Raw genomic sequence first — 115343 nt, 5'->3', positions numbered from 1 at the left:
GCGCTGCGCGACGACGTGGGCCGGCAGGTTCACGCCGATGGCGGTCTCCCAGTCGGCGAACGGCTTGCTGTACGTGAAGGTGATCGACTTGCCCTCGATGACGGGGGTGTCCTTGATCAGGGCGACGGCGGGCGACGCGGCGTCGAAGTAGACACCCGCATCGAGCTCGTCCTGGTTCGTGATCTCACCGGTGTCGGGGTCGGTCTTCGCCTCGACGTTGTTGAACTTGCCGCTCTGGGCAGCCCACTCGAGGAGCAGGTCCTCGGGACCGGCCGGCGTGCCGTCCGACCACGACGCCGTGTCGGCGAACGTGTACTTGATCTTCAGCGGGTCGTCGGAGACCTTCTCGTAGCTACCGAACGACTTGTCCTGAAGCAGCTTCAGGTCGGCGTCGTAGTAGTTGAAGCCGGAGTTGAGCATGTACAGGATGACGTTGTTCGCCGTCGCGTTGCCCGTGATGCTCGTGCCGTTGGCCGAGTAGAACGGCTGGTTCCACGCGATGTTGACGGACGTGTCCTGGTTGATGCCTGCGTCGTCGCCCGACTTGGACGTGTTGTCCGTCGGGTCGTCCGAGCTCGAGCAGGCCGCGACGAGCGACACTGCGCTGACTGCGGCGACCGCGGCGAGCGCGGCCTTGCGTGTGATCCTCAATGTTCCTCCTGAAGAAGGTGGCGACCTCGATCGGCGCCCGATCCCCTGCGTGCCCGTGGCAGGCAGAGCCCTGACGCCTCGAGTTTCCGCCGACGTTGGGGAGGACGCTAGTCAACGTGGATCGGACATATCGGGCACCGCCCCTCCCGAAGCCCGATCGTTACCTGATTGATACTGGCCAGTATGTTCCGCATGGTGAGACGACGACCTGCGGAAACGCGCAGGAAACACCCCGGACATGAGACCGGACGTCCGCGGATCGGGCAATGCCGGGGCGCCCCGGAGGGCGTGTGTGCTATGGCTCCGGGGTGCTGTGGCGCCCGTCACACGCCGCTGGCCTGCACAATCGTCGGATGGACTTCACCGCCTCGATCCGCCGCCTGGGCCGCACGCGATGGTTCGCGCGCCTTGGTCGCTCCGTCTCAGGACTCGACCGCAGGCTGCAGAAGCGGACCCGCGGACGCTGGAGCGTCCTCGGCAGGGCCGTGCTCCCCCAGCTGATCCTGACCACGACCGGCCGCAGGTCCGGGGAGCCCCGTGAGGCGATGCTGCTCTTCGCCCGAGACGGCGCCGACTGGATCGTCATCGGCTCGAACTGGGGTCAGGAGCACCACCCCGCGTGGTCGCTCAACCTGCTGACCTCGCCGCACGCGAAGGTCACGGTCCACGGCGAGACGACGGACGTCGTCGCGCACCTGGCGGACGACGACGAGCGCGCGCGGCTGATGCCCGCGCTCCGCGCGGTCTGGCCGGGCTACGACGACTACGCGGCGCGCGCCGGCCGTGAGCTGCGCGTCTTCGTCCTGGCGCCCGCCGCCTGACGGGACCTACGCGCGTCGACCGCGCTCCCGGTAGGCCCGCGCCTTCATGACGTCGCCGCACTCCCCCATCGAGCACCACCGACCGGACCGGTTCCGGGACGCGTCGTAGTACACCCACTGGCAGTCGGGGTTCGCGCACGCCTTGAGCCGCTGCCACATGCCGTCGCGCTGGGCCTCGAACACCTCCGCGACCAGTCCGGCCACGGTGTCGGCGGGGTCCACGGGGACGAGCCGCGGCGGTGCGCCGAACGCCACGACCAGCGGGTGCGCCGCCGCGAGCGCGTCGAGCACTGCCCGGTCGTCGTCGACCAGGTAGCGCCGCAGCGCGTCCCGCACGCCCACGACCTCGCGCGGGACGTCGGCCCCGAGGTGCTCGACGCCGTGGAACCGGTCGTCCGTGTTGAGCAGCGCGCGGACGCGTTCGATCGACTCGGGGGCGACCCCGGGCTCGTCGCCGAGGCTGATCCAGGCGAGCAGGGGGTCCTTGACGGCGGGCACGAGGACCAGGATAGTCGTCACCACTGTTAGTCTTTAACTGGTGACGAAGGAAGATTCCATGACTGCCCTGGACGAGAAGCCCGGCTGCGACACCTCGGACATGCTCACGATCCACGCGCTGTTCCGGCGCGCGTTCACGGACGGCCCCGCCCTGGTCCGGGGCGTCGCGGACGGCGACACGGCCCGCGCCCGTGCGGTCGGGGACCACGTCCAGGAGGTGGCCGACGCGCTGCACCACCACCACACCGGCGAGGACGAGCTGCTGTGGGACGTGCTCGAGCAGCGCGCTCCCGCGTGCGCCCTGCACGTCGGCCTCATGCGCGCCCAGCACGCCCAGACGGCGGCGCAGCTCGAGGCGCTGGGCGAGGTCCTCCCGACGTGGTCCGCGTCGGCGCGGTCGAGCGACGGGGAGCCGGTCGCGCTCACCCTCGAGGCGGTCCGGGACACGCTCCTGGCCCACCTCGGTCAGGAGGAGTCCGCGATCCTGCCGACGGCCGCCACCGTGATGAGCCAGAAGGAGTGGGGTGCGCTGCACGCGCGCGGCATGGCCTCGATCCCGCGCGAGCGCCTGCTCCTGCAGCTCGGCTGGATCCTCGAGGTCGTCCCGGCCGACGAGCGCTCGGGCTGGCTGCGCGCCAATGTGCCCGCCCCGGCGCGGCTGCTGTGGCTGGTCACCGGGCGCCGCCAGTTCGCGGCGCACCGGGCCCGCATCTATGGGTAGAGGCGCGGGCGGGGCTGCGTCGACAGCCCCGCCTGGACCTCAGACGGCCCGCAGCGTGCGCGAGGGAGCCGCGTCGGAGCGGACGTCCGACGAGCCGAGGTAGGTCGCCCGCACCGAGTACGTCCCCTTCTTCGGGAGCTTCGACACGGTCGCCCTCGCGACTCCCTTGCTCAGCGAGACGGTGACGGTGCGGACGACCTTGGAGCCCGCGTACACCCGGACGCGGACCTTCCCCGTGGGCGTCACCTTGGTCGCAGTCGTCACCGACACGGTCACGACCGTCTTCCCCTTGGCCGACGACGACTTCGCCGTGACCGAGGGCCTCGACAGCGTCGCCCTCGCCGTCGCGGCGACCTTGACGACCTTCGTCGTCACCTTGGCCGACGACGACGCCCTGACCGCCGTGCTGCCGCCGTAGACGGCCTGCACCGTGTAGGTGCCGACGGGCAGGCGCTTGATCGTCACCTTCGCCGACGATCCCGCGAGCGTCGCCCTGACCGTCTGCACCACGGCCGACCCGCGCCGGACGGTCACCACGACGGCCCCGGTCGCGGGCTTCGCTGCGGCGACCTTCACGGTCGCGACGTGCGAGCCGCCGTAGGCGACCGACGACCTCACGGCCACGGAGGTCGACGAGGAGACCGGCGGGACGACGGCCTTGGTGACCGTGACGACGTAGGTCGCGGTCGTGCCGTCCTCGGCCGTCACGGTGATCGTGTACGCGCCCGCCGTGCTGCGAGCAGAGACCGCCACCTGGGCCGCCGAGTGGTTCGCCACCGCTGAGATCGTCGCCGAGCCGGACGCCGTGCTCACCGTGTAGGCGTGCGTGACCGGCGAGAACCCGGCCAGCGGCTTCCCGTCCACGCTGATCGACCGCAGCGCCGCGTCCGCGCTCAGCACCGGCGGGTCCGCCCGGACCACGGTGACCGTGTACGGCTTGGACGTCGAGTGGTCCTGGGCCCAGCTTCGCAGCGCGATCGTCGTGCTGTCACCGGTCAGCGGCACCGACCGCGGCCGGGTGTCGTCGACGAGCACGCCGTCCACGTAGACCAGGCCGGAGCCGGTGTGCGGCGTGGCCGTCAGCGCGACGGCGTCCGTCGTCGTCGGCACCGTCAGCGTGTACGACGCGACGGCGGGCGAGAAGGCCGGCTCGAGCGTGCCCGCGTCGAACGAGAGCCCGGACAGCGCGGCGACGTCGTCGTACTCGGTGGACCGCGTCAGGTAGACCCCGTAGACGCCGCCGACGAGCCCGCCCGTCGACTGGAAGCGGACGGTGACCACGGGGATCTTCTGACCCTGCGCGTCGAGCACCAGCTCGCCGTGCACGTCCTTCTTCCACCGCGTGCTGCCGTCGATCGTCAGATGCTTCGCGGGCAGCTTGTTCGTGTCGAGGTAGAAGACGTTCGTCCCGGCCGTGTTGTTGATCTCGATGGTGTCGAGCTTCTCGTCGTTCACGTAGAGGTCGAACTTCCGGCCGAGGTCGCCCGAGTAGTACATGACGCGCACGAAGTTGTTCGCCGCGCCCGGGTCGATCGCCAGGTCGTAGCTGAACCAGCCGTCCTTCTGCGCGTCGCGGTACTGCCGGCCGTTCCAGGTGCCCACGGACGAGGTGCCGCCGCTCTTGAGACCCTTGTCCGCCTCGAAGTTGTTGGCGTCGAAGTTGGTGATCGAGTCGATGCTCATCTCCGCGTCCCGCAGCGACTCCTTGGCCCGCTTGATGCGGGCCTGAGCCTCCGCCGAGTCCGGACCCTCGATGTTGAGGTAGAGCCCGTAGCGCTCGCCGTGGCGGGCGTAGTGCGGCGTGAACACCATGTCCTCGGCGCCGAGCGTGTGCCGCAGGACCACCTGGACCTGGCCGTCGGCGCTGTCCTCGATCCGCACGGCGTTGTCGGCGAGCCCGTCCAGCCACGCCTGGGTGTCCGGGACGGTGATGACGTCCTGGGCCGTGTCGTCGCGCTGCGAGACGCGGACCGCGACGCCGACGGACGTCGTCGCGCCGAGGTTCTTCGTGCCCAGGCCGGTGCTCAGGACGTAGGCACCGTAGGAGAAGGCGATGTACGACGCGTTGTCCGGCGTCGCCGTGACGCGGACCTTCATCGGCAGGCGGTAGGAGATCTCGTCGCCCGCGACGACGTCCGGCAGGACGACGAAGCCCCCGGAGACCGCCGGCTCGACGACGTCGCCGTTCACGGTGACCGTGGGGTCGGCCGCGACCCAGTCGGGCACGCGGAGCCGCACGGTCGTGCCGTCAGCGACCGCTGCCCCGTCGATCGCCGCCACGGTGAACCGCACCGTGTCGTCGTTGGGCATGTGGGCCACCTGGGTCAGGCGAAGGTTGCGGTCCGCGTACTCGAACGACGAGCTGAAGAACATCGTCACGTACACGTTGCTCCGGTCGGTGAAGTACATCGAGTCGCCGAGCTTGGAGAAGTTCTCCATGCCGGAGCCGGTGCAGCACCAGAACTCGGTGAAAGGCAGCGAATAGACGCGCTCGAAGCCCGAACCCATCGGCTGGAAGTACGTCGTCATGCCCGTGTCCGGGTCCTGCGAGCCCAGGACGGTGTTGATGAACGTGTTCTCGTAGTAGTTCGCGTACTTGACGTCCTTGGTGAGCTTGAACAGCTCGCGGGAGAGCTTGAGCATGTTGTACTCGTTGCACGTCTCAGCGGTCTGCGCGTCGCCCGTGTCGCCCTGCTCGGCGGCGAACTCGTACAGCGAGTCGGGGTCGTGGAAGTGCTCGGCCTGGCTGTTCGCCCCGGTGACGTAGGTGTGGTGGTCGACGACGATCGTCCAGAAGTTCTCAGCCGCCTGCCGGTACATCGGCAGGTCGGCGACCTCCTGCGGCGTCAGCGCAGCCATCCGCTCGGGGCTCTTGGTCAGCACCATGTACCGCTTGAGCGCCCCGATGAGCTTGGGGATCGTGGTGTTGGCGTGCTTGCCGGACAGCACGTCGGTGCCGGCCGCGAGCTGGCGGAACAGCGTCGTCTCGTCGAACGCCTCCGCCGCCGTCTTGAAGTGCACGTCGTCCGTGACGTCGTACAGGTTGTACAGCGCGTCGTTCATGCCGCCGTACTCGGTGCTGAGCAGCGTGGCCTTGTTCGGCAGGGCGGAGACGCGCTGGTAGACGTACTCGCCGAACTGCTTCGCCACGTCGAGCGCCTTGGCGCCGGTCTCGCCCCCGACGTACTGGTGGATGTCGAGCAGCCCCGCGAGGATCTTGTGCAGGATGTACCAGGGCACCAGGACGTTCTCGTCCGACGAACCCGTGCCCTGGACCTTGTCGAGGATGCTCTCGCGGAACGCCGAGACGTAGCCGGCGCTGGCCGGGTGGGACGTGGCGTACGCGTCCTGCACGGTCGTCAGGCCTTCGACCGCGTCCTCGATCTGCGCGAGCAGGGCCGCCTTGGTGGTCTCGTCGGCCGCACCGCTGTACGCCTGGGACAGCGCGGACATGTAGTGGCCGAACGCGTGGCCGCGGAAGTTCGTGGTGTCGCTGCGCTCCCAGCCGCCGTACCCGGAGGTCGTCGTCGGCGGGAGACCCGCGACCTTGTAGAACTCGTAGAGGAACTTCTCCGAGCTCAGGCTCAGCAGGTACGCCTGCTCCTTCGCCGACGCGTTCTGCAGGTAGTCGTCGGAGAGCTGCACGGACTCGAGGCCGGAGTCCTGCAGGAGGTTCGTCGAGGTCGAGGCAGGAACGGTCACGGCGAACTCGCGCGTGACGGGCGTGCCGTCGAGGTAACGGACCCGTGCGGTCAGCGTGACGCGCGCGTCGGGCTCACCCTCGGCCGGCGGGTGCACCACACCGGCGGTGCTCAGCACGTCGGGGTCGGAGGACTCCCACAGCACGTCGGACCCCTGCGAGCCGGTGGTCGGCAGCACGACGCCGATGCTGACGGTCGCGGGGACGGACAGCGCGTCGGCGTCGGCCTGGGCGATCGCCTGGCGGTCGATCGTGCGACCACCCTGCTCGTACAGGCTCGTGACGTCGGCGAGGTTGGCGACGTCGTCGTACACCTCGTACTGGTCGATCGCGGCTGCCAGGTACGAGCCGTTGTAGAGCGGACCGTTGAAGCCGATCGTCTTGGGCAGCGTCGGCGAGGAGCCGAGCACGCCCGTGGCGGCACCGCCCACCGGGTAGCGCACGGTCGTCCCGATCGCGAGGCCGTTGCGGTAGAACTTCACGTCCTTGCTGACGTGGTCGTAGGTGAGCGTGATGTTGGTCCACTCGCCGACCGGCATGAGCTGCGCGCGGCTCGTCGAGGTCGCCGCGACCATGTACGGCTGGCCGGTGGCCGGGCCGATCGACAGGACGAGCGGCGAGGTGTCCGACTCCGACGCGACGTACCAGCCGTCGGAGTTCCAGGCCGCCTTGTTCCAGGTGATCACCTGCTCGCCGGACCACGAGGTGGGCTTGATCCAGAACGAGAGCGTGAGGTCCTGCGGCTGCAGCGCCGTGCTCGCGCCGAGGTCGAGGTACGTCGAGCCCTGGAGCCGCAGCGCCTGGCTGCCCGCCGTGACGCCGTCGACGAACTCGTAGGTCCCCGCGCCCCTCGCCTGGACCTCGTGCGTCAGGGGGCTCGCATCGGCGAGCGAGCCCTCGAACGACAGGTCGAGCACGGGGTCGCCCAGCGCGCTCGTCGCCGCACCTGCGGGGCTCAGCAGCCCGGCGACGGCGAGCGGGACGGCCGCGGTGATCGCGACGAGGCGCCGCAGGGTGCGGCGGGTGTGCGAGGTCATGACGTCTCCCGGGTGCGGTGGCGTGACACCCACGACGAGGGCCTCGAGTGCCGGTGGCAGCCGGTCCAGGACGTCGTCGTCGTGGGAGATCGGGCGTGCGCCGCGCTCCGGTCGTCGTCGACAGTGACGGCGGCCGGCCCGGCGTGCCCGATGTTAGCGCTAACAGCCCATTCTGGGAATGGCTCGTGCCGGTGCGCTGGCGACGTAGACGTGCTCGGCACCGGGACGGTCGGGAGCGTCCCGGACCTCGTCGACCGCGAACCCGTGCGCCACGAGGCTCGCCTCTGTCTCCTCGCGACCACGGAACCGCAGCGTCGAGTCGGACAGGATCACGTCGCCGTCCGGCAGCACGTTCGTCCAGCGGAAGCTCACCACCGGCCCGACGACCTCGCCGAGATCGCACCACGTCTCGACGACGCCTACGCCCGCCACGTCCTCGCGGGCGTAGGTGTGCTCCCGGGTCCACCGCTCCCACGCCCTGCGCTCGGGCACGCGCGACTCGAAGACCAGCCGGCCGCCCGGCCGGAGCGCCGCACGGATGCCGACGAGCGTTGCAGCCCACGCCTCGTCCGTGACGAACACCTGCGCGACGTTGGCCGTCATGACCACGAGGTCGACCTGCATCGGCGGGAGCGTGGTCGCGTCGCCGTGGATCCAGCGCACCCGGTCCGCGCCCGGCTTCGTGCGCGCGACGTCGAGCGAGGCCAGCGCCGGGTCGACACCGGTCACGTCCTTGCCCCGGGCGGCGAGGAGGCACGCGAGGGTGCCGGTGCCGCACCCGAGGTCGACGACGCTCCGCGCGCCGAATTCGTCGGCCATCGCGACGTACGGGTCGAGGTCGCTGCGGTCGGGGTCGAAGGGGTCGTAGAGGACGGCGAGGCGGGGGTCTTCGAAGATCGCGTCGGCCATGGGCGTGACGCTAGGCGTCCCGCGGCTCGAGGTCCCAGCGTTTTCCGCCGGCGACCGCAGGATCTGGCGGTGCCGGCTCTCAGGCCGTCAGCAGCCGGTAGAAGCGGAGCATGTCGTGCTCGATCGGCAGGATCTCGATGCCGGCGAACCCCGCTGCCCGGGCGTACCCGTCCAGGACGGCGGGCCGCATCACGGTCCCCGTCGCGACGCTGGGGCTCGCCGAGCGGCCGTCGGGCAGGCACACCGTGAGCGACCAGCCGTAGAGCAGCCGCTCGACAGGCCCCGCCGGCGCGGTGAAGACCTCCTCCGTGCGCTCGTCGGCCACCAGGACGTACCCGTCGTCGCGCACCATGGCCCGCGCGGCGGCGAGGACGGCGACCGGGTCCGCCATGTCGTGCACGCACTCGAAGAACATCACGACGTCGAACTCGTCGTGCCGGGCTGACGAGGCGTCCGCGAGCTCGAAGGCGACCTCGACCCCGATGCGCACCGCGTTGCGCTGGGCCGTCTCGATGGACGGCGCGTCGATGTCGATGCCGACGACCGTGGCTCTGGGGTACGCACGAGCGACCGCGATCGAGGACCAGCCCTCGCCGCATCCCAGGTCCGCGACCTTGGCTCCGCGCTGCAGCAACTCGTGGAGGACTGGGATCGACGGCAGGACGTCGTCGACCAGTGCGCCGAGGAAGAAGGGGCGGTTGAGTGCACCCTGGGACGTGCGGGCGTCGTCGCCCATCTGCTGCCAGGAGACTCCCCCTCCGGCGCGGTAGGCCTCGACGAGGTCGTCGACCACCCGTCCGCTCGCTGCCTGCAGGCGGCCGAGCGGCGCGAGGTACAGGGGCGAGTCAGCGTCGGTGAGCACCTCGCGGGCACCGTCGGTGAGCACGAACCGGTGCTCGCCGTCCACCGTCACGTACCCGGACACCGCCTGGTGCTCGAGCCACTCGCGGGCGTAGCGCTCGTCGGTGCCCGTGCTCGACGCCAGCTCGGCCGACGTCGTCGGCCCGCGGGCCGCGAGCGCCGCGTACCAGCCGAGCCGCTCGCCGACGTAGACCGCGAACAGCTCCTGGGCGCCGAGCGTCGCCGCCATGAGGCGGTCGGCCACCGCGTCGGCGCCGTGCCCGACCGGCTCGAACAGGTCCGAGGACATCACGCCATGCTGGCAGGCATCCGCGCGCCGCGACAGGCTCTCAGGGCCCCCCGCGCCAGTGGTCGATGCGGTGGTTGTCCGGCTCGAAGCCGTGCTTGACGCCCCACAGCACCGCTTGCGTCCGGCTCTCGACACCGATCTTGGCGTAGGCGGAGCGGATGTAGGACTTCACGGTGTTCGGGCTCAGGTAGGTGTGCCCGGCGACGTCCGCGTTGCTCAGGCCCTGCGTGATGAGCGCGAGGATCTCCGCCTCACGGTCGGTCAGACCCTCGCCCCGGCCTGGCCAGTCCAGCCCGCTGGCAGGTCTCGCGCGGCCGGGCACCTCGCTGATCACGACCTCGCCGGCGTGCACCGCCTCGAGCGCGGCGACGAGCTCGCGCGCCGGCAGCGCCTTCGACAGGTACCCCCGCACGCCCTGCTCCCGGGCCTGCGCGACGAGGTCGGGATGGAAGTTCCAGGTGAAGACGACCACGCGACGCGCGCGCGGGTTGCGGACCAGGACGCCGATCTCGGCCTTGTCGGACTCCGGCTGCGCGAACGCGTCGTACAGCACGATGTCGACCGCGTCCTCGACCGGCTTGTTCGTGTCGATCTCCGCCACGACGACGCGGTCGCGGTACTGGTCGAGGATCTTGGCCACGCCCAGCACGACGACGTCGTAGTCGTCGACCAAGGCGACGGTGATGGGTCGCTCGGGAGTGGGCACACCGCGACGGTAGACCTCCCTAGGGGTGTACCGCGACAGCCCTAGGGGTGGTGAGGTCGACGCATCACCCACTCCAAGAGAGAGGCACCACCATGCTGGGACTCATCGTCACCATCATCATCGTCGGGCTCATCGCCGGGCTGCTCGCGCGCCTCATCGTCCCCGGGAAGCAGGACCTGTCGATCCCGATGACGATCCTCATCGGGATCGTCGGGTCGTTCGTCGGCGGCTTCCTCGGCTACCTGCTGTTCCACAAGGACGCCGACGACGGCTTCCTGCAGCCCGCAGGGCTGATCGGGTCGCTCATCGGCGCGATCATCGTGCTGCTGATCTGGGTCCGCGTCGGCGGCCGCCGGTCGATCACGCACTGACCGTGCGTGCGCCGGTCCCGGTCGGCGACGACCGGGACCGGCTCACTCGCTACTGGATCGCCAGGATCATCGCCAGCAGCACAGCGAGGAGAACGCCGAGCACGACCAGGACCGCTCCGGCGATCGCGGACTGGCGCCGCATCACGGCGTCCGATCGCGTGCTGGGCTTCTTGCTGAGGCGCTTGCCGGTGACCGCCTGGAAGAGGTTCATCCCGCCGAGCGTGAGCGCCGCGAGTGCGACGACGCCCGCCAGCGCGATGACGACGGTCATCGGGTCGGCCCCAGTGGCTTGACCATGAACAGGCACGGTGTTCCCTCGCCCCAGAGATCTGTCTCCTCGAGCGGGAGGAAGCCACACGTCTCGTAGAAGTGTCGCGAGCGCGCGTAGCCCGCGTCCGGGTGCGAGGCGCCGAGCGTCTTGACCTCGAGCAGGCGAACCCCGCGTGCTACGGCGTCGTCCTCGATCGCCCGCATCATCGCGGACCCGACACCCGTGCCGTGAGCCGCGCGGTCGACGACGGTCAGGTAGATCTCGGCGACGTGCGGGAAGTGCCGATCCACCAAGGTGATGCCGACCACCCTGTCGTGGGCGTCGCGCACCGTCCACGTCTCCTTGACCCGGGCCGCCTCGACATACTCCGCGTTCGCCTCGGGCTGACCGAACCACTCAGGAACGCTGGCGAGCAGCCGAGCCACGTCGTCGGGGACGGGACGGTCGGGGGTCGCGCTCCATGACGTCGGGCTCTCGCTGCCTCCGGAGGTCTGCCCCGTCACGGCGTGACGACGATCGCGGCCGGGTCGTCCAGGCCGTCCCGCAGCTCGACCCGCGACCACCTGATCGGAGCGGCCGCGAAGACCGGCTCGAGCAGGGCCCACATCTCCTCGCGGTCGGAACCGGCGAAGTAGAGGTCGTACTGGTGATCTCCGACCTCGTTGCCGTCGATCCATCCGGCACCGGCAGCCTGCAGCGCGTCGTCCGCACGCACCTCGGTCGAGAGCAGGCTGTCCATCGCGCCCGTGTCGAACTCGTGCTCGGTGTCGCCGAAGGTCACGACCACCCAGTTGTCCGGCTCGGCGTCCGCCGCGTCGTCGGACGCGGGAGCGGCGCAAGCAGCGAGCCCGCTCAGTCCCGCGACGAGCACGACCACGCCGATCAGACCGGCGGGCGAGCCGAGGCGCCGAGGTGCGTCGGCCGTCATCACACGTTGAAGCGGAACTCGACCACGTCGCCGTCGGCCATCACGTAGTCCTTGCCCTCGATCCGGGCCTTGCCGGCCGCGCGCGCCGCGGCGACGGACCCGGCGGCGACGAGGTCGTCGAACGAGATCACCTCGGCCTTGATGAAGCCCTTCTGGAAGTCCGTGTGGATGACGCCGGCGGCCTGCGGAGCGGTCCAGCCCTGGTGGATCGTCCAGGCGCGGGCCTCCTTCGGGCCGGCCGTCAGGTAGGACTGCAGGCCGAGCGTGTGGAAGCCGACGCGGGCGAGCTGGTCCAGCCCGGCCTCGTCCTGGCCGTTGTCGGCGAGCATCTCGCGCGCCTCGTCGGGCTCGAGCTCGACGAGCTCGGACTCGAACTTGGCGTCGAGGAAGATCGCGTCGGCGGGTGCCACCAGGGCGCGCAGCTCGTCCTGCATCGCGGTGTCGGCCAGGCCCGCGTCGTCGGTGTTGAAGACGTAGATGAACGGCTTGCTCGTCATCAGCTGGAGCTGGTCGAGGTACTCGGGGTCGATCTTCTTGCCGCCCGCGAACAGCGTCTGACCGGTCTCGAGGACCGCGACCGCCTCCTGCGCGGCGGCGAGCAGCCCGGCGTCGGCCTTCTTGCCGCGGACCTCCTTCTCGAGGCGCGGCACCGCCTTCTCCAGGGTCTGCAGGTCGGCGAGGATCAGCTCGGTGGCGATGATCTCGATGTCGTCCTTGGGGTTGACCGCACCCGAGACGTGCACGACGTCCGGGTCGGCGAACGCGCGCGTGACCTGGCAGATCGCGTCGGCCTCACGGATGTTGGCGAGGAACTTGTTCCCCAGGCCCTCGCCCTCGCTCGCGCCCTTGACGATGCCGGCGATGTCGACGAAGGACACGGTGGCGGGCAGGATCCGCTCGGAGCCGAACAGGTCGGCGAGCACCTGCAGGCGCGGGTCGGGCAGCGGGACGACGCCGACGTTGGGCTCGATCGTCGCGAACGGGTAGTTCGCCGCGAGCACCTGCGCACGGGTCAGGGCGTTGAAGAGGGTGGACTTGCCGACGTTGGGCAGGCCGACGATGCCGATGGAGAGAGCCACGGGCGTTGAGTCTACGGGGGTCGGCCGATCAGGAGAACGCGAGGATGCGCTGCAGCAGCACCGGGCCGTTGCGCTCGAGCGCTCGCCCGCCGTAGCGGATGCCCCGGAGCAGCACCGTGACGCCGAGGCCCAGCCCGACGACGAGCGTCGCCAGCGCCAGGGCGAGCGACTCGCCCCGGACCGCGAGGATCGCCAGCACGATCTCCGGCGCGCTCACCACGAGCAGCGCGAGCCAGCCGACGAGCTGTGAGGTCAGCGCCGCCGTCGAGGCGCCCTGCCTCGTCTGGAACGGGCTCTCGCCGGGCTGCTGGACGGGGTAGACGACGTAGGCCGACACCACGCTCGCCACGCCCAGGCCGGTCAGGAGCACGCCGAGGCTGAGCCCGACGAGCGCGGGGATCGCACCCGGCTGGCCGGTGACCACGGCCGAGCCGACGGCGAACAGCAGGACGACGGGGAGGCCGATCGAGCCGGCCGCCAGCACACGCCCCCACCGGTCGGCGCGCCCGGACACGGGCGAGGCGACGTGCGTCCAGAAGGCCGAGCCGTCGTAGGCGACGTCGGCCGAGATGCCCCACCCGAGCAGGAACGCCGCGATCGGGCCGGCGAGCAGCAAGGCGCCGCCGTCGCGGTCGAGCACCCAGAGGATGAGCGGGACGACCGGCACGATGGCCGCCGCGAGCGCATAGCGCGGGTCGCGCGCCCAGTAGGTCAGGCACCGCGCGGTGACGGCGCCGACGGGCGTGGCGGGCAGCCGGTCGAACCAGCCCAACCCGCGGCGCTTGGCCGAGGCCTCGTTGTGCGGCGGGTTGACCAGGCCGTACGCGAGCGCCTTCGCCCACACCCACGCCGCGAGAGCGAGCACGGCGAGCGCGACGCCGGCGTGCCCGGCGGCCAGCCCCCAGTCGCGCCCGGCGACGTCGGCCGGGATCGCCCAGGGCGCACCGAACGGCGTCCAGGCCAGGACGTCGGCCAGCCCTTCGAAGTCCTCGACGCCCACGGAGACACCGGACGAGAACCGCCCGATCAGCGGTCCCACGAGCAGCAGCGGGACGATCGCCAGTCCGGCCATCGCCTCACGCACGCGCCGTCGGCCGACGAGCGGGAGCGCGGCGGTCGTCGTCGCCCGCGACCCGACGATCGCCAGGGCGAGCCCGATCACGGCCCCGACCAGCCCGGCAACGAGCGCGAGCGGGTCGCGCCACCACACCGTGCCGATCGACAGCGACGAGATCGCGGTGATCACGCCCGGGACGCCGACGACGCCCGCGAGCGCCAGGCCGACGAGCAGGGACCGGCGCGGCACGGCGAAGGTCACGAACCGCGCCGGGTCGAGCGTCGAGTCGACCCCGAACGAGATGAGCGGGACCACCCACCACGCGAGCACCATGACCGAGCCGACGAGCACCGCGACCGGCTGGCGCAGCTCGGCGTCGGCGAAGCTGAGCGCGATCATCCCGGAGACGACCAGGACCAGCGCGCCCAGCCCGTAGAGCACGCCGACGACGAGGCCGACGACCTGCCAGGCACTGCGCTTGAGGCCGTTGGCGAGCAGGGTCAGCTTCAGTCGGACGAGGTGCGCAACCACGCGAGCCCCTCCCCCGTGACCCGGCCACCGACGAGGTCGACGAAGCGCTCCTCGAGGCTGACGTCGCCGCGGACCTCGTCGACGGTGCCCGCCGCGAGCACGTGCCCACCGGCGATGACGGCGACGTGGTCGCACATGCGCTGGACCAGGTCCATGACGTGCGAGGAGACGATGACCGTGCCACCCGAGCCGACGTAGGAGGCGAGGATGTCGCGGATGTTCGCCGCCGAGACCGGGTCGACGGCCTCGAACGGCTCGTCGAGCACGAGCAGCCGCGGGGCGTGCACCAGGGCGCACGCGAGCGCGACCTTCTTGGTCATGCCCGCCGAGTAGTCGACGACGAGCGTCTTCGCGTCCGCCTCGAGCGCCATCGCCCGCAGCAGGTCCGCGGTGCGCGCCGCGACGGTCTCGCGGTCGAGCCCGTGCAGGAGACCCGCGTAGGTGATCAGCTGGGCGCCCGTGAGTCGGTCGAACAGGCGCACACCGTCCGGGAGCACGCCGAGCAGCTGCTTGACCTCGGCCGGGTTGGCCCACAGGTCCCGGCCCTGCACGAGGACCGTCCCGAAGTCGGGCTTGAGCAGGCCCGTGGCCATCGACAGCGTCGTCGTCTTGCCGGCGCCGTTGGGCCCGACGAGGCCGTAGAACGAGCCCGCCGGCACGACCAGGTCGATCCCCGACACCGCGATCTTCTGCCCGAACCGGCGCCACAGGCCGCGCACCTCGAGCGCGGGCGCCGGACCGGGCGTGGGCGGCGTGGGCGGCGCAGGCGGGGCGGGCGGGACGTCGGGGTGGTCGGGCATCGCGTCAGCATAGGTGTGGCGGCCGACACGAGCCGGCGGCTCCCGGGGCGTGTCAGGGGTGGGTGCGACGCTGCGGCCATGGACGGATTCGGGATGGGTCTCGCGCTCGGGCTGCTGCTCGGGGCGCTGGTCGCGGGTGTGCTGGCCTGGTCCGGCGCGAGCCGACGGGCGGAGTCGCGGGTGCGCCGTGCGCAGGTGGACGCCGCACGGGCCGAGGCCCTGCTGGGCGCCGCACGCGAGCGCCAGGTCGAGGCCGGTGCCGACGCGGACCGGATGTCCGACCAGTTCCGCTCGCTGGCCGCCGAGGCGCTGGCCACCAGCACGGACCAGTTCCTCGCGCTCGCCTCGCAGCGCTTCGCGGCGGACCACCAGACGCAGGTCGGCGAGCTCGCGCAGCGCGAGCAGGCGGTCCGGGCCATGGTCGAGCCGCTCGCACGCACGCTCGAGCAGGTGCGCACCGAGCTCACCACGGCCGAGCGGGCCCGGGTCGAGGGCCAGAGCGCGCTCGGCGAGCAGGTCCGCGCGATGCGGACCGCGTCCGACCAGCTGCGTGGAGAGACCGCCCAGCTCGTCACGGCCCTGCGCTCCTCGCAGGTGCGCGGCAAGTGGGGCGAGCTGCAGCTGCGCCGGGTCGTCGAGGCGGCCGGGATGCTCGCGCACGTCGACTTCACCGAGCAGAGCCAGGTCCGCACCGACGACGGGCTGCTGCGACCCGACATGGTGGTGCGGCTGGCCGGCGGCAAGCAGGTCGTGGTCGACGCGAAGGTCGCGTTCCTCGGGTTCCTGGAGGCGAGCACGACGAGCGACGAGGCGGTGCGCACCGAGCGGCTCGCCGCCCACGCACGGCACATGCGCAAGCACATCGACGACCTCGCGGCGAAGAAGTACTGGAACCAGTTCGAGCCGGCGCCCGAGTTCGTCGTGATGTTCGTGCCGGCGGAGTCGTTCCTGCACGCCGCGGTCGAGCAGGATCCCGCGATCATCGAGTACGCCTTCGAGCGCGACGTCGTGCTGGCGACACCGGTGACGCTGCTCGCCCTGCTGCGCACGATCGCCTACGCCTGGCGGCAGGACGCGCTCGCGGCCAACGCGCAGGCGGTGCTCACGCTCGGCAAGGAGCTGCACGGGCGCCTCGCGACGATGGGCGGGCACCTCGCACGCCTCGGTCGGGCGATCGACGGTGCTGCCGACGCCTACAACAAGACCGTCTCCTCGCTCGAGACGCGGGTGCTGGTCAGCGCCCGGCGGTTCGCCGAGCTCGGCATCGTGGACGGGGACCTGCCGAGCCCGACGCCCGCGGACCCGCGGCTCGCGACGCTCGGCGCCCCCGAGCTGGTGGCGTCGGAGCAGGAGCAGATCGTCGAGCTCGACGGGCGCGTGCTGCGCGAGGAGCGGGCGTGGGCGCGCGAGCAGGCGCTGGCCGACGAGGTCCGCCGGGCGGCCGAGCCCGGTTGAGGCGGGTCAGGCCGGGTCGATCGCCAGCGAGGGACGCCCCTCGGGCGCGGGGCGGGTGAGCCGCGGCACCGGGGTGCCGGCGGCCTTGAGGTCCGCGCGCAGCTCACGCGGAAGCGAGAACATCAGGTCCTCGGTCGCGGTGCGCACCTCCTCGACCGTGCCGAAGCCGAGCCGGTCCAGGGTCTCCAGGACGTCGCGCACCAGGATCTCCGGCACGGAGGCACCCGACGTCACACCGACCGTCGCGGCCCCGTCGAACCACGCGGGGTCCAGCTCCGCGGCGGTGTCGATCCGGTAGGAGGAGCGCGCTCCGGCCTCGAGGGCGACCTCGACGAGCCGCACGGAGTTCGACGAGTTCGCCGAGCCGACCGTGATGACCACGTCGCACGCCGGCGCGATCTTCTTCACGGCCACCTGGCGGTTCTGCGTGGCGTAGCAGATGTCGTCCGAGGGCGGGTCCTGCAGGTTGGGGAACCGCTCGCGCAGGCGGCGGACGGTCTCCATCGTCTCGTCGACCGACAGCGTGGTCTGCGAGATCCACACGAGGCGGTCGGGGTCGCGGACCACGACGTCGTCGACGGCGGCCGGGGAGTTGACCACCTGGATGCGCTCGGGCGCCTCGCCCTGCGTGCCCTCGACCTCCTCGTGGCCCTCGTGGCCGATGAGCAGGATGTCGTAGTCCTCGGCCGCGAACCGCACGGCCTCCTTGTGCACCTTGGTCACCAGCGGGCAGGTCGCGTCGATCGTCTGCAGCGAGCGCGCGGCCGCCGAGGCGTGCACCGCGGGCGAGACGCCGTGGGCGGAGAACACGACGCGGGCCCCCTCGGGCACCTCGTCGGTCTCGTTGACGAACACGGCACCGCGGGCGGCGAGCGTCTCGACGACGAACTTGTTGTGGACGATCTCCTTGCGGACGTACACCGGGGCGCCGTAGTGCTCGAGCGCCTTCTCGACGGCGACGACGGCACGGTCGACACCGGCGCAGTAGCCACGAGGAGCCGCGAGCAGCACCCGCTTGGTCGTCGTGCCGGGCGCGGCGTCGTGGACGGCGGTCGAGGCAGAGGTCACGCGGCGAGTCTAGTTCGCCGGTCGCGACTCAACCCCTGGGGCGGCGAGCGTCACACCGACTCTGGCCCAAGCCTCCTCCGGGCGCACACACGTGGTTGTCGGCGCCATGGTGCAGGCTTGGCCGCGTGAGCACAGAGCGCGTGGACCAGCCGGGCCCCGAGGCCGTCGTGCTGCCGCTCCCGCTGCGTGCGGGCGACACCACGCCGGAGCGGCCGTGGCCCGTGCGGCACCTGGCCCCGAAGATCTCGGACTACATCGCCAAGATGCCGCCCGTCTGGGTCGAGGGCCAGGTCCTGAACTTCAAGAAGTGGAACACCCTCTACTTCCTCACGCTGCGGGACACCGACCTCGACATGTCGCTGTCGGTGACCGCCCCCGCCGCAGCGATCGGCAAGATCGCGCAGCAGGTCAGCGACGGGTCGCACATCGTCGTGCACGCCCGCCCGCGCTTCCACGCCAAGAAGGGCGACCTGACGTTCGCGGCCGACGACGTGCGCCTCGTCGGGCTGGGCGAGCTGCTGGCCCGCATCGAGCACCTCAAGGGCGTCCTGGGCGCAGAGGGGCTGTTCGACGAGCGCCGCAAGAAGCCGCTGCCGTTCCTCCCCGGCGTGATCGGGCTGGTCGTGGCCCAGCAGGGCGACGCCGAGCACGACGTCGTCTCCAACGCGCGCGGTCGGTGGGCCGCCGCGCAGTTCGAGATCCGCCGCGTCACCGTGCAGGGGCCGCGCGCGGTCCCCGAGGTCAGCGCCGCGATCGCCGAGCTCGACGCCGACCCCCGGGTCGAGGTCATCGTCGTCGCACGCGGCGGTGGGTCGTTCGAGGACCTCCTGCCGTTCAGCAACGAGTCGCTCGTGCGCGCCGCGGCCGCGTGCCGCACCCCGCTGGTCAGCGCGATCGGCCACCACCTCGACTCGCCGCTGCTCGACCTGGTGGCCGACCTGCGCGCATCGACCCCGACCGACGCCGCCAAGCGGATCGTGCCCGACGTGACCGAGGAGCGCGCCCGCCTGGTCCAGGCGCGCCAGCGCTCCCGCTCCGCGATCCTCGGCAGGCTCGACCGCGAGCAGCACACCCTCGAGCACTGGCGCAGCCGTCCGGTGCTCGCGACGCCGACGACCCTCGTCGACCAGCTCGAGCACCGGCTGCACGCACACCGAGACATCGCCCGCCGCGCCCTCGACTCCGCGCTGCGGCACGCGCACGCCGAGATCGTGGGGCTGGCGGCCCAGGTGCGCGCCCTGTCACCGGCCGCGACGCTCGACCGCGGGTACGCGGTGGTGCAGCGCGCCGACGGGCACGTCGTGCGCGACCCCGCGGACGTGGCCGCGGGCGACCGCCTTCGCGTGCGGGTCGCCGCCGGCGAGCTCGCGGCCGACGTCGTCGGCTGACGCGCGCCCGCTTGGCGGGTGGTGCAGGACGACCGTGTCGGTGCCGCCTGGTTGGATGGGCGGATGCCGAAGCAGCCCAGCACCCCAGCCGCCGACCCGAACGCGGACGTCGCCGAGCTCACGTACGAGCAGGCGCGCGACGAGCTGGTCCAGGTTGTGGCTCGCCTCGAGGCCGGGTCCGAGTCGCTCGAGGGGTCGCTCGCCCTGTGGGAGCGCGGCGAGGCGCTGGCCGCCCGCTGTCAGCAGTGGCTGGACGGCGCGCGCGAGCGGCTCGCGGCTGTGCGCGAGCCCGCCGGGCCCGAGGCCTGACCGCAACGCAGAGCTGACGCGAAGCTGACCACCAGCGCAGAGCCGACCAGCACGCGCGCGCGACCGACGGCGTCGGCTGCCCGCCGCAGCACGGGCAACCGACGCCGTCAGCTCGCCTTCGCCTTCTCCCGGGCCTGCGCCCGCTCGAGAGAAGCCTTGCGGTCCGCCTCGTTCTGCTGGTCGATCTCCTTGACGGCGTCCGCGTCGTAGGTGAGGTTCTCCCCGCTCTCCGGGTCGAACACCATCATCTTGGCCGGGTTGACCCAGAGCTCGGCGTCGTCGCCGTCGCGCACGCGGCTCTCCGAGTCCAGCGCGACGACGAGCTGCGTGCGCATGCCCTCGCCGTCCAGGTCACGGTCGAGCTCCTCGAGCTTGCCGGCCACCTCCGGGTTGGTGTCGAACGGCACGTAGGCGTACAGGTCGGAGCCGAGCCACTCGGTGACGTCGACGGTCGCCTCGAAGGTGACCCCGTCGGCGCTGCGGCGGTCGTCGGTCAGCGAGGCGTCCTCGAAGTGCTCGGGCCGCAGTCCCACGATGACGAGCTTGCGGTCCCCGAGCCTGCTCTTGAGGTCGTCGGTCAGCGGCACGTCGACCATCGGCAGCCGCAGCACGTCGTCGACGACCTCGCCCGGCAGGAAGTTCATCGGCGGGGAGCCGATGAACCCGGCGACGAACAGGTTGACCGGGTGCTCGTAGAGCCCGCGCGGCGAGGCGACCTGCTGGAGCTCGCCCTTGCGCAGGACGGCGACGCGGTCGCCGAGCGTCATGGCCTCGGTCTGGTCGTGCGTGACGTAGACCGTGGTCGTGCCGAGCCGGCGCTGCATGCGTGCGATCTCGGTCCGCATCTGGCCGCGGAGCTTGGCGTCGAGGTTCGACAGCGGCTCGTCGAACAGGAACGCCTGCGCCTCGCGCACGATCGCCCGGCCCATCGCGACGCGCTGCCGCTGCCCGCCGGAGAGGTTGGCGGGCTTGCGCTGCAGGTGGTCCTGCAGCTCGAGGGTCTTGGCCGCGAACTCGACCTTCTCGCGGATCTGCTCCTCGGTGAACGTGCCCTTCTGCAGTCGCAGGGGGAAGGCGATGTTCTCGAACACGGTCAGGTGCGGGTACAGCGCGTAGTTCTGGAACACCATCGCGAGGTGGCGGTCGCGCGGGGCCTTGTCGTTGACGCGGTCGCCGCCGATCGACAGGTCGCCCGCGGTGATGTCCTCGAGGCCGACGATCATGCGTAGCAGTGTCGACTTCCCGCAGCCGGACGGCCCGACGAGGATGACGAACTCCCCGTCGGCGATGTCCAGGCTCACGCCCTTCACGGCGAGGTACCCGTCGCCGTACTCCTTGACGATGTCCTTGAGGGTGATGGCAGCCATCGGTGGTCTCCTTGGGGAAAGAGGGGGTCAGCCCTTGACGGCGCCCTGGGTCAGGCCGGACACGATCTGGCGCTGGAAGAGCAGGACGAGGATCACGACGGGGACCGTGACGACGACCGCCGCCGCGGAGATCGCACCGGTGGGCTCCTCGAACTGCGAGGCGCCGGTGAAGAACGCGAGAGCTGCGGGCACCGGACGCGCCGCCGACGTCGACGTCAGCGAGATGCCGTACACGAAGTCGTTCCACGCGATGAAGAACGCGATCAGGGCGGTCGTGAAGACCCCGGGTGCCGCGAGCGGCACGATCACCTTGCGGAACGCCTGCCACGCCGTCGCGCCGTCGACCTGCGCAGCCTGCTCGAGCTCCCACGGGATCTGCCGGAAGAACGCCGCCAGGGTCCAGATCGAGATCGGCAGCGTCAGCGACAGGTACGGGATGATCAGGCCGAGCCACGTGTCGTAGAGGCCGATGTTGCGCCACAGGTTGAACAGCGGGGTGACGAGCGAGACCACCGGGAAGATGGAGACACCCAGGGCCGTCGTCAGGATCAGCCGCTTGCCGGGGAAGTCGAGACGGGCGATGGCGTAGGCCGCGAGCGTCGCCAGGATGACGGCGACGAACGTCGCGATCAGCGAGATGCCGATCGAGTTGCGCAGCGACGGCAGGAACAGGTCCTTCGCGGAGCCCGTGAGGATCTGCTCGTAGTTGCTCCACGTCCACGTCTTCGGCAGGAAGGTGCCGAGGTTCAGCTGGCTCGGCAGCTTGAACGACGTGGCGATGATCGAGAACACGGGGAACAGGGCGTACACGAGCACGAGGACCGTGATGACAGCCCAGGCGACCTTGAGCCTGGTGGACATCGCGCGCATCAGCTCTCCCCCCTCGCGCCGGCCAGATTGACCTTGAACAGCTTGATCGCGATGAAGCAGATGAGCAGGACGCACAGGAACAAGATCACCGAGATCGCCGAGCCGAGGCCGATCTCGAGACGCCCGATCGAGGTCCGGTAGGCGAGCAACGACAGCACCGTCGTCCCGTTCGCGCCGTTGGTCATGATGAACACGTTGTCGAAGATGCGGAACGCGTCCAGTGCGCGGAACAGGACCGCCACCATGATCGCGGCCTTCATGTTCGGCAGGACGACCTTGCGCATCCGCTGCCACCACGTGGCGCCGTCGACCTCCGCCGCCTCCTCCAGCTCGGTCGGGACCTGGGCGAGCCCGGCGAGCAGCAGGAGCGAGATGAACGGGGTGGTCTTCCAGATCTCCGACGCGATGATCACGAAGAGGCTCGTGCCCTGGTGGGCGAACCAGTTGAGATCGGTGTCGATGAAGGGCAGCCACGCGAACCAGTGGTTGATGAAGCCCGAGTTGATGTCGAAGGCGTAGAACCACGCGAACGCCGAGACGACCGTGATGATGCCGTACGGCACCAGGATGACCGTCCGGAGCAGGCCGCGGAGCTGGGTGATCGCCCGGTGCATGACGAGCGCGAGCGCGAAGCCGAGGAGGAGCTCGACGACGACCGAGACGACCATGATCAGCAGCGTCACCAGGAGCGCCTCGACGAACACCGAGTCGGTGAGGACCTCGAGGTAGTTGCGCAGCCCGATGAACTCCTTGGCGTCCGGGGCCGTCAGCCGGTACGAGAACAGCGAGTCGTAGGTGGCCTGCAGGATGGGGTAGAGCGTGACGAGCAGCATCACGACGAACGCCGGCCCGGCGAGCAGCCACCCGAGTCGCGCCTCCGACTTCGCGCGGTCGCTGCGGGCGACCTTCCGCCGCGGTCGTGCCGCGTCGTCCACTGTCTGCGTCGTGGCGACCTCCGCGGTCATAGCAGCTGCTCCCCTCGCAGGACGGACGTGATGAAGTCGGTCGACTTCTTCGGGGTCGTCGCCGGGTTGACGGAGGCCGGCGGGTGCCACGTCTCCTGCAGCCCGAGCGAGACCTCGTTGTAGTACGGGGTCTGCGGCCGCGGGGCGGCGTTCTCGAGGGACTCACGGATGACGTCCGCCATCGGGAAGGCCTTCTTGACGTCGGCGTCCTCGTACGACTTCGTGTTGGACGGCGGGTTGCCGTTGGTGGCGAAGTAGTAGGCCTGGTTCTCCGGGGTCACGATGCACTGGGCGGCCTTCAGGGAGTCGTCCACGTGCTTGCTGAAGGCCCCGATGCCGAGGTTGATCCCGCCGTACGGCGGCCGTGACTTCGTGCCCTCGGTGACCTGCGGGTACAGGCCCCACCCGATGTCGTCGATCAGCGACTTGTCGAGCGTGCCGTCCTCGACGGCCGCGTTGGTCGCCGACCAGACGAACGGCCAGTTGACCATGAACGAGCCCTTGTCCCCCTGGAACAGGGTCAGCGAGGCGCCCTCGTCGGCGGTCGGCAGGCCGGGACCTCCCAGGCCCTCCTTGCCGATGGTGCCCATGATCTCCGCGGCGGCCTTGCCCGCGTCGGTCTCCAGGCCCAGCTTCAGGTCGTCGGCCGGCGCCTCCGGGTTCGTCAGGATGTGCCCACCCGCCGACTCCACCAGGGCGTTGATCCAGACGGTGAGCGACTCGGCCTTCGTCCCCTGGACGGCCAGGAACTTGTCCTGGTCCTTGGCCGCGTCCATGATCTGCTTCCAGGTCACGGGCGTCTTCGACGGGTCCAGGCCGGCCTTCTCCGCGACCGACTTGCGGTACCAGAGCAGCTGCGTGTTGGCCCAGAACGGGACCGTGACGAGCTTGCCCTTCCAGGTCGCCCCGTCCAGCGCGCCCTGCACCACGTCCTGGCTGACCTTGTCGGCCACGTCCTGCGGGATCGGCGCCAGGAAGCCGGGCTCGGCGAGCTCGGGGATGAACGGCGGGTCGAGGCTCATGATGTCGATCGATGAGTCCTTGGCGGCCAGCCGGCGGGCCAGCTGCTCGCGCTGGGCGCTCGCGTCCCGCGGGAGGATCGAAGTCACGATCCGGTAGGCGCCGTCCGCCGCCTCGGTGCATCGCTTGGCGATCTCCGCCTGCCCGCCGTCGTCGGGGTTGATGTACCAGGTCAGTGTCGGTGGACCGTCGTCGCTGCTGCACGCAGCGAGCGGCGCGACCAGCCCCGCCACCACGGCCAGGGCCAGGGCCCGGGTGCGTCGTCGCACGTGTCCCTCCAGAGGTTCGAGGCGTCATCGCTTCGGGTACAGGCCTACACCGGTGGGTGATGCGCTGCCACCCGAACGACCGGTGGACAGGGACTTGCGCGGACCCCGCCACCTGCGACGATGGCCACGTGCCGCACGACCTGACGCCTGCCGAAGCCTGGACCGCCCTGCGCGAGGGGAACGACCGCTTCGTGCGCGGCGAGATGGAGCATCCCTCGCAGAGCATCGAGCGCCGCTCGCAGCTCTCGGCGGAGCAGCACCCGTTCGCCGTGCTGTTCGGCTGCTCGGACTCGCGCGTGGCCGCCGAGATCATCTTCGACCAGGGCCTCGGCGACCTGTTCGTCGTCCGGACCGCCGGCCACGTGCTCGACACCACGGTCATCGGCTCGATCGAGTACGGCGTCTCCGTGCTCGGCGCGCCGCTCGTCGTCGTGCTGGGTCATGACTCGTGCGGCGCCGTCGCTGCGGCGACCGCGGCGCTCACCGACGGCCAGGTCCCTGCCGGGTTCGTGCGTGCGGTCGTCGACCGCGTCATCCCGAGCATCGTCGGCCTCGTCAGCTCGGGGCAGGACGTCTCGACGATCGAGGCCGCGGCGCTCGGGCACGAGCACGTCAAGCACACGGTCAAGATGCTGCAGGGCTACTCGGTCTCGCTCGCGGAGGCCGTGGCCGAGGGGCGGTGCGCGATCATCGGGCTCGAGTACACCCTCGCCGACGGCAAGGTCCAGGTCGCCGAGGTCGCCGGAGCCGTCTAGGCCCTCACGGGAACCAGGGCTCGGCGGGCCGAGGACGCGCGCCGGGCTCGTCGTCGTGCCGGGTCTCGCGCTCGCGCCAGTAGACGGACCCGTCGGCCCGACGGCCCATCAGCCCGGCCTCCACGATGTCCCGCCGCACGCGCACGGGGTCGTCGGCCAGGTCCGAGATCCGCGCCGTCAGGTCGCCCTCGAGCGCCCACTCCCCTGGCGCGAGCACCTGCGCGGCGACGTGCTCCAGCACGGCGTCGCGGTCCGCCCGCCGCCGCGGCGAGCGGACCAGGCGTCCGTGCACGAGGAACCGCTCCGCCACGCATCTCTCGTCGTCCACGCCGCCATCCTGACCTGGCCACCGCGACGTGCGCACGACGACGCCGCCCCGACCGGGATCGGGCCCGGTCGGGACGGCGTCAGCAGCGGGTCGGTCAGCGGACCTGCAGCGTGGTCGTCGCGGAGGAACGCGGCGCCACCGTCGACGAGTGCGTCGGGGTGAAGGTCGCCTTCACCTTGACGGACTTCGTGTACCGCTTGCTCAGCGTGATCGTGACCGAGCTCTTCGACGACGAGAGCCTCGCGGTGCCGACCTTCACCATGCCGTCCTTCGTGGTGCCGGTCGTCACGGTGACCACTCCCGCGGCGCGCGAGCCGTTGTCGAGCCTGCCGACCCGGACCGTCACTACGGGCTTGGTGCCCTTCGTGAACGTCTTGCCCGAGATGCTGACCGACGTGACCTTGGCCCGTGCGATGACGACCTTCGCCGTGGCGCTGGTCGCGGTCGTGGACGACGAGGAGCCGAGGTACACCGCCTTCAGCCTGTGCGTGCCGACGCCGAGCGTGCTCACGACCTTCGTCGCGACCCCGCCCGAGACCGCGACCGCGCCGCCGAGCTTGGCGGAGCCGTCGTAGAACTGGACCCTGCCGGTCGCCGCCCCGGACGGGGCGACCTTGGCCGTGAGCCTGACCTTGTGGCCGTAGCCCGTCGCGGCCGACGACGCCTTGAGCGACACGGTTGCCGTCGCCTTGACCACCTTCGCCGTGGCGGTCGCGGTGACTGCCGACACCGCGCCGCGCGCCGCGACCGGGTAGGTGCCGACGGCGAGCGTGCCGAGGCTCGCCCTGACGGCACCGGCCGCGGTCGCGGTGACCGTCGCCTTCGCCCGCCCGACGGTGACGACCACGGACTCACCCGCGGCGAAGCCGGTGCCCGCGACCACGACCGGCGAGCCGTACGCGACCGTGGCGGCCGCGACGTGCGGCGTGTAGACGACCGGCTTCGGCGTGACCGTGAGCGCCGCGCTGGCGGTGACGGCCGAGACCGCGCCGTTCGCCGTGACGGAGTACCTGCCCGCCTCGGCGGGCGCCGTCAGCGTGGCCTCGACGGCTCCGGACGACGATGCCTGCACGGTGCTCGACGACGAGCCGAGGCTCACCGTGACGTCCTCGCCCGGCGCGAACCCCGCGCCCGTCACGATGACGGCGTCCCCGACGTGCACGCTGGCCGCGCCGAGCGTGATCGACGGCGCGTAGGCCACGACGAGGGCGTCGAGCGCGTCGCCCAGCAGGGTCTGCGCCTGGGCGAGACGCGCCGGGTCGGCCGACGTCGCGCCGAGGACGACCTTGGCCTTGACCACGGCGTCGTCGAGCGTCGCGAGCGACTCCGACGTGTACCGGGCCCGGGTCACGTCGGCCGCACGGTCGACGAGGGTCGTCAGCGCACTGGTGTCGACGACGGGCGCCGTGGCCACCAGGCGGAAGTCGTCGATGGCCCCCCACGCGCCGGCGGAGACGTTCGCCGCCGCCCCGACGGTCACCGTGCCGTCGGCCGGGACGGTGACCTGCAGCGTCGGGGTCGACCAGGCCTGCCAGACCGTGAGTGCGAACGGCGCCGTCGTCGTGCCGGCGGACGTCGTGGCCTGCAGCGTGACGGTGTCGCTCGCGCCGAGGGTGCCACCCTGGCCCGTGGCCGAGAGCGTGTAGGTGCCGGCGGGGACGCCGGTGACCACCTGCGAGACGCCGAACGTGTAGGCCGTGGCCTGGTAGAACGCCAGCGAGCGGGCGCCCGCGTACGAGTCGCCGGTCGCCTTGATCGACGCCCCGGTCCCCGTGACGGTCCACGGCGCGGTCGAGGCGTCCTCGAAGCTCGGGTTCTTGGTCACGTAGTTCTTGGCGTTGACGACGACCGTCGCCGTCGCGGCCACGCCCGAGGTCGTCGTGCCCGGGATCGTGTAGGTACCCGGACCCGTGATCCAGTCGACCGCGTCGTTCCACGTCGTGGGCTGATCGACGACGGAGCCGTCGTTGTAGGTGACGGCGACAGTGGCCGGCAGCGTGATCGCGTCGCCGGCGGAGATTGTCACGGTGACGGGCGCGACCGACGAGACGGCGAGCGGTGCCTGCGCGCCGGTGCGGACGTAGGAGAAGACCTTGAGCGAGGCCAGCGGGTTGCCCTGGAAGTCGAACATGGCCTGGTTGTCCCAGGACGAGCCGCCGTACTCGATGCCGGTCGCGCCGGCGTCGTACCCGCCGGCGTAGCTCGTCGCCCATCCCGAGCCGTAGGTCTGCCACTTGGTGATGTTGGAGGCGAGCGCGCTCGGCGGCCCGACCGGCGTCCACGCCGGCTCCCAGTAGAAGACCCCGATGCCCGCGTCGCCGAGGTTCGCGACCGCCTGGATGACATCGTGCACCTCGGTCGCCTGCCCCTGCACGGTCGCCGGGTACTGCGGCGCCGACGCGGCGGTGGCGATCGAGTTGGTGAAGCCGTCGCCGTCCTCCATCGTGTACGCCCACGACGTCTCGGCAACCATGACCTTCTTCCCGTAGGTGCTCGCGATGCTCGACAGCTGGGACGTGAGGTTGGCCAGCGTGCCGTGCCAGTACGGGTAGTACGAGCTCGCGAACACGTCGTAGTCGACGCCCGCCATCGCGGCGGCGACTGTCGCGTAGCCCTTCTCCGGGTTGGTGAAGTGCAGCGCGACGAGGGCGTCCGGCAGCACGGCGCGCACGGCCGCGCTGCCCGCGCTGAAGATCGTGGCCATGTCGGTGTAGCCCGTCACGCCGGCGACGCCGCCGTTCGTCTCGTTGCCGACCTGCACCATGCCGACGTCGACGCCGGCGGCCTTGAACCGCTGCAGGGCGTCGGTCGTGAACGACGTGACCGTCGCGGCCTTCTGCGGCACCGTGAACCCGGCCCACGCCTTGGGGGCGGTCTGCTTGCCGGGGTCGGCCCAGAAGTCGGAGTAGTGGAAGTCGAGCAGGACCTTCATGTGGTGGGCGGTCGCGCGCTCGCCGATCTGCAGCGCACGCGCCACGTCGACGTCGCCGGCGCCGTAGCCGTGGCCGTCCGCGTCGTAGGGGTCGTTCCAGATGCGGATGCGGACGTAGTTGACGCCGGACTCGGCGAGCACGTCGAAGATGTCCGCCGTGCTGCCGTCGTAGTCGCGGTACGTCACCCCGCTCTCCTCCTCCGAGAGGATCGTCGAGATGTCGACGCCCATCGCGAAGTCGTCGGACAGGCCGGCCACCTTCGGGACGGTGATCGTCGCGTCGACGGGACCGGCGTCGTCCGCCCACGCGGTGGGGGCTGCGGTGCACAGCAGCGCGCCGATGGCTGCCACGGCAGCCACTCGTCGGCGCGTGCCTGGGGACATCAGGGACATGACCATTCCTTCACGTTCGATCGTCGTCGTTCGAAACGGGCGCGAGAGGTGACTCGTCACTGAGCTCACTCGCCCTGGTATGTGCCGGGGACTGTATCCGGTCACAGGCTGACGAGTCCATGTTTCCTGCGCATTCATCCCGGTCCTGTGCCATTTCCGTGCCATGGACTGTGCGCGGTCTCAGTCCTGAGGAGTCGCCGGCCCGTGATCCTGCAGGTCATCGCTCCCGTGCTGGCACAGGCCGGGACCGTGCCGCGCACAGGTCGCTGCGTCGTCGTGGGGGGCGGACGCACACCGCCGGCCCTGTGCATCCGGCCACTCGGTGCCACCCCGCCGCGGACCGTGCGGCAGGATGGAGCCATGACTTCTGCAGCCACCGACGACGGGGTCGAGTACCGGATCGAGCACGACACCATGGGCGAGGTCCGCGTCCCCGCCACCGCCCTGTACCGCGCCCAGACCCAGCGCGCGGTCGAGAACTTCCCGATCTCCGGGACCCGCCTCGAGCGCGGCCACATCGAGGCCCTCGCGCGGATCAAGAAGGCCGCCGCCCGGGCGAACGCCGAGCTCGGCGTCCTCGACGCCGCGATCGCCGACGCGATCGTCGCGGCCGCCGACGAGGTCGCCTCGGGCGCGCACGACGAGCACTTCCCGGTCGACGTCTACCAGACCGGCTCGGGCACGTCGTCGAACATGAACACCAACGAAGTCATCGCCACCCTCGCCTCACGCTCGCTCGGCAGCCCGGTGCACCCGAACGACCACGTCAACGCCTCGCAGTCGTCCAACGACGTGTTCCCCACGTCCGTCCACGTCGCGGCGACGGCCGGTGTGGTCCGCGACCTGGTCCCGGCGCTGACCCACCTCGCCGACGCGCTGTCGACCAAGGCAGACGCCTGGTCGACCGTCGTGAAGTCGGGCCGCACGCACCTCATGGACGCGACGCCCGTGACCCTGGGCCAGGAGTTCGGTGGCTACGCGGCCGCGATCCGCTACGGCATCGAGCGGCTGCAGGCCGCGCTCCCCCGCGCGGCCGAGGTCCCGCTCGGCGGCACGGCCGTCGGCACCGGCATCAACACGCCGGCCGGCTTCCCGCAGCGCGTCATCGCCCTGCTCCGCGAGGACACCGACCTGCCGCTGACCGAGGCGCGCGACCACTTCGAGGCGCAGTCCTCGCGCGACGGGCTCGTCGAGCTCTCGGGCGCGCTGCGCACGATCGCCGTGAGCCTGACCAAGATCTGCAACGACCTGCGCTGGATGGGCTCCGGACCGAACACCGGCCTCGGCGAGATCTCGATCCCCGACCTGCAGCCGGGGTCGTCGATCATGCCCGGCAAGGTCAACCCCGTGATTCCCGAGGCTGTCCTCATGGTCGCCGCGCGGGTGGTCGGCAACGACGCCACGGTCGCGTGGGCCGGCGCGTCGGGCTCCTTCGAGCTCAACGTGCAGATCCCCGTGATCGCCGCCGGCGTGCTCGAGTCCGTGCGCCTGCTGGCCAACGCCTCCCGCCTGCTCGCGGACCGCACGATCGACGGCCTCGTCGCGAACGAGGAGCGGGCTCGCTCGTTCGCCGAGTCCTCCCCGTCGATCGTCACGCCGCTGAACCGCGTGATCGGCTACGAGGCGGCCGCGAAGATCGCCAAGCACGCCGTGAAGGCGGGCATCACGGTGCGCCAGGCCGTGATCGACCTCGGCTACGTCGAGCGCGGCGAGGTCACGCTCGAGCAGCTGGACAGCGCGCTCGACGTGCTGAGCATGACGCGGCCGCCGCAGGCCTGACGCCCGCGGGCTCCCACGACGACAGGCCCGGAACCCCGCGTGGGGTTCCGGGCCTGTGCGCGTCCCGAGGTCAGTGCGCGACCGCGGGCTCCTTGGCCAGGGGCACGGAGCCGTGGTGCTGCGGGCGCAGCGCCTTCATCGACAGGCTCGCGACGAGCCCGACCGCGAGCATCGCGACCGTGAGCAGCAGCGTCTGGCCGACGGCCGTCGAGAAGCCGGTGTGCACCGCGTCGAGCAGGAGCGGGTTCTTGATCGCGCCCCCGCCCGTGGCGAACGACGACACGTCCGCGTCGGCGAACCCGTCGAGCAGCTTCTGCCGCTCGGTGGCGGGCAGGCCGGCCGCGGCGTCCTTGATGGCGCCGGGGATGGCGACCGAGAGCCGAGACGTCAGCAGGGCGACGACCGCCGCCGAGCCGATGACGCCGCCGATCTGGCGGTTGGTGTTGAACGCGCCTGCCCCGGCGCCGGCCGTGCGGTGGTCGAGCCCCGCCGTGGCCGTGCTGGCCAGCGGCGAGAACAGGAAGCCGGTGCCGATGCCGAAGAACGTCATGGGCAGCACGAGCTCCCAGACGGCCGCGTCGGGCTCGATCACGAGCGACAGCCAGGCCACGACGACCACCAGGATCGCGAAGCCCGTCGACACGATCCACTTGGCCGGCACGCGGTCCGACAGGCGACCGGCGAACGGCGCCACGATGCCGGACAGCAGCGAGCCGGGCAGCCCGACGAGCGCGGCGTGCAGCGGCGTCAGGCCGAGCACCGTCTGCAGGAAGATCGTGAAGGGGAAGAACAACCCGGTCATCGCGAAGGTGACCGAGAACCCGGCGACGTTGGCGAGCGAGAAGTTGCGCACGTGGAACAGCCGCAGCGGCATGAGCGCGTTCTCGCCGAGGTGGCGCTGCCACAGCACGAACGCGACGAGCACGAGCACGCCCGCGCCGACGATCTCCCAGATGCCGATCGGCCCGACGACGGTGCCCCAGTCGTAGGTCTCACCCTCCTGCAGGCCGAAGACCAGCAGGAACATGCCGACGACCGACAGGAACACGCCGACCAGGTCGAACGAGCGCGCCGCCGTCGGCAGCGTGGGCAGCTTGGTGACCGCGAGGTAGAGCGCGACGATCCCGATCGGGATGTTGACGAAGAAGATCCACTCCCAGCCCCACGACTCGACGAGCGCGCCGCCGAGCACCGGGCCGGCGATCGTGGCGACACCGGCGGTGGCGCCCCAGACGCCCATCGCCGCGCCGCGCTTGGCGGCCGGGAACACGCGCGTGATCATCGACATGGTCTGCGGCGTCATCAGCGCGGCGCCGATGCCCTGCAGGGCGCGGGCGGCGATCAGGACGCCGATGTTCGGCGCGAGGCCGCACGCGAGCGAGGTCAGCGTGAAGACGACGAGGCCGGCCACGAACATCGGGCGCGGGCCGAACCGGTCGCCGAGGCGGCCGGTGACCAGCAGCAGGACGGCGAACGACAGCAGGTAGGCGCTGTTGACCCAGCCCACGGCCGTGAGGCTCGCGTCGAGCTCGGTGACCAGGGTGGGGACGGCGATGTTCACGATCGTGGTGTCGAGCATGATCATGAAGAACCCGAGGCAGAGCGCCGGGATGATGCTCCACGGGCTGCGCCCGTGCAGGTCGACGAGCGGTGGACGCTGGTCGGTGGTCATGGGGTGTCCTTCGGTTCGGTGGTGCTGGAGGTGTCGTGCTGGTCGGCGGCCGCCTGTGACCGAGCGGCGGCCTTCCGGGCCTTGTAGTCGGTGGGGAACGGGCTGTCCCAGTCGAGCTCGCCGCCCTCGAGCTCGGCGATCGTCGCGTCGAGCCAGGCGACCTCGGCCGCCATCACGGCGAGGTCGCGCTCGACGTCGAGCGCGTAGCGGCGCGGCAGCCCGTGGGACGTCGCGGTCGCGTGCCTGGCCTCGAGCTCGGCGCGGCGTTGATCCTCGCGGTCCCGGCGCCGGCGCAGCTCGTTCGCGACGACGGACGCGGGCAGCTCGTTCGCCTCGGCCAGGCCCACGGAGAACAGCGGGTAGGGCGGGTGGTCGTCGCCCAGCAGGCTGCGCAGGCGGACGGCGAACGCCGCGCGGCCCTCGTCGGTCAGCCGGTAGGTGGTGCGCTCGGGCCTTCGACCCTCGCGGTCGGTGCCGACCGCTTCCACCAGGCCGCCACGCTCGAGCCGCTCGATGCCGTGGTAGACGGCACCGGCGTTGACGCGCACGAGCCGCGTGTCGCCGCGCTCCACGAGCGACTGGTGCAGCTGGTAGGGGTGCATCGGCTGCTCGTGCAGGAGCGCGAGCAGCAGCACCGCCACCGCTGAGAGCTCGCCCGTCGCCATCCCTGGATCCTCCGCCCGACCACCGACACACCCGTCGGCCATATATTCCGAATGGAATAGTGCGCCGGGAGCATTAGTAAGTCAAGGCGGTCGGGGGTGACTCCGGACACCTCCGGCAGATGGTGACCGATCCGTGATGTGGAATCGCTCCCACCGAGGTCGTCCCTGTGCCTAGCATCGGTCGCGGCGCCGCCCCCGGGTCCGGGTGAGCGGCCGACGACGGCGTCGGGAGGGTGCATGGGCGGCAACAGCCGGCTCCTCCTGCGCCGCGCCCGCTCCCAGCAGACCCTGCTGCTCGCCGTCCTTGCCGTCGCCCTCGTCGGCGCGACCGTGCTCGGCACGTTCGCGCTCCTGCTCGCGACGAGCCAGCACCACATGCTCGCCGTCGCGCTGGACCGGACCAGCGCCGCCGACCGCGAGATCGACGTCACCCTGACCCTGACGTCGGGTGAGGACACCGGCGCCGCAGCGGTCGAGCACGGGACCGCGTTCCTCGACCAGCTCCTCGGCGACGTCCCCGCGAGCCGCGAGGAGTGGCTCTCGTCGGTGATGTACTCGATCCAGGGCACCGACGACCCGATCGCCCCGTACGCCTACCTCGCCTCGACGCCGCGGGTGCAGGCGAGCAGCACGCTGCTCAGCGGCGAGTTCCCCACCACGGGCGTCGACGAGCAGGGCCGCATCCCCGTCGCGGTCCCGCAGGTCGTCGCGGACGAGTACGGCTGGACCGTCGGCAGCGTGGTGGACGTCAAGCAGGCCTCGTCGCGGGATCCCGCCACCTTCGTCGTCACGGGCACGTTCGCCCTCACGGGTCCCGCGGCGAACTGGGAGCGCGACGAGCTCAAGGGCGTGGAGCACGACCCCTCCTACCCCGTGCTGGGCTCGGCTGGCTTCCTGCAGACCCAGGCGTGGGGGCCGTTCGTCGTGGGCGACGCGGCGGTGCTCACCGACGGTGCCGCACCTCTCGGGGTCGCGCACCTCGTCGCCCATCCCGAGCTCACGGACGCGCCGACCCGGGCCGTCGACGGACTGCGCGTCCGCCTGGACGACGCCCAGCAGCAGCTCGCCGCGGCGACGGCCTCCGACGGCCTGTCGTCCTACGTGGCCACGCGCCTGCCCGGCACGATCGACGCCGCGGGGGGCAGCCTGCAGGTCACGCGGGTGACCCTCGTCGTGGTCGCCCTCATGCTCGTGACTCTCGCCGTGACAGTCCTGCTGCTGGCGGCGCGGATGCTTGCCGACCGCCGGGTGCCCGAGCAGACGCTCATGGCGTCGCGCGGTGCGTCCCACCGTCAGATCCTGTGGCTGGCCGTCCTGGAGGCGCTCGCGATCGCCCTGGTGACGGCGGTCGTCTCCCCCTTCCTCGCCGTGCTGACCTACCGCGCCCTCGCGTTCTTCCCGGCCGTGCGCCGCGGAGGCCTCGACATCGATCCCGGCCGACCCGCGCTGCTGTGGCTCACCTGCGCGCTCGCCGCGGTCCTGCTCGCCGGTGTCCTCGTCGGTCCGCTGCTGCGCCGCGGCTCGAGCGAGCAGCCGAGCGCCCGGCAGGAGCGACGCGGCTCGGCCGCACGCTCCGGTGCCGACGTCGCGCTCGTCGTGCTGGCCGGCATCGCCCTGTGGCAGCTGCGCTCGTACCGCTCGCCCGTGGGCAGCACGTCCAGCGGGCTCGGCGGGATCGACCCCGTCCTCGTCCTCGCACCCGCGCTCGTGCTGCTGGCCGGTGCCGTGCTGGCGCTGCGCCTCATGCCGGTGGTGGCGCACGTCGGCGAGCGACTCGCCGCGCGGAGCCGGGCATGGGTGTCACCGCTCGCGGTGTGGGAGCTCGGGCGCCGCCCGGCGCGGGCCACGGCGGCCGTGCTCCTCCTGACCCTCTCCGTCGGCGTGGGCGCGTTCTCGTCGTCGTTCCTCGCGACCTGGCGGACGTCGCAGCTGGACCAGACCGACCTCGCGGTCGGCGCCGACGTCCGCGCGACGCCGACCCCCGGCGCGCCGATGGTCGCCGCGTCCCGGCTCGCGGCCGTGCCCGGGATCGAGCGCGCCGCCCCGGTGACCTTCCGGGACGTGACGATCGGCACACCGAGCGCCAACTCCCGGTCCGGCGCCGGTGGTGTGCCGACCACGTTGCTCGCCGTCGACACGACGCACGCGGACGAGCTGCTGCGCGGCCGGGTGCCCCCCGGTTGGGGAGCGCGGACCGCGCCGCTGCGGCCCGCCGAGCCCGCCACCGGGATCGCCCTGCCCGGCACGCCGGCCTTCCTCGTCGTCGACCTGGCCTCGGGGGTCAGCTCCGACGCGGAGGGCACGATCCTGTCCGCCCTGGTCCTCCAGGACCCGTCCGGGGCGCGGACGACCCTGCAGCTGCCCGGGATCTCGTTCGAACGGACGGCCACCGACGTCGTCCTGCCGATCCCTGCCGCCGTCAGCGGGCTCCAGCTCGTCGGCGTCGTGGCCCGCGCGGTCCCGGACCCGACGAAGCCTCCGCCCCGGGGCGACGTCGTCGCGAACCTGCGCGTCGAGAACCTGCGCGTCGCGAGCGGCTCGACGAGCGTCTCGGAGCCGCCGGCGGTCGAGGACCTCGAAGGCGTCGAGTCGGTGAGCCTCACGGCCGACTGGAGCACGAGCGGGTCCGGGGCGGGCCTGAAGGTCACGGACGACTCGCTGCGCCTGTCGGCCACCATCGCCGGTGCGGGGCGCTTCGGGGAACCGGTCGACCTCACCGCCGTCACCTTCGCCGACCCGTCCTCCGGGGCGTCGAACGTGCAGGCACTCGTCACGCCCGACGTCCTGGAGACGCTCGGCAACAGCGTCGGCGACCAGCTGCTCCTGACCATCGACGGCGCCAGCATCCGCGTCGTGATCGCGGGCACCGTTCCCTACCTCCCGGGCCAGCCGTCCGGGCGCGGCGTGATCCTCGACGAGGACCTGCTCGGCCGCGAGGTCGTCATGGCCGGGTCGTCCCGGACGCTCGCCGACGAGTGGTGGCTCGAGGTGCCCGACGACCAGGCCGAGACCGTCGCGGCGACGCTGGCGCAGGACGGCACCAGCACGGTCGTGCGCGTCGAGGAGCGGGAGGCCGCCACCGACGGCCCGCTGCGCGTCGGCATCCAGGCCGCCCTGTGGATCGTCGTGGTCGCGGCGCTCGCCCTGGCCGTGAGCGGGCTCGCGATGAGCGCCGCGGTGACGGTGCGCTCGCGTCGGCTCGAGTTCGCGCGGCTGCAGGCGCTCGGCGCGCCCCGGGCCGGGCTCGTGCGCTCGGTGCTGGTCGAGCACGCGATCCTCGGCACGGTCGGGGTCGTCGTCGGCCTCGCGCTCGGAGCGTTGCTCGCCCACGTGGTCGCTCCCTTGATCACGACCTCCGCCTCCGGGCAGCCGCCCGTGCCCGACGTCCTCGTCGAGTGGGACTGGGGCTATCAGCTCGCCCTGGTCGGTGCGCTCGTGCTCCTGGTGGCACTCGTCGTGGGCGTCACGACGAGCACGCTGCTCAAGCGCGCGTCCGGCGAGCTGCTCCGGCTGGGGGACGAGCGATGACGACAACGACCGAGCGCGCAGGCCTGCGCACGGGCATCCGCGCCGCCACCGCCGGCGCGCCGCTCGTCGCGCGCCGGCGCAGCCTGTCGGACGCCGGCCTGCTGGCACTGACCGCGGTGGTCCTGGCCGTCACCGTCGCCCTCTCGCTCCTGGTCCCGAGCGTGGTGGCGCGCGCCGCCGACGAGGCCGTCGAGCAGGCCGTCGTCGATGCCGGCACCTCCGCGGACGTCGTCGCCCGGATCGGCGCGGCGAGCGGGGTGGGGTTCGGGCAGAGCATGAGCACGGTGCGCGACCCCAACGCGGCCGCGACCCTGCGCCGCGACGCGGCAGCCGTGCACGACGCGCTGCCGACAGCCCTGCGCGACGTCACCGGGCCCGGCGCCGCCTCGGTGGCCACCCCGATCGTGCACGGCCGCGTCGGCACGACGGCCATCACCACCCGGCTGGCGTACGTCGGCGACCCCGACGAGGCGCGGCAGGCCGGGCTCGTGCAGTGGGTCGAGGGCACCGCGCCGGCGCCGGCCGAGCTACCCGCCGAGGACCCCGACGCGACGGGCCTGCCCCTGCACGAGGTGGAGGTCGGGATGCAGGCCGACGCCGCCGCCCGGTTCGGCGTGCGTCCGGGCGACCGCGCGAAGCTCTCGCTGTACACGTACGGACCGGTCGACCTGGTCGTCACCGGGTTGTACACCGTGCCGGACCCGGAGGACCGGGTGTGGTCGCAGTTCCCCGACCTGCTCGCCGCCCGCGACGCGGCCTCGCCCGGCCAGGCCGGCCACGTCGCGCTGCTGGTCACCGACGCCTCGCTGCCCGACGCGAAGCTCGTCATCCAGGCCCGTGCCCTCGTCACGCAGGTGCGGTACTCGCCGGACGCCGCACTCGTCGACGCCGGGACGGCCCCCGCGATCACCACGGCCGTCACGCAGGTGCAGGCCGATCCGTCGCCCCTCTCCCAGGCGGCGGGCTACCCCGTCACCGTGACGACGCAGCTCGGGTCGACCCTCGACGCGATCAGTGGCCGGCTCGCGGCCGCGCGGGCGCAGCAGTCGGTGCTCGTGCTCGGGCTCAGCGGAGTGGGCGCCCTGGTGCTCGTGCTGGCCGCGAAGCTGCTGGTCGCCCGGCGCGAGACGTACCTGCTCGCAGAGCGCGCGCGCGGGGCCTCGATCGCGTCGGTGGCGGTCCGGGCCCTGCTCGAGTCGGTCCCGATCGCCGTGGTCGCCGGGTGTGCGGGGGCCCTCGTCGCATCCCTGCTGCTGCCGTCCGACGGTTCGGGGACCGGGGTCGCCGTCGCCCTCGTCGTGATCGCCGCGCTCACCCCGGCCCTCGTCGCGGCCCTGCAGGTCCGGACCGCCTACTCGGGCCGGCGCACGGCGGCGAACCGGTCCGACCGCAACCGGGTGCGCGCCCGCGGCCGCGCACGACGCGTCGTCGCCGAGGCCACGCTCATCGCGATCGCGGTCGGTGCCGTGGTCTCGGTCCGGCGCCGCGGCCTCGCGCAGACCAGCACCGGCGGCGTCGACCTGCTCCTGGCCGCGACGCCGCTGCTCGTGGCGGCGGCCGCGACGCTCGTCGTCGCGCGGGTCCTGCCCCCGCTCCTGCGCGCGCTGAGCCGCGCGGCACGCACGCGGCGCGGCCTGGTGCCCGTCGTCGCCACCGCGCGCGCCAGCGCCGCCTCGGGCACCGCCGTGCCGCTGCTGACCCTGACCGTCGCGATCGGGCTCGTGGTGTTCTGCGGGACGACCGTGCTGACCATCGCCGCCGGCCAGAGCGCCGCCGCCGATGCGCGCACCGGCGCCGACGTCCGGGTGGAGGGTCCGCTGACCGACCAGGACGTCACCGACCTGCGCGGCGAGCCCGGTGTGACCGCCGTCGCGGGCATCGCCGTGGTCGGCGGGCGCACGATCGGCATGAACTCCGGTACGACGGCGGACCTGATCCTCGTGGACGCCGAGCCGCTCGCGACGATCGAGGAGACGCACGGCCGATCGGGCACGGACCTGCGGCTCCTCACCACCGGGGACCCGACGACGCCGGCCGCGCTCGTCAGCCCGTCGATCTCGGCCGCCGTCGCGCTGGTCACCCCGGACGTGCAGACCAACGCCGGGCGCGTGGGACTCGACGTGGTCGGCGTCGTCGGCGACGAGCCGCGCGTGCGCACCGACGGCTCGGGCGCACCGGTGGACGGCCGGGTGCTCGTCGACCGCGCGACCTTCGACGACGCCCAGGGCGTCACGAGCGAGCCGACGACGATCCTCGTCGACGGGCCCGGTGCGCTCGCCGCGACGCAGGCGCTGCACCTCGAGGGCCGTCCGGGCGTGACGGTCGTCGACCGCGACGAGTGGCTGCAGGAGTGGCGCGACTCGCCGCTCAACCGCGACCTCGTCCTCCTGCTGCTCGCGGCGTCGGTCGCGCTCGCCGCGTACGCCGCCCTCGCGCTCGTGCTCATGGTCGCCGCGACGTCCCGCGAGCGCGGCCGGGCACTGTCCGCGCTGCGCACGCTCGGCCTCGACGCGCGCACCGCGTCGGCCCTGACCTTCGCCGAGCTGCTGCCCGTCGCGGCGGCGGCCGTGCTCGGCGGTACGGCGATCGGCATCCTGATCCCGTGGCTCACGTCCGGTGCGCTCGGCCTCGAGCTCGCCACGGGCGGGTTCGCGCAGCCGCCGCTGCGGATCGGCTGGTGGCCGGTGCTCGGGGCGGTCGCGGTGATCGCGGTGGCGCTCGTCGTGACGGTGCTGGTGGAGTCCGCGGTGCGGCGCCGCGACAAGCTGGGCGAGGTCCTGCGGGTGGGCGAACGATGAAGGAGACGACCAGATGACGACGACGCTCGGTTCGCTCGAGGAGCGCGCCCGCGCGCGCACCGGCGACTTCGGCGAGCACGCCCTGATCGTGTGCGACTCGCTCGTGCGCATCTACCAGTCCGAGGGCGTCGAGGTGCAGGCGCTGCAGGGCCTCGACCTGCTCGTCGAGCCCGGCGAGCTCGTGGCCATCGTCGGCGCGTCCGGCTCCGGCAAGTCCACCCTGCTGTCGGTGCTGTCCGGGCTCGACGTCCCGACCGCCGGCCGCGTGCGCGTGGGCGAGTGGGACCTCATGTCGATGACGGCCGGCCAGCGCGTGCAGTACCGCCGGTCCATGGTCGGGTTCGTCTGGCAGCAGACGGCGCGCAACCTCGTGCCCTACCTGACGGCCGCCGAGAACGTCGCCTTCCCGCTCATGCTCGCGGGAGTCCCGACCAAGGACCGCGAGCAGCGCACGACCGAGCTGCTCGACGTGCTGGGGATCGCGTACTGCGCGGACCGGCGTCCCGGCGAGATGTCCGGCGGCGAGCAGCAGCGCGTGGCCATCGCCGTCGGCCTGGCGAACTCCCCCCAGGTCCTGTTCGCCGACGAGCCCACGGGCGAGCTCGACACCAAGACGTCGCACGACGTGCTGGAGAGCCTGCGCACCGTCAACCGCGAGCTCGGCACCACGGTCGTGGTCGTCACGCACGACCCGGGCGTCTCCGAGCACGTGCAGCGCACCATCGCGATCCGCGACGGTCGCACGTCGTCGGAGACCGTGCGGCGCACCCACATCCAGGACGACGGCACGGAGCACGTCATCGCCGAGGAGCTCGCCGTGCTCGACCGCGCCGGGCGGGTGCAGCTCCCCCAGGAGTTCCGCGAGGCGCTCGATCTCGTCGGGCGCGTGCGCCTGGCGCTCGAGGAGTCCCACGTGACGATCCGGCCGGAGAAGCCCCGAGGCCGGCACCGCAGCGACGAGGAGCAGGCATGACCGCCACCGCCACCACCGTCGAGGCCGCCGTGCGCGTCGAGCACGTCAGCCGCGTCTACGGGCACGGCGCCGCGGCCGTGCACGCGGTGCAGGACGTGTCGTTCACGATCGCGCCGGGTGAGCTCGTCGCGCTCGTCGGGCGCTCCGGCTCCGGCAAGACGACCCTGCTCAACTGCATCGGCGGCCTGGACCGGCCCGACGAGGGCCGCGTGGTCGTCGACGGGCGCGAGGTCTCCTCGCTCGACGAGGCCGGCCTGGTGTCGCTCAGGCGGGACGTCGTGTCCTTCGTCTTCCAGACGTTCGGGCTGGTCCCCGTGCTCTCGGCGGCCGAGAACGTCGGCGTTCCCCTGCGGCTGCGCCGGATGCCGACGCCCGACCGCGAGGCACGCGTGCAGCTGCTGCTCGACCTCGTCGGCCTCGGCGGTCACGAGCAGCAGCGACCCGGCGAGATGTCCGGCGGGCAGCAGCAGCGCGTCGCGATCGCCCGCGCCCTGGCGAGCTCACCGCGGCTGCTGGTCGCCGACGAGCCCACCGGCCAGCTGGACACCGAGACCGGCACCGCGGTCATGGCCCTGCTGCGGGCCGTGGTCGAGGCCGAGGGCATGACGGCGATCGTCTCCACGCACGACCCGCTGATGATGTCGCTGGCCGACCGCGTCGTGCGGCTGGCGGACGGCCGCCTCGTCGACTGATCCCGCTCCTCCGGGCCGGCGAGCGGTGGCCCGCGCACGCATCCCGGCGCGGAAGCGTGCGAGATCCACCGCTCGTCGCCGCTCATGTCAACTTTTGGTTGACGTCGCCGTCAACCGATGGTTGACTCGGGTCATGACCAAGATCCGCGCGGCCCACGCCGCGCTCGACGACGCGCGCCGCCAGCTCGCCCTGGCGGTGCAGGAGGCACGTACCCAGGGTCGGACCTGGGCCCAGATCGGGGAGGAGCTCGACATGACCAAGCAGGCGGCGTTCAAGCGATTCGGCAGGCCGGTCGATCCGCAGACCGGGGAGGCCCTCGCGCGGCGATCGGCAGCCGGGGTGGCGGAGCTGACCGAGCAGGTGTGCGCGCTGATCGCGGCCGCCGACTACGACCGCCTGATGCCCCTGCTGCACCCGCGGACGGCCGAGGAGCTGCCCGCCGACCTGATCGCCGAGACGTGGCGCGCGGTCGTGGCCGAGGTGGGTGCGTGGCAGCGCTGCACGGGCACTCGGGTCGAGCTGCCGGACGGCACCGTCGTCGACCCGGACGACGAGGTCAGCGGGGTCGTCGTCGGCGCCACGACGCTCGAGTGCGAGGCGGGGAGCATCGTCGGGCGCGTGGCGGTGTCCGCGGACTCGCAGGTGGTGGGGCTGCTGCTGGTCCCCACCGACCACGGACCCCTGCCGTTCTGAGCCAGGCTCCGGGCAGCACGGAGGGCGCCGACCAGGTCAGGTCGGCGCCCTCCGTCCGAGTCAGACTCAGGTCCACTGCTTGAGGTAGCGGCCTTCCTTGTCCTTGAACGAGCCGACGACGAGCACGATGAAGTCGATGAGCGTCCAGATGCCGAGGCCGCCGAGCGTGAAGATCATCAGCACGCCGGTGCCGATCTTGCCGACGTAGAAGCGGTGGATGCCAAGCGTGCCCAGGAAGAAGCACAGCAGGACCGCGGGGAGCAGCAGACGGGGGCTGACCTCGTCGCCCGTCCAGGGCTGGTTGTGCGGCACGGACTGCGGGACCGGGTCGGGGTACGACATGACGTTCCTCCAGGCGGGTGCGCGGGCCGACGGCCACGACGACGCGCGCCGAATCTAGTGGCTCGACGCGGCGCGCGTCCCGGGTTCGGCGGGTGAGTCTCAGGCCTCGATGCCCTCGAGGAGCTCCGTGACGAGCGCGGCGACGGGCGAGCGCTCCGAGCGGGTCAGCGTGATGTGGCCGAACAGCGGGTGGCCCTTGAGCGCCTCGATCACCGCCGCGATGCCGTCGTGCCGGCCGACGCGCAGGTTGTCGCGCTGCGCGACGTCGTGCGTGAGGACCACGCGCGACGACTGGCCGATGCGGGACAGCACCGTGAGCAGCACGTTGCGCTCGAGCGACTGCGCCTCGTCGACGATCACGTACGCGTCGTGCAGCGAGCGGCCGCGGATGTGGGTCAGCGGGAGCACCTCGAGGATGTCGCGGTCGATGATCTCCTCGACGACCTCCTTGCTGACGATGGCGCCCAGGGTGTCGAAGACCGCCTGCGCCCACGGGTTCATCTTCTCGGACTCGCTGCCGGGCAGGTAGCCGAGGTCCTGGCCACCCACGGCGTACAGCGGGCGGAAGACCATGACCTTGCGGTGCTGACGACGCTCCAGAACCGCCTCGAGGCCGGCGCACAGCGCGAGGGCCGACTTGCCCGTCCCCGCGCGGCCGCCCAGCGAGACGATCCCGATCTCCTCGTCGAGCAGCATGTCGATCGCGATCCGCTGCTCCGCGGACCGGCCGTGCAGGCCGAACACGTCCTGGTCGCCGCGCACCAGCTGCACGTGCTTGTCGGCCGTCACGCGGCCCAGCGCGGAGCCGCGGGGGCTGTGCAGGACGAGGCCCGTGTGGCAGGGCAGGTCCTGCGGGGTCGTCGTGCCGAACGTCGCCGTGTCGGCGCTGATGTCCGCGAGCGCGACGCTCTCGTTCTCCCACAGGTCCGCCATCTGGTGCTCGGCCAGGTCGAGCGCGTCCATGCCGGTCCAGCCGGAGTCGACCGCGAGCTCGGCGCGGTACTCCTCCGCGCGCAGGCCCACGGCGGACGCCTTCACACGCATCGGCAGGTCCTTGGAGACGACCGTGACGTCGTGGCCCTCGGCCGCGAGGTTCGCCGCGACCGCGAGGATGCGGGAGTCGTTGTCGCCGAGCCGGAAGCCGGCGGGCAGGACCGTCGGGTCGGTGTGGTTGAGCTCGACCCGCAGCGAGCCACCCTCGGGCGTGAGGACGATGGGGGCGTCCAGGCGACCGTGCTCGATGCGCAGGTCGTCGAGCATCCGGAGGGCTGAGCGGGCGAAGTAGCCGAGCTCCGCGTGGTGGCGCTTGGCCTCGAGCTCCGTGATGACGACGACCGGAAGGACCACGTCGTGCTCCGCGAACCGGCCGATGGCCTTCGGGTCGGACAGCAGGACCGATGTATCGAGCACGTGGGTCCGGCGACCCCCTGCGACACGGGCGACCTCGTCCTGCGTTGCGCTGCTGACCACGGCCTGCTCCCTCCGGCGCTACCTGCGCCGCAGAAGGCGCCTCGCACCGGCGGCCCGCGTGCGCGGGTCCACGTGCCGGTGATCGGCGACGGGGTGGGGGCGACCTGGTCCACCTGAGGTGGGCCGGGATCGACCCTCCTCCCGGAGCAGCTGCTCCATGGGCAAGGCCTCCCGGGGACGGCGGGGTGTCGTCCTCTACGCCGGAAACTAACCCCGCGGGGGGCGGTGTCCAGCACGACACGCGGCCGTGTTACGCGGTGTTCACCTGACTGCCGTGCGCCGCCGTCGAGCCTCTTGCCGACCCCGCCCCGATGGCCGCAGGGATCGTCGCAGCGTTCGTGCTGCTCAGCGGCGCGAGTGCTGCGACGAAGGCTGCACTCACGGGCATGGGACGGCGCGATCACGCCTGGTGTGCGCGTGGGTGTGCGACACGCCGGGTGCGGCGCGGCGTGTTGCACACCCACGCGCGCTCAGCGGGGTGCTCAGCGGCCGAGGGCGCTCAGCGGCCGAGGCGGCGCTCGCGGGCGGCGTACGCGCGCATCGCCCGCAGGAAGTCGACGCGCCGGAAGTCGGGCCAGTAGGCCTCGCAGAAGTAGAACTCCGAGTGCGCGCTCTGCCACAGCAGGAACCCGCCGAGGCGCTGCTCGCCGGAGGTGCGGATCACGAGGTCCGGGTCCGGCTGCCCCTTGGTGTAGAGGTGCTCGGCGATGTGCTCGACGTCGAAGGCCTCGGCCAGCTCGTCGAGGCTCTCCCCCGCCGCGGCCCCGGCCCGCAGGTAGGCCCGCACGGCGTCGGCGATCTCGCGGCGCCCGCCGTAGCCGACCGCGACGTTGACGTGCACACCGCGCACCCCCGCGGTCGCGTCCTGCGCCGCCAGCAGCGCGTTGGCCGTGTGGTCGGGCAGCATGTCGAGCGCGCCGACGGCCTGCAGCCGCCAGCGCCCGGTCGAGGCCAGCTCGCCGACGACGTCCTCGATGATCGCCAGCAGCGGCTCGAGCTCGTCGGACGCCCGCTCGAGGTTGTCGGTGGACAGCATCCACAGCGTCACGACCTCGACGCCGATGTCCTCGCTCCACTCCAGCAGGTCGCCGATCTTGTCGGCACCCGCCCGGTGCCCGTGCGCGGTCGACTCGCCCAGGCTGCGGGCCCACCGGCGGTTGCCGTCGACGATCACGCCGATGTGCCGCGGGAGGCGGTCCGCCGGCAGCGAGGCGGCGAGGCGGCGCTCGTACAGCCGGTACAGGGGGTGGGGCAGCCGCACGCGACCTCCTTGCGCGGATGGGCGGACGGAACGCGCCCACGTTACTAGCGTGGGGGCTGCCGTGGTTCGACACCCGTACCTACGGTGCCGTAACCTACGGCGTCGTAGGTTAGCCCCGCCCGACGAATCGAGACCGGCCATGAGCACGACCGCAGCGCCCGACGGGCCCGCCGCAGCCGGCCCCCCGGAGCAGGCGACCGAGCACCCGCAGGAGCCCGGTCCCGTCGAGCGCGTGGTCGAGACCGTCAAGCCCCACCTGCGCGGCTGGATCCACGCGGGCGTCGCGCCGTTCGTGCTGATCGCCTCGATCGTGCTCGTCGTGCTGTCCCCCACCGCGGCCGCCAAGTGGTCCACCGCGGTGTTCGGCCTCTCCGCCGTGATGCTGTTCGGCACGTCGGCGATCTACCACCGCGGGCGCTGGTCGCCCCGCACGGCCGCAGTCCTACGACGGCTGGACCACACCAACATCTTCCTCATCATCGCCGGCACCTACACGCCCCTCGCGGTGCTGCTGCTGCCCGCCAGGACGGCGAAGGTCCTGCTGATCATCGTGTGGGCCGGTGCCCTCGTCGGGTTGCTGGCCCGCGTCTTCTGGCTCGGCGCGCCGCGGTGGGTCTACGTGCCGGTGTACGTCGCGCTGGGCTGGGTCGCGGTCGCGTTCCTGCCGCAGTTCTACCGCTCGGGCGGCCCGGCGGTCATGTGGCTCGTCATCGGCGGCGGCCTCGCGTACACGCTCGGGGCGGTCGTCTACGGCCTCAAGCGCCCCAACCCGAGCCCGCGCTGGTTCGGCTTCCACGAGATCTTCCACGTGCTGACCGTCGTCGGCTACACGTGCCACTACATCGCGGTCTCGCTGGCCTCGTACGCCTCGGCCTGACCCGCCGCCCCGGGGGTTGAGGGATGGGTCAGAGGCGCGGGGTGACCGAGTAGCGGCGGTTGGAGAGGCTCGGGTTCTGCTCGCGGACCTCGCCCAGCAGGGCGCCGTCCACGTCGACCGTGCGGACGCCGGGCTCGTCGTCGAGCTCGAGCCCGACCATGCCGTCGGGGCCGACGACCAGCGAGTGGCCGATGACCCCGCGGCCGGCCATCCCCACCGCAACGACCGCGGACGTGTTCTCGATCGCGCGCGCGACGGCCAGCGTGTGCCAGTGCATCACCTTGAGCTCGCCCTCGGCCCAGGCGGCGGGCACGACGAGCACCTGCGCGCCCGCGTCGACGAGGCGCCGGGCCGACTCCGGGAAACGCAGGTCGTAGCAGGTCATGACGCCGAACCGCAGGCCCGCGACGTCCAGGACGAGGGGCCGCGCGTCCACCGGACCGGGCTCGAGGCGGTCGGACTCACGGTGACCGAACGCGTCGTACAGGTGCACCTTGCGGTAGACCCCGACGAGCCCGCCCGAGCCGTCGACGCCGACGACCGCGTTCACGGCCCGCCCGGGGCCGCCGGGCAGCGTCGTGCCGGCGATGGCCGCGACGCCGGTCTGCGCCGCCCGCTCCCGCAGCAGCGAGACGAACGGCCCGTCGATCGCCTCCACGTGGGCGACCCCGACGCCGTGCGGGTCGAAGCCCGAGCTGTACTCCGGGAACACCACCAGGTCGGCGTGCACCTGCTCGGCCGTGCGGAACGCGTCCGAGACGACCTGCCGGTTCGCGGCGTGGTCGGGCGAGCCCTGCAGCTGCGCGACCGTGACGCGCACCGAGGGGCGCGTGGGCGGGTGCGGGCTCATCGGGACGGCGGCGCGTCGGGCTCGTCGCCGGGTGCACCGCCCGGCTGCGCGACGGGGCCGTCCGCGTCGACCTCGAGGTCCGGTCCGGCAGCGCCGGCGTCGATGCCGACGAGGTTCGCGTCGGGGTCGTCGAGCAGCCCCTGCTGCTTCGCGCGGCGGTCGACCCTGCGCAGCTGCTTCGTCAGCGACAGGAACAGGAGCACGACCGCGATCGCCAGCAGGAACGTGAAGACGAACCCGAGGAAGCCCGGCGAGCCACCCTGCGAGGCGGTGACCGCGACCCCGGACGGCGTGGGGTACGGCGAGGGTGTGGCGGCGTGCAGCATCAGACGGTCTCCCGGATCCCGGCGAACAGGTCGTCCTCGGGCAGGTCGGTGGGCACCCGCGAGTCCGCGAGCTCGTACTCCTCGGTCGACCACTGGGCCACCTCGACCGCGCGCGGCACGGCGAAGAAGAACCCGTCCGGGTCGATCTGGGTGGCGTGCGCGCGCAGGGCGGCGTCGCGCTGGTCGAAGTACTCGGCGCACTCGATGCGGGTCGTGACCTCGCGCTCGGGGATCTCGGCCGCCTGGCGCGACTCGATCCACTCGCCGAACGGCGACTCGCGGCCCGCCGCGATGATCGCCTCGTGCACGGCCCGCATGCGGCGCATCGAGAACCCGTGGTTGTAGTAGAGCTTGAGCGGCGTCCAGGGCTCACCCCGCCCGACGTAGCGCTCCGGGTCCCCCGCGGCCGCGTAGGCCTCGGCGGAGACGCGGTGGCACATGATGTGGTCGGGGTGCGGGTAGCCGCCCGACGGGTCGTACGTGGTGATGACGTGCGGCCGGAACTCGCGCACCAGCTCGACGAGCGGCGCGGACGCCTCCTCGAGCGGCACGAGCGCGAAGCACCCCTCGGGCAGCGGCGGCAGCGGGTCGCCCTCCGGCAGGCCGGAGTCGACGAAGCCGAGCCAGTGCTGGCGGACCCCCAGCGCCGCGGCCGCCGCGGCCATCTCCTGCTCACGGACCGCGCGGATGACGTCGAGGCCGCCCTCGAGCGGGCCGTAGCTGGGGTTGAGCACGTCGCCGCGCTCCCCGCCGGTGCAGCTGACGACGAGCACGTCGACACCCTCGGCGGCGTAGCGCGCGGTCGTGGCCGCGCCCTTGCTCGACTCGTCGTCCGGGTGGGCGTGCACCGCCATGAGGCGCAGGCGCTCTCCGCTCACGTATGGCTCCCGTCGGTGGCCGCGCACCTCGAGTGCGCGGGCGTGTGGGTGGGGCGAGAGACAATGATCGCGCACGCGGGGACCCGTCGTGCGCCGCAGCCCGGAGGATCTCGTGACCGACACCCCTGTCCGCCCGCCCGTGGGGCGCTACGGACCCGTGCGCCCCCGGAGCCGAGCCTGGCGGTTCGTCGGCTGGGGCGCGCTCGCCGCGCTCGTGCTGGGCGTCGTGGTGTGGGTCGGCGGCTCGGCGCTCGAGGACCCGGTGCAGTGGAAGGACGTCGGCTTCGATGTGACGGACGCCTCGTCGACCGACGTCACGTTCGACGTCACCAAGGCGCAGGACGCCACCGCGAGCTGCCGCGTGCGGGCGCTGTCGCAGTCGTTCGGCGAGGTCGGCGTGCGCACGGTCGAGGTCGGACCCGCGGACACGGACACGGTGCGCGTGACCGTCACCGTGCCCACCGCGGAGCTCGCCGTGAGCGGCGGCGTCCAGACCTGCCACGTGGGCTGACTCCCCCTTTCGAGGTATCTCTCGGGCCTGATTCCGGGCCGATTGCTATCGTGGTCGTTTCGCACGCCGCCGTCCGGTCGCACCAGCGCACGGACACCCACGGTCGACGCGACCGACAGGCACGGCGCAGCACCCCGAGGACACGACGGGTGAGGGCACGCCCTGACGGGCGTCTCGCACCGGCGGTCGTGCGCCCATGACGACCGGCCGTCTGGCCGGCCAGACGCAAGGAAAGGAGCGATCGTGACCGATACGACGGCACCAGCCACCTGGCTGACGCAAGAGGCCTACGACCGACTCATCGCCGAGCTCGACCACCTCAAGGGTGAGGGCCGCACCGAGATCACCGGCCGGATCGCCGCCGCCCGCGAGGAGGGCGACCTCAAGGAGAACGGCGGGTACCACGCCGCCCGCGAGGAGCAGGCGAAGCACGAGGCCCGCATCCGCGAGCTCGAGGCCAAGCTGCGCAACGTGCAGATCGGCACGCCCGCCGACGACGGCGTCGTCGAGCCCGGCATGGAGGTCACCGCTGTCGTCGCCGGCGACACGATGGTCTTCCTGCTCGGCTCGCGCGAGATCGCCGGGACCTCGGAGATCGACGTGTTCTCCCCGACCTCGCCGCTCGGCGCCGCGATCAACGGCCGCAGCGTCGGCGACACGACCTCGTACGAGGCCCCCAACGGGCGCTCGATCCCGGTCGAGATCGTCGCCGCGAAGCCCTTCGCCGGCTGACGACGCACGCCCTGACGGCGCCCGTCCCCTCCGGGGGCCGGGCGCCGTCGTCGTCCCGATCGGTGGGCCGGCGAATCTGCGCGAGGTAGTCGGCTCTGCGCGAGGTAGTCGGTTGCAACCGACTACCCGTCGCCCAACCGCCTACCTCGCAGCAGTCGCGACCAGACCGGCCGCCAGGGTGCGCGTCATCTCGCCGATTCGCCATCATCACGCTGGTTTGAATCGGCGTGATGATGATGGATCGGCGTGATGACAGCCAGCGAGCCCGGGCCGGCGCGGCCGCAGGCGCCAGCGAGCGCGGGCCGGCGCGCCCGCCGGCGCCGAGGCGGGCCGGCGGGGACGGGTCAGTCGGTGAGGCGGTAGCCGTGGGAGCGCAGGTGGTGCATCACCTGGGCGCAGTGGTCGGGGCCCTTGGTCTCGACCTGGACCTCGATCGCCACCTCGTCGACCGCGAGCTCGCCCTGCGTGCGCACGTGGGAGACGTGCATGACGTTGGCGCCGGTGCTGGCCAGCTCGCGCAGGACGTCGGCCAGCGCGAACGGGCGGTCGTCGATGCGCAGGTGCAGCCACAGGAACCGCCCGGCGGACGCGAGCCCGTGCCGCACGACCCGCAGCAGCACCTGCGGGTCGATGTTCCCGCCCGAGAGGATCGCGACGACCGGCCCATCGAACTCGCCGGGCGTGGCCATGAGCGCCGCGACGGCCGCCGCACCCGACGGCTCGACCAGCAGCTTGGCGCGCTCGGCGACGAGCAGCACCCCGCGGGAGAGGTCCTCCTCGGAGACGGTCCGGATCTCCGTGCCGGCCTCGTGCAGCACCGCGAACGGCGCGGCGCCCGGCATCCCCACCGCGATGCCGTCGGCCATCGTGCGCATCTCGGCGGCCCGCACCGGCTCGCCCGACGAGAGCGAGACGGGGTAGGCCGCGGCGCGCGCGGCCTGGACGCCGACCACGCGGACGTGCGGCGCGAGCTCGCGCACCGTCGCGACGACCCCGGCCGCGAGCCCGCCGCCGCCGACCGGCACGATGATCGTCGCGACGTCCGGGACCTGCTCGAGGATCTCGAGCGCGATCGTGCCCTGCCCCGCGATGACGTCGGCGTGGTCGAACGGGTGGATGAGGACCGCGCCGGTGCGCTCGGCGTACTCGCGCGCGTGCACCAGCGCGTCGTCGACGCTGTGCCCGACGAGCTCGACGCGTGCGCCGTAATCGCGCGTCGCGGCCAGCTTGGGCAGCGCCGCCTCGACCGGCATGAACACCACCGCATCGATGCCGAGCAGCCGTGCGGCCAGCGCGACGCCCTGCGCGTGGTTGCCGGCGCTCGCCGCGACGACGCCGCGGGCGCGCTCCTCGGGCGTCAGCCGGGACATCCGCGTGTACGCGCCGCGGATCTTGAACGACCCGGCGCGCTGGAGGTTCTCGCACTTGAGCCACACCTGCGCTCCGGCGATCTGCGAGAGCGCCCGGCTGGACTCGACGGGCGTCCGCTCGATGACCCCTTCGAGCAGCTCGTTCGCGGCACGGACGTCGGCCAGGGTCGTCACTTGCCGTCCTCCGCCACCGGCGACGCGTCCTTGCCGACCGCGGCGTCGGCGCCGAGCTCCTCGTCGGACGCCGCGTCCGCCGCCGAGTTCTCGGCGACCTGGGCGATGGACAGGTCGAGCGCCGGGTGCCCCCGGCCCCGGACCGCGACGTGGTCCTCCGTCCCGAGCTGCGGGAACTTGTCGTGCCCGTGCAGGTAGAGGACGACGGTGTTGATGACCGCGACGATCGGCACCGCGAACAGCGCGCCGAGGATGCCGGCGACGAACGAGCCCGCCGCCACCGCGAGCAGCACGGCGACCGGGTGCAGCGACACCGCGTGCCCCATGAGGAACGGCTGCAGCACGTGCCCCTCGAGCTGCTGCACGAGCAGCACCACGCCGAGCATGATCAGCGCGACCACGGGGCCCTGCGCGACGAGCGCGACGAGCACCGCGATCGTGCCCGTGAGCAGAGCGCCGACGATCGGGATGAACGACCCCAGGAACACGAGGATCGCGAGCGGCAGCGCGAGCGGGACGTGCAGGATGGCCGCGCCGATGCCGATGCCGAGCGCGTCGACGGCGGCGACGAGGATCTGCGTGCGCGTGTAGGCGCCGAGGGTGACGAGGCCGCGCCGGGCCGCCTGGTGGACGTGCTCGCGCGTGCCGCGGGGCAGCAGGCCGACGACCCAGGACCAGATGGTGCGGCCGTCCAGCAGGAAGAAGAACGTGCAGAACACGGCGATGAGCGCGCCGGCCGCGACGTGGCCGACGGTCACGGCACCGTGCAGCGCGCCGGAGACCAGCCCCGAGCCGCCCGACGAGCTCGCCAGGTCCTGCAGCTTGTCCGCCCACTGGGTCAGGTCGTCGGTGGTGAGCCCCAGCGGGCCGTCGGCGAGCCAGGCGGTGACCTTGTCCACGCCCTCGCGCGCCTGGTCGCCGAGGTCGCCGAAGCCGCGCACGATCGACGCCCCCGCGACGGTCAGCAGCGCGGCGACCAGCACGATGAGCCCCGCGAGCGCGATGCCGCTGGCCAGCGCGCGCGACATCCGCAGCCTGCGCTGGAAGAACGCCACGACCGGCGTGAGCAGGATCGTGACGAGCACGGCGACCGCGATCGGCACGATGACGACCTTGAGCGCACCGATCGCGTACACGCCGACCGCTGCGGCCGCCACGATGAGCAGCAGCCGCCAGGACCAGGCGGCGGCACGCTGCACCGACGGCGGGACCGACTGCGCGGCGTCGAACGGCGCCTGCGAGGCCTGCGTGGGCTCGGTCATGACTGGCTCCCCTGTGCGAGGTCGGAGGCGAGGTCGAGGGCGCGCGCGAGGTCCGCGAGCAGGTCGTCGGCGTCCTCGATGCCGACGGACAGGCGGACGAGGTCGTCTGGCACCTCGAGTGCCGTGCCGACCACCGAGCCGTGCGTCATCCGGTACGGGTGCTCGACGAGCGACTCGACGCCGCCGAGCGACTCGGCGAGGGTGAACACGCGCGTCGCGGCGCACACCGCGAGCGCGGTCGACTCGCTGCCAGTCCGGAAGGCGACCATGCCGCCGAACGCCGACATCTGCCGCGCCGCGACCTCGTGGCCCGGGTGCGACTCCAGGCCGGGGTAGAGCACCTCGGCGACGTCCGGGCGTCCGCTGAGGAAGTCGACGACCGCGGCGGCGTTGGCCACGTGACGGTCCATCCGGACGGCGAGGGTGCGCAGGCCGCGCAGCGTGAGCCACGCGTCGAACGGGCCGGCGACCGCGCCGGAGGCGTTGTGGTGGAACCGGACGGCGTCGAGCAGGCTCGTCGTCCCGGTCGGCCCGACGAGCCCGACCGGGAGCTGCGCACCGTCGCCGACGACGAGCGCGCCGCCGACCACGTCGGAGTGGCCCCCGATGTACTTGGTCGTCGAGTGCACGACGACGTCCGCGCCCAGCGCGAGCGGCTGCTGCAGGTACGGGGTGGCGAACGTGTTGTCGACGACGAGCAGCGCGCCCACCGACTGCGCGTGCACGGCGATCGCCGCGATGTCCGCGATGCCCAGCAGCGGGTTGGTCGGGGTCTCGACCCAGACGACCTTGGTGCGGCCCGGCTGGATGGCCGCGAGCACCGCGTCGGGGTCCGAGAGGTCCACGGCCGTGTGCTCGATCCCCCACGGGCCGAACACGCGGGCGATCAGGCGGTACGTGCCGCCGTAGGCGTCGTCGGGCACGACGACGTGGTCGCCGGGCCGCAGCACGGCGCGCAGGAGGGTGTCCTCCGCGGCGAGCCCGGACGCGAAGGCCGCGGCACCGGCGCCACCCTCGGCAGCCGCGAGGGCCTCCTCCAGCGCCGTGCGCGTCGGGTTCGCCGATCGCGAGTACTCGTAGCCGCCCCGAAGGCCACCCACGCCGTCCTGCTTGTAGGTGGAGACCTGGAAGATCGGCGGTACCACGGCACCCGTGGTCGGGTCGGCCGCCTGACCTGCGTGGATGGCGCGGGTGGAGAAGCCGGAGGCGGACCAGTCGAGATCGTCGGGAGTCACCGCCCCAGGCTAGGTCCTTCTCGCCCCCCCACCACCGGGAACACGGGGAGCACGCGGGGGGTTGTGCTGGCCGGGCGCTACCAGACCGGTACGGGCCCTGGAAGGATCGAGACCATGAGCTGGCTGTTCGGATCCGCACTGCGCTCGACGATGGTGGCCCCCGAGCGGGCCCTCGCCGGCCGCGACGACTACTCCTACACCGTTCCCACCACGCACACCGTGCTGGGCACCCCGCTGGCGGGCCCGTGGCCCGACGGCACCGCGACGCTGTACGTCGCGATGGGTTGCTTCTGGGGCGCCGAGAAGGCGATGTGGAAGACGCCCGGCGTCGTGACCACCGCCGTCGGCTACCAGGGCGGCTTCACCCCGTTCCCCACGTACGAGGAGGTGTGCACCGGCCAGACCGGGCACACCGAGGTGGTCATGGTCGCCTACGACCCTGCCGTCCTCTCGCACGAGGACCTGCTCCGCACGTTCTGGGAGTCGCACGACCCGACGCAGGGCTTCCGCCAGGGCGGCGACGTCGGCACGCAGTACCGCTCGGCGATCTACACGACGTCCGACGAGCAGGCCGAGGCGGCCGACAAGACGCTGGCCGACTACCAGCCGCGGCTGACCCGCGCGGGCTTCGGCGAGATCACCACCGAGGTGCGCACCGCCGACGAGGCGGGCCGCTTCTACTACGCCGAGGGCTACCACCAGCAGTACCTCGACAAGAACCCCGCGGGCTACTGCGGCCTGGGCGGCACGGGCGTCTCCTGCCCCCGCCCGACCGGCGCGTAGCTCCTAGCGCCACCGGGTGGTGCGCGTGGCCAGGTCCACGTCGCCCACCCGGTCGTGCGGCGTGAGCGCGACGAGGCCGGCGCGCGGGTTGAGCCGCGGGTCGGTCTCGTAGCGCGCGGCCAGCTCGGCCTCGGCGTCCTCGTCGCCCGCGTCGGCCTGCACGAGCAGCACCGCGATCTCGTCGGCGAGGTCGTCGGCCTCCACCTCGTCGCGGACAGCACCGACCGGGGAGACGTCCGCCGGCAGCCCTGCGGCGCGTGCGCCGAACTCGTCCCAGAGCAGGAGCTCGTCGCCCTGCCGGTGCGCGAGCTCGAGGAACACGTACCCGCGGACGAAGCCCATCCCGCACAGCCACGGCATGCCGCGGTCGACGCCGTAGGACGACGCGTCGAGGTTGCCGCCGCGCCCGGCGACCCACACCTCGGCCGCCGTCTCGAACGGCGCACGCGGACCTTGCGGCAGGTCACGGGTGTCGAAGTCGAACCCGACCGTGCCCAGCTCGGCGTCGAAGCGCACCCAGCGCGAGCCGTCCCAGTGCTCGACGACGACGTGGTCGTTGTGGAACCCGGGATCGAAGTACCCGGCGAAGCCGACGCGGCTGCGTGCCGGGATCCCGTGCTGGCGCAGCACGCCGAGGCCGACGAGGGTGTGGTCGCGGCAGCAGCCCGCGACCTGCTCGCCCACCTCCCGCGGCGCACCCGCGACGATCGGGGCGCGCGCGGCCGCGGTGTCGAGGATCGCTGCGAGCCAGCGCAGGTCGATGTCGTCCCGCATCGCGTCCGTCACGCGGTCCGCCTGGCCGCGGTAGTGGACGACGAGGGCGGTCGCGGCGGCGTGGATCGCCTCGGGCTGCGGCTCGACGGAAGCCAGCACGTCGGCGTGCGAGCCGGGGTCCGAGAACGCGGTGTGGGTGGCGTAGCGCGCGAGGTCCATCACCCCATCCTGCCCGCGGTCGGCGTGCACCGGCACCTGCAGCCGACGACGAGGCGGCGGAGGGCCAGGCGGGCGAGCGGCCGGATTCCCCCCGGACCGGTCGCTCGCCCGCCACGCCGCCGGTGCGGGCACCCCCGAGCCCGGGTCCGGCGGCCTCCGAGAGTGCCCCCGTCACCGGCCGGGGTCGATCACCCGCACGACCGGATCGCGACGAACGTACCGAGCGCGGCCCGGCGGTTCGCACCGCTGTCCACCGCGCGTCGGACCACGGTCCAGATCACGCGCCGCCCGCTGCTCAGGCGGTGACGACGTCTGTGTGCCCGAGCGGCTTGTCGGGCGCCACCCGGTCGCGCACGGCCCGCTTCAGCACCGTGATCTCGGGGAAGCCGCCGTCGGTGCTGCGGTCCCAGATGACGTCGCCGTCGACCTCGACGACGAACACGCCGCCGGTCGCCGGGCGCAGCGCGACCTCGCCGAGCTCGCGGTGGAAGGTGGTGAGCAGCTCCTGGGCGTACCAGGCCGCCCGGAGCAGCCACCGGCACTGCGTGCAGTACGTGATCGTGACGCGGTTGTCCCCCATGCCCCCCACCTTCGCGCAGGTCAGGGGTACCTGGTCAAGCCCCGCTGAGCACGTCGGCCAGGAGGCGCGCGACGATCTCCTCGCCGCCGAGCACGCCGGACGCCGACGTCACGGCGACGTGCGGCGCGTGCCATCCCGTCTCGTGGAGCTCGCCGTGCGCGGGCCGGACGCCCCGGACGGCCGCGGTCAGCAGGTCGCCGTCGAGCAGCGAGTCCCCGGCCGCGAGCACCTCGCCCGCACCCGTGCGGCGCGCGATCTCCGCGATCGCCGCCGACTTGGTCAGCGTGGCGGGGACGCAGTAGACCTTGCGGCCCTGCACCGAGACCGTCCAGCCGCGCGCCTCGCACCACGCCGTCAGGTCGTCCACGTAGTAGGGCGGCACGAGGCCGCGCTCGATCACGAGGTAGGCGAACATCTCGTCCGCGACCCGGAGCTTGCGCACCCACGCCTCGCTCGCGACGGAGGCCAGCCGTTCGTGGATCTCGGCGAGCGGGGCCGCGGCGGCCAGCTCGTCCGCGACCTGCTGCGCCCAGTCCGGGCACACGACTCCGTCGACGAGCAGGTGCCCCCCGTTCGTCGTCACCGCGTACTGGTGGGGCGAACCGGGGATCCGGATGCGGGCGTACTGGCTGCGCGTCCGCGTCGTGGTGGGCACCAGCGTCGCCACCCGCGTGAGCACCGCGAGCATGTCGTGCGCGTCGCGGGTCTGGAACGACAGCGGCTTGCCGTCGAAGACCTCGGCGACGACGAGCGTCGGCGCGTGCCGGTCCTCGCCGACCAGGCCCAGTGCCGCGGCGGAGTAGACGAGGGTCCGGTCGAGGTCGCACGCGACCAGCACCGGGGCGGAGCTGCGCTCGGCACCCGGGCGCGCGAACGTGGCCACACGGGCGGCGAGGGCGTCCGGGAGGCCGGCGGCGCGCGCGGCTGCGGCGACGTGCGCCTCGGCGTCGGCGACCACGTGCAGCGGGTAGGTCGGGCCGTCGTTCACGATCTGCGCGCTCACGGGGTCACCGTCCGGACCGCGGTGCCCGACGCACCCGTCGCGCCCGCGGTGTACGCCGGGTGGATGAGGCCCATGCAGGAGTAGGGCAGGTCCGGGACCTCCTCGACGGGCACGCCCCGCTCCGCGGCGAGGTGCCGGATGTGCACCAGGTCCGCGGGGTCCGCGCCGGCCCGCACCAGCACCTTCCACGGCACGCGGCGCAGCAGCACGCGCGTGGTCTCGCCGACGCCGGGCTTGACCAGGTTGACGTCGCCGATGCCCTGCTCGACCGAGACGCGCTCGACCGCTGCCCAGCCGCGCCAGTCCGGCGCGTCGTCGGGTGCCGCCGGTGCCGCGGCGACTGCCGTCCGGACGCCGTCGAACCGGGCGGTGACGGCGTCGAGGAACCGGTTCGAGACGTCGGCGCCGGCCAGCTCCGCGTAGAACTTGGCGCCGTGGAACTGGTCCTCGCGCAGGATCTCGCGGTTGAGGACCGTGCGGGACACGAGCCCCGAGACGGTCGAGTTCAGGCACGCGGACGGGATGAGGAAGTCGTCCCGGGTGCCGTACAGCGTCACGCAGTGCCCCGGGTCGGCCAGCACCGCGAGGTCCGCGGGGAAGTCGACCCCGGTCGTCGCGCGGTGCTCCACCAGGGCAGCGGCGAGCTCGCGCGCGATCGCGCCCTTGCCCGTCCAGCCGTCGACGAACAGCACCGACGCCGGGTCGTGGTGCGCGGCGACGTGCTGCAGCGCCACGTGGTCGACCCCGCGGCCACGCACGATCGACACCGCGTAGTGGGGCACGTCGATCCCGTGCACCTGCTGCGCCCAGCGGCGCATGAGGATGCCGATGGGGGTGCCGGCGCGCGCGAGCGAGACGAGCGTGAGGGACCCGCCGCGTGCGGCGAGCGCACGCTCGGTGACGATCCCGACCGCGAGCGCGACCCGCTCCGCCGCGTCGGCGAGCGCCTCCTCGAACAGCGCGGCGTAGGTCGCGGACGGCTGGTACTCGACCGGGAGGGACTCGGCGTAGTGGGCGCCGCCCGACTGGATGGCCTCCTCGCGCTCCTCGACGGGGGCCTCGAGGGCGACGTCCGACAGGTCCGTGAGCAGCCAGGAGACCTCGTCGGCGGCGTACGAGCCGAACTCCGGGCCGTGCAGCGCGGGTGGCAGCGACCGGCCGCGGGCGACCCGGGCCGCCGCGTCCGGCAGCGTCGCGACGAGCACGCGCGGCGCGGCGGTGGCCAGCGCGGCCAGCAGCGCGTCCGCGGCCGGCGTGCCGGCGCGCTCGTCGAGCACCACCACGACGACGTCGAAGCCCCCGCCGGCGACGTTGTAGGCGAACCGCGGGCCGGGCCCGTCCTCGGGCTCGTCGTGCGCGTCGAAGCTCAGCGCGGTGCGGATCGCGTAGCCCTCGTCGTCGACCGCCAGCACGGGCGATCGGGTGGTCGACGAGAACCGCACGTCCACGCTCGGCAGCCCGTCGGCGAGCGCCGCCGCGAGGCGCTGCGGCACGTCGAGGAGCTCCTCGGTGCCGAGCACGAGCACACGGGACGCGTCCCCGGCCAGCGCGGCCGCGAGCGTCTCCGTGGCGACCGCGACGGCGAGCGACCGGGCGGCGTCGTCGGCCGGGTCCCAGCCGTGCCGCGCGGACTCGGGCAGGTCGGCGGGCCACGGCAGGGGGACACGGGCGGTCGCGCCGACCGGAACGACGCGACCAGGCGCCGGCCCGTCGAGCGCAGCGATCAGGTCGGCCGCGCGCGTGCCGACGTCGTCGGGCAGCTCGACCGTGCCCGCCGCGAGGGCGACCACGTCGATGCGCGTCCCGAGCCGCTCGGCGACGGCCGTCATCGCGGCGACGTCGTCCGGGGTGCGCAGGTCGACGAGCGCGGCGACGACGTAGCGGTCCCGCGGCTGGCCGGCGTGCAGGGCGGCGATGGTGTTGAGGGCCGTGCGGCCGGTCGTCAGCTCGTCGTCGACCAGCACGAGCGTGCCCGGGAAGCGCAGCAGCGTCGGGTCGGCCGGCAGCAGCAGGTGGCTCGTCGCGTGCGAGTGCTCCTCCTCGAAGCCGCCCACGGGCTCGAGCCCCGGGACCCGGCGGCGCGTCGAGTGCAGCACAGGAGCCCCCAGCGCCTCGGCGACCTGCTGGCCGAGCGCGGTCGCCGTCTCGGCGTACCCGAGCACGACGGCCGGCACCGGCTCGCGCGGGTCGACGTCGCCGAAGCCCTCCGCCGAGCCCGAAAGGGCCGACAGCAAGGCCTCACCCCGGCCGGGCGGGACGTCGCCGCCACCGAGCGCGGCACGGACGACCTCGCCCAGCAGCAGGCCGGCGCCGCGCACCACGCGCGGGTCGGTCGGCACGTGCTTGCCGAGCACGCGCGAGACCAGCAGGTGCGCGCGCCGCGGGTTGCGCCGCACGGCGAGGCCGACGAGGTCGGTCAGGTCCAGCCCGACCGGCGAGCTCGTCGTGCGCAGCCGCACGTCCAGGCGCTCCGCGACCCAGGCCGCCGTGCCCGAGCTCTCCGCGAGCGCCGTCATCGGCCGTCCTCCGCACCCAGCAGGTCGACGAACCCGACGTCGGCCTCCGCCACCCCGAACACCTTGGCCCGCGTCAGCACGCGCTCGGCCCAGGCCCGGTGCGGGCGTGACTCGTTCATCTTGTTCCGGTAGGCCGAGGCCGACGCACCGGCGGTGCGGCCGAGGACGTCGCTCGCGTCGACGAACTCCTCGTGCGGCACGACCGACAGCGCGTGGACCACCGGCACGTGGCTCGGGTGGATGACCGTCTTGCCGGTCAGCCCGTTGGCGGCGTCGAGCACGACCTCGCGGATCAGCCCGTCCAGGTCCTGGGTGATCAGGTCCGCGCGCAGCTCCTCGGCGTCGCTGGCCTGGAACGGCGCCTGCCGCAGCCGGGGCTTGAACAGCCGCTCGTTGCCGCCGTAGTACTCCCAGACCGGCCCGGTCACGACGAAGCCCGTGCCGTCCGCCCGGCCGAGCACGTTGACCACGTCGGTGAGCACGTCCGCGACGAGCCGCACGTCGTAGATGGACAGGTCCCGCCCGCGGCGGATGCCGTACACGCCGCTGAGGTCGGTCGCGCCGGTGCGCACCGCGAGCACCGAGTCGCGGTGCTTGTCGAGCAGGCCTCGTACCGCGAGGAGCTGGTCGTCCCGCGTCTCGCGGTGGATCATCTCCGGCGACTCGATCACGGGCATGCCCCACAGGCGGCGCCCGTGCACGGCCGCGGTGTCGTCCAGCGCGTCGAGGTACGCCGCGCCGGTCGACTCGGCGAACTTGGGGAGGACGAACCCGCTGAGCACGTGCAGGTGCTCGCCGAGCCCCTCCGCGATCTCGGCGATCTGCTCGGGCTGCCGCACGCGCACGAAGACCAGCGGCCCGCCGCCGGTCACGGCGAGCTCGCGCAGCTGCGCGATCGCGTTGGCCTGCGCGGCGGGCAGCTCCTCGTCCGCGATCGAGTCCTCGAGGCACACGACCGAGCTGACCACGCCCTGCCCGGCCCGGCGGACCAGGTCGTGCGCGAGACGCGGGCGCGTGGCGGGCATGTAGAGGGTCGCGCCGAGCGCGACGGCGAGGGTCTCCCGCGGGGAGTCCCGCGTGAACGGCTCCGGCTCACGCCAGAAGAGCCGGCGACGAGTGTCGTCGGACAGGTGGTCGAAGTGCCGCATCGCGTCCTACCTCTCGGGTCCCCTGAAGGCGCAACCCGGAGCGTAACCCGGCCATGTGACACGCGCGTGACGAGGACGAGGGCGCCTGTGGACGGCGCGGCTCAGGCGAGCGGCGTCCAGGCGTCGACCCAGGTCAGCTCGTCGAACCCGAAGGCGAGGGCAGCCTCCCGCAGCGCGCCCGGCACGAGCTCGCGCTCCGCGCGCAGGACGAGCCGCCCGTCCACGTTCACCACGGAGAGCGCGACGAGCGACCCGGGACCGGGATCGCGCTCGAGCGGGACGTCGACCCGCGCGCCGCCGATCGTCTCGACGCGCAGCGCCCCGCTCCACGCGAGGTGGGCCGCCGTCGGCGAGAACCCGAGCACGACCAGACGAGCCAGGCGGGGGGTCTGGCGCAGGTCCACGAGGAACCCGCGGTCGACCGCCTGCACGACCGGTCGCCGGGTCCCCGCGGGCACCACCGTCATGCCCCGGTTGTGGTCGAGCAGCACCGTCTCCCCCGTGGTCAGGTGCGCGAACGCCGCGAGCCGGAAGTCGCCGACCGCCTGCGAGACCGCCGACGTCACGCGCAGCGCCCCGACGCCCGACTGCACGCGGGTCAGCGCGATCGTCGGGCGGTCGCGGGACAGCAGCGTCGGCCGGCCGACGACCACGCCCTCGGGCTCGTAGCCGAGCACCGCGTCGCCGCGGGACGCCGCGGGGCGTCGACGAGCGGGTGCGGCCGGTGCCGGGGCGGGTCCGGTCGCCGACAGGTCAAGCGAGGGTGCGACGGGCGCGGTCGACGAGCCGAGGTCCAGCGACGCCGCCGGGGTGCGGGCCCGCGAGGACGCCGCGGGAGGAGCGGGCGACGAGAGGTCCAACGACGGCGAGGCCGACGGGCGCGCGGGTGCGTGCGCGGCAGGGGCCGACGACGAGAGGTCCAGCGACGCGGCCGGACGCGCGGGCGCGGACAGGTCGAGCGACGACGCCGCAGGAGCCGTCGGCCGCGACAGGTCCAGCCCGCCCGAGGGTGCGTGCGCCGCCGACGGCTGCGCCGGCCGCGACCCCGGAGCCGGCCTCCCCGCGTGCCGCAGGTCCACCTTCACGGGTGCGGCGACGGGCGCCCTCCGCAGCGCCCGGTGGCGCAGCCAGGGCAGGTCGGTCCGCGCCGGCGCGCGCGTCGGGTCCGGCAGCATCACAGCCCGATGCCGTGGTCGGCCGCGATCCCGACGACGCCGTTCGGGTACCCCTGCCCGACGACCTTGAACTTCCACCCGCCCTCGTGCCGGTACAGCTCCCCGAGCACGAGCCCGGTCTCGCCCGACAGGGCAGGGGCGAGGTTCTCCGAGCGCACCAGCTCGGCGCCGCCCGCGAGGTCGAGGACGCGGATCCGCGCGTCGCGCAGCTGGCCGAGCGTGCGGCGGTGGCCCATCCCCTCGTTGAGGTAGGCGACGACGACGATGCGGTGCACCGCCGCGGGCACGTCCTCGAGGTCCACCTCGACCTGCTCGACGTCCCCGCCCGCGGCCGCGGCCAGCTGGGTGACCGACAGGTCGGGCTCGCTGAGCTGGTTGAAGAACACCATGTGCTCGTCGGACAGCACCTTGTGGTCGTCGTCGCACAGGAGCGTGGCGACCACCAGGTTGTCGTTGAGCACGGGCTCGGACGAGGAGAGCGCGACGCCGAGGACGACGCCCCTCAGGTTCGGGATCTCGCGCGTGAGGGCGGCGTTGGATCCGCGCTTCATGGGTGCTGCCGGCATCAGGGTCTCTTCGGGATCACAGGTCGAGGTCGGAACGGTGGAACTTCGTCTGCAGGAACCGGCCCTGCGTCATCAGTGCGTCGGCGTCCTGCTCGCGGGTGGCGACCAGCGTGGCCGCCACGGACGTCTGCAGCGCGTCGATCTGCATCATGAGCGACTGCGTCGGGCTGTGCCCGTCGGAGCGCGGGACGTCGCGCGCCTCCGGCTCGAGGGCCAGGTACCCGCGCAGCGTCGTCGGCAGGTAGTCCCCGACGACGCCGCGCACGCTGATCACCGCGTACACGTCGAGCGGGCGCACCGCGGCGCTGTCGACGACCTCGGTGAGCGTGTCCGTGAGCATGCGCGCGTTGACGAGCGCCGCGGGGGGCAGCGCTCCGGCGCGCGCGTTGACGTACCGCACGAGCTCGTCGACCGCGGCCTGCAGGGCGGCCGGGCTGTCCTCGTCGGGCTCGGGCGCCTGCTGCTCGTCAGGCTCGTCGTCGCCGCGCAGCCGCGCCAGCCAGCTCACGTGGTCCTCCGCCGGGCGCTGGGTGTCAGGACGCGTTCCCCTCGCGCGAACGGGTGCGCTCGAGGTAGGGCTGAGCGCGCTCGATCTGCCCCTCGAGGGCGGTCACGGTCTGGGCCATCGAGTCGACCGACTGCGCACGGAACGTGTCCAGCGCGTCCATCGTCGCGAACACGTTGTCGAACGCGGCCTGCAGCTTCGCGACGTCGATCGTCGACTCCGACGCCTGCTGGTTGATCGCGGCGCCCTGCTGGCGCAGCTGCACCGACGTGGACTCGATGAGGTTCGAGGTCACCGTGTTCAGGGCCGTGATCTGGTCGAGCACGAGCTTCTGGCGCGAGAGGGCCTGCGAGACGATCACGGCGGTCCGCAGCGCGGCGATCGTGGTGGTCTGCGCGCGGTCGACGCCCTTGATGAGCTCGAGGTTGTTGCGGCGCACCAGGTCGAGGGCCATGTAGCCCTGCACGCTGACGGCCATCTGCGTCATGAAGTCCTGGCGACGCTGACGCACCGGGAACAGTGCGTCGGACCGCAGCGCGTCGGCGTCCTCCTGGCGGCCGGCGGCCTCGAGCTGGGCGACCTTGCCCTCGATCTCGGAGTCGAGCGCCGCCGCCAGCGAGTTGTACTCGGCCAGCTTGCCCATCGAGGTCCAGAGGTTCGTCTTCTCGGTCTCGATCGCCGCGTTGTCCTTGCGCAGCTCGTCCTGGCCGGACGCGAGCGCCTTGATGATCGCGTCGATGTGCGACTGCGCGGACTGGTACCGCGCGAAGTACGCGTCGACCTTGTTGCCGCCCGGGATCCACTTGAGGACCTTCTTGATGCCCGTCAGGTCGGCGCGGTTCGGGTCGAGGTCGGTGACCGTGGTCCGCAGGTCGACGAGCGTGTTCGCCACCCGCGTCTGCGCGTCGCCGTCCTTGCCCTTCGAACCCTTGGCGATCGTCGCGGGCCGGTCGAGCATGCGGCTCGAGACCGACGCGGACGCGCGCATCTCCTGCTCGCCCATCGACGTGATCGCAGCGACCTTCTGCGTGAACTCGGGCGACTTGGCGTCGATCGAGGTGAGGTCCGTGACGAACGCCGTGGCCTTCGCGCGGAGCTCGAGCTCCTTGCCTGCCTCGAGCGGGACCGCGGAGGCCGCCTCCTCCTGCTTGACGACCACGACCGGCGCGGGCGGCGTCAGGACGAGTCCGCCGGCGGGGGCGGGAGCGGCAGCCGGCGTGGCGGTCGGCGTGGCACCGAGGTCGAGCTCGGACATCTGTGGCCTCCAGAACGATGGGGTGGTTCCACCCTCGATGCTAGAGCCCTCCGCGCACGCGCGGGCTCGCTCACCCGATCGGCTTGCACGCTGAGAGCGAAGTTCGACCGCGAAGGCGCGTCGGGATGAATACGGTGGGGGTAGCACCACGCGCGTGCCAGGACGGCCGCGCCCCGACGACGGGGGACACGCCCTCGTCGCTGAGTCCAGGAGGACACATGAGCGTCAGCCTCTCCAAGGGTGGGAACGTCAGCCTCACGAAGGCGGCCCCCGGCCTGACTTCCGTCGTCGTCGGTCTCGGCTGGGACCTGCGCACGACGACGGGCGCCGACTTCGACCTCGACGCGTCGGCCCTCCTGCTCGACGCCGGCGGCAAGGTGCCCACGGACCAGCACTTCGTGTTCTTCAACAACCTCAAGAGCCCGGACGGCTCGGTCGAGCACCTGGGCGACAACCTCACGGGCGAGGGCGAGGGCGACGACGAGCAGGTCAAGGTCGACCTGTCGGTCGTCCCCGCCGAGGTCGACAAGATCGTCTTCCCCGTCTCGATCTACGACGCCGACTCGCGCGGCCAGAGCTTCGGTCAGGTCCGCAACGCGTTCATCCGCGTGATCAACGGCGACGGCAGCGGCGAGATCGCGCGCTACGACCTGTCGGAGGACGCGTCGACCGAGACCGCGATGGTCTTCGGCGAGCTCTACCGCAACGGCAGCGAGTGGAAGTTCCGCGCCGTGGGCCAGGGCTACGCCTCGGGCCTGGCGGGCATCGCCCGCGACTTCGGCGTCACCCTCTGATCCTGCGACGAGCGGAAAGGCACGCACCGTGAGCATCACGCTGGCCAAGGGAGGGAACGTCTCCCTGAGCAAGGAGGCGCCCAACCTCACCGCCGTCCTCGTCGGCCTGGGCTGGGACGCCCGCACGACGAGCGGGCAGGACTTCGACCTCGACGCGAGCGCGCTCCTGCTCGGGGCGAGCGGCAAGGTCCTGTCGGACGCGCACTTCATCTTCTACAACCAGCTCGCCTCCCCCGACGGGACCGTCGAGCACACCGGTGACAACCGCACGGGCGAGGGCGAGGGCGACGACGAGTCGGTCAAGCTCGACCTCGCACGGATGTCCCCGGACGTCGACCGGATCGTCTTCCCGGTCTCGATCCACGACGCCGAGGCGCGTCACCAGAGCTTCGGGCAGGTCCGCAACGCGTTCATCCGGATCGTCAACCAGGCCGACGGCCAGGAGATCGCGCGCTACGACCTGACCGAGGACGCGTCGACCGAGACCGCGATGATCTTCGGCGAGGTGTACCGCTACGGCGCCGAGTGGAAGTTCCGCGCGGTCGGCCAGGGGTACGACACCGGGCTGCTCGGCATCGTCCGGGACTTCGGGGTCAACGTCGGCTGAGGCGGGTTCACCTAGAATCCGCAGCGAACCGCTGCCCCTCCTCGACGGAACGAGACAACGTTGCTTCGCATCTTCGGCTGGTCGATCGGCGTCACGATCGTGTCGCTCGGTGTCGCCTACGTCTACGGCGGCTGGTCGGCCTTCGCCCTCTGCCTGATCCTCGGCGTGCTCGAGGTCTCCCTGTCGTTCGACAACGCGGTGGTCAACGCCACCGTGCTGCAGCGGATGAGCGCCTTCTGGCAGCAGATCTTCCTGACGATCGGCGTCATCATCGCCGTCTTCGGCATGCGCCTGGTGTTCCCCCTGCTCATCGTCGGCATCACGGCGGACCTGGGCCCGATCGAGGCGCTCAACCTCGCGATGGAGAAGGGCGACCCGGAGGAGCCGGGCACCTACGGGTACCTGCTCAACCAGGCCCACCCGCAGATCGCGGCGTTCGGCGGGATGTTCCTGCTCATGCTGTTCCTCAACTACATCTTCGAGGAGCGGGAGATCACCTGGCTGACCTGGCTCGAGAAGCCGCTGGCCAAGATCGGCAAGCTCGACCAGCTCTCCGTCGTCATCTCGGGCATCGCGCTCGTCCTGGCGGCCGAGCTCCTCGCCGACGACCCGGCGGTCGTCATGGTCTCCGGGGTGCTCGGCATGATCACGTACATCGCGGTCAACGGGCTCGGCACCCTCTTCGAGGGCGCAGGTGCCGAGGACGCTGCGGAGACGAGCTCGAGCGGCGGCCCGACCGAGGTCGCCAAGGCCACCGGCAAGGCCGCGTTCTTCCTGTTCCTCTACCTCGAGGTGCTCGACGCGTCGTTCTCGTTCGACGGTGTCGTCGGAGCGTTCGCGATCACCGCCGACCCGATCATCATCGCGCTGGGCCTCGGCTTCATCGGCGCGATGTTCGTCCGGTCGATCACCGTGTACCTGGTCCGCAAGGGCACCCTCGCCGAGTACGTCTACCTCGAGCACGGCGCGCACTGGGCCATCGGCGCGCTCGCCGTGATCCTGCTCGTGAGCATCGGCGTGCACGTCGACGAGATCGTCACGGGCCTCGTCGGCGTCGCGTTCATCGGCGCCGCGTTCGCGTCCTCGGTCGTCCGCAACCGTCGGCACGCCGACGAGGACCACCTCATCCACGTCGGCTGACGCCGGCACCCGCAGCACCACCGACGAAGGGCACCACGTCATGTCGATCAGCCTGAGCAAGGGTCAGACCGTCTCGCTGCAGAAGTCGGACGGGGGCGGCCTCACCCGCGTCCGCATGGGCCTCGGCTGGGACGCGCAGAAGGTCAAGGGCCTGTTCGGCAAGGTCAAGGAGAAGTCCGTCGACCTCGACGCGTCGGCCCTGCTGTTCGACTCCTCCGGCAAGCTCGTCGACCAGGTGTGGTTCAGCCAGCTGCGCAGCAAGGACGGCGCGCTGCAGCACCTGGGCGACAACCTCACGGGCCGCGGCGACGGCGACGACGAGTCGATCGTCGTCGACCTGGCGGCCGTGGACCCCGCCGTGACGCAGCTGGTCTTCGTCGTCAGCAGCTACACGGGCCAGTCGTTCAGCGCGATCGAGAACGCGTTCTGCCGCCTCATCGACTCGAGCAACGAGCAGGAGGTCGCCCGGTACGACCTGTCCGGCTCGGGCGCGCACACCGCCCAGATCATGGCCAAGGTCGTGCGCAGCGGGGCCGGCTGGACGATGACCGCCCTGGGCGTCAAGACGAACGGGCGCACGATCAAGGACCTGACCGGCGCGGTCGCGCAGGTCCTCTGACCGAAGCAGGAGCGAGGCGCGGCACCCGGACCGGGTACCGCGCCTCGCGTGCGTCAGGGGGTCAGCGGCTGGTGCCGACGACGTCCACGACGAAGACCAGGACGTCGCCGCCCTTGATGCCGGCCTGCGGCACGCCGCGGTCGCCGTAGCCCAGGTGCGACGGGATCGACAGCAGCACGCGGGAGCCGACCTGCTGGCCGACGAGGCCCTCGTCCCACCCGGCGATGACGGCGCCGACGCCGATGGGGAAGCTGATCGACTCGCCACGGTCGTAGGAGTTGTCGAACACCCCGCCGTTCCAGGACTGGCCGAGGTAGTGCACCTCGATGTTGTCGCCGGCCTCGACGAGCTCGCCGTCGCCGCGGGACAGGACCAGGACCTCGAGCTCGCCGGACGCGGCGTCCGCGGGGAACGCGAGCGTGGGCTTCTGGCCGTAGGAACCCGAGACCTCGGGCAGTGCAGCGGACATGCGGATGTCTCCTCGGTTCGACTCGTGCACCCGATGCGGTGCGGACCCATCGTGCCCCAGGGGACCCACAAACGCGCACTCTTGCCATCTGTGGCTAATGGCATTAGCTTTGCATCCATGACCTCCACCCAGCACCTCCAGCGGCCCGAGGGCCGCGTCGCGTTCACCGTCGAGGGACCGGCCGACGGCCCTCTCGTCGTCCTCGTCCCGGGCATGGGGGACCTGCGCAGCACCTGGCGCGCGACCACCCCGGCCCTCGTCGATGCCGGCTACCGCGTCGCCGTCACGGACCTGCGCGGCCACGGCGACTCCGACACCACGTTCGCCACCCACGGCGACGTGGCCACGGCCTCCGACGTCGTGGCCCTGCTCGAGCACCTGGGCGGCACCGCGGTGCTCGTCGGGAACTCGATGGGCGCGGGCGCCGTCGCGCTCGTCGCTGCGGACCGGCCCGAGCTCGTCGCCGGGCTCGTCCTGACCGGCCCGTTCCTGCGCGACCCGACGCTCAGCCGGACCAGCCGCGCGATCATCCGGGCCTCCTACTCCGTGCTGTTCGCCCGCCTCTGGGGAGCCCGCGTCTGGGCGCGCTACTACCGCGGCACGCTCAACAAGGGCCGCACCGCGCCCTGGCTCGACGAGCACGTCGCCGACCTGCGTGCGGCGATGTCCGACCCCGCGCACCTGCGCCAGTTCCGCACGCTGTGCCGCCAGCTGACCCACGCCCCGGTCGAGGCGCGCGTCGCCGACGTGCAGGCCCCCGCGCTCGCGTTCGTCGGGACCCTGGACCCGGACTTCACCGACCCGGCTGCCGAGGGCGCCTGGATCGGCACCGCGATCGGCGCGGACGTCGTGATGCTCGAGGGCGTGGCGCACTACCCGCAGCACCAGGCCCCGGAGGTCGTGGTCCCGCGGACGCTCGCGTTCCTCGCGGAGCTGCCGCGGGCCGAGGCCGGCGCGTTCGTGGCCGGGCTGCGTGCCTAGGGCCGGGCTCGACCGGGCCGCGGTCGTCCGGCTCGGGCTCGAGGTGGTCGACACCGACGGCTGGCCGGGGCTCACGCTCGCGGCCGTCGCCGCCCGCGCGGGCGTCGCCGTGCCGAGCCTCTACAAGCACGTCGCCGGCCTGCCCGCACTCCGGCTCGCGGTGGTGGCGACCTGCGTCGACGAGGTCGCGGCCCTGCTGACCGACGCACGCGGCGAGCGCACCGGCGCCGAGGCGGTGCGCGTGATGGCCGGCGCCCTGCGCGCGTACGGGCGCGCGCGCCCCGGCCGCTACCTCGCCACGCAGGGCGCGTGGGCGGGCGTCCCCGAGGCCGACGAGATCCGCCGGGCCGGCGCCGCCGCGGTCGGGCTGATCGCCGAGGCCGTCGCGCACCTCGACGTCCCCGAGGCCCACCGCATCGACGCCGTCCGGGCCGTGCGCGCTGCGGTGCACGGCTTCGTGATGCTCGAGATGGACGGCGGCTTCGGCATGCCCGAGGACGTCGACGCGAGCTTCGACTACCTCGTCGACCGGCTCGTCGCGGGGCTGGAGGCCGCGAGCAGGTCTCGCAGCCAGCGCAGCTGACGGTCGAGCTGGAACCCCTGACCGCCCTCGTGCCCGTTGTGCGCGTAGACCTCGATGTCCGTGGCCGGCCGCGCGCCGAGCCCCGCGTAGTGGTTGTACGCCGCGTACACGGTCGACGGCGGGCAGGTCTCGTCGCGCAGGGCGACCGAGAACAGCGCGGGCGCGGTCGCGCGGCGGGCGAAGTGCACGCCGTCGAGGTACGACATCGTGCGGAACACGCGGTCCTCCTGGTCGCGGTGCACGGCGAGGTACTGCGTGAGCTCGTTGTGCGGCATCCCGTCGCTGATCGCGACCGCGCGGCGGTAGTGGCACAGGAACGGCACGTCGGGCATGACGGCGACGAGGTCGTCGGCCAGGCCGGCGACCGCGAGCGCGAGCCCGCCACCCTGGCTGATGCCCGCCACGGCGACGCGGGCCGGGTCGACCCCCGGCACCGCTCGGACCGCGTCGACGGCGCGGACGGCGTCGGTGATGAGGCGACGGTAGTAGTGCTCGCCCGGGTCGTGGATGCCGCGGGTCATGACGCCCGGCGCTGCGGGTCCGCTGCCCGCGGGGTCGGGCGTGTGGCCCCCGGTCCCCCACGTCGAGCCCTGCCCCCGGGTGTCCATGAGCAGGTGGACGTAGCCGGCCGCGGCCCACGCGAGGTGCTCGTGCGCGAAGCCGCGCCCGCCGCCGTAGCCGACGAACTCGACCACTGCGGGCAACGGTTCGGCGACGCCTGCCGGCCGGGTCAGCCACGCCTTGATGGGGTCGCCCGCGAAGCCGGCGAACGTCACGTCGAGCACGTCGATCGCGGTCAGGCCCGCGTCGACGGGGGTGAGCGTCAGGCCGAGGTCGTGGGTCCGGGTCTCGCGCAGCGTGGCCGCCCAGAACTCGTCGAAGTCCCCCGGTTCGTCGAGCGCGGGCAGGTAGCGCTCGAGCTCGGGCAGGGGCAGGTCGAACAGGGCCATCGTTCTCCTTCGGACGGGCGGTCGACCCGACCATAGGCGCTGGTCAGCGCGCGAGGAAGCCGAGCAGGTCGTGCCGGGTCAGCACCCCGACGGGCTGCCCGTCGTCGACCACCATGAGCGCGTCGTCCTTCTCCAGCGCGGCGCGCGCGGACGTCACGGACTCGCCGGAGCCGATCAGGGGCAGGGGCGCCGACATGTGCCGGTCGACGCGGTCGGACAGCGCAGCCGCGCCGGAGAACACCGCGTCGAGCAGCACACGCTCGCTCACGGACCCGGCCACCTCGCCGATCTTCACGGGCGGCTCCGCGCCGACGACGGGCATCTGCGAGACGCCGTACTCGTGCAGGATCTCGATCGCGTCGCGCACGGTCTCGTTCGGGTGGGTGTGCACCAGCGCGGGCAGCTCGCCGGTCTTGGTCCGCACGACGTCGGCGACCGTCGCGCCCTCGTCGGCCGCCAGGAACCCGTAGGAGCGCATCCAGGAGTCGTTGAAGATCTTGGACAGGTAGCCGCGCCCGCCGTCGGGCAGGATCACGACGATGACGGCCCGGGCCGCCGCCGCTGGGTCCTCGTCCTCGAGCTCGCGGGCGACCCGCAGCGCCGCCTCCACGGCCATGCCGCACGAGCCCCCGACGAGCAGCGCCTCCTCGCGCGCGAGCCGCCGCGTCATGGCGAAGGAGTCCGCGTCGGAGACGGCGACGATCCGGTCCGGGACGGTCGGGTCGTACGCCGTCGGCCAGAAGTCCTCCCCCACGCCCTCGACGAGGTAGGGCCGTCCGTCGCCGCCGGAGTACACGGACCCCTGCGGGTCCGCCCCGACCACGACGACGCGCCCGTCCGAGACGTCGTGCAGGTAGCGGCCCGTGCCGGTGATGGTGCCGCCGGTGCCGACGCCGGCGACGAGGTGCGTGAGCCGCCCGCCCGTGTCGGCCCAGATCTCGGGGCCGGTCGACGCGTAGTGGCTCGCCGGGCCGTGCGCGTTGGCGTACTGGTTGGGCTTCCACGCCCCCTCGATCTCGCGCACCAGCCGGTCGGACACGGAGTAGTACGAGTCGGGGTGGCCGGGAGCCACCGCGGTCGGGGTCACGACGACCTCCGCCCCGTAGGCACGCAGCACGTCGCGCTTGTCCTGGCTGACCTTGTCCGGGCAGACGAACACGCAGCGGTAGCCCTTGCGCTGCGCGACCAGCGCGATGCCGACTCCCGTGTTGCCGCTGGTCGGCTCGACGATCGTGCCGCCCGGCCGTAGCTCGCCCGACTCCTCGGCTGCCTCGATCATCGCGAGCGCGATCCGGTCCTTCACGGACCCGCCCGGGTTGAGGTACTCGACCTTGGCCAGGATGGTGGCCGACAAGCCCTCGGTGACGGACTGCAGGCGGACCAGCGGCGTGCCGCCCACCAGCTCGCTGACGTGCTCGGCGTATCTCACCCGGCCAGCCTCGCCCGGATCGGCCGCTCGTGCCAGACGGCCGCCCCGGACACGCCAAAGGCCCCCGGGAACACGGCACCGGGGGCCCTCAGCGAGCAGGAGCTAGTTGCGGTTCAGCATCGCGAACAGGCGCAGGAACTCCAGGTACAGCCAGACGAGCGTCACGATGAGGCCGAACGCCGCGGTCCAGGCGAACTTGGCCGGGGCGCCGTGCTCGACGCCGCGCTTGATCGAGTCGAAGTCCATGATCAGGCAGGCCGACGCGAGACCCACCGCGAACAGCCCGGCGAGGATGCCCCAGCCGCCGTTGCGCAGCGGCCCGAAGCCGTCGCTCGTCATGAAGAACGACAGGACCACGTTGACCAGCGAGAACACCAGGTAGCCGACCATCGAGATGAGCAGCCACTTGGTGAACTTGGGCGTGACGCGGACCTTGCCCGAGCGGAACAGGAACAGCGCGGCGGCGAACGTCGCGATGGTCGCGATGACCGCCTGCAGCACGATCGGCTGCGCGGTGCCGTCGACCGTTCCGGGGACCGCCCAGTTCTGGAACAGGTAGCTGATGCCACCGACGAAAACACCCTGCGCGAGCGTGTAGGCGATGATCAGCGGCGGGCTGGGCTCGCGGCGGAACGAGTTGACCAGGCCGAGGACGAGGCCGACGATCGCGCCGACGACGTAGAGCCACGGGTAGTCGGGCGTGATGGCCCACGTGCCGGCGGCCACGACGACGAGCAGCGCGAGCAGCCCGCCGGTCTTCATGATCACGTCGTCGTACGTGAGGCGACCCGTCTCGCGCGGCGTGGCGCTCGGGCTGCCGTACATCTTCTCGAGCGTCACCGCGTCGATCGTCGACTCGGGCGCGGCCGTACGGCCGTTGGCGCCCTTGCGGGCATTCGGGTCCTGGAAGACAGGACTGCTGTTGAAGACGGGATTGGCCACGGGACGCTCCTGGGTGTCTCGGCCTGAAAACTGTGCTCTCACCGTAGCGAACGGCTGGGACACCCCCAAGGTTCCCTCGTCCTTTCGGCCGATCCCTGAGCCGGATATCGGGGGAAAACCTGAGGGACAAGCGACCCCGCGCGCCCGTAGGGTCGTCGCTGTGATGCCACCGACGCAAGGACGAACACGATGATCGAGGCACAGGGCCTGACCAAGCGATACGGGGAGAAGACGGCCGTCAACGGCATCTCCTTCACCGTCCAGCCGGGCAAGGTCACCGGCTTCCTCGGCCCGAACGGGGCCGGCAAGTCCACCACGATGCGCATGATCATGGGCCTGGACAAGCCGTCCGCCGGCACCGTCACGGTGAACGGCGCGGCGTACGCCACGTTCCGCTCGCCGCTGACCGAGGTCGGCGCGCTGCTCGAGGCGAAGGCCGTCCACACCGGCCGCAGCGCCCGCAACCACCTGCGCGCGCTCGCCGCGACGCACGGCATCCCCGACAAGCGCGTCGACGAGGTCATCGAGATGACCGGCCTGACCGCCGTGGCCAAGCGCCGCGTCGGCGGCTTCTCGCTCGGCATGGGCCAGCGGCTGGGCATCGCGTCCGCGCTGCTCGGCGACCCGCGCACGCTGATCCTCGACGAGCCGGTCAACGGTCTCGACCCCGAGGGCGTGCTCTGGGTGCGCAACCTGGTCAAGTACCTCGCGGGCGAGGGCCGCACGGTCTTCCTGTCCTCGCACCTCATGACCGAGATGGCGCTGACCGCCGACCACCTCATCGTCATCGGCCGCGGCCACATCATCGCGGACGGGCCGGTCGACGAGATCATCGCCCGCAGCACCAAGGCGACGGTCCGGGTGCGCACCCCGCACCCCGATCAGCTCGCCGCGGCGCTCGTCGGGCCCGAGGTCACGGTCACGCCGAAGGACGGCGGGCTGCTCGAGGTGTTCGGGGCCACGGCCGAGCAGATCGGTGACGCCGCGGCTGCCGCCCACCTGACGCTGCACGAGCTCACGCCGCTCAGCGGCTCCCTCGAGGAGGCGTACATGAGCCTCACGGCCGACGAGGTGGAGTACCGCTCCGACTCGCCGATCCCGACCACCGCTCCCGCTCCCACCACCGAGGAGGTCGCCCGATGAGCACGGTCACCGCTCCCGCCCCGGCACGCCCGGCCACCACGGCGCACCTGTCCTTCCCTCGCCTGCTGCGCTCGGAGTGGATCAAGTTCTGGACCGTGCGCTCTGCGGCCTGGTCGCTGTCGATCTTCTTCGTCGTCACGGTCGCGCTCGTCGCGCTCATCAGCCTCGCGGTCGTCAGCTCGAGCCCGAACGACGGTCCGCCCGGACCCGACGACGTGCTCGCGCCCTTCAACGTCGCGGCCCAGCTCGGCCAGGTCGCGCTCGTCGTCCTCGCCGCCCTGGCGATCACCGGCGAGTACACGACCGGCATGATCCGCTCGAGCCTGACCGCGGCCCCGCGGCGCACGCCTGTCCTGTGGGCGAAGCTCCTCGTTCTCACCGTCGTGTTCTTCGTCGTGGCCATCGTGGCGAACGCGCTGGGTGCCCTGCTGCAGCAGCTGTTCTTCAGCGACGACCTGCCGCTGGACCTCAGCGACCCGCAGATCCTGCGGGCCCTGTTCGGCACGGCGCTGTACACGACGACGATCGCCCTGCTGTCGTTCGCTTTCGGTGCGCTCGTCCGGCACTCGGCGGCTGCGATCGCGATCGTGCTGGGCGCTCTGCTCGTCCTGCCTCTGCTGTTCCAGATCCCGTGGAAGCCGCTGCAGGAGATGCAGCCGTTCCTGCCCGGCATCGCCGGCAGCACCATCACGCAGACCGACGCGCAGGTGGAGGCCGGCTGGGACCAGTTCCCCCCCGGAGTCGCCCACCTGACCGCGTGGGAGGGGTACGCCGTTCTGGCCGCCTACCTCGTCGTCGTCCTCGTGGCCGCGCTGGTCCGCCTCAAGAAGTCCGACGCCTGACCTGAGCAGCACGAAGGCCCGCACCGTGTCCGTCGGTGCGGGCCTTCGTCGTGCTGGCGGTCAGACCAGCTCGAGCGCCTCCTCGGCGCTGCCCTCGGCGGCCTCGGCGCCCTTGTTCCACCGCGACCACAGGACCTTCTCCCCCACGTTGCGGGCCATCATGTGGCCGAACGCGAAGAACGTCAGGACGCCCACGGCGAGCACGCCGATGGCGACCCAGAAGGGCGAGGCGAGGCTCACGTTCTCGGCGAGCAGGCCGGCGACGACCGGCGCGGGGGCGGCGAAGCCCCAGCGGATGAGGTTGAACGCGCCCGTGGTCACGCGGCGGTCGGGCGAGCCGGTCGCCAGCGCCAGGTCCGTGAGGTTGGCGTTCGCGATACCCATGCAGATGCCGGAAATGACCAGGAAGACGATCGTCTGGAGCGTGCTGTGCGAGGTCGCGAGGCCGAACAGCGCACCGAAGAGCACGATGATCGCGAACCCGACGGTCTGCACCGCACCGAACCGGTGGGCCAGCCGGTGGCCGATGACGAGGATGCCGAACGCGAGCCCGATCCCCCAGCCGGTGAACACCAGGCCCAGCTGCACGACGCCCAGGCCCAGGAACACGGGCGTGAAGCCGAGCACGATGAAGAAGACGAAGTTGTAGGTGCCCGTGATGACGCACAGCGCCACGAACGCGGGCTTCTTGAACGTCGCGAAGATGTTGCCGATGCGCAGCGGCGCGGGCATCACGTCGGGGTCCTTGAGCCGCGTCACGGACAGGGCCAGCGCGACGATCATGAACAGGCCGCAGAGCAGGAACGGCACGCGCCAGCTGATCTTGCCGAGCAGGCCGCCGATCAGCGGGCCGATCGCGAAGCCGAGGCCCACGCACGTCTCGAAGAGCTCGACGGCCCAGGCGCGGTCGTTGGCGAGCGAGACGAGCAGCACCATCGCGGTGGCGAAGAACATCGCGTTGCCGAGGCCCCACAGGCCGCGGAGCGCCGCAAGGCTGCCGATGCTCGTCGTGAACGACGCGGCGATGGCAGCCACGGCCACGACGCTGACCCCGACGGCGAGGATCTTCTTGTAGCCGAACTTCCCCGTCAGCATCACGGCGGGGATCATCCCGAGCGCCATCACCGCGATGTAGGCGGTGAACAGCAGCTCGATCTGCCAGGTGGTCGCCCCGAGGTCGGCGCCGATGGCGGGCAGGATCGGGTCGACGATCGCGATGCCCGCGATGGCGAAGAAGGCGGTGACCGTCGTCGCGTAGATCGCGGTCTTGTTGGGTTCGTTCCGGGCTGCCACGAGGATCCTTTATCTGTATGGGGCAGGTATTATCTCTGTATGCTACACCCATGACTGACGACGACGCCCGCGATGTCGAGCTCCAGGTGGCCCTGCTGCTGCGCCTGGCCGACCACAACCGGCGCAGCAACCCGACCCTGGACGGGACCCTGGAGCGGTCCGCCTACCTGGCCCTGCGGCACCTGGCGGCGAACGGGCCCTCGGGGATCAACGACATCGCCGACCACCTACGCCTGGACGCCTCGACCGTGACCCGCCAGGTCCTCGCGATGGAGTCCGCCGGCCTGGTGACGCGCGAGCGCGACGAGCACGACGGCCGCCGCGCCGTCATCACCGCGACGCCCGACGGCCACACCGCCCTCGCCGCGACCCGCGCCGCACGCGCGACCGTGTACGGCGAGCTGCTCGCCGAGTGGCCCTCCGCCGACCGGCGCCAGCTCGCGGCCCTGCTCGAGCGTCTCAACGACGCGCTCGACAGCCGCGCGCGACGCTGAGTTAGGCTCACCTAATGACCGTCGCCACGCCTCGCACCCGCCCCGCGCCCGCCCTCGGCCACGTGGTCCGCGCCGAGCGGCTCACGCCCGGGCTCGTGCGGATCGTCGTCGGAGGCCCCGGCCTGGCCGTGATCACGCCCTCGCCGCACGCCGACTCCTACGTCAAGCTCATGTTCCTGCCCGCCGGCGAGCGGCCGCTGCAGGCCGACGGCCGCCTGGACCTCGAGGCCGTCCGGGCCGCGCTGCCCGAGGGCGTCGCGCCCCGGCTGCGCGCCTACACCGTGCGTGGTTTCGACCCCGAGGCCCTCGAGCTGACGCTCGATCTGGTCGTGCACGGGGAGTCGGGCCTCGCCGGTCCGTGGGCCGCGGCCGTCTCCGGCGGTGAGGAGGTCGTGATCCAGGGTCCCGGTGGCGCGTGGTCGCCGTCGGACCAGGTCGACCACCACCTGCTCGTCGGCGACGCCAGCGCGCTGCCGGCGATCGCCGTGGCCCTCGAGCGCCTGGCCCCCGACGCGCGGGGGGTCGCAATCATCGAGGTCGAGTCCGCCGCCGACGAGCTGGCGCTCGACGCGCCCGCCGGGGTGACCGTGCAGTGGGTGCACTCCCGCCACGGCCAGCCGGGTGCGGCCCTCGTCGACGCCGCGCTGGCCTGGCCGTGGCCGGCCGGGTCGGTCGGGGTGTTCGTGCACGGCGAGGCGGGCTCGGTCCGCGCGCTGCGGCAGTACCTGCGCGTCGAGCGTGCCGTCCCGCGCGAGCTGATGTCGATCTCGGGCTACTGGCGCCTGGGCGTGGACGACGAGGGCTGGCGGCAGAGCAAGCGCGAGTGGACCCAGTCGATCGAGTCCGCCGAGCAGGCCGCCGGCCTGGACTGACCGCCGCGCCGCCGCCCGACTCCGTCGATTCGCCGACTCCGCATCGTCTCGCCGGATCGGATCGACGAATCGATGCGGGATCGGCGTGATGACGGGATCTGGAGCGTGCCCCCGCCGGGACTCGAACCCGGACTGAGTCGGGTTTAAGCCGACCGCCTCTGCCGATTGGGCTACGGGGGCCCGGCAGCATCCTGCCAGCCGCGCCCGTCCGCACGCGACGAAGCCCCCGCCCGGATCCCGGGCGGGGGCTTCGATCGATGACAGCTACTTGGCGTCGGCCTTGGCGGCCGGCGAGCCTTCCTCGGCCTTGATCGCCGGGATGGACGGCGGCAGGCCCGGGTCGGCGGCCGAGCGCGGCTTGGGGGCGATCGACGCGGCGCGGAACTCCGCGCGCGGGTCGTGCAGCGAGCCGAGGGCGACGACCTCGCGGCGCAGCAGCACCGAGCCGGTCCAGCCGGCCATGATGCGCAGCTTGCGGTTCACGGTCGGCATGGCGAACACGTGGTACGTGCGGTGCAGGACCCACGCCGGGAAGCCGCGGACCTTGATCTTGCCGAACATCTGCGCGACGCCCTTGTACATGCCGAGCGACGCGACCGCACCGATGTTCTTGTGCTTGTACTCGGTGACCTCGGCGGAGCGCAGCACGCGGGCCAGGTTGTCGCCGAGGTGGTTGCCCTCGCGCAGCGCGTGCTGGGCGTTGGGCGGGCAGAACTTGCCGGGGTTGTAGAGGTCCGGCACGGCGGCGCAGTCGCCCGCGGCGTACGCGTCGGCGACGACCGAACCGTCAGGGTTGACCACCTGGAGCGAGGCGTTGCAGGTGACGCGACCCATCTGGTCGAGCGGCAGGTCGGAGTTCTGCAGCACCGGGTTCGCCTTGACGCCCGCGGTCCAGACGATCGTCTCGGCGTCGAACTCGGTCTTGTTCGAGAGCACGACGTGCCCGCCGACGCAGCTCGACAGGAACGTGGAGAGGTGGATCTCGATGTCCCGCTTGCGCAGCTGCTCGAGCGTGTAGCCGCCGAGCTCCTCGCTCACCTCGGGCAGGATGCGCGGCGAGCCCTCGACGAGCACGAACCGGAGCTCGTCCTGCTCGATCGCCTTGTAGTACTTGACCGCGACGCGGGCCATGTCCTCGACCTCGGCGAGCGCCTCGATGCCAGCGAAGCCGCCGCCGACGAAGACAAACGTGAGCATGCGCTTGCGCAGCTCCGGGTCCCAGGTGGACGACGCGACGTCGATCCGGTTCAGCACGTGGTTGCGGACCGCGATGGCCTCCTCCACGTTCTTGAAGCCGATGGCCTCCTCGGCCAGGCCAGGGATGGGCAACGTGCGCGCCACGGAACCGAGGCCGACGACGAGGTGGTCGTAGGTGATCCAGTACGCGTCGCCCTCCTCGGGCGTGATCTGGACCGTGCGGTCGGCGTGGTTGATCTCGCTGACCTTGCCCTGCAGGACGTCGACGCCCTTGAGCGCGCGACGGTGCGGGGCGACGACGTTGCGCGGGTCGATCGAGCCCGCGGCGGCCTCCGGCAGGAAGGGCGCGTACGTCATGTACGGGCGGGGGTCGACGACGACGATCGCGGCCTCGCGCTTGCCGAGGCGCTTGCGCAGCCGTCGAGCGGTGTAGAGCCCGACCGTCCCGCCGCCGAGGATCACGACGCGCGGAACCTTGCGGGGCTTGGCCTTGACGGCCGTCGGGTTCGAGGCGGCGTCGACCTGGGTCGAGACAGTCTTTGGCATACCTTCACGGTAGACCTCGAGGCCGGTGAGCACCTCCCCGTGAGACGGTGATACTGCGCACAAAGGCTGAAACCGGGCTGTGAGCCGCGTTACGCCGGGCCCGCCGACGGCGGCGGGAGAGGCCCCCTGGCTCCCCCGCCGCGGGTCCTTCGGACGCTCGTCAGTCCGTCGCGCTCGGCGTCGGCTCGGGCGTCGCGCTCGCGTCCGGGGTCGCGCTCGCGTTCGGCGTCGCGCTCGCGTCGGGCGCCGCGCTCGCGTTCGGCTGGGGCGCGGCGGCCGGGCTCGACGCCGCGTCACCCGTGGGCTCGAGCCCGGGCGTCAGCACGGCCCCGGCCTGCGCGAACGGCCAGCGCGCGTCGACGGCCGGGTCGAGGACCTCGGGGTCGAGCTCGTTCCACTCCTGGGTGCGCATCGGGTAGACGTTCCAGCGCTGCGCGCCGTCGGCCGCCGTCGCGGGGACCAGCTGGATGGACGTCCCGTCGAGCTCGTCGTACCAGTAGCCCGTGTCGTCGGTCGTGGTCGTGACGGGGCGCCCGTCCTGGTCGAACACCTGCGCTCCCGCCACCTGCTTGCCGTCGGCGTCGTACACGAACAGGTTCGAGACGGGCCGACCGCCGACGTACACGCCGTCGGACGGCTGCGGCGGGCTGTCATAGCCGCCCGACGAGTCCGCGGAGCCGGAGTCGAGGCCCGAGGCCAGCAGCGGGAGCGCCAGGACCAGCGCCAGGACGCTCGAGGCACGCCAGAGCCAGCGCGTGACGCGGTGGCCCCGCCACAGCCCACGGCCCCACTGGACGCTGACCACGACGAGCGCGAGCAGCAGCACCCAACTGACGAACCCGCGCGGGACGACGCCGAGCCCGAAGACCGCTGCCGGGATCACGTACATGACCCACCCCCGCAGCACCCACCACAGCGGCTCCAGCGTCCGCGCGAAGGCCGCGAACCCGGGCCACCACGGCTGGGCGAAGAGCGGCGCCAGCCCGGCGAGCAGGTCCGCCCGCGCCTGGGTCGCAGCACGTGCGAACGAGCGCGTCGTGGTGCCGGGCTCGGCCGCGTCCAGCCCGGCGGCGGCCCGCAGGTCGTCGGCGTACTGCTGGGGCGTGCCGAACAGCCCGACGAGCCCGACGCCGGCGCCCGAACGGTGGTCGTCGGCGAGCGCGTCGGCCAGCGCCTGCTCGAGGTCGTCGGTCAGGTCGTCGACCTGCTCGGGCGTCAGGCCGGTCAGGGCCCGGCGGACGTCGGCCGCGTAGGCGGCGACGTCGGCGGTGGGTGCGTCGAGCACGCTCATCGGACAACCTCCGTCTCGAGCAGGCCCGACATCGTGCCCGCGAAGCCCTGCCAGTCCTTGCGCTGCGCGTCGAGCATCGAACGGCCCTGCGCGTTGATCCCGTAGTACTTGCGGTGCGGGCCCTCGTCGCTCGGCACGACGTAGGAGGTCAGCGCGCCCGACGAGTACAGCCGCCGCAGCGTGCCGTACACCGACGCGTCGCCGACCTCCTCGAGGCCGGCCGCGCGCAGTCGTCGGACCACGTCGTACCCGTACCCGTCCTCGTGCGCGACGACGGCGAGGACCGCCACGTCGAGCACGCCCTTGAGCAGCTGCGTGGTGTCCATGCCGCCCTCCTTCACGTGTGGTGCGGGCGCCCCTCCGACTCCCGCGATCCGCACACTACTGCGCATCCCGCACTACCGTCCACCGCGACACACCGGCGAGGCGCCGCGGACACCAACGTTCTCGAGCGGACGCCAGCGCACGTCAGCGGACGCGAGACCGTCACTCCGAGGCGAGACCGTGACCTGCAGGTGACGGTCTCGCCTCGCAGTGACGGCCTCGGCGATGCCCGCAGGGCTACGGCGACGCGGCACCGGAGCTCACCGGGCTGACGACGCGAGGGTCCCGGGGGCGCGAGCGGCAGGTCAGCGGGTGGCGGCGCTCCAGGCGATGCCGTCGAGGATGTCGTGCTCGGAGGTGACGACGTTCTCCAGCCGCCCGCCGGCTGCGGCGACCTCGTCGCGCACGCGGGTGACCACCTCGCGCCAGACGAGCGCGCCGGCGCCGATCACGTCGACGCGCCCCGGGTGCATGAAGCCGAGCGACGCGCGCTCCTCACGGGTGCGCGCCAGCAGGTCGTCGCATGCGGCGAGGGTCCCCTCGACGCTCAGGACCGCGCCGTCGATCGCCTTCGGGTCGTACGCGGGCAGTCCCAGGGCGTGCGCGGTCACCGTGGTCACCGATCCGGCGAGCCCGACGAGGGTCACGGCCTGGCCGAACGGGACGACGGCCGCCGCCTCGTCGAGGGCCGCGCGCACGTCGGCGACCGACGCGGCGACCTCGTCGGCCGACGGCGGGTCGCTGCGCAGGTGGCGCTCGGTCAGCCGGACGCAGCCGACGTCCATCGAGAAGGCCGCGGTCGGCACATCCGTGCCGAGCACGACCTCGGTCGAGCCCCCGCCCAGGTCGACCACGAGGAACGGGCCCGGGTGCGAGCCCGCGAGCACGCCGGTGGCGCCGCGGAAGGACAGCTCGGCCTCCTCGGTCCCGACGACGACCTCGGGCTCGACCCCCAGCGCGGCGCGCACGCCGTCGACGAACTCCTGCCGGTTCTCGGCGTCACGCGTGGCCGACGTCGCGACGAACCGGATGGCCTCGACGCCGAAGCCGTCGCACACCGAGGCGTAGCGCATCGCCGCGTCGAGGGTGCGCGCGAGGGCCTCGGGTGCCAGCCGCCCGGTGCGGTCCACCCCCTGGCCGAGCCGGACGACCTCCATGCGCCGGTCCAGGTCGACGAGGGTCCCCGCCTCCTGGTCCACGTCCGCGACGAGCAGTCGGATGGAGTTGGTCCCGCAGTCGATGGCAGCCACACGCGTCACGCGCACATCCTCGCACCGCCGACCCACACCCGCGGCCGCACTCCCCCCGCCCGGCGGCCAGGTCCCCTGATCGAGAACGACCCTCCGGCTCGAGAACGACCGCGCGGGAAGGTCGCTCTCGAGCCGGAGGGTCGGTCTCGGCGGGCTGGGGGCGCGGCGGGCGCCGGCGGAGCTCGGCGGGTCGGGCGAGGGTCAGCAGGTGCAGCGGTCCTGGCGCCAGGTGTCGGCGATGAGGGTCAGGACCTCGTCGCCGATCGGGTTGACGCCCGGGCCGGCCGCCAGCGCGTGGCCGGACAGGACGTGGAGGCACTTCACGCGCGTCGGCATGCCGCCCGCGGAGATGCCGGCGATCTCCTCGACGTGGCCCAGCTCCTCGCGGTCGGCGAGGTACGCCTCGTGCGCGCGCTGGTAGGCGTCGGCCAGGTCGGGCTCGTCGGCCAGGCGCGCGGTGAGGTCATTCATCAGGCCCGACGCCTCGAGCGTGCTCACCGCGGCGACCGCCGGCGGGCACGTGAGGTAGTAGGTGGTGGGGAACGGCGTGCCGTCGTCCAGGCGCGGTGCGGTGCGCACGACGAGCGGCCGGCCGCACACGCAGCGCGCGGCGATCCCGACGACGCCGCGCGGCACCCGGCCCAGCTGCTCGGCGAGCACCTCGAGGTCGCGGTCCGTCACGGTGGTCAGCGGCGTGGGGGTCACGATCCCCATTCTCGCCCGCCGACCGTCACCACCCCAACTCCTGCCGACCCGCCCCTCCGGGCCGGCGTCAGCCGCCGGCGGGTGGCGTGGCGTCCTTCGTCGTCCCCGCGGCGGGCTTCTTCGCCGGATCAGACGCCGGATCAGACGACGGATCGGTCGTCGGCACCGTCGTCGTCGCGTCCACCGGCAGCTTTCCGGCCACGGCCACCGACTCCCACACGGACGTGTACCAGGGCTTGGTGGACGTGGAGTCGATCACGGACGACGGCCCGTCGGCCGCGACGGGGGCGTCGGGCACCGTCTCGGGGTCCACGACCCGGTACGGCGTCTCCCCCGGCAGCACGAACGAGAGCCGCTCACGGGCCTGCGCGACGACGTAGGCAGGGTCGGCCCATCGGTCGACGTCCGCCTGCAGGTCGTCGTTGCGCGTCTTGGCGGCCTCGACCTGCGCGTTGAGGTCGGCCAGCTGGGCCTGCTGGCGGATGTAGGAGTTGAGCGTCGGGTAGACGAGCACGAACGCCATGACGAGGACCAGCGCGAACACGAGGGCGCGGACGGAGAACATCCGCGGCACGCCGGGTCGGACGCGCTCCACGCGGGGCGCGCCGCGACCGGGTGTGGCCGGCGCGCTCCGCGCGGGACCGGCGGACGGGCGCGACGATGCCGGGCGGCCCGCGGCCGGGCGCGAGGATGCCGCTGGCGGCGGTCCGACACGGGGCTGAGCGCCGGAGCGCGGGGTGGCCCCCGACGAGCTCGTCGGCTGGCCCTTCCCGGGAGTCGGCCGCGTCGGCTGCGTCGGCTGCGTCGGCCGCGTCGCCGCAGGACCCGCGGCGCGCGGGTCGGCGGGGCGGCGCGGGGAGGGCATGGGTCGATTGTGCCCCGGCGCGGACCGCCATCCCCGCACCCCCGCGAACCTCGGGGTGTCTGGCCCCGGGCACGCCGAAGGCCGGCCACCCGCGGGTGACCGGCCTTCGGACGAGAGCGTCAGCCCTGGAAGCGCGGGAACGCCGAACGACCGGCGTAGCGGCCTGCGTCGTCCAGCTCCTCCTCGATGCGGAGCAGCTGGTTGTACTTGTTGATGCGCTCGCCACGGGCGGGCGCACCGGTCTTGATCTGGCCGGCGTTGGTCGCGACGGACAGGTCAGCGATGGTGGTGTCCTCGGTCTCGCCGGAGCGGTGCGAGGTCATCGTCGTGAAGCCGTTGCGCTGCGCGAGCTCGACCGCGTCGAGCGTCTCGGTGAGCGTGCCGATCTGGTTGAGCTTGACCAGCAGCGAGTTGGCAGCCTTCGTCTGGATGCCCTTGGCCAGGCGCTCCGGGTTGGTGACGAACAGGTCGTCGCCGACGATCTGCACGCGGTCGCCGACCTCGGAGACCAGGTGCGACCAGGAGGCCCACTCGTCCTCGGACAGCGGGTCCTCGATGGAGACCAGCGGGTAGTCGCGCACGAGCTGCTCGTAGTAGGCGACCATGAACTCGGGCGTCTGAGCCTTGCCCTCGAACTGGTAGGCGCCGTCCTTGAAGAACTCGGTCGAGGCGACGTCGAGCGCGAGGCCCACGTCGACGCCGGGCTTGAAGCCGGCCTGCTCGATCGCGACGAGGATCAGGTCGAGCGCGGCGCGGTTGCTCTCGAGGTTCGGCGCGAAGCCGCCCTCGTCGCCCAGGCCGGTCGACAGGCCGCGCGACTTCAGCACGGCCTTCAGGGAGTGGTAGACCTCGGCGCCGGTGCGCAGGGCCTCACGGAACGTCGTGGCGCCGATGGGCGCGACCATGAACTCCTGGATGTCGACGTTGGAGTCGGCGTGCGACCCACCGTTGAGGATGTTCATCATCGGGACGGGCAGGACATGCGCGTTCGGGCCACCGATGTAGCGGAACAGCGGCAGGTCCGACGAGTCGGCGGCGGCCTTGGCCACGGCGAGCGAGACACCGAGGATGGCGTTCGCGCCGAGCTTGCCCTTGTTGGGCGTGCCGTCGAGGTCGATGAGCGCGGCGTCGACGAGACGCTGCTCCGTGGCCTCGAAGCCGATGAGCTCGGGGGCGATCTCGTCGATCACGGCGGTGACGGCGTCCTGGACGCCCTTGCCGAGGTAACGGGCCTTGTCGCCGTCACGGCGCTCGACGGCCTCGAATGCGCCGGTCGAGGCGCCCGAGGGCACACCGGCCCGGGCGATGGTGCCGTCGTCGAGGGCGACCTCGACCTCGACAGTGGGGTTGCCGCGCGAGTCAAGAATCTCGCGGGCGCCGACGGCCTCGATGCTGGCCATGGGTGCTCCTTCGACGAGCGGGTGGGTTTACGACCTCACCCTAGTGCCGTCCGCCGAGCGGCGGGCAGGGACCTCCGTCCGGTGGACAGCGCTCAGAGGGCTGCCACGATGTTCTCCGTCTGCTCGCGCGCGTCCCCGAACAGCATCGCCGTGTTGTCCCGGAAGAACAGCGGGTTCTGCACGCCGGCGTACCCCGTGGCCATCGATCGCTTGAACACGACGACCTGCCGCGCCTTCCACACCTCGAGCACCGGCATCCCCGCGATGGGCGAGGACGGGTCGTCGAGCGCCGCCGGGTTGACCGTGTCGTTGGCGCCGATCACGAGGACCACGTCGGTGTCCGCGAGGTCTCCGTTGATCTCGTCCATCTCGAGCACGATGTCGTACGGCACCTTGGCCTCGGCGAGCAGCACGTTCATGTGCCCGGGCAGCCGGCCGGCCACGGGGTGCACGCCGAACCGCACGTCGACCCCGAGGGCCCGCAGCCGCGTCACGAGCTGCGCGACGGGGTACTGGGCCTTCGCGACCGCCATCCCGTAGCCGGGCGTGATGACCACCGACCGCGCGTCGCGCAGCAGCGCGGCGACGGCGGCCGCGTCGAGCTCGCGGTGCTCCCCGTCCTCGTCGGCCCGCGCCACGACCAAGCCCTCGGCCGTGCCGAACCCGCCGAGGATCACGCTGATGAACGAGCGGTTCATCGCGCGGCACATGAGGTAGGACAGGATCGCGCCCGAGGCGCCGACGAGCGCGCCGGTCACGATGAGCAGGTCGTTGCCGAGCATGAAGCCCGCGGCGGCCGCGGCCCACCCGGAGTACGAGTTGAGCATCGAGACGACGACCGGCATGTCGCCGCCGCCGATGGAGGCCACCAGGTGCCAGCCGAGCGCGAGCGCGACGGCCGTCATGAGCAGGAGCGGGACGATCGAGTGGCCGGCCAGGAACCAGGCCAGCAGCGCGGCGCTCGCCAGCAGTGCACCCAGGTTGAGCGCGTTGCGGCCGGGCAGGGACAGCGGGGCCGACGAGATCCGCCCGGAGAGCTTGAGGTAGGCGACGACCGAGCCGGTGAACGTCACAGCGCCGATCAGCACGCCGAGGAACACCTCGACCAGGTGCACCGTGTCGGCCGGCTCGGTGCGGAAGGAGTTGTAGCCGACGAGCACTGCGGCCGCACCGACGAACGAGTGCAGCATCGCGATGAGCTCGGGCATCTGCGTCATCTCGACGCTGCGGGCGCGCCGGGTGCCGACGGCGGCGCCGACGAGCAGCACGAGCGCGATGAGGATCGCGGTGACGACCGCGGACCGCTCCGAGCGGTCGAGCGCGAGGACGATGGTCGCCGCGAGCGCGAGCGCCATGCCGACCATCCCGAGCGCGTTGCCGCGGCGGGCGGTCTCCTGGCGCGAGAGGCCCGCGAGGGACAGGACGAACAGCACGGCGGCGAGGATGTACACCGCCTGGACGAGGCCGAGCAGGGTCATCAGGCGTCCCTCCGGAACATGCGGATCATCCGGTTGGCGACGAGGAACCCGCCGAACACGTTGATGCTGGCCAGGGCGGCGGCGACGCACGCGAGGGTGGTGACGAGCCAGTCGTCGGAGCCGATCTGCAGCAGGGCGCCGACCAGGATGATCCCGGAGATGGCGTTCGTCTGGGCCATCAGCGGGGTGTGCAGCGCGTGGCTCACGTTGGAGATCACGTAGTAGCCGACGAACACCGCGAGGACGAACACGGTCGCGTGGCTGAGGAACACCGGCGGCGCGAAGGAGATCGCCAGCGTGACCAGCACGGCCGCGAGCGCGAACCCGACCAGGCGGCGGCGCGCGGCCGGGCGTGGGTCGGCTGGCGCCGGCGGTTCGGGGGGCGGGACGGGCGCCGGCGCCGCCGACACCGCCACGGGGGGCGGCGGCCACAGCAGGTCCCCGCCGTGCGCGACGGTCATCCCGCGCTGCACCGGGTCCTCGAGGTCGAGCACCAGGACGCCGTCCTTGCCGGGCGTGAGCAGCTGCAGCAGGTGGACGACGTTGGTGCCGAACAGCTGCGACGTGTGCCGCGGCAGCCGGCCGGCCAGGTCGGTCCAGCCGACGATAGTCACGCCGTTCGGCGTGACCACACGCTGGCCGGGCACGGTGAGCTCGCAGTTGCCGCCACCGGACGCTGCCAGGTCGACGATGACCGAGCCCGGCCGCATCGCCGCGACCATGTCCGCCGTGATCGTCGTCGGCGCTGTCCCGCGCACGAGCGCGGTCGTGATGACCACGTCCGCCTCGGCGGACTCGTGCGCGTACACGGCAGCGGTCGCGGCCTCCTGCTCGTCGGTCAGGGCGCTCGCGTACCCGTCCGTGCTGACCTGCTGCTGCGCGGACTGCGCGCGGACGAAGGCCGCGCCCATCGACTCGATCTGCTCGGCGACCTCGGGCCGCACGTCGAACGCCCGCACCTGCGCGCCGAGCGAGTCGGCCGCGCCGATGGCCGCGAGCCCGGCCACGCCCGCACCGATGACGAACACCCGCGCCGGAGCGGTCTTGCCCGCCGCGGTGACCTGCCCGCCGAACATCCCGCCGTACTGCTCCGCGGCCTCGATCACGGCGCGGTAGCCGGCGACGTTGGACAGCGTGCTGAGCACGTCGAGGCTCTGCGCCCGGGAGATGCGCGGCACGGCGTCGAGCGCGAGGGCGGTGACCCCCTGCGCGCGCAGCCGCTCCGCGAGCTCGGGGTGCGCGGCGGGCGCGAGCATCGCGACGAGCACCGCGCCGGCTCGCAGCGCCGCGACCTGCTCGTCGGACGGGGCGTTGACCGCCGTCACCACGTCGGCGCCCCACGCGTTCTCGACGATCGTCGCGCCAGCCTCCGCGTAGGCCTCGTCGGCGTAGGTCGCGGCCGTGCCGGCCCCCGCCTCGACGACGACGTCGTACCCGAGCCCGACGAGGCGTCCGACGCTCGTCGGGCTCGCCGCCACCAGTCGCTCACCGGGTCGGGTCTCGCGGGGGATGCCGATCGTGGTCACGCGTTCCTCCTGGTGGCCGCTGGTGCGCCGAGGTTATCGACCTACCCCGACACGGACCAGGACCATCGGCTCACCAGGAGGACGCATCGCCGGTGCAGCAATGACGTCGGTATTGCTGTGCCGTCCCGAGCGCTGCGACCTACAGGCCAGCCTTCTTGGCCCCGTAAGCCGCCTGCTTTGCGGTGAATCCCTCGAAGACCAGCTGATCGATCAGGCCCGAGCGCGAGAATGCGGAGTACGAGAGGTAGTCCTCGGCCTTCTCCGCCGCCTGCTCGTTCCAGTCGGCCTTCAAGTGGTCAACGCCCCAGGTCGCGTCCTTCGTGGAAAACCCTTCGAACTTGAGCTGGTCGATCAGGCCCGAGCGCGAGAACGCGGAATAGTCGAGGTAGTCACCGGCCTTCTCCGTGGCGTTCTGCTGGGAGACGGTTCCGCGTGCGGCCTTCTCGGCCGCGGCCTTCTTCGCTGCGGCCTTCTTCGCGGCAGCCTTCTTCTTTGCGGCTGCCTTTTCGGCGGCCTTATCGGCTGCGGCCTGCTCGGCTGCGGCCTCATCCGCAGCGACCTGGTCGGCTTCGGCCTTCTCGGCCGCGGCCGCATCGGCCTCGGCCTGCTCGGCGACCTCGGCAGCGGTCAAGGTGGGCTCGACCGTGGGCGACTCCTTCGCCGCGGAAGCCGGCGCCTCGGCATCGGCGGGCGCACTGCACGCCGCCATGCCGCCAATCGCGAGGAGCGCTGCAGCAACGATGGTAATTCGGCGATTTCCGGTCATTTCTACCCCTAGGTCAAACTGGTCGAACCCCCGTGAGCGCCAATCGGTGACAATCACTCCGGACCAGAGAGGTCCAACCTACCTATTCGCACGCCCGTCGAGGTCCCCGTTGCGCTCGCGAAATACGCGACAAACTACGGGAACTGGCACTTCTCGCACAGGCGCGCCCAAGATCACCCGCTACCTGCGGCACGCCGCGGAGAATCGTCGGCACGCTGCGCGCCCGCGTGAAGCGAGACAACGGTCTCGGGTGTGAGGGGAGTGCGCCGGACGGGACCAACCTCGGCTGAGCGCCGGTCAGGCTCCGCCCTCGGACGCGCGGAGCGCTCGCTCCCACGCGGTCGCGGTGCGGCGCAGCTCGCCCTCCGCGTCGAGCCCGGCGTCCCGCGCCTCGAGCACCAGGGCCAGCAGCCGCGCGCCGAGGCCCTCGTCTGGCGCCGCGACCTCGAGGCCGGAACGCTGCGCGCGGCCCGCGACCTTCTGGGCCCGTGCGAGCGCGCCGAGCGCGACCGGGATGCCGTCGAAGACGGACTCGCGCTGCTTCTCGTCCTTCTTGATCCGGTCCCACTGCACGTGCAGGTCCGCGGCGTCGGCGTCGGCGAACACGTGCGGGTGCCGGCGGACCAGCTTGGCGGTCAGGTCGGTCGCGACGTCGTCGACGTCGAAGGGCTCGTCGGTGTCCTCCTGCGCGAGCCGCGCGTGGAAGACGACCTGCAGCAGCAGGTCCCCGAGCTCCTCGCGCAGGCCGGCGCGGTCGCCGGCCTCGACGGCCTCCGCCAGCTCGTAGGCCTCCTCGATCGCGTAGGGCGCGAGCGTGAGGTGGGTCTGCTCGGCGTCCCACGGGCACCCGCCGGGCGAGCGCAGGCGGTCCATGACCGCGACGAGCTCGCCGAAGGCGTCGCTCACTTCGAGGCGACGATCCAGGGGAACGGCTCGGGAGCGGCGACGTTGGAGCCCTCGCCGTTCGAGCCGTACCGCGGGTTGACCTCGACGTGCAGGTTCGCCAGCCGGTCCGACAGCTCGCTCGTCACGGCGTCGTCGGCCAGGCCCTGGATGTTCGTCAGGGCGACCGAGTAGCGGGCGATCGCCATCGAGGCGTCGGAGAAGGTCGGGACGTCCTTGGTGCCGGAGGCGGTGACGGCCTGGTCCAGCAGCTTGGCGGCGTCCTCGTCGGACACCCCCACGCCGTGCTCCGCGGCGACGTCGACGACCGTCGGCTCCTGCGCGAGGACGGTGATGACGTTGGGCACCGTCGCGCCCTGGAAGTAGGCGCCGAGCTCGGTCATCACCTCACGGACGTCGGACGCCGGGATCGCGTCGCCGTCGACGACCGCTGCGGCCCCCGGCTGCCCGGCGCATCCCGCGAGCGTCGCGCCCGCGCCCAGGGCAAGGAGCAGTGCACCGATCCGTCGTGCCTTCGTCAGCCGTGCCACCGTGGAGACCTCCCGCGTCGTCGCTCGTCGATCGCCGCCATCGTAGGGCCTACCGCTGTGCTGTCCCGACGCCGGCCGCCGCGGACACGTCTCCCCGGATCACCGCGTCCACCAGGGTCCGGCACCAGGTCAGCAGCGCGCTGCCGTGCAGCGGCTTGCCGCCGATCCGGGCCGTGGTCGGGAACGGCACGAGGATCGTGCGGACCGTCGGCTTGAGCACCGAGCCCGGGTAGAGCCGCTTGAGCCGCAGCTGCGCCGACTCGGGCAGCTCGACGGGAGCGAACCGCACGAACTTGCCCTGCGCGGTGACGTCCGTCAGGCCCGCGCCGCGGATGTGCTGGCGGAACTCCGCGACCTCGAACAGGTTCTTCACCGCGTCGGGCACCGGGCCGTACCGGTCGACGAGCTCGGCGTGGACCTCGCCGAGCGCAGCGGCATCGGTCGACGCCGCGATCTTGCGGTAGGCCTCGAGGCGCAGCCGCTCGTGCGCGATGTAGTCGTGCGGGATGTGCGCGTCGACGGGCAGCTCGATGGTGACGTCGGGCAGCTCCTCGGGGGCGTCGCCACGGAAGTTCGCCACGGCCTCCCCCACCATGCGGATGTAGAGGTCGAAGCCGACGCCTTCGATGTGCCCGGACTGCTCGCCGCCGAGCAGGTTGCCCGCGCCGCGGATCTCCAGGTCCTTCATCGCCACGGCCATGCCGGCGCCGAGGTCGGTGTTCGCGGCGATCGTCTGCAGCCGGTCGTGCGCCGTCTCGGTGAGCGGCTTCTCCGGCGGGTAGAGGAAGTAGGAGTACGCCCGCTCGCGGCCGCGGCCGACGCGCCCGCGCAGCTGGTGCAGCTGCGAGAGGCCGAGCAGGTCCGCACGTTCGAGGATGAGGGTGTTGGCGTTGGAGATGTCCAGGCCGGTCTCGACGATCGTCGTGCAGACCAGGACGTCGAACCGCTTCTCCCAGAAGTCGACGATGACCTGCTCGAGCTGGTGCTCGCCCATCTTGCCGTGGGCCACGGCGATGCGGGCCTCGGGCACCAGCTCGTTGAGGCGCGACGCGGTCCGCTCGATGGACTCGACCCGGTTGTGGACGAAGAACACCTGGCCCTCGCGCAGCAGCTCGCGCCGGATCGCGGCGGTGATCTGCTTCTCGTCGTACGGGCCGACGAACGTCAGGACGGGGTGCCGCTCCTCGGGCGGGGTGGCCAGCGTCGACATCTCGCGGATGCCGGTCACGGCCATCTCCAGGGTGCGCGGGATGGGCGTCGCGCTCATCGCGAGCACGTCGACGTTGGTGCGCAGCGCCTTGAGCGTCTCCTTGTGCTCGACGCCGAACCGCTGCTCCTCGTCGATCACGACGAGGCCCAGGTCCTTGAACCGGATCTCCCCGGTGATCAGCCGGTGCGTGCCGATGACCACGTCGATGGAGCCGTCGGCCAGGCCGTCGACGACCGCCTTCGACTCCTTGGCCGTCTGGAACCGCGACAGGGCCTTCACGTTGACGGGGAACGCCGAGTACCGCTCCATGAACGTGTCGAGGTGCTGCTGCACGAGCAGCGTCGTCGGGACCAGGACCGCGACCTGCTTGCCGTCCTGCACGGCCTTGAACGCGGCTCGCACCGCGATCTCGGTCTTGCCGTAGCCGACGTCGCCGCAGACCAGCCGGTCCATGGGGATCGACTTCTCCATGTCGGCCTTGACCTCGTCGATCGTCGCCGCCTGGTCCGGCGTCTCGACGTACGCGAACGCGTCCTCGAGCTCGCGCTGCCAGGGGGTGTCGGGGCTGAAGGCGTGGCCCGACGTGGCCATCCGGGCGCTGTAGAGCCGGATGAGCTCGCTCGCGATCTCCTTGATCGCCTTCTTCGCCTTGCCCTTGGTCTTGGCCCAGTCGCTGCCGCCCATCCGGTTCAGGCTCGGCGCCTCGCCGCCCACGTACTTGGTGACCTGGTCGAGCTGGTCGCTGGGCACGTAGAGCCGGTCGCCGGGCTGGCCGCGCTTGCTGGACGAGTACTCGATGACCAGGTACTCGCGCGTCGCGGCGTTCGCCCCGGTGCCGATCGTGCGCTGGACGAGCTCGACGAACCGGCCGACGCCGTGCTGCTCGTGCACGACGAAGTCCCCCGGGCGCAGCTGCAGCGGGTCGACGACGTTGCGCCGGCGGCTCGGCATCTTGCGCATATCCCGCGTGGTGCTGCCCTGCCGGCCGGTGAGGTCGGACTCGGAGAACACCGCGAGCTGGAGCTCCTCGGCCACGAATCCGGGACCGACCGGCGCGGGGATGACGCTGACCACGCCTGGTTCCGGGGCCTCCGGCAGGGTGGAGACCAGACGGGCCGGCACGTCGGCGGCCTTGAGCTGCTCGGTCATCCGCTGTGCGGGCCCGTGCCCCTCGGTGGCCAGGACCAGGCGCCAGCCGGCCTGCTGCAGCACGCGCACGTCGGCGACGGCGCGGTCGACCTCACCGCGGTAGCGCTCGACGTCACGCGCGCCGACGACGAGCGTGTGGGCGTCCTCGATCATCTCGTCGGCCGCCTCGGCGTCCATGTGGAACCCCGATAGCGTCCACCAGCCCAGGCCGCGGACCTCGCCCAGCGCGCGGACCTCCGCGAAGCTGGCGAAGCTCGCCGCGGACAGGTCGAGCGGCGTCCGCGCCCCCGCCGCGGCACTGGTCCACGCCGCCTCGAGGAACTCCTGCGTGGTGGCGACCAGGTCGTGTGCGCGCCGGCGGACGCGCTCCGGGTCGGCCAGGACCAGCAGCGCGTTGTCCGGCACCAGGTCCAGCACGGGCACCATGTCGGTCACGAGGGCCGGCGCGAGGGACTCCATGCCCTCGACCGCGATGCCCTGGGCCAGCTTGTCGAGCATGTCGGTCGCGCCCGGGAGCTCCTCGATCAGAGCCTTCGCCCGCGCGCGCACCTCGTCGGTCAGCAGGATCTCGCGGCACGGCGGCGCCCACACGCCGTGGTCGGCGATCTCGAGGCTGCGCTGGTCGGCGACCGAGAACCAGCGGATCTCCTCGACGTCCTCGCCCCACAGGTCGACGCGCAGGGGGTGGTCCTCCGTGGGCGGGAACACGTCGAGGATCCCGCCCCGCACCGCGAACTCGCCGCGCTTCTCGACCATGTCGACCCGCTGGTACGCCGCGTCGCTCAGGCGCTGCGTGGCCTCGTCGAGGTTCACCGTGTCGCCGACGTTGATCTCGACGGGCTCGAGCTCCCCCAGCCCGCTGACCACGGGCTGGAGCAGAGCTCTGACGGGCATGACGAGCACCCGGATGCGGCCCGTCGGCCCGTCCTCGCCCGGGTGGGCCAGCCTCCGGAACACGCCGACGCGCTTGGCGACGGTGTCGCTGCGCGGGCTCAGGCGCTCGTGCGGCAGCGTCTCCCAGCTCGGCAGGACCGCGACGTCGTCGTACGGCAGGTAGCAGCGCAGGGCGTTGGCGAGCTCGTCCGCGTCCCGCCCGGTGGCCGTCGTGACGACGAGCGGCCGCTTGGCGGCCATCGCCGCGAGCAGCGGCGGGCGGATGCCTGCCGGGCCGACGATGTCCAGCTCGCCGCGCGCGACGACGTGCTCGACCGCTTGCGCGGCGGCGGGGTCGGCGAGGAGGGCGGGGAGGAGGCCGGTGAGGTCCATGGGGTCCTTCGAGAGGCGACAACCTGGCCGGCCGAGGGAGCGCCGGTCAGCACGAAAGCCTCGAACCCAGCCGGGTCCGAGGTGCGTGACGAGTCTACGAGCCGTCACCGACACGAGCCCGCAGAGCCAGAGGTGTAGCGCAAACGCGACATATCCCCCACAATCGGGGGCGGCACGCAACGGAGCGGGGGCGCCACATGGACACGAAGCACGCCATCTTGATGGCCAAGTCACGGACCATCTCACCGGCGGACGGGCGGATGTACGCGAACCTGCTGGCTCACGAACGCCTCAGTCCTCCGGATCTCGCCGAGCTCCAGCGAGTGCGAGGAGCGCGGCTCGCAACCTACGCATGGGACACCACCGACTTCTACCGGGATCACTACTCGTCCGCCGGGCTCTCGCGCCAGGACGTTGCCGATCCCGAGGCGTTCGAGCACCTGCCCACCGTCGAGAAGGAGCACCTGCGCGACGGCTCGGCCCGTTTCCACGCGCGCGACGTCGCGCAACGGGACACGAAGATGGCGTCCACGGGGGGCAGCACCGGCGAGCCCGTCCGGCTGCTGCACGACAGGCGCGTCCCCGTCCGCACCATCTCGTGGCGTCTGCTCCGCTGGTGGGGAGTCGAGGCGAGCGACGACGTGGCCCACGTCTACCGGCACGTCCGCAGCCCCCGTCGTGAGATTCTCCACACCCTGCAGTGGTGGCCCTCGAGGAGCATCCAGATCGACGCGTACCGGATGGACTCCGCCGCGCTGGAGACGTTCTTCCGCCGCTTCAGGCGGGTCCGCCCGCGGCTGGTGCTGGGGTACGTGGGCGGCATCTACGAGCTGGCGTGCCACATCGAGGAACATGGGATCGCCCTGCCGCCCGTCGCCGCCGTGGGTGTCACGGCGGCGCCCCTCTCAGAGGTACAACGGTCGACGATCGAGCGGGTGTTCGGGGCTCCGGCCTTCGACCACTACCGCTGCGGCGAGGTTCCGTGGATCGCCGGCGAGTGCGGCGCGCATCGTGGTCTGCACTCGTTCGGGGACGTCCGGCTGGTCGAGGTCGTCGACGACGGTGGGAGACGACTGCCCGCGGGGGTGATCGGCGACACGGTCGTCACAGACCTGACCAACCGGGCCTTCCCGCTCGTCCGGTACCGGCTGGGCGACCGCAGCGCGATGATCGCCACGCCCTGCCCCTGCGGCGTGACGCTGCCGCTCATGGAGCACGTCCGTGGGCGAGTGTCGGACGCGCTGCACCTCCCCGACGGTCAGATCGTCGCAGGCGAAGGGCTGACGGCGATCTTCGACGACTGGCCTGAAGCCGTTCGGGCGTTCCAGGTCTACCAGCACGCCGACGCGAGCATCTCGCTGCGCTACGTGGTCGGGTCGGATCCCCGCGCCGAGGAGATCGTGGCGCACGTCCGTGACGTCGTCCGATCGATGGTCCGCGACAAGGTCCCCGTGGCGACGGAGCTGGTCGACTCAATCCCGCACGACGGCGGCAAGACCCGCTACATCGTGAGCGAGCTCCGGAGCGTCGCCCCGGTCAGGGCCTGAGGGAGGTCGGAGCCGACACTCAGGCCTGAGCTCGAACCTCCGCCTCGGTCATGATCTGGGCCAGCTCCGGCGTGTGGACCTTGGCGGTCCAGCCGAGCTCGCGAGTCGCCTTGGATGCATCGCCGACGAGCGCGTCGACCTCAGTCGGGCGGAGGTACCGCTCGTCGAAGACCACGTGGTCCTGCCAGTTGAGCCCGACGTGCTCGAAGCAGAACCCGAGGAAGTCGCGCACGGTGTAGGCAGCGCCGGTAGCCAGCACGTAGTCCGCCGGCTCAGCCGCCTGCAGCATCCGCCACATGCCCTCGACGTATTCCTTGGCGTAGCCCCAGTCGCGGACCGCGTCGAGGTTGCCGAGGAAGAGCTCGTTCTGCTTCCCGGCTGCGATCCGGGCCGCGGCCACCGCGATCTTGCGCGTCACGAACGTCTCGCCCCGTCGCGGGGACTCGTGGTTGAACAGGATGCCGTTGACGGCGAACATCCCGTACGCCTCGCGGTAGTTCCGCGTCATCCAGTACGAGTAGACCTTGGCCGCGCCGTAGGGCGAACGAGGCCAGAAGGGTGTCTCCTCGTTCTGCGGTGGCGGGGTCGCGCCGAACATCTCCGAGCTCGACGCCTGGTAGTAGCGCGTCGGCAGGTCGATCGCTCGGATCGCCTCGAGCAGCCGAGTGGAGCCCATGCCCGTGGTCTGGCCGGTGAACTCGGGCTCGTCGAAGCTCACGCGCACGTGCGACTGGGCCGCGAGGTTGTAGACCTCGTCCGGGTGGATGCGCTCGAGGAGGGTCGACAGCCGCGAGCCGTCCGTCAGGTCGCCGTAGTGCAGGAATAGACGCGCCTGCGGGTCGTGCGGGTCCTGGTACAGGTGGTCGATGCGCTCGGTGTTGAACGTCGAGGCGCGTCGGATGAGTCCGTGGACGACGTACCCCTTCTCCAGCAGGAGCTCGGCGAGGTACGAGCCGTCCTGACCGGTGATTCCGGTGATCAGCGCGGTCCGGGTCATCGATTCCTCCAGGGTGACGAGAGCGGTGCCGACCACGCTAGCCACGGGGTCGGCCGTGAGGCCCTCAACGGATGTGTTGTCACCCGGCTGCCACAGGCGCGAGGGTCGCGCGGCGCCGGGCGGGTCTAGACGACCGCTTCGACGGCGGGCGTCTCGCCGTCGAGCAGAGCGAGCGCCCTGCGCAGCGCCGTGCTCGACGTGTGGACGGTGTACGGGAAGTAGACGACCTCGACGCCGACCGCCGCGAACCGCCGCTCGAGGTCGAGCCCCTTGGGCGTCCCGCGCCAGTCGTCGCCCTTGAAGAAGACGTCGAACCGGACCGCCTCCCAGGTCTCGAGCTTGTCGACGACGACTTCGGCGTGCACCTGGTCGACGATCGCGATGTGCTCCAAGATCTCCATCCGCTCCGCGAGCGGCACGACGGGCCGACGGCCCTTGGTGATCTCCAGCACCTCGTCGGACACGACACCGGCCACGAGGTGGTCGCAGTGCTGGCGTGCCTGGCGCAGGATGTTGAGGTGCCCGATGTGGAAGAGGTCGAAGGCGCCGCCCGCATACCCCACGCGACTCGCCATGCCGACTCCCCCGTGTGCCAAGTGACTGAACTGAGGACACTTTAGGGCGAGAAATGCCCGTTTCGTCCCTGCTTGGTGGAGTTTCACCCGGGCGAGACCTCGACCGGCCGCTCGTCGTCCGTAGGGTTGCCGTATGCCTGAGACCCCCGCTGCATTCCCGCTGGACCCGTCCGCGCGCACCTATGTCGCAGGGCACCGGGGCCTCGTCGGGTCGGCCACGTGGCGTGCGTTCGAGGCCCGGGGGTTCGACCGTCTGATCGGCGCGAGCTCGAGCGAGCTCGACCTGCGCGACCGCCCCTCGGTCGACGCCTTCTTCGACCACCACCGCCCCGAGGTCGTCGTCGTGGCGGCAGCGCGGGTAGGCGGGATCCTCGCCAACTCGACCTACCCGGTCGACTTCCTGTCCGACAACCTGCGCATCCAGGTCAACGTGCTGGACGCCGCCGCGCGCACCGGTGTGGAGCGGCTGATCTTTCTTGGCTCGACCTGCATCTACCCGCGCCTCGCGCCCCAGCCGATCCACGAGGACTCGCTTCTCACCGGCCCCCTGGAGCCGACCAACGACGCCTACGCGATCGCCAAGATCGCGGGCATCCTGCACGTCCAGGCGCTCCGCCGCCAGTACGGGCTGCCGTACATCTCAGCGATGCCCACGAATCTCTACGGCCCGGGCGACAACTTCTCGCCCACCGGCTCGCACGTGGTCCCAGCGATGATGCGCCGGTTCGACGAGGCCCGACGCACCGGGGCGACCTCGGTCGCCTGCTGGGGCACCGGAACGCCCCGCCGGGAGTTCCTGCACGTCGACGACCTCGCCGCCGCTGTGCTCTTCCTGCTGGAGCACTACGACGACCCGCAGACGATCAACGTCGGTGTCGGCGCCGACATCACCGTGCGCGAGCTGGCCGAGACCGTCGCCGAGGTCGCCGGTTACGAGGGCGAGATCACCTGGGACACCAGCAAGCCCGACGGGACGCCGCAGAAGCTCGTGTCCGTCGACCGGCTCTCGGCACTCGGGTGGAAGGCGGGGATCGGCCTGCGGGACGGTCTGGCCTCCACCTACGCGTGGTACCTCGAGCACGCGGGCGCCGTGCGGTCGTGAACGCCGCGCGTCGACGCCTCGCCGGCTTCACCGGCGCGGGGTACTCCAAGGGCAGGCCCGCCGCGGTGCAAGCCGCGTGGCTGCTCGTCAGCGGGATCCTCGTCACGCGCTGGTGGTGCCCCGGATCCCTGCGCGTGGCGGTCCTCCGGGCATTCGGCGCCACCATCGGGACCGGGACCTCCATCCGGCACAACGTGCGCATCCACTGGCCCTGGAAGCTGACCGTCGGGAACGACACGTGGATCGGTGACGGAGCCTGGCTGCTCAACCTCGAGCCGATCACCATCGGCTCCGACGTCTGCATCTCCCAGGGCGTGCTGCTGTGCACGGGCAGCCATGACCGTCGATCCCCGACGTTCGAGTTCGACAACGCGCCGATCACCGTCGGCGACGGTGCGTGGATCGCCGCGCGCGCGACCGTGCTGCGCGGGGTGCGCGTCGGCGCCGACGCCGTCGTCGGCGCCACGGCGCTGGTCACCCGGGACGTCCCCGCCGGTGCCGTGGTGCTCGCCCCGGCGGCCGTCGAGCGCAGCGGCCGACCCTCCTGATGCGGATCGTCTCGGTCGTGACCCTGTTCACGCCTGACGGCGCGTACGGCGGCCCCACGCGCGTCGCCCTCAACCAGGCGCGCGCGCTGCGGGCGGCCGGCCACGAGGTCGAGCTCGCCGCCGCGGCGACGGGGTACGACGGGCCGCTCCCCCGCGTCGTCGACGGGATCGACGTGCGACTGTTCCCCGCTCGGCGGATCCTGCCGGGGACGGGCTTCGCCGGTCTCGCGAGCCCGGCACTGCAGAGGTGGCTCGCACGGGCGCTCCCGGGTGCGGACGTGGCGCACGTGCACCTGGCCCGGGACCTGATCACGCTCCCCGCCGTGCGCCGGGCCCGCCGGGTCGGGACGCCGTACGTCCTGCAGACCCACGGCATGATCGACGCGAGCTCCCACCCGCTGGCCGCCCCGCTCGACGCGCTCTGGACGCGACCCGCGCTTCACCACGCGTCGCACGTGCTGCACCTGACGGAGCGCGAGCGGCGTGACCTCACGGGCATCGCCGGCCGGGCGCTGCCGTTCGTCGAGCTCAGCAACGGGATCGACGTCCCCCCGGCCTCCGTCCCGGCCTCCCCGCCCGAGGTGCTCTTTCTCGCGCGGCTGGCCGAGCGCAAGCGGCCGACCGTCTTCGTCCGGGCTGCCCAACGCCTCGCGCCCGCGCATCCCGACACCGCTTTCACCCTCGTCGGGCCCGACGAGGGCGAGGGCGAGGCCGTCCGCGCGCTCCTGGCCGACGACGACGCCGACGGCCGGATCCGGTGGACGGGCGCGCTGCCGCTCGACGCCACGCAGGATCGCGTCGCTCGCGCGACGGTCTCCGTGCTGCCGAGCGTGGACGAGCCGTTCCCGATGTCGGTGATCGAGGCGATGGCGGCGGGAGTGCCGGTCGTTGTCACGGACACCTGCGGACTCGCCAGCCGCGTCGAGCGCGCGGGGGCTGGCGTCGTCGTCGGACCCGACGTCGACGCACTGGTGGCAGCTGTGGGCCGCCTCCTCGACGACCCTGCAGCTGCCCGCGCGGCGGGCGACGCGGGGCGCGCGCTCTGCGCCGACGAGCTCTCGATGCGAGCGGTCCTGACGACGCTCGAGGAGGTCTACCGTGCGTCGGTCCGCGACGCGGTCGGCGCGCCCCGCGCCTGAGGTTCGTCGGACGGGGGCTGCTCGTCGTGCGTGCGGGTGGACCGCCGGACGAAGACCGTGCACGCGATGGCGACGACGAGCGTGCCGGTCGCCTGCAGCAGCGACCCGCGCAGCAGGATCACCATGTAGAACGGGAAGACACCACCCACGACCGCCCACAGCTGACCACCGTTGAGGAACGCGTGGCTCGTGCGCCGGTCGAGGCGGCCGAGGGCGACTCCCAGGAGCACGAAGCCCGCGATGACGAGGAGGATGCCCCCGTTGACCAGCAGCTCGGCCCACAACGGCGCGGATAGGTTCCCGAAGGTGTACCCGCGGTAGTCGGCCAGCAGGATCCCTGTGTCGACCGGCTTGGTGGGCCAGATGCCGCGCGGCACCCAGAAGAGCACGACGCCGGCGAGCTGGCGCATCGGCTGCACGAGGCCCTCGTCGACGTAGCTGAGCGCGTTGCCGATCTGCCAGAACGCGTCGTAGTCCGGGTTCGCGAGGTACTCGCCGAAGAACCCGTTGCGCTGCAGCTGCACCGTGTCGGACCGGAACGCGTCGGCGAGCGGGAAGACGAACAGGAACGCCCCGATCGTCAGCGCCATCGTCACGCGCGCGCGACGGACGGTGGCGACGGCGCCGACGAACACGACGAGTGCGAACGCGACGGTGCCGAAGTCGTACCGCGCACTGCTGACGGGGTTCGTCACCAGCAGGAGCAGCGCGAGCGACGGCACCAGCAGCGGCAGGTACCGGCCCGACAACGCCCCGAGAGCCTTCGTCCGCCAGACGGAAAGGTAGACGCCGCTCGCGATCAGCAGGGGGTACGAGCCGGCAGCGGAGATGATCGAGCGCGTGGCGAGATCCGGGAGCCGCTCCGAGCGGATCGCGAAGGACGAGTAGCGACTCATGAAGAGCGTGCCGACGCCGATCTTCGAGACGTAGTACGCGGCTGCGAGGACGCCGACCGCCGTGAGCACGACGGCCCGCGCCGGGACGACGTCGAGCCGCCGCTCGACGACTGCCCGGCCGGACGCACGCCGCCCCAGGAGGGCAGTGTGCCGGGCGATCCACCGGCCGAGCTCGTAGCAGATCACCCCGGCCCACACGACCGTCGCGGTGCGGACGTCACGGGCAGGGTCCATGCCCGGGGTGGTCGTCGAGAGCTGGTCGGCGCGGATCTGGGCCGTCGGCGCGATGCCCATGAAGATGTACACAAACAGCCAGAAAACGAAGTCGAAGAGCGCCGGGATGCCGAGCGCGATCCGGTGCGCCATCCGGATGCCCGCCCACACTGCGAGCGCGATCGTCAGCGACCACGCCGTGCTGCGGCCCGTGTCGGACACCTGGACGACGAGCATGACCGGCACGACGCCGGCCAGGACGACCGCGACCACGAGGAAGATCGCCCAGCGCCCCGAGGCCGCGCCTCCGGGCGCAGCGTCCGGCGCCTGCTGCCGTGCGAGAGCGTCAGGCATCGAGGAGCCGCGCGACGAAAGCGCGGTACCGGGCCTCGGCCGCCGGGGCCGACCAGAGCGCCGCACCCATCCGCGAGCCGGCCGCTACGAGCGCTCCTGCGCGGGCAGGGTCGGACGACACACGATGCACCGCGGCGAGCACCCCGGCAGCGTCGCCGGCGCCGACGAGCTCGGCCGCGCCGTGCTGCGTGAGCAGAGCGTGCGAGATCCCGCCAGGCTCCACGGCGGCCACGATCGGCCGCCCCGTCGCCACGTACGACGTGAGCTTGCTCGGCAGGCTCATCTCCCTGACGCCCGGCTTCTCGTTCAGCAGGAGCACGTCGGCGGCCGCCAGCGCGAGCCCGTAGCGCTCGTCGTCGAGAGGCTCGAGGATCGTGACGCGCGCCAGCCCGTGTGCGAGCTGCACCAGGCGGTCACGCTGGTTGCCATCGCCGACGAGGACCACCCGGACGCACCCGCCGTCCTCGCCGGCCAGCCGTCCTGCGTCGACCAGCACCTCGAGCCCCTGCTTCATCCCCATGTTCCCCGTGTGGAGGGCGATGACCTCGTCCGTCGACCACCCGAGCACCTGCCGCGCCTCGTCGCGCGTCGCCGTGCTCGCCGTGATGTGGGTGAAGTTCGGGACGTCGACGACGCGGTCCGCGTCGACACCCGCCTCGACGAGCAGCTCGCCGAACCGCGGCGCGATGACGCCGACGAGTCGCGCGCGGCGCAGGCCCCACAGCTCGCCCGACGTGATCGCGCGGGCCGCGGCTCGGCCGGTGGTGCCAGACTCGCCCGCACCCGCCCCGGTCAGGTCCTGGACGACGACCCCGAGGGGGGCGCCCCGGCTACCGAGGACGCCCGCAGCGAGGCCTGCCAGCGACGGGGTGACGGCGACCACGGCGTCGGCGCCCGACCCGCGGACGGCAGGCAACGCGTTGCGCAGGAAGGTCGCCTCCATGCGTGCGCGTCCGCCGAGATCAGCCGTGGGCGGTACATGGTGCGCCACCCGCAGGACGTCGATGCCGTCGACGTTCTCGTGCCATCGACGACCTGACCGGTAACGCGGGTCGGTGACCTCCCACTGCGGGTAGTGCGGGACCCCCGTGACCACCCGCACGAGGGCTCCTGCATCGCGCAGCGCACGGGCCATGGCCGTCGTGTACGGCGCGATGCCGGTGCTCTCGGGCGCGTAGTTGATCCCCACGACCGTCACCCGCGCCCCTCGCAACGCCGGGTCGGCGGTAGCCGCGCCCGTTGGCGAGACCTGCGTCATCGATCGAGCTCTCGGGGGGGCATAGGTCGAGATTATGTACTGGTCTCCCGGGCCAACAGGGTGAAATCGGCCCACGGGACGTCATATCTGCCCGTTCTTCGAGTCTCATTGACTACCAGGCCCGTCCCGGGCCGGGCATGTCCGATGTGTGACAATCGACCCGAGTTGTCCACGCGATCGAGAGGAGCAGGGGGTGCGTTTCAGCGAGTACGTCGCGATGGCCCGCGCCCACTGGGCCGGCCTCACGGCTTTCACCGCCATCGGGATCCTCCTCGCAGCGCTCGCCGGACTGCTCGCGACGCCCGAGTACCAGGCCCGCGCCGAGCTCGTCGTCGTCACCGATACCGGGAACAGTGCCAACGACCTTGCGCAGGGGTCTGACTACTCCCAGAAGCAGGTCCGCACGTTCAGCGCGCTGGCCAGCAGGCCGATCGTGCTCGACCCCGTCATCAAGGACCTCGGCCTCGAGACCACGGCGGCCGAGCTGGCGCGCCATGTGGGTGTCTCGACCATCCTCAACACGAACGTCATCTCGATCTCGGTCACCGACGCGGACCCCCAGCTCGCCGCCTCGATCGCCAACGGGGTCTCGTCGAGCCTCACCGAGACGATCGCCACGCTCGTGCCCTCGCTGCCGAGCGGGGACAAGAGCGTGCGGATGCAGTCGATCCGTGACGCGACCGTGCCCGTCGTCCCGTCGTCGCCGAACATCAAGATGTGGATCGTGCTCGGCGCCCTCGCGGGCCTGGCGATCGGCGCATGCTTGATCGCGCTGCGCGAGGCGCTGGACTCCAAGCTCCGCACCTCCGACGACGCCGAGCGGATCACGCAGGCACCGCTGCTCGGCACCATCACCCTCGACCGGCGATCCAGGACCGCGATCGTGCCGACGAGCTCGTCCAGCGGATCGCCACGCGCCGAGGAGTACCGCCAGATCCGGACCAACATCGCCTTCCTCGAGGTCGGGGGCGATCGGCGCCTGTTTGCCATCACGTCGTCCGTTCCCGGCGAGGGCAAGAGCACCACCGCAGCCAACCTCGCCGCGTCGCTCGCAGCCGCGGGGCACAGCGTCTGCCTGGTGGAGGCCGACCTCCGGCGCCCGAGCCTCGGCAAGAGCCTCGGGCTCGAGGGTGCCGTGGGGCTGACGACCGTCCTCATCGGTCGCGCCACGGTGAGCGACGTCCTCCAGCAGTACGGGCCTGATGGGCTTCAGGTCCTGCTGAGCGGACGCCGCCCCCCGAACCCCAGCGAGCTGCTCTCGTCGCCCCGGATGCGCGCGTTGCTCGACGAGCTCAGCTCCACGTTCGAGTACGTCGTCATCGACTGCCCCCCGGTCCTGCCGGTCACGGACGCGGCGATCATCGGCAACCTGTGCGGGGGCGCGATCCTCGTCGCTGGCGTCGGCATCGTGGAGCGTCGCGACCTCGCCGCGGCTCGCGCCGCGCTGGCTGCAGCAGACAGCCCCCTGCTCGGGGTGGTGGCCAACCGCGTGCGCGACTCCGCGGGATCGCGGTACGGGTACAGCTATGAGGCCGACCCGGAGCCGGAGGCCGTGTCGCCGGTCGCGGACGTCGAGGAGCCGTCAGCCGTGGGCGCCCCTGCTCCGCCCGCGGACGAGAGCGGCACCGAGCCGGCGGAGACGCCCGTCGAGGCCCCCGGCGACGCCCTCGAGCCGCAGCCCGCCGTCGACGGCGAGGGGGACGTGGCGGCTCCGACGACGGCCACGCAGCGCGACGCCCCGCCCCGGCCTCGTCGCGCCCCGCAGGAGGACCGCGTCGACGACGAGAGCGACGACGCCGACGCCGACGTCGAGGACTTCGCCCGCCCGCAGCTCCGCGCCGTTCCCGGCAAGTCCTAGGACCGCCGGGATGTCGCACGCAGCGGCACCTGAGGTCGCGACCCGACGCAAGGACATCACGGGTCTGCGAGCGATCGCCGTGCTGCTCGTCGTCGTCGACCACGCCTTCGGCCGACCCACGGGCGGCTACCTCGGCGTCGACATCTTCTTCCTGCTGTCCGGCTTCCTGATCACCGGCATCATGCTGCGCGAGCACGCCACCACCGGTCGCATCAGCTTCGGCGACTTCTACCGCCGCCGCGCACGACGCATCCTGCCCGCGGCCGTCCTCGTGATCGCGGCGACGGTCGCCGTCGCGCAGGTCCTGTTCCTCGCCAACCGAGCACGCCAGGTCGAGATCGACGGCTTCTGGAGTCTCGTCTTCCTCGCCAACTGGCACTTCGCCGCCGAGGGGACCGACTACTTCGCCGCCGGCGGCCCCGTCAGCCCGTTCCAGCACTACTGGTCCCTGGGCGTCGAGGAGCAGTTCTACGTCGTCTGGCCCCTGCTCGTCGTGGGCTGCCTCCTCCTCGCGGCCCGCCTGCACCGCAGGCGCGGCCTGGTGCTCGGGGCCGTCGCGGTGCTGGTGACGGCCGGCTCCTTCGCCTGGGCGCTCGACCGCACCGCGGCCGAGCCGTCGGTGGCCTACTTCTCGACCTTCACGCGGGGCTGGGAGCTCGCGCTCGGTGCGCTGATCGCCGTGGTCGCCGGCGGTGTCGGGCGGCTGCCGGACGGGTGGTGGCGCGCCGCGCTCGCGGTCGTCGGGCTCGTCGCCCTCGTGGGCGGCGCCTTCTGGTTGACGCCCCGTTCGGCCGTGCCCGGGCCGTGGTCGGCACTCCCTGTCCTGGGTGCCGCAGCAGTCGTGGTCGCCGGCATCGGCGTCCGGCCCCCGCGTCTGGGTGGCCTCCTGTCCAACCCGGTGGCGCAGTACGTCGGGCTCATCTCGTTCTCGCTGTACCTGTGGCACTGGCCCGTCATCGTGTACCTCGAGTCGGTGATGGCCCCGGGCAGCGTGCGTGCGCTCACCGCCGTGCTCATCTCGCTGGCACTGTCGGTCCTCTCGTTCCACCTCGTCGAGGACCCCGCGCGGCGGTCCTCGTGGCTGGAGCCGCGCCGCCGCCGCCGCGAGCGCTCAGGCCGCGAGCCGTTCCTCGGCCCGACCGCAGCACGTGCGTGCCTGGGTGCGCTCGTCGGGCTGGCGATGCTCACGGCGGGGTTCGCCGTCACCCACACCCCGACTGCGGTCGCCCTGCCTCCTAGCGCCGTGGGAGACCCTGAACCGTCTCCGGGCGCGACCCGCTCGACGGCGGAGGCCGAGCTCGCCACGGCCGTCACCGCAGCGCTGAAGGCCACGACCTGGCCGGATCTGACCCCGAAGGTCGACTCGCTCGGGCCCGACTCGCTCGCAGCGCCCTGGGCGACCGACGACTGCCTCGACGTGACGACGACGGTCGACGCCGACCGGTGCCAGTACGGCGACCTGACGGGCAAGCGCACCGCAGTCGTGATCGGCGACTCGGTCGCGACCAGCTACGTGCCAGGGATCGCGGACGCGCTCAAGCCTGCAGGCTGGCTCGTCCAGCCCCTGACCCTCCAGGCCTGCCCCGCCGCCGCGGTGGCGATCAACGACTTCTCCGGAGCCCGTTGGAAGCCGTGCGACCCGCACCACGCGCGGGTTCTCGACGAGGTCGAGCGAATCAAGCCGGATCTGGTCATCGTGGCGAGCGCCGAGGACTCGATCGCACGCCTGACGTCCGACGCCACCGGCACCAAGGCGCTCGACGAGTGGCAGACCGGCATGACGACGACCCTCAAGGCCCTCACCGCGGCCAGCGATGACGTCGTCGTGCTCGGGGCGCCACCCGCCGGGCTCGATCTTCGGACGTGCGCCACCGCGCGGTCGACCCCGGCGAGCTGCGTCTCCCAGATCCACGACACCTGGTGGAACATCAAGGAGGCCGACGAGGCCGCCGTGAAGGAAGCCGGCGGCGGTGCACGCTACGTCGACGTGCACTCCTGGTTCTGCTCGAGCTCGGGCTACTGCCCAGCGTTCGAGGGGTCCACCCCGGTCCGGGCGGACCCGAACCACCTGACGGACGCGTTCTCGCACCAGCTCGCCGACGTCCTCCGTGAGTCGCTGACGCCGGATGCCGCCTGACCCTCACGGGCCAGGCGGCATCGAGATCGCGTGGGGAGTGGCGTCAGGCAGACGGCGCCAGGACCCAGACCCGGCAGCCCGTGGACGTCACCTGGGAGGCCTCCGGGCTGACCGTCAGGGTCACCGACCGGCCCTTGGTGACGACCTTCTTGGACGCCTTGCCCTCGTCGAGGGTCGAGCCGTCGGCCGCGACCACCTTCCACGAGCAGCCCGCGGAGGGCGCCGGCGCCGAGTACCTGCCCGCGGCGACGGTCTTGCCCGCGTCGAAGCTCGCGGAGACCGCGACCGTGCCGTCCGCGAACCCCTTGTTCGCCTCGGCGAGCTGGGGGACGAACTCGGGGCACAGCAAGGGGATCGCCGTGTCTGCGGTCGCCAGCTCGCCGTCGGTCAACGCGGCCTGCAGCTGCCCCTGGTCGATCTGGGCCACGTAGGCGACGCGGTCGCACACCGCCTGCCCCGCCTCGACGATCGCGCCCTCGAATGCGTTCTTCGCGGCGTTGATCGTGGCGTACTGGTGCTCGTCGCCGGCCACCGCGTTCGTCTCGGACTGCCCCGGCTCCGTCGCGGCATCCGTGGGGTTGTCGGCCCGCGCGGTGATCGAGGGCAGCGGGGTGGGCGTCGGCGTGGCGCTCGCCGACGAGCTCGCACCCGTCGGCCCGTCCCCGTCGCCACCCGAGCAGCCGGCGAGCAGGCCCACCACGGCTACGGCGACCATGACACGTGCCGGCCTCATGGCGCGGTGAACGTCAGGGTCAGCTGCGGGCGGTAGGACGCCACGTTGATCTCCCTCGACCAGAGCCAGACGTTGTCGGCACTCGTTCCGGTGAGGGCGAGCGTACGGGTCTGGCCGAACGCGCCGGCGAAGGCCGACGCCGTCAGCGGCACGTTGTACGTGGTGTTGGGCACCGAGGCCGCAGCGAAGGTCCCCACCTGTGTGGTCGTCAGGGCGGGACGTGTCGCGTAGAGGGTGCTGGTCTCGTCCCAGCCCGAGTCGGCCCAGACGAAGGTGAACGGGTCGACGGACCCGGCGCTCGCCACCGTGGTGGTCCGCACCCGCAGCGACGCGGACGAGAGAACCGTCCCGGCCGGCGTCGACGGGATCGCGAACTTGAAGTAGGCCGCGTTGAACGGGCTGCCGCCGCGGACTGCGAGCTGGTTGGCGATGCCGTACTGCGTCGTCGCGGCGGACTGGTTGACCATCGTGTCCGCCGTCGGGTCGACCGTCACCGTCACCGGGTCGGCAGGCGGGGCGACGACCAGCACGCTGTCCTGCCCGGACGCCGCGCCCTCGTTGCCCGCGGCGTCCGATGCCGTGACCACGTAGTAGTACCTGTTGGGTGCCAGGGATGAGGAGTCCGTGTACGAGGTCCCAGAGGAGTCGGCCACCCTCGTGCCCGCGGAGGGCGAGAACCCGGAGGTGGTCGACCGGTACACCGTGTACTTGTCGACGCCACGGTCGTCCGTCGCCGCCGACCAGGTCAGCTTGACCGAGGAACCGTCGATGACCGCAGCCAGGCTGGACGGCGCCGAGGGCGCCTGGGTGTCCGGGCCGAGGATCGTCACGCTGTCCTGCCCGGAAGCGGCGCCCTCGTTGCCCGCCGCGTCGGATGCCGTGACCACGTAGTAGTACGTGCCGGCCCCCAGCGACGACGAGTCGGTGTAGGAGGTGCCTGTCGCGTCCGCGACCTTCGTGCCCGCCGAGGGCGAGAACCCAGAGGTCGTCGATCGGTAGACCGTGTACTTGTCGACGCCACGGTCGTCCGTCGCCGCCGACCAGGTCAGCTGCACAAACGAACCGCCGAGCGAGGCCGACAGGCCGGACGGCGCCGAGGGCGCCTGCGTGTCCGGACCCAGGATCGTGACGCTTCCCTGGCCCGAGGCTGCACCCTCGTTGGCCGCCGCGTCCGACGCCGTGACCACGTAGTAGTACGTGCCGGCCCCCAGCGACGACGAGTCGGTGTACGAGGTGCCCGCCGCGTCCGCGACCTTCGTGCCCGCCGAGGGCGAGAAGCCGGAGGTCGTCGACCGGTACACCGTGTACTTCGCGACGCCACGGTCGTCCGTCGCCGCCGACCAGGTCAGCTTGACCGAGGAACCGTCGATGACCGCAGCCAGGCCGGCGGGCGCCGAGGGCGCCTGGGTGTCCGGACCAGTGACCGTTCCACTGCCCTGGATGCTGGCGTCGCTGATGTTCCCAGCGGCGTCGCGGGCCGTCACCCGGTAGTAGTACGTGCCACCCGCCGGGAGGGTGTCGGCATAGGTCGTCGCCGTGACGTCGGCGACCTTCGCGGCAGGCGAGGGCGCGAAGCCCGCGACCGTCGACCGGTAGAGCGTGTAGCCGGTGACGGCTGTGTCGTCCGTCGACGCGGCCCACGACACGTCGGCCGAGAGCTCGCCGGTCACCGCGACCGAAGCCGTTCCCGGCGCCGTCGGGGCCGTGGCGTCGGGCGGGGTGCCGCCCGTGCCGAGCGCGTAGTGCTGCTGGATCTGCGTGGGGGTCAGCACGCTGGAGTAGACGGCTACCTCGTCGACCTTGCCGTCGTAGTACGGCCAGCTGGAACCCCAGGTGGGGTCACCTCCGACCTTCCAGTAGCCGCTGTAGGCCTGCGCCCCGGTCTGCCCGTTGGTCCCGGCCAGTGCGCCGTCCACGTAGAGCTTCATGCCCGTGGTGTCGGACTGGGTGGCCACCACGTGGTGCCACTGACCGTTCGCGAGGTTGTTCGCGGTCGTGATGGTGTTGGTCTGCCCTGTCCAGGTCCCGAACACGAGCTTGCCGTCGTCCTGGAGGTACAGGTGCCGGTCGTAGCTGCCGGAGAGGTTGGTCTTCTGGTCCCCGAAGCCGAGGAGCTTGCCGCCGTGCCCGGTCGTCGAGCTGAACCACAGCTCGAGCGAGTAGTTGTGCGGGTCCGTGAACTGGGTGTCGCTGGCGATGACGCCGCCCTGGCCGTTGTTGCTCCCGGTCGGGGTGAACGTGGCGGCCTTCTTGGTGCCGCCAGGGACGAAGCCCGGGGTCCCGGCCGAGACCGCCCCCGAGTAGCTGCCGGTGACGCCGTAGCGGCCGGAGTCGGTGGCCGTGGTCGCAGCCGCGTCGTCGAGACGCCAGTACAGGTCGGGGTCGAGCCCGTACACCGCTGCGCCATAGGCGTCAGCGGGTGCGGGGTTCACTGCCGGCGTCCGGCCGGAGAGCACGTAGTGCTGCTCGACCTGGAGCCCGCTGAGGGCAGTCGGGTAGACCGCGGTCTCGTCGATCTGCCCGCCGAAGAAGGAGCTCGACGGCTGGGACGGCCACCCTGAGAGGTTGTCGCCGCCGACCCGCCACGAGCCGACGTACGGCTGCGCGGCCGAGATGCCGTTGCGTCCGACGCGCACGCCGTCGACGTACAGGGACATGCCCCCCGAGCCTTGGGTCGCGACGACCTGGTGCCACTGCCCGTCGTTGTAGGACTTCGGCGACGTGACCGTCGCCGCACTTCCCACCCACGTGCCGAAGATGAGCTTCCCGGCGTTGGTCATGTAGACCTGCCGGTCATAGTTGCCGCTCTGCCGCGTGTCACCGGTACCCGTGTTGGGCTGGCCGTTGCCGTAACCGATGAGCTTTCCTCCCGACGAGGAGGTCGTCTTGAACCAGGTCTCGACGGAGTAGACCGACGGCGCAGGCGCCGTCTTGTCGCTGTACGCGTAGCCGGTCGAGCCGTCGAACGACATCGCGTAGCCAGGATCCCCGAGCGCGGCGTTTGTCCCGGCGCGGTACCCGACGCCCTGCATGTAGTTGGGCTCGCGGTCGGACGGCGAGCTGTCGGTGCCGTACCTGCCGGAGGCGTCGTCGTAGCGCCAGTAGAGAGTCGCACCGTCGTCGATGACTGCGTTGGCGTACGGCACGTCGGCGCTCGCCACCTTGACGCTCGCCGTCGCGGACAGGGTGCTCGTGTTGGTGCCGTCGCTCGCGGTCACGCGATACGTGTACGTCTGACCGGGCGTGACGGACGTGTCACGGATCGACACCTGGGGACGGGACCACCAGCGGGACTCGGCCTGCACGGTGGCGACAGGTGTGGCCGCGCCATTCCGGTACACGCGGTACGTGAGCTTGCCGTCGTCGTCGTCGTACGACGCCCGCCACGAGACCTGGACCTCTCCAGCCCGGAGCGACTCGGCACGGATCGGGGTCGTGATCGCGGGCGCACCGGTGTCCGGGCCGCTCGCGAATCGCGTGAGCGACTGCTGCGCCTTCGCGTTGACGCGGGTGAACTCCCCGCCCACCCAGAGGTACTTGGTGGGACCGACCTTGGCGATGGCGAAGGCGCGCGGACCGATCCCCTCGCCCAGTCCGTCGTTGAGCTGGGGGCGCCAGGCGAGCTGCTCGTTCGTCACGTCCGTGCGGTTGGCCGTCAGGTAGACGCGGACTCCATCGGGGAAGCCGTTCGCGTTCAGGGAGCAGTCGTGGTGGTGGTTGGCCTCGTAGACCACCGGTCCGTCGATGATCAAGGCCTGGGTGGCACCCAGGCAGAGGTCGCGCCAGCGCTGCGTGAACGAGGAGTAGTCGACCGCGAACGAGCCGTCGAAGACCCCGCCGCCGGTCCCCTCGGCACCCACGTAGTAGCCCGTCGCGTCGGCAGTGATCCCCTTGATGATCGAGGTGTCCGGGATGAAGCCGCGGGGGTAGTTCTGCACGTTGGCGCCGGAAGTGGCATCCACCACGGCGAAGCCATGGCTGTCCTGACCGTTCACGGTGAAGAAGTCCCCGCCGATCGCAACCGTCGCGCCGTCCTTGCCCACCTCGATCGCCCGACCCGGCAGCTCGGCGTCGGCCTTGAACGGCAGGAGCGCGGCGTTCGACGCCTGCACCGCGGCGAAGCGCTGCCGGGTCTGGCTGGCGACGCTCGTGAAGTCGCCGGCGAAGTAGACGGTCGACGCCGTGGCGGAGACCGAGCGCACGGTCGACGAGATGGTCGAAGGCTTGAAGGTGGACTTGACGGTGCAGGTCGCGATGTCGAGCGCCGCGAGGCGGCCAACGGTGGTGCCCGCGACGTTCGAGAAGTTGCCACCGATGTACAGCGTGGAACCGTCGGGCGAGACCGTGAGCGCACGGACAGTGGCGGTGCCGCCCGAGAGCGTCACGCTCGGCCGGCACGAACCAGGCTGCCCTGTCACCGCGTCGAAGCTGGTCAGCGCGGACACGGCGATGGCGCTGCCGGCTCCACCGTCCTGCGGGCGGATCTGGGAGAAAGTCCCGCCTGCGAAGACGGTGCCGCCCGAGGCTGCCATCGCCCAGACGGTGCCGTTGGCCTGCCAGGTCGGCAGATCATCGGCCGTGAAGCCGAGATCCGTGGAGAGCGCCTGCGCGCTAGGGGTGGGGCCGAACGGGACGACGACCGCCGCCGCCGCGAGCGCCGCCACGGCCACGATGCTGCTCAACCTGCGCATCACACAACCTCCATCGCGCGGAACGCCCGCTGCTTCGACGAAAGGGTAGGACCGTAGAGGGTGCGAAACGGGCATATCGTCACGAAATCACCCGGGTGACACATCCGGCGGCTCCATCGGGTGAAACCGGGCGTGGGACTTGCCTCGGGACAGCGTGTTCTCGACAGTGGCTCACGTGACCACCACTCGTGAGCTCGTTCGCCAGCTCTCTGCCGCGCAGAAGCCGGCAGCCGGCGTCTCCTACTGGTCACGCTGGGTCAACCGGCCCGTGGGCCGGTTGCTCGCCGTCGGAGCCATCCGCGCCGGCGTGAGCGCCAATGGCGTGACCGCGCTCAGCGCGACAGTCACAGTTATCGCTCTCGCTCTCGTGTGCCTGGTGACGCCGGTCTGGTGGCTCGGGGTCCTCGTCGCACTGCTCCTCGTGCTCGGGTTCGCCCTCGACTCCGCCGACGGCCAGGTCGCTCGGTTCACCGGAACAGGGTCAGCGGCCGGAGAGTGGTTCGACCATGTCGTCGACGCCGGGAAGATGGTGGCCGTCCACACCGCGGTGCTGGTCGGCTGGTTCCGGTTCGTCGACCTGCCGTCGACGGCGTGGCTCCTCGTCCCGCTCGCCTACCAGCTCGTCTCCGTCGTGGTCTACGCGGGTGGGACGCTCGAGCCGTTGCTCCGACGTCGCGTCGAGGGCGCGCCGCTCAAGCAGGCATCAGCCGCCCGTGCGCTCGCGCTCCTGCCGGCGGACTACGGGGTGCTCGCGGCCTCGTTCGTGCTGTGGGGCGCCCCTGCCGTCTTCCGATGGGGCTACGTCGCACTCGGCGCAGCGACGGCGGTGCTCGGGATCGCACTCCTCGCACGGTGGTTCCGCCAGCTCCGCTGACCCGGGCCGAAACATCACCCGTCATGCGAGGCACGCCGTGGATAGCCTGACGCGACCGACGGGCGAACGAGAAGGGGGAGGTCAGACGTGCGGAACCATGGCGTGCGCCGCGCGGCGACGACCTTCGGTGGGTTCGCACTCTCGATGGGTCTCCTCGCCGTCGTGTCTCTGCTGGCCATCCCGGCGCTGATCGAGGCCGGCGGCCCCACCGCGTGGGGCGCGATCGCGACCGGCCAGTCGGTCGGCGCCGTCGCGGCGATCGCGCTCTACCTGGGCTGGGGCATCTCCGGGCCGGCCAGCGTCGCCCGGGCGTCGGACGCCGACCGGGGACGGGAGTACGCCGAGGCGCTGGTCGCACGGGCGGTGATCGTCGTCCCCGTGCTGGCGGCGACCGCCGGCGTGACCGCACTCGTGGCGCGCACCGACACCGCGCTCGCGATCCTCGCCGCCTGCTCCGCCGCGTTGATCGGTCTCGGCGCGGGTTGGTACTTCATCGGCATCGCCGCGCCGTACCGGATGCTCGCGCTCGAGACGGTCCCGCGTGTCGTCGGCACACTGGTCGGCATCGCCGCCATGCGCGAGGGCGCCGGCCCGGCGGCTGGCCTGTGGGGCCAGCTCGGCGGCATGCTCGTCGGCGTGCTGGCGCCCACCGTGTGGATCTGCGCGACCACCGGCGGCCCGCGCCAGTGGGCCAGGCTGCGGCGACCCCTGCCGCAGGTGCTGCGCCACCAGGTCACCGGCGTCGCCACGTCGATCACGAGCGCCACCTACACCGCCCTTCCCATCGTGATCGTCGGGCTCACCTCGAGCGCCGCGCTGCCGTTGTTCGCGGTGCTCGACAAGCTGCAGAAGCAGGTCTACGTCGCGGTGACCCCCGTCGTCAGTCTTCTCCAGGGCTGGGTCCCGCGTGCGGCGCCCCACGAGCTGACCGGGAGGGTGCGCACAGCGCTCAGAGCCGGCGCCGCCTTCTGCGGCGTCCTCGGGCTCGGCCTGCTGCTCGCCACGCCGTGGCTCGTCGACTGGCTGGGCGCGGGCCACTTCGACGCGACGCTGCTGGCCAGCGTCCTGGTCTCCGCGGTGGTCGCGACGAACCTGTTCGAGTCGATCGTCTCGCGCGTCGCACTCGTGCCGCTCGGCCAGCTCGGCTACGTCGCACGCGTCACCGCGATCGGGTCGATCATCGGACTCGTGCTCGTGGTCCCCGGCACGCTGATCTGGGGGGCCACAGGAGCGCTCGCGGCGATGCTCTCGGGGCTGCTGATCCGTGTCGGCGCCGGACTCGTGCGTATCGCCCGTACGCCCGCACCGGTGTCCGCCGCCCCGGGCGAGATCCCCACCGACGTCGTCGAGACCCTGGAGGTCACCCCGTGAGTCGCATCAAGGACGCCGCAGTCGCCGCCCTATGGCTGCTTCCGTCCACGCAGGCCAAGCGAGACGCGCTCGCCCGTTTCGGGCACGTCATCCACCCCACCGCGGTGGCTCGTCCGAATCTCGTGTGGCGCGTCGGGCGAGTCGAGCTCGGCCCGAGCTCCCGACTGGGGCTCCTCAACACCCTCAAGAACATGCGGGCAGTGAGCCTCAGCACCGGGGCCCGGGTCGGCCGACTGAACATCATCTCCTCGCACCCGGTCTACCGACGGCTGTATCCCGATGGCGCGGCACTCACGCTGGCTGCCGACGCCACGATCACGAGCCGCCACTCCCTCGACTGCGCCGGCGGGCTGAGCATCGGCGAGATGTCGCTCGTCGCCGGACGGGGCAGCCTGTTCCTCACCCACTCGATCGACCCGGCCCGCGACGCCCAGGTCGCGCACCCCATCGTCGTCGGCGCACGCACGTTCATGTCGGCCCGCTGCACGGTGCTCGGCGGCGCGGTCCTGCCGGACCGGTCGATCTTTGCGGCGGGCGCAGTCGTCGCCAGGTCGCGCGAACCGCGCTCGCCCGGCCTCTACGCAGGCGTCCCCGCCCGCCGCATCGGCGACGCCTCCGGCTCCTGGTACGACCGCACCCAGAGCCAGACGCGCCGCGTGTACGTCCCCGCCACCGGCGAGACGATCGAGGACGCCTTCTAGTCCGTGCTCGAGGCCGCGAAGTACTGCAGGTCCTGGACCGCCGGCGTCGCCGTCACGCGGTAGGGCGAGGTCACCTGCGCGACGGTCGCGGTCCCGCGGACGGCGCTGGCCGAGACCGTGCCCACCGCGAGCGGGACCGTGAAGACCGTGACGCCCGCCTCGGCCTTGACGACCGTGCTCGACGAGCCGACCTTGAGGGTCAGCGTGGCCGGCGCTGTCAGGAAGGCCTGGAGCTCGACGGTGTCCCGAGGCTGGGTCGCCGTGCCCGTGGTGCTCATGGGCCGCATCAGCGACACCTGGCCCCCCGTGGGCGTCGCAGCGTAGGGCTGGTTCCGGTGGGTCACGTACAGGGCGTCGCGCGTGATCTGCGGGGTCTTGCCGGTGCGGAACTGCTCCGCGTAGTAGGCGCTGACCTCGAGGAACGCGTTGCCGTGGGCGTAGGACGGCGCGAAGACGGTCCCTTCGCTGTAGTCGTTCCACACCATCAGCTGTGCGAAGTCGGCCTTGTCGTCCACCGCGCGCTTCCAGCTGGCACGCAGCGTCCCCAGGTTGCCCGCCTCCTGGTAGAAGGCCTGATTCGGTCGCTCGTCCTGCACCGAGACGGACTGCGCCCACTTCACTCCCAGCTTGTGGGCGATCGCGGCGTTGTCGGGCCCCGCGAGGATGTTGCCGGGGTTGCGCGTGCCCCAGTCCCCGATCGCGTACGAGACTGGCGCGAATGCCGTGATGTTGGCGGGCGAGGCGTTGAGCAGCGTCGGCATGAATGCAACGCGGATGCCGTACTGCTTCGAGAGCGTGCTGAACAGTGCGGACCACCAGCTGGGCGGCTGGGCCTCGGCCTTGAACGCGCCGATCACGACCCGCCCGTCGGGGAGCTTGTACTGCGCCGACTTGGTGGCGAGGACCGCGAGCTTCGCGGCGATGACCGCAGGGGCTGACTTGCCGGCGGAGGTCGTCATGTCGACCTGCGGCACGATCACGAAGCCGCGTCCGTCTGCGGCTGCCGCGTCCGCCATGCGCAGCGCGTGCGCCCAGTGGTACCCGTCGAGGTTCAGCAGGTCGATCGCGTAGCCGTCGATACCGGCGTCGACCGCCTGGTCGATCTCGGTCCGGGCATCCGCCATCTGCCAGTCGCCGGCGAGCGGCGCCCGCCCGACGGGACGGTCACGAAGGAAGCCGCCGTAGGTCGCGTGCGCGCCGCCCTCACCGTTCGGTGTCAGGTAGTTGCGCGCGTAGTAGTCGGTGGCGGACGGCTGGTTGTCGATCGAGATGGGGAACTGCGTGAAGTACTGGGCGAGGACCTTGACGCCGTCGGACGAAGGGTTCACGGGCGGCTGCGGGGTGGCCGTCGTCGTCGGCGTGGGCGTCGGGGTGGGCGTTGCCGTCGGCTTCGGGGTGACCGTGGGCGTTGGGGTGGCCGTCGGTGCCGGCGTGGAGGTCGGCCTCGGCGTGGCCGTCGGCGACGGCGTGGTGGACGGGGTCGCCGTCGGGACCGGCGTCGAGGTCGGTTCCGGCCGCGCGGCATAGTTCACCGTCAGCTTCGGCGCATCGACTCCGCCCTTGGCCAGGTAGATGCCGGCGCTGAGCTGGTCGTACCGAATCTCGAACGAGGTCGAACCGGTCCGGACGATGGCCGAGGCGGGCAGCGGCACGCTGACGGTCGTCGCCGCTCGCGCCCAGAGCGGCGCGTTGAGGGGCGCTCCGGGCGCCGCAGGGCGGTTCGCCGAGGTGACCTTGGATGCCGTCCAGCCCGCAGCCGCCGCGCGCACCTGGAGCCCAGGCTTGTTCGCGGCACTCGACCGCACGCGCAGGCTCAGGGTCGCGGAGGTGACGACGGAGTCGGGAGCAATGCGAGTGGTGTCGAAGGCGAGGAACGTCCGGTA

The 115343-nt window shown here is 72.2% G+C and carries 100 protein-coding genes and 1 tRNA gene (2 of these 101 only partly in view); 36 read left to right on the top strand and 65 right to left on the bottom strand.

Features of this window, described 5'->3' with window-relative positions; translation table 11 throughout:
• Positions 1–651 carry the 5' end (the start) of an ABC transporter family substrate-binding protein gene (locus EDF34_RS16125; RefSeq protein ID WP_123372538.1) on the bottom strand. Its footprint begins 1215 nt before the window's first position, so only the first 651 of its 1866 coding nucleotides appear in the window; it begins with the start codon at positions 649–651; the stop codon falls past the left edge of the window.
• A 353-nt stretch (positions 652–1004) separates the two neighbouring features.
• On the opposite strand from EDF34_RS16125, the gene EDF34_RS16120 reads away from it, so the two are divergent.
• The gene (locus EDF34_RS16120) at positions 1005–1472 is read left to right on the top strand and encodes a nitroreductase/quinone reductase family protein (RefSeq protein ID WP_123372537.1); all 468 of its coding nucleotides are present in this window, start codon (positions 1005–1007) and stop codon (positions 1470–1472) included.
• A gap of 6 nt (positions 1473–1478) precedes the next feature.
• Here EDF34_RS16120 and EDF34_RS16115 read toward each other — a convergent pair whose 3' ends face one another.
• A complete protein-coding gene (locus tag EDF34_RS16115; protein ID WP_148076665.1) occupies positions 1479–1991 on the bottom strand; it encodes a CGNR zinc finger domain-containing protein in 513 nt (170 codons plus the stop codon).
• Positions 1992–2028: 37 nt separating this feature from the next.
• Here EDF34_RS16115 and EDF34_RS16110 point away from each other — a divergent pair, with 37 nt between their 5' ends.
• Positions 2029–2691: a hemerythrin domain-containing protein gene (locus tag EDF34_RS16110; RefSeq protein ID WP_123372535.1), complete on the top strand. Its 663-nt coding sequence runs from the start codon at positions 2029–2031 to the stop codon at positions 2689–2691.
• A gap of 39 nt (positions 2692–2730) precedes the next feature.
• On the opposite strand, the gene EDF34_RS16105 is transcribed toward EDF34_RS16110, so the two are convergent.
• The 4 genes from EDF34_RS16105 to EDF34_RS16090 all read right to left on the bottom strand — a co-directional run bounded on the left by EDF34_RS16105 (position 2731) and on the right by EDF34_RS16090 (position 10193).
• On the bottom strand, positions 2731–7428 hold the full coding sequence (locus EDF34_RS16105) for a beta-L-arabinofuranosidase domain-containing protein (RefSeq protein ID WP_123372534.1): 4698 nt from the start codon (positions 7426–7428) through the stop codon (positions 2731–2733).
• 159 nt (positions 7429–7587) lie between these two features.
• Positions 7588–8337: a class I SAM-dependent methyltransferase gene (locus EDF34_RS16100; RefSeq protein WP_123372533.1), complete on the bottom strand. Its 750-nt coding sequence runs from the start codon at positions 8335–8337 to the stop codon at positions 7588–7590.
• Positions 8338–8416: 79 nt separating this feature from the next.
• Positions 8417–9487 (bottom strand): bifunctional 2-polyprenyl-6-hydroxyphenol methylase/3-demethylubiquinol 3-O-methyltransferase UbiG, encoded by a 1071-nt coding sequence (locus EDF34_RS16095; protein WP_123372532.1) that lies wholly within the window; start codon positions 9485–9487, stop codon positions 8417–8419.
• Positions 9488–9527: 40 nt separating this feature from the next.
• Positions 9528–10193 (bottom strand): response regulator transcription factor, encoded by a 666-nt coding sequence (locus EDF34_RS16090; protein ID WP_123372531.1) that lies wholly within the window; start codon positions 10191–10193, stop codon positions 9528–9530.
• Positions 10194–10285: 92 nt separating this feature from the next.
• Here EDF34_RS16090 and EDF34_RS16085 point away from each other — a divergent pair, with 92 nt between their 5' ends.
• On the top strand, positions 10286–10564 hold the full coding sequence (locus EDF34_RS16085; RefSeq protein ID WP_123372530.1) for a GlsB/YeaQ/YmgE family stress response membrane protein: 279 nt from the start codon (positions 10286–10288) through the stop codon (positions 10562–10564).
• Between the two features lie 49 nt (positions 10565–10613).
• Here the strand turns inward: EDF34_RS16085 and EDF34_RS16080 are convergent, their stop codons facing one another.
• The 6 genes from EDF34_RS16080 to EDF34_RS16060 are packed head-to-tail and all read right to left on the bottom strand — an operon-like array spanning position 10614 to position 15230.
• A complete protein-coding gene (locus tag EDF34_RS16080; protein WP_123372529.1) occupies positions 10614–10835 on the bottom strand; it encodes a hypothetical protein in 222 nt (73 codons plus the stop codon).
• Positions 10832–11338, bottom strand: coding sequence for a GNAT family N-acetyltransferase (locus tag EDF34_RS16075; protein WP_233575433.1), 507 nt, complete (start codon positions 11336–11338; stop codon positions 10832–10834). The genes EDF34_RS16080 and EDF34_RS16075 overlap by 4 nt, the downstream gene beginning before the upstream one ends.
• On the bottom strand, positions 11335–11763 hold the full coding sequence (locus EDF34_RS17930; RefSeq protein ID WP_233575432.1) for a hypothetical protein: 429 nt from the start codon (positions 11761–11763) through the stop codon (positions 11335–11337). Before EDF34_RS17930 ends, EDF34_RS16075 begins: the two co-directional genes overlap by 4 nt.
• The gene (ychF, locus tag EDF34_RS16070) at positions 11763–12842 is read right to left on the bottom strand and encodes a redox-regulated ATPase YchF (protein WP_123372527.1); all 1080 of its coding nucleotides are present in this window, start codon (positions 12840–12842) and stop codon (positions 11763–11765) included. Before ychF ends, EDF34_RS17930 begins: the two co-directional genes overlap by 1 nt.
• A 28-nt stretch (positions 12843–12870) precedes the next feature.
• Positions 12871–14430 (bottom strand): hypothetical protein, encoded by a 1560-nt coding sequence (locus EDF34_RS16065; RefSeq protein ID WP_123372526.1) that lies wholly within the window; start codon positions 14428–14430, stop codon positions 12871–12873.
• Complete coding sequence (locus tag EDF34_RS16060; protein WP_123372525.1) at positions 14406–15230, bottom strand: ABC transporter ATP-binding protein; 825 nt, start codon at positions 15228–15230, stop codon at positions 14406–14408. The genes EDF34_RS16065 and EDF34_RS16060 overlap by 25 nt, the downstream gene beginning before the upstream one ends.
• A gap of 78 nt (positions 15231–15308) precedes the next feature.
• On the opposite strand from EDF34_RS16060, the gene rmuC reads away from it, so the two are divergent.
• Complete coding sequence (gene rmuC, locus EDF34_RS16055) at positions 15309–16685, top strand: DNA recombination protein RmuC (RefSeq protein ID WP_123372524.1); 1377 nt, start codon at positions 15309–15311, stop codon at positions 16683–16685.
• 6 nt (positions 16686–16691) lie between these two features.
• On the opposite strand, the gene EDF34_RS16050 is transcribed toward rmuC, so the two are convergent.
• Entirely contained in the window at positions 16692–17753 is a 1062-nt protein-coding gene (locus tag EDF34_RS16050) for a 4-hydroxy-3-methylbut-2-enyl diphosphate reductase (RefSeq protein WP_123372523.1), read from the bottom strand.
• Positions 17754–17878: 125 nt separating this feature from the next.
• Here EDF34_RS16050 and xseA point away from each other — a divergent pair, with 125 nt between their 5' ends.
• Both xseA and EDF34_RS16040 read left to right on the top strand, forming a co-directional pair.
• The gene (xseA, locus tag EDF34_RS16045) at positions 17879–19141 is read left to right on the top strand and encodes an exodeoxyribonuclease VII large subunit (RefSeq protein ID WP_233575431.1); all 1263 of its coding nucleotides are present in this window, start codon (positions 17879–17881) and stop codon (positions 19139–19141) included.
• Between the two features lie 63 nt (positions 19142–19204).
• Entirely contained in the window at positions 19205–19450 is a 246-nt protein-coding gene (locus EDF34_RS16040) for an exodeoxyribonuclease VII small subunit (RefSeq protein ID WP_123372659.1), read from the top strand.
• 107 nt (positions 19451–19557) lie between these two features.
• Here EDF34_RS16040 and EDF34_RS16035 read toward each other — a convergent pair whose 3' ends face one another.
• From EDF34_RS16035 to EDF34_RS16020, 4 genes are read right to left on the bottom strand one after another with little or no spacing between them, the layout of a single operon-like run.
• Entirely contained in the window at positions 19558–20817 is a 1260-nt protein-coding gene (locus tag EDF34_RS16035) for an ABC transporter ATP-binding protein (protein WP_123372521.1), read from the bottom strand.
• 27 nt (positions 20818–20844) lie between these two features.
• On the bottom strand, positions 20845–21678 hold the full coding sequence (locus tag EDF34_RS16030) for a carbohydrate ABC transporter permease (protein ID WP_370450091.1): 834 nt from the start codon (positions 21676–21678) through the stop codon (positions 20845–20847).
• 8 nt (positions 21679–21686) lie between these two features.
• On the bottom strand, positions 21687–22652 hold the full coding sequence (locus tag EDF34_RS16025; RefSeq protein WP_123372519.1) for a carbohydrate ABC transporter permease: 966 nt from the start codon (positions 22650–22652) through the stop codon (positions 21687–21689).
• Positions 22649–23941, bottom strand: coding sequence for an extracellular solute-binding protein (locus tag EDF34_RS16020; RefSeq protein ID WP_123372518.1), 1293 nt, complete (start codon positions 23939–23941; stop codon positions 22649–22651). Before EDF34_RS16020 ends, EDF34_RS16025 begins: the two co-directional genes overlap by 4 nt.
• 128 nt (positions 23942–24069) lie before the next feature.
• Here EDF34_RS16020 and EDF34_RS16015 point away from each other — a divergent pair, with 128 nt between their 5' ends.
• A complete protein-coding gene (locus tag EDF34_RS16015; protein ID WP_233575430.1) occupies positions 24070–24696 on the top strand; it encodes a carbonic anhydrase in 627 nt (208 codons plus the stop codon).
• A gap of 4 nt (positions 24697–24700) precedes the next feature.
• Here the strand turns inward: EDF34_RS16015 and EDF34_RS16010 are convergent, their stop codons facing one another.
• Both EDF34_RS16010 and EDF34_RS17575 read right to left on the bottom strand, forming a co-directional pair.
• Positions 24701–25024, bottom strand: coding sequence for a DUF2087 domain-containing protein (locus tag EDF34_RS16010; protein ID WP_233575429.1), 324 nt, complete (start codon positions 25022–25024; stop codon positions 24701–24703).
• Positions 25025–25118: 94 nt separating this feature from the next.
• Entirely contained in the window at positions 25119–28349 is a 3231-nt protein-coding gene (locus tag EDF34_RS17575; protein ID WP_233575428.1) for a glycosyl hydrolase 53 family protein, read from the bottom strand.
• Positions 28350–28709: 360 nt separating this feature from the next.
• On the opposite strand from EDF34_RS17575, the gene EDF34_RS16000 reads away from it, so the two are divergent.
• Positions 28710–30128, top strand: coding sequence for an aspartate ammonia-lyase (locus EDF34_RS16000; RefSeq protein WP_123372515.1), 1419 nt, complete (start codon positions 28710–28712; stop codon positions 30126–30128).
• Between the two features lie 70 nt (positions 30129–30198).
• On the opposite strand, the gene EDF34_RS15995 is transcribed toward EDF34_RS16000, so the two are convergent.
• Complete coding sequence (locus tag EDF34_RS15995; protein WP_123372514.1) at positions 30199–31800, bottom strand: DHA2 family efflux MFS transporter permease subunit; 1602 nt, start codon at positions 31798–31800, stop codon at positions 30199–30201.
• Complete coding sequence (locus EDF34_RS15990) at positions 31797–32465, bottom strand: PadR family transcriptional regulator (protein WP_123372513.1); 669 nt, start codon at positions 32463–32465, stop codon at positions 31797–31799. The genes EDF34_RS15995 and EDF34_RS15990 overlap by 4 nt, the downstream gene beginning before the upstream one ends.
• 237 nt (positions 32466–32702) lie before the next feature.
• Here EDF34_RS15990 and EDF34_RS15985 point away from each other — a divergent pair, with 237 nt between their 5' ends.
• The 5 genes from EDF34_RS15985 to EDF34_RS15965 all read left to right on the top strand — a co-directional run bounded on the left by EDF34_RS15985 (position 32703) and on the right by EDF34_RS15965 (position 41150).
• Positions 32703–35993 carry an FtsX-like permease family protein gene (locus tag EDF34_RS15985; RefSeq protein WP_123372512.1) on the top strand — a complete coding sequence of 1097 codons (3291 nt, stop codon included), beginning with the start codon at positions 32703–32705 and terminating at the stop codon, positions 35991–35993.
• Entirely contained in the window at positions 35990–38791 is a 2802-nt protein-coding gene (locus EDF34_RS15980) for an FtsX-like permease family protein (RefSeq protein WP_123372511.1), read from the top strand. Before EDF34_RS15985 ends, EDF34_RS15980 begins: the two co-directional genes overlap by 4 nt.
• Before the next feature lie 13 nt (positions 38792–38804).
• Positions 38805–39764 carry an ABC transporter ATP-binding protein gene (locus EDF34_RS15975; protein WP_123372510.1) on the top strand — a complete coding sequence of 320 codons (960 nt, stop codon included), beginning with the start codon at positions 38805–38807 and terminating at the stop codon, positions 39762–39764.
• Complete coding sequence (locus EDF34_RS15970; RefSeq protein WP_123372509.1) at positions 39761–40456, top strand: ABC transporter ATP-binding protein; 696 nt, start codon at positions 39761–39763, stop codon at positions 40454–40456. Before EDF34_RS15975 ends, EDF34_RS15970 begins: the two co-directional genes overlap by 4 nt.
• Positions 40457–40589: 133 nt before the next feature.
• Positions 40590–41150: a hypothetical protein gene (locus EDF34_RS15965; RefSeq protein ID WP_123372508.1), complete on the top strand. Its 561-nt coding sequence runs from the start codon at positions 40590–40592 to the stop codon at positions 41148–41150.
• A gap of 66 nt (positions 41151–41216) precedes the next feature.
• Here EDF34_RS15965 and EDF34_RS15960 read toward each other — a convergent pair whose 3' ends face one another.
• The 3 genes from EDF34_RS15960 to EDF34_RS15950 form a co-directional block, all read right to left on the bottom strand.
• Positions 41217–41492, bottom strand: a complete 276-nt coding sequence (locus EDF34_RS15960) for a TM2 domain-containing protein (protein ID WP_123372507.1) — start codon at positions 41490–41492, stop codon at positions 41217–41219.
• Positions 41493–41591: 99 nt separating this feature from the next.
• On the bottom strand, positions 41592–42962 hold the full coding sequence (locus EDF34_RS15955; protein ID WP_123372506.1) for a PhoH family protein: 1371 nt from the start codon (positions 42960–42962) through the stop codon (positions 41592–41594).
• 499 nt (positions 42963–43461) lie between these two features.
• The gene (locus tag EDF34_RS15950) at positions 43462–44223 is read right to left on the bottom strand and encodes an isoprenyl transferase (RefSeq protein ID WP_123372505.1); all 762 of its coding nucleotides are present in this window, start codon (positions 44221–44223) and stop codon (positions 43462–43464) included.
• 139 nt (positions 44224–44362) lie between these two features.
• Here EDF34_RS15950 and EDF34_RS15945 point away from each other — a divergent pair, with 139 nt between their 5' ends.
• A complete protein-coding gene (locus EDF34_RS15945) occupies positions 44363–45100 on the top strand; it encodes a hemolysin III family protein (RefSeq protein WP_123372504.1) in 738 nt (245 codons plus the stop codon).
• A 28-nt stretch (positions 45101–45128) separates the two neighbouring features.
• On the opposite strand, the gene EDF34_RS15940 is transcribed toward EDF34_RS15945, so the two are convergent.
• Genes EDF34_RS15940 through mca form a run of 3 tightly spaced genes read right to left on the bottom strand, consistent with a single transcriptional unit; the run spans position 45129 to position 47130 of the window.
• Positions 45129–45950: a carbon-nitrogen hydrolase family protein gene (locus EDF34_RS15940; RefSeq protein WP_123372503.1), complete on the bottom strand. Its 822-nt coding sequence runs from the start codon at positions 45948–45950 to the stop codon at positions 45129–45131.
• Positions 45947–46276 carry a hypothetical protein gene (locus EDF34_RS15935; RefSeq protein ID WP_123372502.1) on the bottom strand — a complete coding sequence of 110 codons (330 nt, stop codon included), beginning with the start codon at positions 46274–46276 and terminating at the stop codon, positions 45947–45949. The genes EDF34_RS15940 and EDF34_RS15935 overlap by 4 nt, the downstream gene beginning before the upstream one ends.
• The gene (gene mca, locus EDF34_RS15930) at positions 46276–47130 is read right to left on the bottom strand and encodes a mycothiol conjugate amidase Mca (RefSeq protein WP_123372501.1); all 855 of its coding nucleotides are present in this window, start codon (positions 47128–47130) and stop codon (positions 46276–46278) included. The genes EDF34_RS15935 and mca overlap by 1 nt, the downstream gene beginning before the upstream one ends.
• 136 nt (positions 47131–47266) lie before the next feature.
• Between mca and EDF34_RS15925 the strand changes: the two genes are divergently transcribed.
• Positions 47267–47665 carry a DUF4307 domain-containing protein gene (locus tag EDF34_RS15925; RefSeq protein ID WP_123372500.1) on the top strand — a complete coding sequence of 133 codons (399 nt, stop codon included), beginning with the start codon at positions 47267–47269 and terminating at the stop codon, positions 47663–47665.
• A 243-nt stretch (positions 47666–47908) separates the two neighbouring features.
• A complete protein-coding gene (gene greA, locus EDF34_RS15920) occupies positions 47909–48397 on the top strand; it encodes a transcription elongation factor GreA (RefSeq protein WP_123372499.1) in 489 nt (162 codons plus the stop codon).
• A gap of 344 nt (positions 48398–48741) precedes the next feature.
• On the opposite strand, the gene ilvA is transcribed toward greA, so the two are convergent.
• Genes ilvA through EDF34_RS15905 form a run of 3 tightly spaced genes read right to left on the bottom strand, consistent with a single transcriptional unit; the run spans position 48742 to position 52438 of the window.
• A complete protein-coding gene (ilvA, locus tag EDF34_RS15915; RefSeq protein WP_123372498.1) occupies positions 48742–49941 on the bottom strand; it encodes a threonine ammonia-lyase in 1200 nt (399 codons plus the stop codon).
• Positions 49938–51203: an AI-2E family transporter gene (locus tag EDF34_RS15910; protein ID WP_123372497.1), complete on the bottom strand. Its 1266-nt coding sequence runs from the start codon at positions 51201–51203 to the stop codon at positions 49938–49940. The genes ilvA and EDF34_RS15910 overlap by 4 nt, the downstream gene beginning before the upstream one ends.
• Complete coding sequence (locus tag EDF34_RS15905; RefSeq protein ID WP_123372496.1) at positions 51200–52438, bottom strand: cystathionine gamma-synthase; 1239 nt, start codon at positions 52436–52438, stop codon at positions 51200–51202. Before EDF34_RS15905 ends, EDF34_RS15910 begins: the two co-directional genes overlap by 4 nt.
• Positions 52439–52552: 114 nt before the next feature.
• Here EDF34_RS15905 and msrA point away from each other — a divergent pair, with 114 nt between their 5' ends.
• Entirely contained in the window at positions 52553–53221 is a 669-nt protein-coding gene (gene msrA / locus EDF34_RS15900) for a peptide-methionine (S)-S-oxide reductase MsrA (protein WP_123372495.1), read from the top strand.
• A gap of 3 nt (positions 53222–53224) precedes the next feature.
• Here the strand turns inward: msrA and EDF34_RS15895 are convergent, their stop codons facing one another.
• From EDF34_RS15895 to EDF34_RS15855, 9 genes are all read right to left on the bottom strand, one after another.
• Positions 53225–54154 carry a transglutaminase-like domain-containing protein gene (locus EDF34_RS15895; protein ID WP_123372494.1) on the bottom strand — a complete coding sequence of 310 codons (930 nt, stop codon included), beginning with the start codon at positions 54152–54154 and terminating at the stop codon, positions 53225–53227.
• Between the two features lie 295 nt (positions 54155–54449).
• Positions 54450–54734: a SelT/SelW/SelH family protein gene (locus EDF34_RS15890; protein ID WP_123372493.1), complete on the bottom strand. Its 285-nt coding sequence runs from the start codon at positions 54732–54734 to the stop codon at positions 54450–54452.
• 34 nt (positions 54735–54768) lie between these two features.
• On the bottom strand, positions 54769–55737 hold the full coding sequence (locus EDF34_RS15885) for an HAD family hydrolase (RefSeq protein WP_233575426.1): 969 nt from the start codon (positions 55735–55737) through the stop codon (positions 54769–54771).
• Positions 55734–58253 (bottom strand): phosphoribosyltransferase, encoded by a 2520-nt coding sequence (locus tag EDF34_RS15880; RefSeq protein WP_123372492.1) that lies wholly within the window; start codon positions 58251–58253, stop codon positions 55734–55736. Before EDF34_RS15880 ends, EDF34_RS15885 begins: the two co-directional genes overlap by 4 nt.
• Complete coding sequence (locus tag EDF34_RS15875; RefSeq protein WP_123372491.1) at positions 58250–59401, bottom strand: HpcH/HpaI aldolase/citrate lyase family protein; 1152 nt, start codon at positions 59399–59401, stop codon at positions 58250–58252. Before EDF34_RS15875 ends, EDF34_RS15880 begins: the two co-directional genes overlap by 4 nt.
• Before the next feature lie 101 nt (positions 59402–59502).
• Positions 59503–60576 (bottom strand): hypothetical protein, encoded by a 1074-nt coding sequence (locus tag EDF34_RS15870; protein WP_123372490.1) that lies wholly within the window; start codon positions 60574–60576, stop codon positions 59503–59505.
• Positions 60576–61142: a TerD family protein gene (locus EDF34_RS15865; protein WP_123372489.1), complete on the bottom strand. Its 567-nt coding sequence runs from the start codon at positions 61140–61142 to the stop codon at positions 60576–60578. Before EDF34_RS15865 ends, EDF34_RS15870 begins: the two co-directional genes overlap by 1 nt.
• A gap of 16 nt (positions 61143–61158) precedes the next feature.
• Complete coding sequence (locus tag EDF34_RS15860) at positions 61159–61650, bottom strand: hypothetical protein (protein WP_123372488.1); 492 nt, start codon at positions 61648–61650, stop codon at positions 61159–61161.
• Between the two features lie 25 nt (positions 61651–61675).
• Positions 61676–62902: a toxic anion resistance protein gene (locus EDF34_RS15855; protein ID WP_123372487.1), complete on the bottom strand. Its 1227-nt coding sequence runs from the start codon at positions 62900–62902 to the stop codon at positions 61676–61678.
• A 218-nt stretch (positions 62903–63120) separates the two neighbouring features.
• Between EDF34_RS15855 and EDF34_RS15850 the strand changes: the two genes are divergently transcribed.
• The 4 genes from EDF34_RS15850 to EDF34_RS15835 are packed head-to-tail and all read left to right on the top strand — an operon-like array spanning position 63121 to position 66062.
• Positions 63121–63696 (top strand): TerD family protein, encoded by a 576-nt coding sequence (locus EDF34_RS15850; protein ID WP_123372486.1) that lies wholly within the window; start codon positions 63121–63123, stop codon positions 63694–63696.
• A gap of 28 nt (positions 63697–63724) precedes the next feature.
• Positions 63725–64303, top strand: a complete 579-nt coding sequence (locus EDF34_RS15845) for a TerD family protein (RefSeq protein ID WP_123372485.1) — start codon at positions 63725–63727, stop codon at positions 64301–64303.
• Positions 64304–64363: 60 nt separating this feature from the next.
• The gene (locus tag EDF34_RS15840; RefSeq protein WP_123372484.1) at positions 64364–65443 is read left to right on the top strand and encodes a DUF475 domain-containing protein; all 1080 of its coding nucleotides are present in this window, start codon (positions 64364–64366) and stop codon (positions 65441–65443) included.
• A gap of 40 nt (positions 65444–65483) precedes the next feature.
• Positions 65484–66062 (top strand): TerD family protein, encoded by a 579-nt coding sequence (locus tag EDF34_RS15835; RefSeq protein WP_123372483.1) that lies wholly within the window; start codon positions 65484–65486, stop codon positions 66060–66062.
• 61 nt (positions 66063–66123) lie between these two features.
• On the opposite strand, the gene EDF34_RS15830 is transcribed toward EDF34_RS15835, so the two are convergent.
• Positions 66124–66531, bottom strand: coding sequence for an FKBP-type peptidyl-prolyl cis-trans isomerase (locus EDF34_RS15830; RefSeq protein WP_118767861.1), 408 nt, complete (start codon positions 66529–66531; stop codon positions 66124–66126).
• A 117-nt stretch (positions 66532–66648) separates the two neighbouring features.
• On the opposite strand from EDF34_RS15830, the gene EDF34_RS15825 reads away from it, so the two are divergent.
• Both EDF34_RS15825 and EDF34_RS15820 read left to right on the top strand, forming a co-directional pair.
• Positions 66649–67512, top strand: a complete 864-nt coding sequence (locus tag EDF34_RS15825) for an alpha/beta fold hydrolase (RefSeq protein WP_123372482.1) — start codon at positions 66649–66651, stop codon at positions 67510–67512.
• Positions 67505–68095 (top strand): TetR/AcrR family transcriptional regulator, encoded by a 591-nt coding sequence (locus tag EDF34_RS15820; protein WP_123372481.1) that lies wholly within the window; start codon positions 67505–67507, stop codon positions 68093–68095. Before EDF34_RS15825 ends, EDF34_RS15820 begins: the two co-directional genes overlap by 8 nt.
• On the opposite strand, the gene EDF34_RS15815 is transcribed toward EDF34_RS15820, so the two are convergent.
• The 3 genes from EDF34_RS15815 to EDF34_RS15805 all read right to left on the bottom strand — a co-directional run bounded on the left by EDF34_RS15815 (position 68029) and on the right by EDF34_RS15805 (position 71416).
• Complete coding sequence (locus EDF34_RS15815) at positions 68029–69045, bottom strand: acetylxylan esterase (RefSeq protein ID WP_123372480.1); 1017 nt, start codon at positions 69043–69045, stop codon at positions 68029–68031. The two genes, EDF34_RS15820 and EDF34_RS15815, sit on opposite strands and share 67 nt — an antisense overlap.
• A 43-nt stretch (positions 69046–69088) precedes the next feature.
• Positions 69089–70474, bottom strand: a complete 1386-nt coding sequence (locus tag EDF34_RS15810) for a cystathionine beta-synthase (protein ID WP_123372479.1) — start codon at positions 70472–70474, stop codon at positions 69089–69091.
• 102 nt (positions 70475–70576) lie between these two features.
• Entirely contained in the window at positions 70577–71416 is an 840-nt protein-coding gene (locus tag EDF34_RS15805) for a Bax inhibitor-1/YccA family protein (protein ID WP_123372478.1), read from the bottom strand.
• A gap of 189 nt (positions 71417–71605) precedes the next feature.
• Between EDF34_RS15805 and EDF34_RS15800 the strand changes: the two genes are divergently transcribed.
• A complete protein-coding gene (locus tag EDF34_RS15800; protein ID WP_123372477.1) occupies positions 71606–72559 on the top strand; it encodes an ABC transporter ATP-binding protein in 954 nt (317 codons plus the stop codon).
• Positions 72556–73401: an ABC transporter permease subunit gene (locus tag EDF34_RS15795; protein WP_123372476.1), complete on the top strand. Its 846-nt coding sequence runs from the start codon at positions 72556–72558 to the stop codon at positions 73399–73401. Before EDF34_RS15800 ends, EDF34_RS15795 begins: the two co-directional genes overlap by 4 nt.
• 60 nt (positions 73402–73461) lie before the next feature.
• On the opposite strand, the gene EDF34_RS15790 is transcribed toward EDF34_RS15795, so the two are convergent.
• Complete coding sequence (locus EDF34_RS15790; RefSeq protein WP_123372475.1) at positions 73462–74694, bottom strand: MFS transporter; 1233 nt, start codon at positions 74692–74694, stop codon at positions 73462–73464.
• A 50-nt stretch (positions 74695–74744) separates the two neighbouring features.
• Between EDF34_RS15790 and EDF34_RS15785 the strand changes: the two genes are divergently transcribed.
• Positions 74745–75188 carry a MarR family winged helix-turn-helix transcriptional regulator gene (locus tag EDF34_RS15785; protein WP_123372474.1) on the top strand — a complete coding sequence of 148 codons (444 nt, stop codon included), beginning with the start codon at positions 74745–74747 and terminating at the stop codon, positions 75186–75188.
• Positions 75189–75202: 14 nt separating this feature from the next.
• Positions 75203–76060: a siderophore-interacting protein gene (locus EDF34_RS15780; protein ID WP_123372473.1), complete on the top strand. Its 858-nt coding sequence runs from the start codon at positions 75203–75205 to the stop codon at positions 76058–76060.
• A 106-nt stretch (positions 76061–76166) separates the two neighbouring features.
• On the opposite strand, the gene EDF34_RS15775 is transcribed toward EDF34_RS15780, so the two are convergent.
• The 14 genes from EDF34_RS15775 to mfd form a co-directional block, all read right to left on the bottom strand.
• Positions 76167–76240, bottom strand: a tRNA-Leu gene (locus EDF34_RS15775).
• Between the two features lie 84 nt (positions 76241–76324).
• A complete protein-coding gene (locus EDF34_RS15770; RefSeq protein WP_123372472.1) occupies positions 76325–77803 on the bottom strand; it encodes an NAD(P)/FAD-dependent oxidoreductase in 1479 nt (492 codons plus the stop codon).
• Positions 77804–77963: 160 nt separating this feature from the next.
• Positions 77964–79094: a hypothetical protein gene (locus EDF34_RS15765; RefSeq protein WP_123372471.1), complete on the bottom strand. Its 1131-nt coding sequence runs from the start codon at positions 79092–79094 to the stop codon at positions 77964–77966.
• Positions 79091–79420, bottom strand: a complete 330-nt coding sequence (locus EDF34_RS15760) for a PadR family transcriptional regulator (RefSeq protein ID WP_118766376.1) — start codon at positions 79418–79420, stop codon at positions 79091–79093. Before EDF34_RS15760 ends, EDF34_RS15765 begins: the two co-directional genes overlap by 4 nt.
• Before the next feature lie 303 nt (positions 79421–79723).
• Positions 79724–80677: a Ppx/GppA phosphatase family protein gene (locus EDF34_RS15755; RefSeq protein ID WP_123372470.1), complete on the bottom strand. Its 954-nt coding sequence runs from the start codon at positions 80675–80677 to the stop codon at positions 79724–79726.
• 192 nt (positions 80678–80869) lie between these two features.
• The gene (locus EDF34_RS15750) at positions 80870–81382 is read right to left on the bottom strand and encodes a DUF501 domain-containing protein (RefSeq protein ID WP_123372469.1); all 513 of its coding nucleotides are present in this window, start codon (positions 81380–81382) and stop codon (positions 80870–80872) included.
• Between the two features lie 58 nt (positions 81383–81440).
• Positions 81441–81938, bottom strand: a complete 498-nt coding sequence (locus tag EDF34_RS15745; RefSeq protein WP_123372468.1) for a septum formation initiator family protein — start codon at positions 81936–81938, stop codon at positions 81441–81443.
• A gap of 419 nt (positions 81939–82357) precedes the next feature.
• The gene (eno, locus tag EDF34_RS15740) at positions 82358–83638 is read right to left on the bottom strand and encodes a phosphopyruvate hydratase (RefSeq protein ID WP_123372467.1); all 1281 of its coding nucleotides are present in this window, start codon (positions 83636–83638) and stop codon (positions 82358–82360) included.
• Positions 83639–83730: 92 nt separating this feature from the next.
• Positions 83731–85116, bottom strand: coding sequence for a Re/Si-specific NAD(P)(+) transhydrogenase subunit beta (gene pntB / locus EDF34_RS15735; RefSeq protein WP_123372466.1), 1386 nt, complete (start codon positions 85114–85116; stop codon positions 83731–83733).
• Entirely contained in the window at positions 85116–86642 is a 1527-nt protein-coding gene (locus EDF34_RS15730) for a Re/Si-specific NAD(P)(+) transhydrogenase subunit alpha (protein ID WP_123372465.1), read from the bottom strand. The genes pntB and EDF34_RS15730 overlap by 1 nt, the downstream gene beginning before the upstream one ends.
• A 139-nt stretch (positions 86643–86781) precedes the next feature.
• Entirely contained in the window at positions 86782–87408 is a 627-nt protein-coding gene (locus EDF34_RS15725; RefSeq protein WP_123372657.1) for an Ltp family lipoprotein, read from the bottom strand.
• Positions 87409–87705: 297 nt separating this feature from the next.
• On the bottom strand, positions 87706–88314 hold the full coding sequence (locus EDF34_RS15720) for a MazG family protein (protein ID WP_233575424.1): 609 nt from the start codon (positions 88312–88314) through the stop codon (positions 87706–87708).
• Positions 88311–88841 carry a hypothetical protein gene (locus EDF34_RS15715; protein WP_123372464.1) on the bottom strand — a complete coding sequence of 177 codons (531 nt, stop codon included), beginning with the start codon at positions 88839–88841 and terminating at the stop codon, positions 88311–88313. The genes EDF34_RS15720 and EDF34_RS15715 overlap by 4 nt, the downstream gene beginning before the upstream one ends.
• Before the next feature lie 49 nt (positions 88842–88890).
• Positions 88891–92466: a transcription-repair coupling factor gene (gene mfd / locus EDF34_RS15710; protein ID WP_123372463.1), complete on the bottom strand. Its 3576-nt coding sequence runs from the start codon at positions 92464–92466 to the stop codon at positions 88891–88893.
• A gap of 197 nt (positions 92467–92663) precedes the next feature.
• Between mfd and EDF34_RS15705 the strand changes: the two genes are divergently transcribed.
• Complete coding sequence (locus EDF34_RS15705; RefSeq protein WP_123372462.1) at positions 92664–94013, top strand: phenylacetate--CoA ligase family protein; 1350 nt, start codon at positions 92664–92666, stop codon at positions 94011–94013.
• Positions 94014–94032: 19 nt separating this feature from the next.
• On the opposite strand, the gene gmd is transcribed toward EDF34_RS15705, so the two are convergent.
• On the bottom strand, positions 94033–95010 hold the full coding sequence (gmd, locus tag EDF34_RS15700) for a GDP-mannose 4,6-dehydratase (RefSeq protein ID WP_123372655.1): 978 nt from the start codon (positions 95008–95010) through the stop codon (positions 94033–94035).
• Positions 95011–95135: 125 nt separating this feature from the next.
• Positions 95136–95585, bottom strand: a complete 450-nt coding sequence (locus EDF34_RS15695) for an adenylyltransferase/cytidyltransferase family protein (protein ID WP_123372461.1) — start codon at positions 95583–95585, stop codon at positions 95136–95138.
• Between the two features lie 133 nt (positions 95586–95718).
• Between EDF34_RS15695 and EDF34_RS15690 the strand changes: the two genes are divergently transcribed.
• From EDF34_RS15690 to EDF34_RS15680, 3 genes are read left to right on the top strand one after another with little or no spacing between them, the layout of a single operon-like run.
• Positions 95719–96687: a GDP-L-fucose synthase gene (locus tag EDF34_RS15690; RefSeq protein ID WP_123372460.1), complete on the top strand. Its 969-nt coding sequence runs from the start codon at positions 95719–95721 to the stop codon at positions 96685–96687.
• Entirely contained in the window at positions 96684–97235 is a 552-nt protein-coding gene (locus tag EDF34_RS15685; RefSeq protein WP_123372459.1) for a DapH/DapD/GlmU-related protein, read from the top strand. Before EDF34_RS15690 ends, EDF34_RS15685 begins: the two co-directional genes overlap by 4 nt.
• Positions 97235–98374, top strand: coding sequence for a glycosyltransferase (locus EDF34_RS15680; protein ID WP_123372458.1), 1140 nt, complete (start codon positions 97235–97237; stop codon positions 98372–98374). Before EDF34_RS15685 ends, EDF34_RS15680 begins: the two co-directional genes overlap by 1 nt.
• Here the strand turns inward: EDF34_RS15680 and EDF34_RS15675 are convergent.
• Both EDF34_RS15675 and EDF34_RS15670 read right to left on the bottom strand, forming a co-directional pair.
• Positions 98329–99837, bottom strand: a complete 1509-nt coding sequence (locus EDF34_RS15675) for a hypothetical protein (RefSeq protein WP_123372457.1) — start codon at positions 99835–99837, stop codon at positions 98329–98331. The genes EDF34_RS15680 and EDF34_RS15675 overlap by 46 nt on opposite strands.
• Positions 99830–101035 carry a glycosyltransferase gene (locus EDF34_RS15670; protein ID WP_233575423.1) on the bottom strand — a complete coding sequence of 402 codons (1206 nt, stop codon included), beginning with the start codon at positions 101033–101035 and terminating at the stop codon, positions 99830–99832. The genes EDF34_RS15675 and EDF34_RS15670 overlap by 8 nt, the downstream gene beginning before the upstream one ends.
• A 253-nt stretch (positions 101036–101288) precedes the next feature.
• On the opposite strand from EDF34_RS15670, the gene EDF34_RS15665 reads away from it, so the two are divergent.
• Positions 101289–102953 carry a polysaccharide biosynthesis tyrosine autokinase gene (locus EDF34_RS15665; RefSeq protein WP_123372455.1) on the top strand — a complete coding sequence of 555 codons (1665 nt, stop codon included), beginning with the start codon at positions 101289–101291 and terminating at the stop codon, positions 102951–102953.
• A 10-nt stretch (positions 102954–102963) separates the two neighbouring features.
• Positions 102964–105090 (top strand): acyltransferase family protein, encoded by a 2127-nt coding sequence (locus tag EDF34_RS15660; RefSeq protein WP_123372454.1) that lies wholly within the window; start codon positions 102964–102966, stop codon positions 105088–105090.
• 43 nt (positions 105091–105133) lie between these two features.
• Here EDF34_RS15660 and EDF34_RS15655 read toward each other — a convergent pair whose 3' ends face one another.
• Positions 105134–105823, bottom strand: a complete 690-nt coding sequence (locus EDF34_RS15655) for a hypothetical protein (protein WP_148076664.1) — start codon at positions 105821–105823, stop codon at positions 105134–105136.
• A complete protein-coding gene (locus tag EDF34_RS17570) occupies positions 105820–110505 on the bottom strand; it encodes a LamG-like jellyroll fold domain-containing protein (RefSeq protein WP_199737943.1) in 4686 nt (1561 codons plus the stop codon). The genes EDF34_RS15655 and EDF34_RS17570 overlap by 4 nt, the downstream gene beginning before the upstream one ends.
• Positions 110506–110689: 184 nt before the next feature.
• On the opposite strand from EDF34_RS17570, the gene EDF34_RS15645 reads away from it, so the two are divergent.
• The 3 genes from EDF34_RS15645 to EDF34_RS15635 all read left to right on the top strand — a co-directional run bounded on the left by EDF34_RS15645 (position 110690) and on the right by EDF34_RS15635 (position 113460).
• Positions 110690–111388 carry a CDP-alcohol phosphatidyltransferase family protein gene (locus EDF34_RS15645; protein ID WP_123372452.1) on the top strand — a complete coding sequence of 233 codons (699 nt, stop codon included), beginning with the start codon at positions 110690–110692 and terminating at the stop codon, positions 111386–111388.
• Positions 111389–111532: 144 nt separating this feature from the next.
• A complete protein-coding gene (locus EDF34_RS15640; RefSeq protein ID WP_148076663.1) occupies positions 111533–112759 on the top strand; it encodes a hypothetical protein in 1227 nt (408 codons plus the stop codon).
• Complete coding sequence (locus EDF34_RS15635; RefSeq protein WP_148076662.1) at positions 112756–113460, top strand: hypothetical protein; 705 nt, start codon at positions 112756–112758, stop codon at positions 113458–113460. The genes EDF34_RS15640 and EDF34_RS15635 overlap by 4 nt, the downstream gene beginning before the upstream one ends.
• Here the strand turns inward: EDF34_RS15635 and EDF34_RS15630 are convergent.
• Positions 113457–115343, bottom strand: partial view of an endo-1,3-alpha-glucanase family glycosylhydrolase gene (locus EDF34_RS15630; RefSeq protein WP_158615105.1) — the 3' portion only. It continues 123 nt past the right edge of the window; only the last 1887 of its 2010 coding nucleotides appear in the window; its start codon lies beyond the right edge, outside the window; its stop codon occupies positions 113457–113459. The genes EDF34_RS15635 and EDF34_RS15630 overlap by 4 nt on opposite strands.

This window comes from Cellulomonas sp. PhB150, assembly GCF_003755175.1.
Taxonomy (GTDB): Bacteria; Actinomycetota; Actinomycetes; order Actinomycetales; family Cellulomonadaceae; genus Cellulomonas.
Note: the sequence above shows the minus strand (reverse complement) of the source record. Positions and strands in the feature narration are given on the sequence as shown.

Excerpts from the sequence above, each read along its gene's own strand:
- msrA (WP_123372495.1), top strand. The coding sequence starts at position 52,553 with ATGAGCTGGCTGTTCGGATCCGCACTGCGCTCGACGATGGTGGCCCCC.
- mca (WP_123372501.1), bottom strand. The coding sequence starts at position 47,130 with ATGGCGGTGCACGCCCACCCGGACGACGAGTCGAGCAAGGGCGCGGCC.
- EDF34_RS15940 (WP_123372503.1), bottom strand. The coding sequence starts at position 45,950 with ATGAGCCCGCACCCGCCCACGCGCCCCTCGGTGCGCGTCACGGTCGCG.
- rmuC (WP_123372524.1), top strand. The coding sequence starts at position 15,309 with ATGGACGGATTCGGGATGGGTCTCGCGCTCGGGCTGCTGCTCGGGGCG.
- EDF34_RS15705 (WP_123372462.1), top strand. The coding sequence starts at position 92,664 with ATGGACACGAAGCACGCCATCTTGATGGCCAAGTCACGGACCATCTCA.
- EDF34_RS15965 (WP_123372508.1), top strand. The coding sequence starts at position 40,590 with ATGACCAAGATCCGCGCGGCCCACGCCGCGCTCGACGACGCGCGCCGC.
- EDF34_RS15945 (WP_123372504.1), top strand. The coding sequence starts at position 44,363 with ATGAGCACGACCGCAGCGCCCGACGGGCCCGCCGCAGCCGGCCCCCCG.
- EDF34_RS15680 (WP_123372458.1), top strand. The coding sequence starts at position 97,235 with ATGCGGATCGTCTCGGTCGTGACCCTGTTCACGCCTGACGGCGCGTAC.
- EDF34_RS16000 (WP_123372515.1), top strand. The coding sequence starts at position 28,710 with ATGACTTCTGCAGCCACCGACGACGGGGTCGAGTACCGGATCGAGCAC.
- EDF34_RS16100 (WP_123372533.1), bottom strand. The coding sequence starts at position 8,337 with ATGGCCGACGCGATCTTCGAAGACCCCCGCCTCGCCGTCCTCTACGAC.
- EDF34_RS16085 (WP_123372530.1), top strand. The coding sequence starts at position 10,286 with ATGCTGGGACTCATCGTCACCATCATCATCGTCGGGCTCATCGCCGGG.
- EDF34_RS15745 (WP_123372468.1), bottom strand. The coding sequence starts at position 81,938 with ATGTTCTCCGTCCGCGCCCTCGTGTTCGCGCTGGTCCTCGTCATGGCG.
- EDF34_RS15990 (WP_123372513.1), bottom strand. The coding sequence starts at position 32,465 with ATGGCGACGGGCGAGCTCTCAGCGGTGGCGGTGCTGCTGCTCGCGCTC.
- EDF34_RS15770 (WP_123372472.1), bottom strand. The coding sequence starts at position 77,803 with ATGCCAAAGACTGTCTCGACCCAGGTCGACGCCGCCTCGAACCCGACG.
- EDF34_RS15690 (WP_123372460.1), top strand. The coding sequence starts at position 95,719 with ATGCCTGAGACCCCCGCTGCATTCCCGCTGGACCCGTCCGCGCGCACC.
- EDF34_RS15765 (WP_123372471.1), bottom strand. The coding sequence starts at position 79,094 with ATGAGCGTGCTCGACGCACCCACCGCCGACGTCGCCGCCTACGCGGCC.
- EDF34_RS16110 (WP_123372535.1), top strand. The coding sequence starts at position 2,029 with ATGACTGCCCTGGACGAGAAGCCCGGCTGCGACACCTCGGACATGCTC.
- EDF34_RS15825 (WP_123372482.1), top strand. The coding sequence starts at position 66,649 with ATGACCTCCACCCAGCACCTCCAGCGGCCCGAGGGCCGCGTCGCGTTC.
- EDF34_RS15870 (WP_123372490.1), bottom strand. The coding sequence starts at position 60,576 with ATGCTGCCGGACCCGACGCGCGCGCCGGCGCGGACCGACCTGCCCTGG.
- EDF34_RS15880 (WP_123372492.1), bottom strand. The coding sequence starts at position 58,253 with ATGACGGCGCTCGCGGAGAGCTCGGGCACGGCGGCCTGGGTCGCGGAG.
- EDF34_RS15695 (WP_123372461.1), bottom strand. The coding sequence starts at position 95,585 with ATGGCGAGTCGCGTGGGGTATGCGGGCGGCGCCTTCGACCTCTTCCAC.
- EDF34_RS15970 (WP_123372509.1), top strand. The coding sequence starts at position 39,761 with ATGACCGCCACCGCCACCACCGTCGAGGCCGCCGTGCGCGTCGAGCAC.
- EDF34_RS15660 (WP_123372454.1), top strand. The coding sequence starts at position 102,964 with ATGTCGCACGCAGCGGCACCTGAGGTCGCGACCCGACGCAAGGACATC.
- EDF34_RS15975 (WP_123372510.1), top strand. The coding sequence starts at position 38,805 with ATGACGACGACGCTCGGTTCGCTCGAGGAGCGCGCCCGCGCGCGCACC.
- EDF34_RS16060 (WP_123372525.1), bottom strand. The coding sequence starts at position 15,230 with ATGCCCGACCACCCCGACGTCCCGCCCGCCCCGCCTGCGCCGCCCACG.
- EDF34_RS15760 (WP_118766376.1), bottom strand. The coding sequence starts at position 79,420 with ATGGACACCACGCAGCTGCTCAAGGGCGTGCTCGACGTGGCGGTCCTC.
- EDF34_RS16040 (WP_123372659.1), top strand. The coding sequence starts at position 19,205 with ATGCCGAAGCAGCCCAGCACCCCAGCCGCCGACCCGAACGCGGACGTC.
- EDF34_RS15895 (WP_123372494.1), bottom strand. The coding sequence starts at position 54,154 with ATGGACCTCGCGCGCTACGCCACCCACACCGCGTTCTCGGACCCCGGC.
- EDF34_RS17575 (WP_233575428.1), bottom strand. The coding sequence starts at position 28,349 with ATGTCCCTGATGTCCCCAGGCACGCGCCGACGAGTGGCTGCCGTGGCA.
- EDF34_RS15980 (WP_123372511.1), top strand. The coding sequence starts at position 35,990 with ATGACGACAACGACCGAGCGCGCAGGCCTGCGCACGGGCATCCGCGCC.
- EDF34_RS15855 (WP_123372487.1), bottom strand. The coding sequence starts at position 62,902 with ATGTCCGAGCTCGACCTCGGTGCCACGCCGACCGCCACGCCGGCTGCC.
- EDF34_RS16120 (WP_123372537.1), top strand. The coding sequence starts at position 1,005 with ATGGACTTCACCGCCTCGATCCGCCGCCTGGGCCGCACGCGATGGTTC.
- EDF34_RS15935 (WP_123372502.1), bottom strand. The coding sequence starts at position 46,276 with ATGCTGCACGCCGCCACACCCTCGCCGTACCCCACGCCGTCCGGGGTC.
- EDF34_RS16030 (WP_370450091.1), bottom strand. The coding sequence starts at position 21,678 with ATGTCCACCAGGCTCAAGGTCGCCTGGGCTGTCATCACGGTCCTCGTG.
- EDF34_RS15675 (WP_123372457.1), bottom strand. The coding sequence starts at position 99,837 with ATGCCTGACGCTCTCGCACGGCAGCAGGCGCCGGACGCTGCGCCCGGA.
- EDF34_RS15995 (WP_123372514.1), bottom strand. The coding sequence starts at position 31,800 with ATGACCACCGACCAGCGTCCACCGCTCGTCGACCTGCACGGGCGCAGC.
- EDF34_RS15875 (WP_123372491.1), bottom strand. The coding sequence starts at position 59,401 with ATGCGGCACTTCGACCACCTGTCCGACGACACTCGTCGCCGGCTCTTC.
- EDF34_RS15985 (WP_123372512.1), top strand. The coding sequence starts at position 32,703 with ATGGGCGGCAACAGCCGGCTCCTCCTGCGCCGCGCCCGCTCCCAGCAG.
- EDF34_RS15795 (WP_123372476.1), top strand. The coding sequence starts at position 72,556 with ATGAGCACGGTCACCGCTCCCGCCCCGGCACGCCCGGCCACCACGGCG.
- EDF34_RS16035 (WP_123372521.1), bottom strand. The coding sequence starts at position 20,817 with ATGGCTGCCATCACCCTCAAGGACATCGTCAAGGAGTACGGCGACGGG.
- EDF34_RS16025 (WP_123372519.1), bottom strand. The coding sequence starts at position 22,652 with ATGACCGCGGAGGTCGCCACGACGCAGACAGTGGACGACGCGGCACGA.
- EDF34_RS15815 (WP_123372480.1), bottom strand. The coding sequence starts at position 69,045 with ATGGCCCTGTTCGACCTGCCCCTGCCCGAGCTCGAGCGCTACCTGCCC.
- mfd (WP_123372463.1), bottom strand. The coding sequence starts at position 92,466 with ATGGACCTCACCGGCCTCCTCCCCGCCCTCCTCGCCGACCCCGCCGCC.
- EDF34_RS15890 (WP_123372493.1), bottom strand. The coding sequence starts at position 54,734 with ATGGGGGACAACCGCGTCACGATCACGTACTGCACGCAGTGCCGGTGG.
- EDF34_RS15910 (WP_123372497.1), bottom strand. The coding sequence starts at position 51,203 with ATGACCGAGCCCACGCAGGCCTCGCAGGCGCCGTTCGACGCCGCGCAG.
- EDF34_RS15655 (WP_148076664.1), bottom strand. The coding sequence starts at position 105,823 with ATGAGGCCGGCACGTGTCATGGTCGCCGTAGCCGTGGTGGGCCTGCTC.
- gmd (WP_123372655.1), bottom strand. The coding sequence starts at position 95,010 with ATGACCCGGACCGCGCTGATCACCGGAATCACCGGTCAGGACGGCTCG.
- EDF34_RS15750 (WP_123372469.1), bottom strand. The coding sequence starts at position 81,382 with ATGGGGATCGTGACCCCCACGCCGCTGACCACCGTGACGGACCGCGAC.
- EDF34_RS15785 (WP_123372474.1), top strand. The coding sequence starts at position 74,745 with ATGACTGACGACGACGCCCGCGATGTCGAGCTCCAGGTGGCCCTGCTG.
- EDF34_RS15865 (WP_123372489.1), bottom strand. The coding sequence starts at position 61,142 with ATGCCGGCAGCACCCATGAAGCGCGGATCCAACGCCGCCCTCACGCGC.
- EDF34_RS15800 (WP_123372477.1), top strand. The coding sequence starts at position 71,606 with ATGATCGAGGCACAGGGCCTGACCAAGCGATACGGGGAGAAGACGGCC.
- EDF34_RS16095 (WP_123372532.1), bottom strand. The coding sequence starts at position 9,487 with ATGTCCTCGGACCTGTTCGAGCCGGTCGGGCACGGCGCCGACGCGGTG.
- EDF34_RS16105 (WP_123372534.1), bottom strand. The coding sequence starts at position 7,428 with ATGACCTCGCACACCCGCCGCACCCTGCGGCGCCTCGTCGCGATCACC.
- EDF34_RS15830 (WP_118767861.1), bottom strand. The coding sequence starts at position 66,531 with ATGTCCGCTGCACTGCCCGAGGTCTCGGGTTCCTACGGCCAGAAGCCC.
- EDF34_RS15725 (WP_123372657.1), bottom strand. The coding sequence starts at position 87,408 with ATGACCGGAAATCGCCGAATTACCATCGTTGCTGCAGCGCTCCTCGCG.
- EDF34_RS15780 (WP_123372473.1), top strand. The coding sequence starts at position 75,203 with ATGACCGTCGCCACGCCTCGCACCCGCCCCGCGCCCGCCCTCGGCCAC.
- EDF34_RS15835 (WP_123372483.1), top strand. The coding sequence starts at position 65,484 with ATGTCGATCAGCCTGAGCAAGGGTCAGACCGTCTCGCTGCAGAAGTCG.
- EDF34_RS16080 (WP_123372529.1), bottom strand. The coding sequence starts at position 10,835 with ATGACCGTCGTCATCGCGCTGGCGGGCGTCGTCGCACTCGCGGCGCTC.
- EDF34_RS15640 (WP_148076663.1), top strand. The coding sequence starts at position 111,533 with ATGGGTCTCCTCGCCGTCGTGTCTCTGCTGGCCATCCCGGCGCTGATC.
- pntB (WP_123372466.1), bottom strand. The coding sequence starts at position 85,116 with ATGACCCTGCTCGGCCTCGTCCAGGCGGTGTACATCCTCGCCGCCGTG.
- eno (WP_123372467.1), bottom strand. The coding sequence starts at position 83,638 with ATGGCCAGCATCGAGGCCGTCGGCGCCCGCGAGATTCTTGACTCGCGC.
- EDF34_RS15850 (WP_123372486.1), top strand. The coding sequence starts at position 63,121 with ATGAGCGTCAGCCTCTCCAAGGGTGGGAACGTCAGCCTCACGAAGGCG.
- EDF34_RS17930 (WP_233575432.1), bottom strand. The coding sequence starts at position 11,763 with ATGACGGCCGACGCACCTCGGCGCCTCGGCTCGCCCGCCGGTCTGATC.
- EDF34_RS15960 (WP_123372507.1), bottom strand. The coding sequence starts at position 41,492 with ATGTCGTACCCCGACCCGGTCCCGCAGTCCGTGCCGCACAACCAGCCC.